At 39.8% G+C, this 115343-nt stretch carries 93 protein-coding genes, 17 pseudogenes and 2 riboswitches (2 of these 112 cut by a window edge); of the genes and pseudogenes, 87 read left to right on the plus strand and 23 right to left on the minus strand.

Annotated features, from left to right (window positions below; all coding sequences use genetic code 11):
- The 4 genes from M5V91_RS24565 to M5V91_RS24580 all read left to right on the plus strand — a co-directional run.
- A protein-coding gene (locus tag M5V91_RS24565; protein WP_251174210.1) for a hypothetical protein crosses the window boundary here: on the plus strand, positions 1 to 138 show its 3' end. It extends 174 nt beyond the left edge of the window; the window shows 138 of its 312 coding nt (coding positions 175–312); its start codon lies beyond the left edge, outside the window; its stop codon occupies positions 136 to 138.
- Between the two features lie 23 nt (positions 139 to 161).
- Positions 162 to 974, plus strand: a complete 813-nt coding sequence (locus tag M5V91_RS24570; RefSeq protein WP_251174209.1) for a hypothetical protein — start codon at positions 162 to 164, stop codon at positions 972 to 974.
- Positions 975 to 1047: 73 nt separating this feature from the next.
- Positions 1048 to 1395, plus strand: coding sequence for a hypothetical protein (locus M5V91_RS24575; protein WP_251174208.1), 348 nt, complete (start codon positions 1048 to 1050; stop codon positions 1393 to 1395).
- 59 nt (positions 1396 to 1454) lie between these two features.
- Positions 1455 to 1604, plus strand: a complete 150-nt coding sequence (locus M5V91_RS24580) for a hypothetical protein (protein WP_251174207.1) — start codon at positions 1455 to 1457, stop codon at positions 1602 to 1604.
- A 45-nt stretch (positions 1605 to 1649) separates the two neighbouring features.
- Here M5V91_RS24580 and M5V91_RS24585 read toward each other — a convergent pair whose 3' ends face one another.
- Entirely contained in the window at positions 1650 to 2450 is an 801-nt protein-coding gene (locus M5V91_RS24585; RefSeq protein WP_251174206.1) for an SGNH/GDSL hydrolase family protein, read from the minus strand.
- 214 nt (positions 2451 to 2664) lie between these two features.
- Here M5V91_RS24585 and M5V91_RS24590 point away from each other — a divergent pair, with 214 nt between their 5' ends.
- From M5V91_RS24590 to M5V91_RS24675, 18 genes and pseudogenes are all read left to right on the plus strand, one after another.
- Complete coding sequence (locus tag M5V91_RS24590) at positions 2665 to 3405, plus strand: YveK family protein (protein ID WP_251174205.1); 741 nt, start codon at positions 2665 to 2667, stop codon at positions 3403 to 3405.
- 22 nt (positions 3406 to 3427) lie between these two features.
- Positions 3428 to 4099 (plus strand): CpsD/CapB family tyrosine-protein kinase, encoded by a 672-nt coding sequence (locus M5V91_RS24595; protein WP_251174377.1) that lies wholly within the window; start codon positions 3428 to 3430, stop codon positions 4097 to 4099.
- A 97-nt stretch (positions 4100 to 4196) separates the two neighbouring features.
- A complete protein-coding gene (locus M5V91_RS24600; protein ID WP_251174204.1) occupies positions 4197 to 4958 on the plus strand; it encodes a tyrosine-protein phosphatase in 762 nt (253 codons plus the stop codon).
- Positions 4959 to 5283: 325 nt separating this feature from the next.
- The gene (locus tag M5V91_RS24605; protein WP_251174203.1) at positions 5284 to 7104 is read left to right on the plus strand and encodes a polysaccharide biosynthesis protein; all 1821 of its coding nucleotides are present in this window, start codon (positions 5284 to 5286) and stop codon (positions 7102 to 7104) included.
- A gap of 13 nt (positions 7105 to 7117) precedes the next feature.
- Positions 7118 to 7996 carry a UTP--glucose-1-phosphate uridylyltransferase GalU gene (gene galU / locus M5V91_RS24610; RefSeq protein WP_251174202.1) on the plus strand — a complete coding sequence of 293 codons (879 nt, stop codon included), beginning with the start codon at positions 7118 to 7120 and terminating at the stop codon, positions 7994 to 7996.
- A gap of 191 nt (positions 7997 to 8187) precedes the next feature.
- Complete coding sequence (locus tag M5V91_RS24615) at positions 8188 to 8817, plus strand: sugar transferase (RefSeq protein WP_251174201.1); 630 nt, start codon at positions 8188 to 8190, stop codon at positions 8815 to 8817.
- Positions 8814 to 9656 carry an NAD-dependent epimerase/dehydratase family protein gene (locus M5V91_RS24620; RefSeq protein ID WP_251174200.1) on the plus strand — a complete coding sequence of 281 codons (843 nt, stop codon included), beginning with the start codon at positions 8814 to 8816 and terminating at the stop codon, positions 9654 to 9656. The genes M5V91_RS24615 and M5V91_RS24620 overlap by 4 nt, the downstream gene beginning before the upstream one ends.
- A gap of 2 nt (positions 9657 to 9658) precedes the next feature.
- Complete coding sequence (locus tag M5V91_RS24625; RefSeq protein WP_251174199.1) at positions 9659 to 10798, plus strand: glycosyltransferase family 4 protein; 1140 nt, start codon at positions 9659 to 9661, stop codon at positions 10796 to 10798.
- A gap of 392 nt (positions 10799 to 11190) precedes the next feature.
- On the plus strand, positions 11191 to 11853 hold the full coding sequence (locus M5V91_RS24630; RefSeq protein WP_284521563.1) for a glycosyltransferase: 663 nt from the start codon (positions 11191 to 11193) through the stop codon (positions 11851 to 11853).
- An 18-nt stretch (positions 11854 to 11871) separates the two neighbouring features.
- Positions 11872 to 12297 (plus strand): glycosyltransferase, encoded by a 426-nt coding sequence (locus tag M5V91_RS24635; RefSeq protein ID WP_284521564.1) that lies wholly within the window; start codon positions 11872 to 11874, stop codon positions 12295 to 12297.
- Positions 12246 to 12950, plus strand: coding sequence for a glycosyltransferase (locus M5V91_RS24640; RefSeq protein ID WP_284521565.1), 705 nt, complete (start codon positions 12246 to 12248; stop codon positions 12948 to 12950). Before M5V91_RS24635 ends, M5V91_RS24640 begins: the two co-directional genes overlap by 52 nt.
- 40 nt (positions 12951 to 12990) lie before the next feature.
- The gene (locus M5V91_RS24645) at positions 12991 to 13881 is read left to right on the plus strand and encodes an ATP-grasp fold amidoligase family protein (RefSeq protein WP_251174196.1); all 891 of its coding nucleotides are present in this window, start codon (positions 12991 to 12993) and stop codon (positions 13879 to 13881) included.
- Between the two features lie 127 nt (positions 13882 to 14008).
- Positions 14009 to 15343 carry an O-antigen polymerase gene (locus M5V91_RS24650; RefSeq protein ID WP_251174195.1) on the plus strand — a complete coding sequence of 445 codons (1335 nt, stop codon included), beginning with the start codon at positions 14009 to 14011 and terminating at the stop codon, positions 15341 to 15343.
- Between the two features lie 170 nt (positions 15344 to 15513).
- The gene (locus M5V91_RS24655) at positions 15514 to 16419 is read left to right on the plus strand and encodes an ATP-grasp fold amidoligase family protein (RefSeq protein ID WP_284521566.1); all 906 of its coding nucleotides are present in this window, start codon (positions 15514 to 15516) and stop codon (positions 16417 to 16419) included.
- A gap of 48 nt (positions 16420 to 16467) precedes the next feature.
- Positions 16468 to 17211 carry an oligosaccharide flippase family protein gene (locus M5V91_RS24660; RefSeq protein WP_284521567.1) on the plus strand — a complete coding sequence of 248 codons (744 nt, stop codon included), beginning with the start codon at positions 16468 to 16470 and terminating at the stop codon, positions 17209 to 17211.
- Positions 17212 to 17249: 38 nt separating this feature from the next.
- Entirely contained in the window at positions 17250 to 17939 is a 690-nt protein-coding gene (locus tag M5V91_RS24665) for an oligosaccharide flippase family protein (protein ID WP_284521568.1), read from the plus strand.
- A gap of 67 nt (positions 17940 to 18006) precedes the next feature.
- Positions 18007 to 19381, plus strand: a pseudogene (locus M5V91_RS24670) (UDP-glucose dehydrogenase family protein).
- Positions 19356 to 20384 (plus strand): GDP-mannose 4,6-dehydratase, encoded by a 1029-nt coding sequence (locus M5V91_RS24675; RefSeq protein ID WP_251174191.1) that lies wholly within the window; start codon positions 19356 to 19358, stop codon positions 20382 to 20384. Before M5V91_RS24670 ends, M5V91_RS24675 begins: the two are co-directional and overlap by 26 nt.
- Positions 20385 to 21552: 1168 nt before the next feature.
- Here M5V91_RS24675 and tagU read toward each other — a convergent pair.
- Positions 21553 to 22482 carry a polyisoprenyl-teichoic acid--peptidoglycan teichoic acid transferase TagU gene (gene tagU, locus M5V91_RS24680; RefSeq protein WP_251174190.1) on the minus strand — a complete coding sequence of 310 codons (930 nt, stop codon included), beginning with the start codon at positions 22480 to 22482 and terminating at the stop codon, positions 21553 to 21555.
- A 260-nt stretch (positions 22483 to 22742) separates the two neighbouring features.
- On the opposite strand from tagU, the gene M5V91_RS24685 reads away from it, so the two are divergent.
- Positions 22743 to 24191 (plus strand): N-acetylmuramoyl-L-alanine amidase family protein, encoded by a 1449-nt coding sequence (locus M5V91_RS24685; RefSeq protein ID WP_251174189.1) that lies wholly within the window; start codon positions 22743 to 22745, stop codon positions 24189 to 24191.
- Positions 24192 to 24479: 288 nt separating this feature from the next.
- On the opposite strand, the gene M5V91_RS24690 is transcribed toward M5V91_RS24685, so the two are convergent.
- A complete protein-coding gene (locus tag M5V91_RS24690) occupies positions 24480 to 24692 on the minus strand; it encodes a hypothetical protein (RefSeq protein ID WP_251174188.1) in 213 nt (70 codons plus the stop codon).
- A gap of 238 nt (positions 24693 to 24930) precedes the next feature.
- On the opposite strand from M5V91_RS24690, the gene M5V91_RS24695 reads away from it, so the two are divergent.
- The 7 genes from M5V91_RS24695 to M5V91_RS24725 all read left to right on the plus strand — a co-directional run bounded on the left by M5V91_RS24695 (position 24931) and on the right by M5V91_RS24725 (position 37356).
- Complete coding sequence (locus M5V91_RS24695; protein WP_251174187.1) at positions 24931 to 28038, plus strand: N-acetylglucosaminidase; 3108 nt, start codon at positions 24931 to 24933, stop codon at positions 28036 to 28038.
- Between the two features lie 248 nt (positions 28039 to 28286).
- Complete coding sequence (gene galE / locus M5V91_RS24700) at positions 28287 to 29300, plus strand: UDP-glucose 4-epimerase GalE (RefSeq protein WP_251174186.1); 1014 nt, start codon at positions 28287 to 28289, stop codon at positions 29298 to 29300.
- A gap of 223 nt (positions 29301 to 29523) precedes the next feature.
- Positions 29524 to 30138, plus strand: coding sequence for an ABC transporter permease (locus tag M5V91_RS24705; RefSeq protein ID WP_369425916.1), 615 nt, complete (start codon positions 29524 to 29526; stop codon positions 30136 to 30138).
- Positions 30139 to 30164: 26 nt separating this feature from the next.
- A complete protein-coding gene (locus tag M5V91_RS24710) occupies positions 30165 to 31817 on the plus strand; it encodes an ABC transporter ATP-binding protein (RefSeq protein WP_251174184.1) in 1653 nt (550 codons plus the stop codon).
- A gap of 94 nt (positions 31818 to 31911) precedes the next feature.
- Positions 31912 to 33087: a glycosyltransferase gene (locus M5V91_RS24715; RefSeq protein ID WP_251174183.1), complete on the plus strand. Its 1176-nt coding sequence runs from the start codon at positions 31912 to 31914 to the stop codon at positions 33085 to 33087.
- Positions 33074 to 35743 (plus strand): bifunctional glycosyltransferase/CDP-glycerol:glycerophosphate glycerophosphotransferase, encoded by a 2670-nt coding sequence (locus M5V91_RS24720; protein WP_251266835.1) that lies wholly within the window; start codon positions 33074 to 33076, stop codon positions 35741 to 35743. The genes M5V91_RS24715 and M5V91_RS24720 overlap by 14 nt, the downstream gene beginning before the upstream one ends.
- Before the next feature lie 71 nt (positions 35744 to 35814).
- Complete coding sequence (locus M5V91_RS24725) at positions 35815 to 37356, plus strand: glycosyltransferase family 2 protein (RefSeq protein ID WP_284521570.1); 1542 nt, start codon at positions 35815 to 35817, stop codon at positions 37354 to 37356.
- Positions 37357 to 37405: 49 nt separating this feature from the next.
- On the opposite strand, the gene M5V91_RS24730 is transcribed toward M5V91_RS24725, so the two are convergent.
- The 4 genes from M5V91_RS24730 to tagD all read right to left on the minus strand — a co-directional run bounded on the left by M5V91_RS24730 (position 37406) and on the right by tagD (position 41008).
- Positions 37406 to 39271, minus strand: a complete 1866-nt coding sequence (locus M5V91_RS24730) for a C39 family peptidase (protein WP_251174180.1) — start codon at positions 39269 to 39271, stop codon at positions 37406 to 37408.
- Positions 39272 to 39414: 143 nt separating this feature from the next.
- Positions 39415 to 39987: a CDP-glycerol glycerophosphotransferase family protein gene (locus M5V91_RS24735; protein ID WP_369426002.1), complete on the minus strand. Its 573-nt coding sequence runs from the start codon at positions 39985 to 39987 to the stop codon at positions 39415 to 39417.
- Complete coding sequence (locus M5V91_RS30720; protein ID WP_369426003.1) at positions 39876 to 40295, minus strand: CDP-glycerol glycerophosphotransferase family protein; 420 nt, start codon at positions 40293 to 40295, stop codon at positions 39876 to 39878. The genes M5V91_RS24735 and M5V91_RS30720 overlap by 112 nt, the downstream gene beginning before the upstream one ends.
- 314 nt (positions 40296 to 40609) lie before the next feature.
- A complete protein-coding gene (gene tagD, locus M5V91_RS24740; RefSeq protein WP_197218116.1) occupies positions 40610 to 41008 on the minus strand; it encodes a glycerol-3-phosphate cytidylyltransferase in 399 nt (132 codons plus the stop codon).
- A 520-nt stretch (positions 41009 to 41528) separates the two neighbouring features.
- Between tagD and tagF the strand changes: the two are divergent.
- The 6 genes and pseudogenes from tagF to M5V91_RS24770 form a co-directional block, all read left to right on the plus strand.
- A pseudogene (gene tagF / locus M5V91_RS24745) lies at positions 41529 to 42647 on the plus strand (teichoic acid poly(glycerol phosphate) polymerase); the annotation flags it as partial.
- A gap of 325 nt (positions 42648 to 42972) precedes the next feature.
- Entirely contained in the window at positions 42973 to 43704 is a 732-nt protein-coding gene (locus M5V91_RS24750; protein WP_174751955.1) for a WecB/TagA/CpsF family glycosyltransferase, read from the plus strand.
- Between the two features lies 1 nt (position 43705).
- Positions 43706 to 45271: a putative polysaccharide biosynthesis protein gene (locus tag M5V91_RS24755; protein ID WP_251174179.1), complete on the plus strand. Its 1566-nt coding sequence runs from the start codon at positions 43706 to 43708 to the stop codon at positions 45269 to 45271.
- A gap of 32 nt (positions 45272 to 45303) precedes the next feature.
- Positions 45304 to 47166 carry a DUF5693 family protein gene (locus M5V91_RS24760; protein WP_251174178.1) on the plus strand — a complete coding sequence of 621 codons (1863 nt, stop codon included), beginning with the start codon at positions 45304 to 45306 and terminating at the stop codon, positions 47164 to 47166.
- A 3-nt stretch (positions 47167 to 47169) separates the two neighbouring features.
- Positions 47170 to 48288, plus strand: coding sequence for a polysaccharide pyruvyl transferase CsaB (csaB, locus tag M5V91_RS24765; RefSeq protein ID WP_251174177.1), 1119 nt, complete (start codon positions 47170 to 47172; stop codon positions 48286 to 48288).
- Positions 48289 to 48536: 248 nt separating this feature from the next.
- A pseudogene (locus M5V91_RS24770) lies at positions 48537 to 49597 on the plus strand (MraY family glycosyltransferase).
- Positions 49598 to 49972: 375 nt separating this feature from the next.
- Here the strand turns inward: M5V91_RS24770 and M5V91_RS24775 are convergent.
- Both M5V91_RS24775 and M5V91_RS24780 read right to left on the minus strand, forming a co-directional pair.
- A pseudogene (locus M5V91_RS24775) lies at positions 49973 to 51060 on the minus strand (LCP family protein).
- Between the two features lie 87 nt (positions 51061 to 51147).
- Positions 51148 to 51784 (minus strand): annotated as a pseudogene (locus tag M5V91_RS24780) (YigZ family protein).
- A 409-nt stretch (positions 51785 to 52193) separates the two neighbouring features.
- Here M5V91_RS24780 and M5V91_RS24785 point away from each other — a divergent pair.
- Entirely contained in the window at positions 52194 to 53333 is a 1140-nt protein-coding gene (locus M5V91_RS24785) for a sensor histidine kinase (RefSeq protein WP_019380800.1), read from the plus strand.
- A gap of 56 nt (positions 53334 to 53389) precedes the next feature.
- Positions 53390 to 54070 (plus strand): response regulator, encoded by a 681-nt coding sequence (locus tag M5V91_RS24790; RefSeq protein WP_019380801.1) that lies wholly within the window; start codon positions 53390 to 53392, stop codon positions 54068 to 54070.
- Between the two features lie 219 nt (positions 54071 to 54289).
- Here M5V91_RS24790 and M5V91_RS24795 read toward each other — a convergent pair whose 3' ends face one another.
- Positions 54290 to 54568 (minus strand): hypothetical protein, encoded by a 279-nt coding sequence (locus tag M5V91_RS24795; RefSeq protein WP_019380802.1) that lies wholly within the window; start codon positions 54566 to 54568, stop codon positions 54290 to 54292.
- 221 nt (positions 54569 to 54789) lie between these two features.
- Between M5V91_RS24795 and M5V91_RS24800 the strand changes: the two genes are divergently transcribed.
- The 24 genes and pseudogenes from M5V91_RS24800 to hpf all read left to right on the plus strand — a co-directional run bounded on the left by M5V91_RS24800 (position 54790) and on the right by hpf (position 72268).
- Complete coding sequence (locus M5V91_RS24800; RefSeq protein WP_019380804.1) at positions 54790 to 55629, plus strand: DegV family protein; 840 nt, start codon at positions 54790 to 54792, stop codon at positions 55627 to 55629.
- Between the two features lie 349 nt (positions 55630 to 55978).
- Positions 55979 to 57333, plus strand: a pseudogene (locus tag M5V91_RS24805) (ATP-dependent helicase ComFA).
- A gap of 7 nt (positions 57334 to 57340) precedes the next feature.
- Positions 57341 to 57520 (plus strand): annotated as a pseudogene (locus M5V91_RS30725) (double zinc ribbon domain-containing protein); the annotation flags it as partial.
- 174 nt (positions 57521 to 57694) lie between these two features.
- Positions 57695 to 58027, plus strand: a complete 333-nt coding sequence (locus M5V91_RS30730) for a ComF family protein (protein ID WP_251264967.1) — start codon at positions 57695 to 57697, stop codon at positions 58025 to 58027.
- Between the two features lie 73 nt (positions 58028 to 58100).
- Positions 58101 to 58187: riboswitch (cyclic di-GMP riboswitch) on the plus strand.
- Between the two features lie 49 nt (positions 58188 to 58236).
- Positions 58237 to 58476 (plus strand): hypothetical protein, encoded by a 240-nt coding sequence (locus M5V91_RS24815; protein WP_284521572.1) that lies wholly within the window; start codon positions 58237 to 58239, stop codon positions 58474 to 58476.
- Positions 58467 to 60821: an EAL domain-containing protein gene (locus M5V91_RS24820; RefSeq protein WP_284521573.1), complete on the plus strand. Its 2355-nt coding sequence runs from the start codon at positions 58467 to 58469 to the stop codon at positions 60819 to 60821. Before M5V91_RS24815 ends, M5V91_RS24820 begins: the two co-directional genes overlap by 10 nt.
- Positions 60822 to 60891: 70 nt before the next feature.
- On the plus strand, positions 60892 to 61323 hold the full coding sequence (locus M5V91_RS24825; protein ID WP_217026390.1) for a TIGR03826 family flagellar region protein: 432 nt from the start codon (positions 60892 to 60894) through the stop codon (positions 61321 to 61323).
- 143 nt (positions 61324 to 61466) lie between these two features.
- Positions 61467 to 61733, plus strand: a complete 267-nt coding sequence (gene flgM / locus M5V91_RS24830) for a flagellar biosynthesis anti-sigma factor FlgM (protein ID WP_019380809.1) — start codon at positions 61467 to 61469, stop codon at positions 61731 to 61733.
- 15 nt (positions 61734 to 61748) lie between these two features.
- On the plus strand, positions 61749 to 62228 hold the full coding sequence (locus M5V91_RS24835) for a flagellar protein FlgN (RefSeq protein ID WP_251174172.1): 480 nt from the start codon (positions 61749 to 61751) through the stop codon (positions 62226 to 62228).
- An 18-nt stretch (positions 62229 to 62246) separates the two neighbouring features.
- Positions 62247 to 63808 (plus strand): annotated as a pseudogene (flgK, locus tag M5V91_RS24840) (flagellar hook-associated protein FlgK).
- Positions 63809 to 63821: 13 nt separating this feature from the next.
- On the plus strand, positions 63822 to 64682 hold the full coding sequence (gene flgL, locus M5V91_RS24845) for a flagellar hook-associated protein FlgL (protein ID WP_019380812.1): 861 nt from the start codon (positions 63822 to 63824) through the stop codon (positions 64680 to 64682).
- Between the two features lie 55 nt (positions 64683 to 64737).
- Entirely contained in the window at positions 64738 to 65301 is a 564-nt protein-coding gene (locus M5V91_RS24850; RefSeq protein WP_019380813.1) for a DUF6470 family protein, read from the plus strand.
- 15 nt (positions 65302 to 65316) lie between these two features.
- On the plus strand, positions 65317 to 65757 hold the full coding sequence (gene fliW / locus M5V91_RS24855) for a flagellar assembly protein FliW (protein WP_251174170.1): 441 nt from the start codon (positions 65317 to 65319) through the stop codon (positions 65755 to 65757).
- Positions 65757 to 65987: a carbon storage regulator CsrA gene (gene csrA, locus M5V91_RS24860; RefSeq protein ID WP_251174169.1), complete on the plus strand. Its 231-nt coding sequence runs from the start codon at positions 65757 to 65759 to the stop codon at positions 65985 to 65987. The genes fliW and csrA overlap by 1 nt, the downstream gene beginning before the upstream one ends.
- A 146-nt stretch (positions 65988 to 66133) precedes the next feature.
- Entirely contained in the window at positions 66134 to 67033 is a 900-nt protein-coding gene (gene hag, locus M5V91_RS24865) for a flagellin Hag (RefSeq protein ID WP_251174168.1), read from the plus strand.
- 68 nt (positions 67034 to 67101) lie between these two features.
- The gene (locus M5V91_RS24870; RefSeq protein WP_251174167.1) at positions 67102 to 67296 is read left to right on the plus strand and encodes a hypothetical protein; all 195 of its coding nucleotides are present in this window, start codon (positions 67102 to 67104) and stop codon (positions 67294 to 67296) included.
- A gap of 295 nt (positions 67297 to 67591) precedes the next feature.
- The gene (gene flaG, locus M5V91_RS24875; protein ID WP_251174166.1) at positions 67592 to 67951 is read left to right on the plus strand and encodes a flagellar protein FlaG; all 360 of its coding nucleotides are present in this window, start codon (positions 67592 to 67594) and stop codon (positions 67949 to 67951) included.
- A gap of 14 nt (positions 67952 to 67965) precedes the next feature.
- Positions 67966 to 69504, plus strand: a complete 1539-nt coding sequence (gene fliD / locus M5V91_RS24880; protein WP_284521574.1) for a flagellar filament capping protein FliD — start codon at positions 67966 to 67968, stop codon at positions 69502 to 69504.
- Positions 69505 to 69554: 50 nt separating this feature from the next.
- Positions 69555 to 70085 (plus strand): annotated as a pseudogene (gene fliD / locus M5V91_RS24885) (flagellar filament capping protein FliD); the annotation flags it as partial.
- Between the two features lie 17 nt (positions 70086 to 70102).
- A complete protein-coding gene (fliS, locus tag M5V91_RS24890; RefSeq protein ID WP_251174164.1) occupies positions 70103 to 70504 on the plus strand; it encodes a flagellar export chaperone FliS in 402 nt (133 codons plus the stop codon).
- Positions 70504 to 70848 (plus strand): flagellar protein FliT, encoded by a 345-nt coding sequence (fliT, locus tag M5V91_RS24895; RefSeq protein WP_009331962.1) that lies wholly within the window; start codon positions 70504 to 70506, stop codon positions 70846 to 70848. Before fliS ends, fliT begins: the two co-directional genes overlap by 1 nt.
- A 43-nt stretch (positions 70849 to 70891) precedes the next feature.
- Positions 70892 to 71245 carry a DUF8042 domain-containing protein gene (locus M5V91_RS24900; RefSeq protein ID WP_251174163.1) on the plus strand — a complete coding sequence of 118 codons (354 nt, stop codon included), beginning with the start codon at positions 70892 to 70894 and terminating at the stop codon, positions 71243 to 71245.
- Between the two features lie 35 nt (positions 71246 to 71280).
- Entirely contained in the window at positions 71281 to 71481 is a 201-nt protein-coding gene (locus tag M5V91_RS24905; protein WP_251174162.1) for a YjfB family protein, read from the plus strand.
- Between the two features lie 229 nt (positions 71482 to 71710).
- The gene (gene hpf / locus M5V91_RS24910) at positions 71711 to 72268 is read left to right on the plus strand and encodes a ribosome hibernation-promoting factor, HPF/YfiA family (RefSeq protein ID WP_009331959.1); all 558 of its coding nucleotides are present in this window, start codon (positions 71711 to 71713) and stop codon (positions 72266 to 72268) included.
- Between the two features lie 214 nt (positions 72269 to 72482).
- Here hpf and M5V91_RS24915 read toward each other — a convergent pair whose 3' ends face one another.
- The 4 genes and pseudogenes from M5V91_RS24915 to M5V91_RS24930 all read right to left on the minus strand — a co-directional run bounded on the left by M5V91_RS24915 (position 72483) and on the right by M5V91_RS24930 (position 76166).
- Positions 72483 to 74144, minus strand: a complete 1662-nt coding sequence (locus M5V91_RS24915; RefSeq protein ID WP_251174161.1) for a methyl-accepting chemotaxis protein — start codon at positions 74142 to 74144, stop codon at positions 72483 to 72485.
- A gap of 13 nt (positions 74145 to 74157) precedes the next feature.
- Positions 74158 to 75131 (minus strand): annotated as a pseudogene (locus M5V91_RS24920) (BMP family lipoprotein).
- 130 nt (positions 75132 to 75261) lie between these two features.
- On the minus strand, positions 75262 to 75540 hold the full coding sequence (locus tag M5V91_RS24925) for a YkvA family protein (protein WP_009331956.1): 279 nt from the start codon (positions 75538 to 75540) through the stop codon (positions 75262 to 75264).
- A 236-nt stretch (positions 75541 to 75776) separates the two neighbouring features.
- The gene (locus M5V91_RS24930) at positions 75777 to 76166 is read right to left on the minus strand and encodes a sporulation protein (protein WP_009331955.1); all 390 of its coding nucleotides are present in this window, start codon (positions 76164 to 76166) and stop codon (positions 75777 to 75779) included.
- A 478-nt stretch (positions 76167 to 76644) separates the two neighbouring features.
- On the opposite strand from M5V91_RS24930, the gene M5V91_RS24935 reads away from it, so the two are divergent.
- The 6 genes and pseudogenes from M5V91_RS24935 to prfB all read left to right on the plus strand — a co-directional run bounded on the left by M5V91_RS24935 (position 76645) and on the right by prfB (position 85185).
- Positions 76645 to 78255 (plus strand): gamma-glutamyltransferase family protein, encoded by a 1611-nt coding sequence (locus M5V91_RS24935; protein ID WP_251174159.1) that lies wholly within the window; start codon positions 76645 to 76647, stop codon positions 78253 to 78255.
- A gap of 158 nt (positions 78256 to 78413) precedes the next feature.
- The gene (locus M5V91_RS24940) at positions 78414 to 78989 is read left to right on the plus strand and encodes a chromate transporter (RefSeq protein ID WP_019380010.1); all 576 of its coding nucleotides are present in this window, start codon (positions 78414 to 78416) and stop codon (positions 78987 to 78989) included.
- A pseudogene (locus tag M5V91_RS24945) lies at positions 78986 to 79509 on the plus strand (chromate transporter). Before M5V91_RS24940 ends, M5V91_RS24945 begins: the two are co-directional and overlap by 4 nt.
- Before the next feature lie 295 nt (positions 79510 to 79804).
- A complete protein-coding gene (locus M5V91_RS24950; RefSeq protein WP_251174158.1) occupies positions 79805 to 80860 on the plus strand; it encodes a YecA family protein in 1056 nt (351 codons plus the stop codon).
- A gap of 356 nt (positions 80861 to 81216) precedes the next feature.
- Positions 81217 to 83726: pseudogene (gene secA, locus M5V91_RS24955) on the plus strand (preprotein translocase subunit SecA).
- 345 nt (positions 83727 to 84071) lie between these two features.
- Positions 84072 to 85185 (plus strand): peptide chain release factor 2 gene (gene prfB, locus M5V91_RS24960; RefSeq protein WP_099049186.1). Its coding sequence is split into 2 segments (ribosomal slippage): positions 84072 to 84143 and positions 84145 to 85185, totalling 1113 coding nucleotides; the frame shifts between segments, so codons are not numbered across the junction.
- Between the two features lie 88 nt (positions 85186 to 85273).
- Here prfB and M5V91_RS24965 read toward each other — a convergent pair.
- Positions 85274 to 86014: a coiled-coil domain-containing protein gene (locus tag M5V91_RS24965; RefSeq protein WP_251174156.1), complete on the minus strand. Its 741-nt coding sequence runs from the start codon at positions 86012 to 86014 to the stop codon at positions 85274 to 85276.
- 176 nt (positions 86015 to 86190) lie between these two features.
- On the opposite strand from M5V91_RS24965, the gene M5V91_RS24970 reads away from it, so the two are divergent.
- From M5V91_RS24970 to M5V91_RS24990, 5 genes and pseudogenes are all read left to right on the plus strand, one after another.
- Positions 86191 to 87057, plus strand: coding sequence for a YitT family protein (locus tag M5V91_RS24970; RefSeq protein WP_251156752.1), 867 nt, complete (start codon positions 86191 to 86193; stop codon positions 87055 to 87057).
- A 52-nt stretch (positions 87058 to 87109) separates the two neighbouring features.
- Positions 87110 to 87463: a cytochrome c551 gene (gene cccB, locus M5V91_RS24975; RefSeq protein WP_019383351.1), complete on the plus strand. Its 354-nt coding sequence runs from the start codon at positions 87110 to 87112 to the stop codon at positions 87461 to 87463.
- A gap of 589 nt (positions 87464 to 88052) precedes the next feature.
- Positions 88053 to 88739, plus strand: a complete 687-nt coding sequence (ftsE, locus tag M5V91_RS24980) for a cell division ATP-binding protein FtsE (protein ID WP_009331896.1) — start codon at positions 88053 to 88055, stop codon at positions 88737 to 88739.
- A complete protein-coding gene (gene ftsX / locus M5V91_RS24985; RefSeq protein ID WP_009331895.1) occupies positions 88729 to 89622 on the plus strand; it encodes a permease-like cell division protein FtsX in 894 nt (297 codons plus the stop codon). Before ftsE ends, ftsX begins: the two co-directional genes overlap by 11 nt.
- 156 nt (positions 89623 to 89778) lie before the next feature.
- Positions 89779 to 91127: pseudogene (locus tag M5V91_RS24990) on the plus strand (murein hydrolase activator EnvC family protein).
- A gap of 83 nt (positions 91128 to 91210) precedes the next feature.
- Here M5V91_RS24990 and M5V91_RS24995 read toward each other — a convergent pair.
- Positions 91211 to 92015 (minus strand): annotated as a pseudogene (locus M5V91_RS24995) (manganese catalase).
- A 196-nt stretch (positions 92016 to 92211) separates the two neighbouring features.
- On the opposite strand from M5V91_RS24995, the gene M5V91_RS25000 reads away from it, so the two are divergent.
- The 4 genes from M5V91_RS25000 (at position 92212) to mgtE (ending at position 97796) form a co-directional block, all read left to right on the plus strand.
- Complete coding sequence (locus M5V91_RS25000; RefSeq protein WP_251174154.1) at positions 92212 to 93663, plus strand: S41 family peptidase; 1452 nt, start codon at positions 92212 to 92214, stop codon at positions 93661 to 93663.
- 176 nt (positions 93664 to 93839) lie between these two features.
- Positions 93840 to 95033, plus strand: a complete 1194-nt coding sequence (locus M5V91_RS25005; RefSeq protein ID WP_251174153.1) for a PDZ domain-containing protein — start codon at positions 93840 to 93842, stop codon at positions 95031 to 95033.
- Between the two features lie 335 nt (positions 95034 to 95368).
- Complete coding sequence (locus M5V91_RS25010) at positions 95369 to 95968, plus strand: undecaprenyl-diphosphatase (protein ID WP_019383347.1); 600 nt, start codon at positions 95369 to 95371, stop codon at positions 95966 to 95968.
- 103 nt (positions 95969 to 96071) lie between these two features.
- A riboswitch (M-box (ykoK) riboswitch) is annotated at positions 96072 to 96237 on the plus strand.
- 200 nt (positions 96238 to 96437) lie between these two features.
- Positions 96438 to 97796 (plus strand): magnesium transporter, encoded by a 1359-nt coding sequence (gene mgtE, locus M5V91_RS25015; RefSeq protein ID WP_251174152.1) that lies wholly within the window; start codon positions 96438 to 96440, stop codon positions 97794 to 97796.
- 536 nt (positions 97797 to 98332) lie between these two features.
- Here mgtE and M5V91_RS25020 read toward each other — a convergent pair.
- Entirely contained in the window at positions 98333 to 99223 is an 891-nt protein-coding gene (locus M5V91_RS25020; protein ID WP_251174151.1) for an MFS transporter, read from the minus strand.
- Positions 99224 to 99934: 711 nt separating this feature from the next.
- Between M5V91_RS25020 and M5V91_RS25025 the strand changes: the two genes are divergently transcribed.
- Both M5V91_RS25025 and M5V91_RS25030 read left to right on the plus strand, forming a co-directional pair.
- A complete protein-coding gene (locus M5V91_RS25025; protein ID WP_192907887.1) occupies positions 99935 to 100720 on the plus strand; it encodes an alpha/beta fold hydrolase in 786 nt (261 codons plus the stop codon).
- 100 nt (positions 100721 to 100820) lie between these two features.
- A complete protein-coding gene (locus M5V91_RS25030; RefSeq protein ID WP_251174150.1) occupies positions 100821 to 101270 on the plus strand; it encodes a hypothetical protein in 450 nt (149 codons plus the stop codon).
- Positions 101271 to 101766: 496 nt separating this feature from the next.
- On the opposite strand, the gene M5V91_RS25035 is transcribed toward M5V91_RS25030, so the two are convergent.
- Positions 101767 to 102996, minus strand: coding sequence for an IS110 family RNA-guided transposase (locus M5V91_RS25035; RefSeq protein WP_009333976.1), 1230 nt, complete (start codon positions 102994 to 102996; stop codon positions 101767 to 101769).
- Positions 102997 to 103723: 727 nt separating this feature from the next.
- Here M5V91_RS25035 and M5V91_RS25040 point away from each other — a divergent pair.
- The gene (locus M5V91_RS25040) at positions 103724 to 104620 is read left to right on the plus strand and encodes an endonuclease/exonuclease/phosphatase family protein (protein ID WP_251174148.1); all 897 of its coding nucleotides are present in this window, start codon (positions 103724 to 103726) and stop codon (positions 104618 to 104620) included.
- A gap of 277 nt (positions 104621 to 104897) precedes the next feature.
- Positions 104898 to 105431, plus strand: a complete 534-nt coding sequence (locus M5V91_RS25045; RefSeq protein ID WP_217036512.1) for a helicase — start codon at positions 104898 to 104900, stop codon at positions 105429 to 105431.
- A gap of 233 nt (positions 105432 to 105664) precedes the next feature.
- Here the strand turns inward: M5V91_RS25045 and M5V91_RS25050 are convergent, their stop codons facing one another.
- Entirely contained in the window at positions 105665 to 107221 is a 1557-nt protein-coding gene (locus M5V91_RS25050) for an amidase family protein (protein ID WP_071156389.1), read from the minus strand.
- 448 nt (positions 107222 to 107669) lie between these two features.
- On the opposite strand from M5V91_RS25050, the gene M5V91_RS25055 reads away from it, so the two are divergent.
- The 3 genes from M5V91_RS25055 to M5V91_RS25065 all read left to right on the plus strand — a co-directional run bounded on the left by M5V91_RS25055 (position 107670) and on the right by M5V91_RS25065 (position 109272).
- Positions 107670 to 108137: a hypothetical protein gene (locus tag M5V91_RS25055; RefSeq protein WP_071156391.1), complete on the plus strand. Its 468-nt coding sequence runs from the start codon at positions 107670 to 107672 to the stop codon at positions 108135 to 108137.
- A 379-nt stretch (positions 108138 to 108516) separates the two neighbouring features.
- Entirely contained in the window at positions 108517 to 109077 is a 561-nt protein-coding gene (locus tag M5V91_RS25060) for a TetR/AcrR family transcriptional regulator (RefSeq protein WP_284522307.1), read from the plus strand.
- 21 nt (positions 109078 to 109098) lie between these two features.
- Complete coding sequence (locus M5V91_RS25065; protein WP_019383338.1) at positions 109099 to 109272, plus strand: hypothetical protein; 174 nt, start codon at positions 109099 to 109101, stop codon at positions 109270 to 109272.
- Positions 109273 to 109532: 260 nt separating this feature from the next.
- On the opposite strand, the gene M5V91_RS25070 is transcribed toward M5V91_RS25065, so the two are convergent.
- The gene (locus tag M5V91_RS25070) at positions 109533 to 109670 is read right to left on the minus strand and encodes a hypothetical protein (RefSeq protein WP_284521575.1); all 138 of its coding nucleotides are present in this window, start codon (positions 109668 to 109670) and stop codon (positions 109533 to 109535) included.
- Between the two features lie 263 nt (positions 109671 to 109933).
- Here M5V91_RS25070 and M5V91_RS25075 point away from each other — a divergent pair.
- Positions 109934 to 111032, plus strand: a pseudogene (locus M5V91_RS25075) (AI-2E family transporter).
- Positions 111033 to 111250: 218 nt separating this feature from the next.
- Positions 111251 to 112006 carry an NRDE family protein gene (locus M5V91_RS25080; protein WP_071156393.1) on the plus strand — a complete coding sequence of 252 codons (756 nt, stop codon included), beginning with the start codon at positions 111251 to 111253 and terminating at the stop codon, positions 112004 to 112006.
- A 30-nt stretch (positions 112007 to 112036) separates the two neighbouring features.
- Here M5V91_RS25080 and M5V91_RS25085 read toward each other — a convergent pair whose 3' ends face one another.
- The 3 genes and pseudogenes from M5V91_RS25085 to pdxR all read right to left on the minus strand — a co-directional run bounded on the left by M5V91_RS25085 (position 112037) and on the right by pdxR (position 115000).
- On the minus strand, positions 112037 to 112915 hold the full coding sequence (locus M5V91_RS25085; protein WP_284521576.1) for an ATP-binding protein: 879 nt from the start codon (positions 112913 to 112915) through the stop codon (positions 112037 to 112039).
- The gene (locus tag M5V91_RS25090; RefSeq protein ID WP_284521577.1) at positions 112912 to 113451 is read right to left on the minus strand and encodes a PAS domain-containing protein; all 540 of its coding nucleotides are present in this window, start codon (positions 113449 to 113451) and stop codon (positions 112912 to 112914) included. The genes M5V91_RS25085 and M5V91_RS25090 overlap by 4 nt, the downstream gene beginning before the upstream one ends.
- Before the next feature lie 125 nt (positions 113452 to 113576).
- Positions 113577 to 115000 (minus strand): annotated as a pseudogene (gene pdxR / locus M5V91_RS25095) (MocR-like pyridoxine biosynthesis transcription factor PdxR).
- A gap of 131 nt (positions 115001 to 115131) precedes the next feature.
- Between pdxR and M5V91_RS25100 the strand changes: the two are divergent.
- Positions 115132 to 115343: pseudogene (locus M5V91_RS25100) on the plus strand (DMT family transporter) (it continues 701 nt past the right edge of the window).

The following is a 115343-nucleotide window of genomic DNA, read 5'->3' on the forward strand; positions in this document are numbered from 1 at the left end:
AATTATTATGAAAAAGAGTTCAATGATTCTCTTACAGCAGCAAATGCGATAGAGTTAAATAAGGTTTATGCTGGAATGCTTAGAAGATATGATGATAAAGATTTTTACATTTACTCTAACAAAGCCAGGAAACATTAAGCTTTTGATTGGGAATCAGCCTGATGTCACAGGATACAAAAGGAAATGTCTATGATTATATGTATACAGACGATAGTGAGATGGTTACAGGGTATTCAGCTGCAGAGGTAGGGCTTCCGGCAGGCACCTATTACGTAAAGATTGAAAATTATTCGGATGGTTTTGAAACAGCTTACCAAATGAAAGTTCAATATACAGCAACAGATTATTATGAAAAGGAGTTTAATAATTCCATTACAACTGCAAACGGATTAACCCTCAATAAAATCTATAAGGGAAACCTGCAGAATTCGGATGATAAGGATTTCTTTAAATTTACCCTTACAAAGCCAGGAAATGTCGCATTATCTATAAAGCAAAGTCCGGGAACCATATGGTATGCCCATATACAGGATACTAAGGGGAACATATACACAAAAATTTACACAGGTGACAGTGAAATGATCGAAGGTAATGTGGCAAGGGAAGTTGGATTACCAAAAGGAACTTACTATGTTTTAATAAGTAATTATTCATATGGAATAGATAAACCTTACGAGTTTCAGGTGAAATATACATCAAGTAATTATTATGAACAGGAATTTAATAATAATTTAACAAACGCAACAGCGGTTAACTTAAACCAAACCTACAAAGGGAATCTTCAAGATTATAACGATATCGACTTCTATAAGTTTTCAGTACCAAAGGATGGTCTGGTAAATCTGCAGATTCCTCAGAAGGCTGGAATGGAGTTATATGCACATATCCAGAACAGCTCCGGCAAGGTTATAAAGACCTATACACAAATGGAAGTGAAGCTGTTAAGGGCAATGCAGCACTGCAGGTTTCCCTGAAAAAGGAACTTATTATCTGCAGATCAAGAATTATTATGGCAGTATTGATATCCCTTATTCCTTTAAGCTTTATATGCAAGCCCCAGGACTCGCTTCAAGTAAAGTAACAGTAACCAATAATAAAGGAAAGAAAGATTCCATTCGCATCTCCGGCATTAAAAAGGGGGATGTGATCAAGGTATACAATGCTTCAGCAAAAGGAAAGCTGATTGCCCAAAAAACGAGCACAGGATCCGCTGATACCATCAGTGTGAATCAGATTGGTGAAAAAGCAGGGAAGATCTACGTCACTGTTACCTCGCCAAGTATGACGGAAAGTAAAAGGACAGCTGTATCTTTCACTGGTGAGCAGGCGAATCCAGTGAAATCAAGCCAGGTGAAATTACAAACAATAAATCAAAAAAAGATGTCATTACCGTAAGCAAGCTTAAAAAAGGGGATGTTGTCAAAGTTTATAATGCTTCCAAAGGCGGCAAACTTTTGGCTAAGTCAGGAAAAGTGACTAAAACATCTGCTGGTATCAGCATCAGCCAGCTTGGCAAAAAAGCAGGCAGTGTTTATATAACGGTACAAAGTGAAGGTATGAAGGAAAGCGCCGGTGTGAAGGTAAGTTATAAAGGGGAGAAGTAAGGAAATCAGAAAAAATGCAAACCGGCTGGGCTGGTTTGCATTTTTTTATTTGCTAATAAAAAAGTCAGTTACATATTTACTCCACAGTTCATGACCCTTCTCACTAGGAGCTTCATTCTCTTTGTTCAGATACGGTATGATTTCCTCTGAATCTGTAGAGGGCCATGCAGACCAGTGGTTAAGATAAGGAATATCGTTTGTTTCAGCGAATTTCTCTAATTCTTCAATCTGGACAAGGTAATAGTTTGCATCATAAATTGGATTTGGAGGCTGAAGAATGAACACGGTGTCAGGATTTTTTTCTTTTACTGCTGAAATCCAATTAGTAATATGAGCATGGGAGTCTTCAATCCGAACGAAACTGTTATCCTGCAAAGTGAACGGCTCTAAAACGATAAGATCTGCTTCTGCATCAATCATATCGGAAACTTTATCCTGATCGCTGAACTCCATTGAAGTGCCGTCAAAGACTTGAATGTCTACCTCGATGGAGCCCTCCCCGAAGGTCTCTTCAAGCTTTTTCTTTGCTGAGGACGCCCATCCATCTTCATTACTGCCTAAAGCTGTAGATCCTGCAAGAAGGATTTTATAAGGGATGCCTTCTAAGAGTGTTTGTTCAAATCTTCTTTTGGCTTCGGCAGGCCAGTTAACTGATATCTTTTGAAATTCCTCAATATCTATTCTTTTGTCAATCTCTTCCGCAACTTCGGCGGGTTCCGCAGTTTTCTTTGTCTCTTGACTAGTTGCATCTGTAGAAAGGACAGTTCTTTCCTTCCAATGGGAATTGCCCCAGTATAGGACCACCCCACAGGAGATGGCCAGCAATAGAATATAAAACTTCTTCATAATTACCTCCAACAAAGGATTTAATTTTATAAATGTAAAATTTCCCAATTTAAAATTTCGCCTATCAAAAAATGTCATTTTATAGTTAAATAGGAATAGTAATAACAAAATGGTTACATTTTCATTAAAATTATGACAAAAAATAACAAAAATGGCAACTTGATATGATATAATATTTTGAGTTTTGTTATTTATTTTTCCTTAGGAGGATATCATGGAAGAAACGATTAGTCTAAAAGAACTATTCCATACGCTGAAAAAAAGAGTGACTCTTATCCTGTCCATTACGATTCTGGCAGTCATGATCAGCGGAATAGTCAGTTACTTTTTTCTAACACCAATATATCAATCTTCTACGCAGATTCTGGTGAATCAGGCAAAAGATGAACAAAGTGTATATAGTGCGGGTGAAGTTCAAACCAACCTGCAGCTGATCAATACATATAATGTCATTATTAAGAGTGCTGCCATTCTTGAATTAGTAAAGGAAGAGCTCAAGCTTGATATGACAACAGGTGAGTTGAATCAGAAAATTACCGTTCAGAGTGAACAAAACTCTCAGGTGGTAACTATTTCTGTTCAGGATGAAGATCGAAAAAGAGCAGCTGATATCGCCAATACCACAGCAGAAGTGTTTCAGAAAGAAATCGTGGAAATTATGAACGTAAATAATGTAACCATTCTAGCGAAGGCGGAAGTAGGAGAAAATCAGGCTCCAGTTAAACCGCAGCCTCTTTTAAATATCGCCATTGCTTTAGTTGTTGGCTTAATGGCTGGTGTAGGATTGGCGTTCCTGCTTGAATATTTTGATAATACAATTAAGAACGAAGAAGATATTGAAAAAACGATTGGGCTTCCAGTCCTCGGTGTGATTGCTCAAATGGATGACACTGCTGAAAACGGGAGCCGTTCCGACCGCAAAACTAGGTTAAGAGGTGAGACTGTTGGTTCTTAAAAAGGGAGAAAAGAAGAAAGTGATGGAGCACAAGCGAAAGCTTGTTACAAAGAACGATCCAAAGTCTCCAATTTCTGAGCAGTACCGGACCATCCGGACAAATATTCAATTTTCATCAGTGGATGAAGAGATTCGCACTATTATGGTTACTTCATCAGGTCCGGGAGAAGGAAAGTCAACTACAACTGCCAATCTCGCAGTAGTCTTTGCCCAGCAAGGCAAAAGGGTGCTCCTGGTAGATGCTGATCTGCGGAAACCGACAGTGCATTATACGTTTAACCTTATGAATACGAGCGGATTAACGAGTGTGCTCACAAACCAGATGACGCTTATGGAATCTGTTAAGGCTATTGATATGAAAAACCTATTCATCCTTCCAAGCGGTCCGATTCCTCCTAATCCATCTGAATTGCTGGGATCAAAGGCAATGGATTACTTTATGAAGGCAGCCCTGGAGGAATTCGACATTATCTTATTTGATACTCCGCCAGTATTAGCGGTAACAGATGCCCAAATTCTTTCGAATAAATGTCAGGGTACCATTCTTGTAGCGGGCAGCGGGAAAGCGGAAAAAGACCAATTGGTGAAAACGAAGGAGCTGTTAGTAGCAGCGCAAGGGAAGCTATTAGGAGTTGTATTAAACAACAAGAAAATGAAAGAATCACAGCATTACTATTATTACGGTACGAATTAACAAAATTCGACAAATTACACCCTTTACCGTATTGAAGTTAAAATGTTAACATGACAGAAGAAGGACTTTTTGTCATATATTGAAAGGAGTGGAAGGGATGATTGACATACATTGTCATATCTTGCCGGGGATAGATGATGGTGCCCAAACAATAGAAGACAGTTTGGACATGGCGAAAGAAGCGGTTAGAGAGGGGATCTCCTCCATCATTGCCACTCCTCATCATAATCAATCCTATCGAAATACAAAAGATGAAATCATTGATGCTGTAATTGATTTAAATAATAGTTTGAAAGAGGCATCAATCCCACTGGAAATCCTTCCTGGCCAGGAAGTTCGGATTTATGGGGAAATAGTAGAAGGTTTAAGTAATGGAGAGATTCTTTCTCTTAGTCAATCACAGTATATGTTTATTGAATTTCCTTCTAACCATGTACCGAGATATGCTGAAAAACTCCTGTTTGATATTCAGCTGCAGGGATTGATTCCAATTATTGTTCATCCCGAGCGGAATAAGCAGTTAATGGAACAGCCGGATTTGTTATATCAATTTGTTGAAAAAGGCGCGTTAACCCAGGTGACGGCATCCAGTCTTTGCGGGTATTTCGGAAAGAATATAAAAAAGTTCTCTGAGCAATTGATAGGGTTTAACTTAACCCATTTTATCGCCTCAGATGCTCATAATGTGAAGAACCGCACGTTTAAAATGGCTGAAGCAATGGATTTAGTCGATTCTAAATACGGACCTGATATGGTTTATCTTTTTAAAGAGAATGCAGAGCTCCTAGTTGAGAACAGCAATATAATGAAAGAACTGCCTGAGAGAATTAAACGCAAAAAGTTTCTTGGCATTTTTTAACCATTCCATGTTGTATATAACTAGGCGATGCCTCCTGGCCTTTATCAATGGAGGCACTCGGCCATGCTGTGGGTGAGTAAAATCACCTTAGACACACAGTTGTCAGTAGCATGGTGTGAGGAGGGGTTAAATGCCCCAATCTAAATATTTAAAATAACCATATACGAATCCGCTTACATTATATTGTTAGATAATGTCCTAGATATCTAATGAAAGTACAGGACCATTCCTGTGTTCCCATTAGATATTTATTTTTGCCTTAAAACGGACAATAATGGATTTGAAATAGGTAATATGAACTATATTTAAGAAGGAGGCTATTTATTTGACGTACCAAAAGCGGCTGACACTGTTGGTTTTATTGGACTCATTAATTGTTTTATCAGCTATATATGTGAGTGTTTTGACGCTTCACCCAACGCTGGCATGGATTAAATCCGAAACATTGCTTGTTAGCTCTATTACGCTGCTGCTTAGCCATCATTTCTTTGCATCTGCTTACAGGCTTTATAACAAGGCATGGGAATACGCGAGTGTTGGAGAACTCGTGGCGATTGTAAAGGCAGTATCACTATCTATCATGACGACAGGAGTAATGCAGCAGCTGTTAATAGGGGATGTTTATTTCCGGGCTTTAATGCTTGCCTGGATGATGCACGTTCTATTAATAGGAGGTTCACGTTTCTCCTGGCGTGTCTACCGGGATCGATATATTAAATCAACTATAGAACAAAAGCGTGCTTTAATAGTAGGAGCCGGTGCTGCCGGAACAATGCTTGCAAGGCAGCTCCTCAAAAATCAAGACACTGAAATTAAACCGGTTGCATTTATCGATGATGACCCAAAAAAGTATAGATTACACATACATGGTTTACCTGTGGTTGGAGGTTCCAAACATATCTCGAAGACAGTGGAAACTCTGAATATTGATAAAATTGTCATTGCCATCCCTTCTCTTAATAAAAAAGAGATGCAAAGAATATTTGAAGAGTGTGCCGGAACAAAAGCCAAGACAGTCATCATGCCAATGATTGAAGATGTAATGCTTGGGAAGGTGTCTGTTAATCAATTCAGGGATGTGCAGGTAGAAGATCTGCTGGGACGAGAGCCAGTCAAGCTGGATATTGACAGTATCTCTGAAAAGTTGACTGGAAAGACCGTTTTAGTAACAGGTGCAGGCGGGTCAATAGGATCGGAAATCTGCCGCCAGGTATGCAAATTTAAACCAGAGAAGATTCTACTTTTGGGACATGGAGAGAACTCCATTTACCTGATTGATATGGAGTTAAGGAATAAGTATAAAGGCGAAATGGAAATTGTGCCGGTTATTGCGGACATTCAGGACAGGGATCGGATATTTGAAGTAATGGAAATGCATAAACCGGATGTTGTATATCATGCGGCTGCTCATAAGCATGTGCCTTTGATGGAGTACAATCCCAAGGAAGCTGTAAAAAATAATGTGATTGGAACGAAGAATGTTGCTGAAGCTGCAGATACCTTTGGTGTTGGGACATTTGTTTTGGTGTCTTCGGATAAGGCTGTTAATCCTACGAATGTGATGGGGTCAACAAAGCGGATTGCGGAGATGGTGATTCAGGAGCTGGATAAGCATAGTACTACCAAGTTTGTGGCTGTTCGATTTGGGAATGTGCTTGGTAGCCGTGGCAGTGTTATTCCGCTGTTTAAGAAGCAGATTCAGGCTGGCGGACCGGTGACGGTTACACATGCGGATATGACGAGGTATTTTATGACGATACCTGAGGCTTCTAGGCTTGTGATGCAAGCGGGTGCGTTGGCTCGCGGTGGTGAGATCTTTGTGCTTGATATGGGTGAGCCGGTTAAGATTGTGGATTTGGCTCGTAACCTAATCACTCTTTCTGGTTATAAAGAAGAAGAAATTGGAATTAGATTCTCTGGCGTTCGTCCTGGGGAGAAGATGTATGAGGAGCTTCTTAATGAAAAAGAAGTTCATAAGGAAACGGTTTTTCCGAAGATTTTTATTGGGAAAGCTGTGCTTGAACAGGAAGATGAGGTTCATTTTTTAGTTGAACAGTTCGATCGCATGTCAGCTGGTGAGATTAGTGAATATGTATTGAATTTGGCCAATAAGAGAAAAAACAACATTCTATTGATGGCTGAATAAGGGGGAGAATTAAATGAAAAAAGTACGGAAAGCCATTATTCCTGCAGCGGGATTAGGTACAAGATTTCTGCCAGCAACAAAGGCAATGCCAAAAGAAATGTTACCAATAGTTGATAAACCCACTATTCAATATATTGTTGAAGAAGCAGTGGCATCAGGGATTGAAGATATTATTATTGTTACTGGTAAAGGGAAACGTGCGATTGAGGATCATTTTGATAATTCTTTTGAGCTAGAAGATAACCTAATTCAAAAACAAAAGTTTGATCTTCTTGAAAAGGTAAAAGAACCTTCGAAAGTTGACATTCATTATATCAGGCAAAAAGAGCCTAAAGGACTTGGGCATGCGGTATGGTGTGCACGGAAGTTTATAGGAGATGAGCCGTTTGCGGTACTGCTCGGAGATGATATTGTTCAATCCGAAAAACCATGCTTGCGTCAGTTAATGGATGAATATGAGTCCACCCTTTCGTCCGTAATTGGGGTGCAAACTGTACCTAATGATGAAACACATCGCTATGGAATTATTGATCCTGCAGGTCAGTTAGGGCGTCGTTACCAAGTAAATAATTTTGTTGAAAAGCCAAAGCTAGGAACAGCACCATCAAACTTAGCTATCATGGGACGCTATATTTTAAACCCCGAAATATTCATGTTTCTAGAACAGCAGGAATTAGGTGCAGGTGGGGAAATTCAACTTACTGATGCTATTCAAAAGCTTAACCAAATACAGCGTGTGTTTGCTTATGACTTTGAAGGTGTCCGGTATGATGTTGGAGAGAAGTTTGGTTTTATTAAGACTACCATTGAAATGGCATTGCAAAATGATAGCTTGAGATCTGATTTGCTTAATTACCTTGAAGAGGTTATAGATACAAGAACGGTTAAGTAAAAAAGTGAAATTTTGGACCCTGTTCATAAATTTAAATTGTGGGCGGGGCTCTCTTTTGTATGGGTTAAATAACGATATTTTTAATGAATGAAATTAGTAGGTTAGTAGTTGGTTGGATTATTGAATGATGCACTGAAATAATCCAGTCAAGTCCTAAGATACTAAATTAAACTCTCAAGGAGTGGACCAAGATGTATTTGAAAATAAAAAGGTTGATTGATATCGTTCTATCTTTAGTTGGACTAATTGTTTTATCGCCAATTTTTATCTTACTAATTGTAGTAATAAAACTAGAATCACAGGGGCCAATACTTTTTAAACAGAAACGTGTAGGGATCAATAAGACTCATTTTAATATTTTGAAATTCCGGACCATGAGAATTGATACTCCTCAGGATACACCAACTCACTTATTGAAAAATCCAGAACAATATATTACTAATGTCGGAAAATTTTTGAGAAAAACAAGTTTAGATGAACTACCTCAAATTTGGAATATATTTGTTGGACAGATGAGCATTATAGGGCCGAGGCCAGCTCTTTGGAATCAGTATGATTTAATTTTAGAACGTGATAAGTACAATGCTAATAATGTACCTCCTGGACTTACAGGTTGGGCGCAGATTAATGGAAGAGATGAACTACCTATTGAAGTGAAAGCCAAATTGGATGGAGAGTATGTAGAAAAAATAGGTTTTTTGATGGATGTTAAGTGTTTTTTCTTAACAATCGTGAGTGTTGTTAAGAGTGAAGGGGTTGTAGAAGGTGGAACTGGTTCTAAGAAAGAAGTTGCAAGTGCTAAGGAGCGCAATTCATTATGAAAAGAATACTAATAACAGGAGAAAACAGCTACGTAGGTATAAGTATAGATAAGTGGTTGAGGAATTATCCTGAGAAATATCTAATAGATTCAATTAGTTTAAGAAATGATTCATGGAAGGAAAAAGATTTCTCGAAGTATGATGTTGTCCTTCATGTAGCTGGAATAGCTCACATTAAAGAAACAAAAGACAATGCTGAGAGTTATTACAAGGTAAACCGGGATTTAGCTTATGAAGTTGCCCAAATGGCAAAAGGTGAAGGTGTTAAACAGTTTATATTTCTAAGTTCAATGAGTGTTTATGGAATTGAAAGTGGTGTAATAGATAAAAATTCTCCCCTTAAACCTAAAAGTAATTATGGGAATTCTAAACTTCAAGCTGAGAAATTAATAGAGTCTTTAAGTGATGAGGTATTTAGAGTTTCGATCATACGTCCCCCAATGATTTATGGTAAAGGATGTAAAGGAAATTATTCTAGATTAGCTAAGCTTGCTTTAAAAATCCCCGTTTTTCCAGATATAAAGAATAAACGAAGTATGATTTATATAGATAACTTGTGTGAATTTGTAAGATTATTAATTGAGGATTATTGTGAAGGATTATTTTTCCCGCAAAATGATGAGTATGTTTGTACATCTGAAATGGTGAAGTTGATCGCTAGGATAAACGGGACTCATGTCCAAATGACAAAAGTTTTTAATTCTTTTTTAAGGTTAGTGAGGCATGATACAGTCAATAAGGTATTTGGTGACTTAGTTTATGATAAGTCTATGTCCGAGTATAAACATAGATATACAGTATGTGACTTTGAAACTTCAATAAAATTAACGGAGAAATAAATATGAAAAAAGTATTATTTGTCGCTACAGTAGTAAAAGCACATATTATGGTATTTCATATTCCGTATTTAAAGTGGTTTAAAGAAAATGGATTTGAGACATATGTTTGTGCAAAAAATGATTATGAAGATAATGAAAAATGTGAAATACCCTATTGTGATAATTACTATGATATCCCATTTGAGAGGGCTCCTTTAAAATTAAAAAACATCAAGGCATACAAACAATTAAAAGAATTAATAGAGAATAATGAATTTGATATAATTCATTGCCATACTCCAATAGGTGGGGCTTTATCGAGACTAGCTGCCCGGGATGCAAGAAAAAATGGGACAACTGTCATTTATACAGCTCATGGTTTTCATTTTTATAAAGGTGCACCTTTTATAAATTGGTTGTTATACTACCCTGTTGAAAGATTATTAGCGGGATATACTGACGTACTTATAACCATTAATAAGGAAGATTATAATAGAGCTAAAAAGTTTAAAGCAAAGAAAATTGAATATGTGCCTGGTGTTGGTATAGATACTATGAAGTATAGTGAAATATCTGTCAATAAAAAAGATAAACCTAGTCTTATAGGGATACCCCAGGATAGTTTAATTGTTGTTTCGGTAGGAGAGTTGAATAAGAACAAAAACCATGAAGTGATTATAAAAGCATTAGCAAATTTAAATAATAAAAAAATTTACTATGTAATTTGTGGTCAGGGACCTTTAAATAAACATTTAAAAGAACTAGCAAAGGAGCTAGGTGTAAAAGAACAAGTGAAATTATTAGGATTTCGGAAAGACATAATTGAGATATGCAAAGCTGCAGATATTTTTGCTTTTCCTTCATATAGAGAAGGTCTTTCAGTATCTCTAATGGAAGCAATGGCATCAGGTTTGCCTGTAGTGTGTTCTGATATTAGAGGTAATTATGATTTAATTGAAGAAGAAAAAGGGGGATATTTAGTTAAAGCTAGTGATATTGAGGGGTTTACTAGTAGAATCAACATTTTAAAGGAAGATTCTTTCTTGAGAAATCAATTTGGTGAATTCAATAAAAATAGAGTTAAGCAATATGGAAAAGAGAATGTCATGAAAATAATGGCGGAAATATACAATGAGGGATCTACTAATGCAGGTAACAAATAGTTCTAATCGAATAGCATTCATTATTGGTAGTATGGGAAAAGGTGGGGCAGAAAGAGTAATATCTATTCTAGCGAATAGATATGCTAGCAAAGGTTGGGAAGTCGATATTTTAATGTTATTAGACGATAAATGTGATTATTCTTTAAGTAATAGCATTAATTTAATACCAATAATTAAAAAAGGAAAATCCAGGTTTTCACAGTTGCCTAATTGGCTATCAAGTATTAGGAAGTATGTAAAAAACTATAAACCAAATAGAATAGTTTCATTCGTAGCAAGAATTAACCTAATAACATTACTAGCGTGTCTAGGATTGAATCAAAGAATTCTAATATCAGAGAGGAATGATCCAGCAGCTGATGGTAGGTCGGTGTTTGTAAGATTATCTACCTATGTACTTTATTCTTATAGCAAAGCAATTGTATTTCAAACCAAATGGGCTCAATCCTGTTTTCCAAAAAAATTCAAAAAAAGGTATCATTATACCGAACCCTATTAATGTTGCTACTGGAGCTTCAAAAAATAAAAAGAAAAAGCTTGTTTCAGTAGGACGGTTATCAGAACAAAAAAATCAGGCAATGTTAATAGATGCTTTTGCAAAAGTCAATGAAGAACATCCTGAGTATCAATTGTTTATATATGGGGAGGGCCACTTAAGAGATTTATTAAGTCAGCAAATAAATGAATTACATCTAAACGATAAAGTTTTCTTACCTGGAACCGTCACAAATATTCATGAAGTGATTTCAGATGCTGAGATTTTTGTACTTTCATCTAATTATGAAGGTTTATCTAATGCTTTACTCGAGGCGATGATGATGGGGCTACCATGCATATCAACTAATTGTGCTGGATCAAATGAAATTATAAAAGATGAAGTGAATGGTCTATTAATTCCTATTGGGGACACAGAAAGACTTACTGATACCATTAATAAACTAATAACTAATAAAGATTTTTCATCCCAACTCGGTAATGAAGCGAAGACGACAGCAAAGATGTTTGATAGTAAAATTGTTATTAATAAATGGGAAAACGTAATCGAACAGCAATAAAATTAGAGGATGTTTAAGATGAAAAGAATATTATTTGTGATTCCTTTTTTATCTAGTGGCGGTGCAGAAAGAGTCGTTTCCATATGGTCCAGTGAGTTGGCGAAATTAGGTAGCGATGTTCACTTGCTTGTATTTTATAGAGTGGATAATGAATACCCAGTCGAACGAAAAGTGAATTTTCATACAATTTCAGAGGGTAAGTCTGAGTATGTTGCGATGTCCCAAGTACAAAAATTATTTAACCTGAGAAGAAAGTTTAAAGAAATTAACCCAGACTTTGTTTTACCTTTCATATCTCATGTTGGAATAATGGCTACAATTGCCAGTTTATCACTGCCTCTGAAAATAATTGAAACTATTCGTATTGATCCTAGATATAGCCCACAAAAAAAGTGCTACGAATTCTTAGAAATGTATCAGTCTTTTTTTCAAAAAGGTGTATAGTCCAAAATGAAAAACAAAAAAAGTATTTTCCATTATGGTTACAAAAGCATATTGTTGTCTTCCCAAATCCTATAGCAAACGAATTTATTCAAAATAAAAAGGTTTTTACGAACAAGGAAATTAGAAACATCGTTGCAGTTGGAAGATTAGAGAAGCAGAAAAACTATCCTATGTTAATTCGCGCATTTTCAAAAATTGCACAAGAAAACAACCAAATTATATTGAGAATATATGGAGAAGGCTCTTTATATAACGATTTATACGATTATATAAATAAGCTTAAGCTGAATGATAGGATCATTTTATGTGGCCGAACAAGAAATATTAATCAAATTCTGCAAGAATCGGATATGTATATTCTTTCCTCTGATGCAGAAGGTATGCCAAATTCATTAATGGAAGCAATGGCCATAGGGTTACCTTGTATATCTACTGATTGTCCGACAGGCCCTGCTGATTTAATTGAAAATGGTATGAATGGGTATTTGATTCCAATCCAAGATGAGGATGCCCTTATACAGTCGATGAAAAAAATGATTGGAAACATTGATAATGCCATCGAAATGGGAAAAAGAGCGAGAGTGACAATAGCAACTAGATATACTTCAAATGTAAGTGCAAGCAATTTATTGAAGTTTTTAGAATCATTATAATAAATGTCAAGTGTTAATAAAATCTATAAGGAGTATTTAAATGAAGCGCCCAAAATTGATACAAGCAGCATTTAATATAATCAGATATTCAGCTTTTAAAATATGGCCTGAATCTACTCTTAAAATGGAGTTTAAACGTCATGCAGGATATAAACTAAATCTTAAGAATCCCCAAACCTTCAATGAAAAGTTACAGTGGTTAAAATTAAATTGGTTTGATCCAAAGGCTACCATATGCGCTGATAAATATTCCGTTAGGGAATATGTCAAAGACAAAGGATTAGATCACATACTTAATGAATTGTATGGCGTATATGATAACGTTGAGGATATTGATTTAGATCAGTTACCTGATGAATTTGTAATGAAGGTAACTCACGGTTGTGGACAAAACCTGATTTGTACTGATAAATCACGAATAAACTGGAATTTAGAAAAGAAAAAGTTTAAAAGTTGGCTCAAGACCAGCCACTACTTTGACTCGCTTGAGTGGGTCTATAAAGATATTAAACCAAGAATAGTTGTTGAGAAGTTAATAAAAACTGATGATGGAAAACCACCAAAGGATTATAAAGTTTTTTGTTTTAATGGAGAGCCAAAATGCCTGTTTGTCGCTACAGATAGAGGAGAACATACCACTAAATTTGATTTTTATGATTTAGATTGGAATCATATACCTGTGAAAAACCATTATCCGAATAGTGGAAATATATTGCCTCGTCCAAAAGAGTTAGACGATATACTTGAGTATTCAAGAATTCTATCGGGAGGGTTTCCACATATGAGAGTAGATTTTTATATAGAAAGTAACAAAGTAATATTTGGAGAATGTACGTTCTTCCATTTCTCGGGCAGTGAACCGTTTGAACCAATAGAGTATGATTATAAAATGGGTGATTTTCTAAATATATCTTTAATAAAAAAAGCCTAATTTTTTATACTCGAAAAATTAAATCAATAACTAGGATATCTCTACAAAGACAAGCAAATAAAATAGTAATGTCTATCGGCCTTAGGGCAGAATCATATATTTGCAATGATATTTTAAGGAGAATAAAATGGTTCAAATCATAGCTATTATATTAGGCTTTTTATTTAGCGGTTTATGTATTTTTATAAATCTCTTGTTATATAAGAGGACAAAGAAAATAAGTTTGATAAATATTTTTATTTTTATGTTAATTATCTTTAATGGTATACTTCCTGTTTTTTTAATTAATAATGCTCTAAATAACGCCTTTAGTAAATCATTAACTATAATAGAAGATTATACAATTTCCGGTGTTTTTTTATATTATTCTCAGAATTTAATATTGCTTATTAGTACAACTTTTGGATGGTTACTAGTAAAAAAAGGTTCGTATAATAATATTACTACTAAGGATATATCCAGAGTAAATAATTTAAATTATATTTCAATAAAGAGGATTTCAATTTTTTCATTAATTTTAGCTATGGTTTCTTACTATTTATATAGTAGGGCATATGGAGGTTATTTAGGGTTATTGGATTATACTACGGCAATTAGGAGCGGGTTAATGACGGTAAATAATCCTTTTTCCTTTCTTGAGAAATTTGGTGGTTTTTCATTATTTTCAACATTATTGCTTAGTGGTTTAATTTTAGACAAAAACCATTCAAAAAAAGACTTAATATGGTTAATTGCGTCAATTAGCTTTTCCATATATTACTTGTATTCTCTTGGTGGACGTGCTTCACTTGTTAACTTTTTTGCAGCATTGATGATCGGAATTATTTTCTATAAATATCACGGTAAAATCACTTTAAATTTGGCATTTAAGGTAGGAGGAATAGTTCTTGGAGCTATTCTTGGGCTCTACTATGTTACAAATATTTTTGCAAGAGGAAGTGGCAGTCTTTCAATATATGATTTCTTTATTCAGGAACTCTCATTTCCTTTTGCATCATTTAATATGGTATTAGACTATCCGGGTATGTTCTTATTTAAACATGTTATTCTCACTCCTTTATATTTTTTACCATCTTCCATTTGGATCAATATGGGATTTGATACAGCTTCTTCCTTCAACACACTTCTCTTTATGGGGGCAAGAAAAGGAGAAAGTGGTGTAACAGGTAGCGTACCTCTTGATCTGTTGTCGTTTAGTTGGCTGCAAGGAGGCTTTATTGGATCACTAGTCATAGGTATATTATTTGGATTATTGCTTGCGGTACTCCAAAGAATGATTAATTGTATTCTAAATAAGGGTGTAAAATCATTTGTATTTTCATATGTTGCTGTAGAATTTGCCATTATGATAATAATTTATGGGGATACAGTTCATGTTATCCAGGGGAATTTCTCATTTATAGTTGGTTTTTGCCTACTTTTATCTTTGCTAAAAAGAAACACCAAATTTGTATCATTGTAGATATTATGTATTATTCACGATTACAACAAAAAGGAATTATCGAGTAAATAAAGGTTTTTATGATTATATTATTAGTGAATATTATATTAAAATTAAATATTATTTAAAATATATATTAAAAATGTCTTGATGTAAATAAATTCCATTTGTATAAGGTAAGGAGAATACAATTGAAGAAATCTATTAGGAGCGTTTTAAGGGAAAATCAATTTATAGTTAGTGTATACGATACCCTAAAGCAATATTATTATAGAAGTTTATCAGATGAAACATTTATAAAAAAGAGAATAAAAAAATTAAATAGAGAAGTTAATCTGGAAAGTCCTACCAAATATAACGACAAGCTCCAATGGTTAAAACTAAATTGGATTGATAGAGATGCGACTAAATGCGCCGATAAATATGAAGTGAGAGAGTTTGTAAAAGAAAGAATTGGAGAGAAGTACTTAAATGAATTATATGACGTATATCATTCCATCGATGATATAGATATAGATAAATTACCTAATTCATTTGTATTAAAAGGCACTCACGGATCGGGATATAATATTGTTTGTAAAGATAAAACAACCATGGATTGGAATAAAGAGTTTAAAAAAATGAGAAGATGGATGAGGAAAAATTATTATTGGGAAAACAGAGAATGGGTTTACAAGGATATAGTACCTAAAGTAATATGCGAAAAATATATTGAACAGGATGATGGTGAAGAACTTAGGGACTATCGCTTTTTTTGTTTTAATGGTGAACCTAAATTTATAACGGTTGATTTTAGTATAAATAATAAAAAGAACACAAGAAGAAACTTGTATGATTTAGAGTGGAACTTAATGGAACAAGAAATATCCTATCCTAGAGAACTTACACTTAAAGTTAATAAACCTGATAAATTGGATGAAATGATTAAGTTTAGTAAAATGCTTTCTTCAAGTTTTCCTCATGCTAGAATTGACTTTTATTATATAAAACAAGAAATAATATTTGGTGAAATTACATTTTTTCATCAAAGTGGCATGGGAAAAGTTAAGCCTTTAGAATTTGAAGAAGAGATGGGAAATTGGATACAACTACCTTAAGTTATAATTGAATAATAGCCATTCTTCATTATTTAAGGAGTAAATAATTTGAAAGAAAATGAACTAAGGAATAAAATTTTCAATGCAACAAAATGGTCATCTCTTGCAGAAGTAGCAGCAAAAATAGTAAGTCCACTCACTAATATGGTTTTAGCTAGAATTATTGCTCCGGAAGCCTTTGGGGTCGTTGCGACTGTAACTATGATTACGAGTTTCGCGGATATGTTTACGGATGCCGGATTTCAAAAATATTTAGTACAACACGAGTTTAAAAATGAAGAGGAAAAGTTTAAAAATGCTAATGTAGCATTTATAACAAACTTTGTAATATCTATTTTTTTATGGGGAATTATTACTCTATTTAGCGAGCAAATTGCAGTATTAGTGGGGAACCCAGGTTTAGGAAGTGTTGTAGCGATTGCTTGTATTCAATTACCACTGACAGCTTTTTCGAGTATACAAATGGCTCTTTATAGACGTGATTTTGATTTTAAAACACTTTTTTGGATTAGAATGATTTCGATTTTCATTCCAGTAGTGGTAACTATACCACTTGCTCTATTGGGATTAAGTTATTGGTCATTGATTATTGGTACCCTCTTTATGCAGTTTTCAAATGCCATATTGCTTACTATGAAATCAAAGTGGAAACCAAAATTATTTTTTAGTATAGCAACACTAAAAGAAATGCTATCTTTTAGCTTATGGTCGTTAATTGAAGCGGTCTCTATCTGGTTAACAACGTGGGTTGACGCCTTTATTATCGGAAGTATTCTAAGTGAGTATTTTTAGGAATATATAAAACTTCTACTACTATGGTTAATTCACTAATGGCCTTAATTACTGCTTCGACAGTTCCTGTATTGTTCTCAGCTCTTTCGCGATTACAAAATGACAGTGAACAATTTAATCGCACTTATTTTAATATGCAAAGGATTGTATCAATTCTTATTTTTCCAATAGGTATAGGTGTGTATCTCTATAGTGATATGGCAACGCAAATACTATTAGGTGATCAGTGGAGTGAAGCCAGTCAGGTAATTGGCATTTGGGCGTTAACAAGTTCAATAATGATAGTATTTGGTCATTTTTCTAGTGAAGTATATCGAGCAAAAGGAAGACCTAAATTATCTTTTTTTGCTCAATTGCTACATTTGATAGTTTTAATTCCAGCTTGCATAATTAGTTCAAAGTTTGGTTTTTGGGCTTTAGTCTATACTCGTTCATGGATACGAATGGAATTTGTTCTTGTGCATTTAATTTTTATGAAAATAGCTATTGGAATACCAATTTTTAAAACATTAAAAAATGTCTATCCGACAGCGATCGCAGCTGTTGCAATGGGGCTTTTAGGATATATTTTGCAAAAATATAACGGAGGAACTACTTGGGTTTTTATTTCAATATTTATTTGTGTCTTGTTCTATTTTGGGGTTTTATTCCTATTTCCCCGTTTACGAAAAGAAATAAGCTTACTAACCAAGAGATTATTGCCTAAAAAGGTTAAAAAGGTAATCTGATTTATTAAAGGAAGAATTTATTTTAGCTGAGTTTTTATATCAAATTAAAATTAGGAGGATAAATGACATGTACAAAATAGCAGTAGCAGGAACAGGCTATGTTGGCTTAGTAGCGGGCGTTTGTTTTGCCGAAGTTGGCCATCAAGTAACCTGTGTTGATATTGATGAAAAAAGTTGATTTAATGAAGTCTGGCGTTTCTCCAATCTATGAGACAGGATTGGAAGAGTTAATGCAGAAAAATTATGCAGCAGGAAGAATTAATTATACCACCGATTATAAATCAGCTTATAAAGATGCGGATGCAATTTTTATAGGTGTTGGTACACCAGAGCAGCCAGATGGTTCTGCTAATCTTTCCTATATCGCAACAGTTGTAAGGCAAATTGCTGAGACAATTGAAAAAGATTGCCTTGTAGTCGTAAAATCTACGGTCCCAGTTGGTACAAATGATAAAGTGGAGCAATTTATATATGACTTTTTAGTCAATGATGTAAAGGTAGAAGTAGCTTCCAACCCCGAATTCCTGGCACAGGGTTCTGCAGTGCATGATACGTTGCATGCAGAAAGAATTATTATTGGCACAGAAAGTAAATGGGCTGAAGAAAGACTTATGAATATTTATGAGCCATTTAACTTGCCTATTGTATCAGTAAATAGAAGATCTGCAGAGATGATTAAGTATGCATCAAATGACTTCCTAGCCCTAAAAATATCCTATATGAATGACATTGCTAACCTTTGTGAGTTGGTTGGTGCGGATATTCAGGATGTTGCAAAGGGAATGAGCTTTGATGAGAGAATCGGCAGCAAGTTCTTAAATGCTGGTATTGGTTTCGGAGGGTCTTGTTTTCCGAAAGATACCAAAGCTTTAGAGTATATAGCTAAACAGAATGGTTATGAGCTTAAGACTGTTAAGGCAGCCATTGATGTGAATAAAGAGCAAAAGACAAAGTTATATAAAAAAGCAAGCAAAAGACTTATTACATTTAATGGTCTTAAGGTAGCTGTGCTCGGATTAACTTTCAAACCAGGTACGGATGATTTAAGAGAAGCTGCCTCCCTTGAGAATGTACCTTTGTTGTTAGAGCAAGGTGCAGATATTTATGCATATGACCCTGTGGGAGCGGAGAATTTTGCCAAGGTTCTTCCTGAAGGTAAAAGTGGAAAAGGTAGTATCACATATGTATCAAATATAGAGTATGCTCTAAAAGATGCAAATGTTTGTTTTATTTTTACTGAATGGGGAGAAGTAAAAGCAGTAACACCTGAAAGTTATAAGGCTTTAATGAGAACTCCTTTAGTATATGATGGTAGGAATATATACAATATTGAAGAGATGCAAGAAGCTGGGGTTGAGTATCACTCTATTGGCAGAACATCAACAAAAAGAGATAGTAAAAAGGAGTCGAAGAGACTTGAACTTAAAATCACTAGATACTAATAAAGTATACTTAATTACTGGGGCAGCCGGTTTTATTGGATATAACCTATCTAGAAAACTACTTGGACAGGGATGTAGAGTGGTAGGGATTGATAATCTCAATGACTACTACGATGTAAATCTTAAACATTCCCGTTTAAAACTGCTTGAACCCTATCAAAATTTTACCTTTATCCAAGCTGATATTTCAGATAAATTATTAATTACTCATATCTTTGAAGAGTATAAGCCGAATGTTGTGGTGAACCTAGCTGCTCAAGCTGGTGTACGGTATTCAATAGAAAATCCAGATGTTTATATTCAAACCAACATAATTGGTTTTTATAACATCCTTGAAGCCTGCAGATACAATCCAGTTGACCACCTTGTATACGCTTCATCTAGTTCTGTCTATGGGGCGAATAAAAAGGTTCCATTTGAAGAAACAGACTTTGTAGATAATCCTGTTTCGTTATATGCCTCAACTAAAAAATCAAATGAACTAATGGCTCATACCTACAGCCACTTATATAAAATTCCGACAACTGGATTGCGTTTCTTTACCGTTTATGGCCCAATGGGAAGGCCAGACATGGCGTACTTTGGATTTACCAACAAATACTTTTCTGGTGAGCCAATCAAAATCTTTAACAATGGCGACTTTGAAAATGACCTTTATAGGGATTTCACGTATATAGATGATATTGTGGAAGGGATTGAGCGCCTTTTAAGTAATCCTCCAGAAGGGGATGATTCTGTTCCTCATAAGGTGTTTAACATTGGGAATAACAGTCCTGAGAAGTTAATGGTATTTATAAGATCCCTCGAAAAAGCATTAAGTAATGCTTTAGGGAAAGAAGTAGTATTTGAGAAAGATTTCGAACCAATCAAGCCAGGTGATGTACCTGCTACTTATGCATCTACTAATCAATTGCAGGAAGCTGTAGGCTTTAAGCCTGAAACACCGATTGAGGAAGGGTTGCAGAAGTTTGCGGAATGGTATGTCCAGTATTATAACAAATAACCAATAAAACTCAGACAATGAGAGCCGGCTATAAATAAGTTTAAGGTCGGCTTTTAATTATAAGAACTTTAAATATAATATAAATTAATTAATGTTTATACAAAAATTGGGATTAATCTAATCTCTTATTTAAGGGATATAAAAATTTGTTAAATAATTATAAGAAAACACAAAGCTAGATATTAAAAGGAGAAAAAGGAATTAAGGAAAGACTTTAGAAAAAAAGCGGCATAGGCAAAAAATGAAATTAAGAAAAAAATTAAGAGACTAGAAACTTCTTTACCAAGGTTAAGAAAGTTTATTTAAAATCTCTCGAGATACGAAGACAGTTGGAAAACCTTAAGAAACAACATGAAGAAAAAGAGAGAGCGAAACTAATAGAGAAAGATCTAGAGTACAGAAGACTGAGAAAAATCTTATTCGTTCGTAATACAAAAGAGATAGAAAAACAATTCAAATGTAATCTTACCTTCTTGTGGAGAAGTGGTTAAGTGGAAGCAGTTGAAAGTTCTATATTCATGAATTATTTGCTAATATGGTAGGTTGATATAGGACAGGAGGATTTTTATTGGATAGCAAGATATCATGAACTCTATATTTCTTTTTGGCCGGTTTCCTAAAAGGCTGCATTTAGTCTTTTAATATGAGTTTGCCCCTTTGATAACCTAATGCAATTTCTGCAAGGAGCTTTTCCGAGTTTAATTACCTGGTTCTCCATCATTCTCCTTTCAATGTAATCTTTAAAAAAATCAAGTTTACCATTTCTTTTTCTTTTCTTTCCGGTGTGTACCGTGTCTGAACTTATGTATTTTTTTACTGTCTTCCGGTCCATTTTCAGCTCTCTTGCGATACTGAAATTCTTATACCTTTTTTTACATGTCCTTAATGTTAAAAAATACCCATCTAAAATAAAACCATAGCTCCTCTCAATCACTATGGTTTTATTTTAGATGGGGAATTTTATTAAGGCTATAAGGGGGATTTTAGCATCGGCTTAAACAACTCGTAACTGTCCGTCATTATATCTTTAACAACTGGTCACTTCTTTTTACTTGAATATATATTTTTGCCTACGCAAAAACACCTCCGAATCAACACATAGAGTAAATTCGGGGGTGTTTTATAGTGTCTCATTTATTTAGGCTAGGTCTAGACAATCTTTCCTTTTTTATTTCAGATTAAGATGTGCCTTCAATTCATTTTGAACTCGTTGCTGCTCATCGCTTGAAATAATCAGATACCAAATCTTATTTAATGTCTGCCCATTACCGGACATGGTCATCTGTTCAATATTTCCCGCAGCATCTCTATAATTTTTCTGAATATCCTTCATCTCAGCAAAAGTCATATTTGTACGCACATTCTTCCCGAGTGCTCCAAAAATATCGTCAAAGTTTGTCAGGGAGTTAACACTTATTCCCTTTTTAATAACACCTTGGATAATTTGGCGCTGACGGTCCTGTCGCCCAAAGTCTCCTTTAGGATCCTGTTTTCTCATCTGGACATACGCTAAAGCAGCATCACCATCAAGATTATTGCTTCCTTCAGTAAACTGATAGGCGCCTTGATTAAATGAAAGGGAGCTATTAACCGTAATACCACCTACTGCATCTACTATATCCTTAAACCCTTCCATATTCACTTTAATATAGTAATCAAGAGGGATATCCAGGAAATTCTCGACAGTTGCCATGGACATTTCTTCATTTCCAAATGCATAGGCATGGTTAATTTTATCCTCGAATCCTTTTCCTACAATCTCCGTTCTCGTATCACGGGGAATGCTGAGCATCTTAATGGACTTATCATTCGGATTAACGGTGAGGACAATCATAGTATCAGAACGGCCTTTGTCACCTGAGCGCTCATCCACACCCAGCATCAAAACAGAAAATGGCTCCTTTTTAGCCAGTGTAATTTTTTCAGTCCGTTTATCTGATTTCTCCCGGTCAATCGGCTGGTGCATGGTTTCCACAGCATCTGTCAGAGATTTATATACCATAAAGGCATAACCGCCTCCGCCAATCAGTAAAACCAAAAATAATATTCCGATCACTTTCAGCCATTTCGGCTTTTTCTTTCTTTTTTCGGCTCTCATCTATTAAATCCTCCACGTTTTTACAAGTTTTGTAATCCTATCTTATAGAATATCAAAATTCATGCAAAATGGATATAGAAATTTAGAATGATTGCCCTATTATTTGCCAGAAAGGAATGTGTGTGGTAGGCCTAATGTAATAAAAATCCGATCATAAAATAAATAATTAGTAAAAAAGACCCTGATTATTTCCTTTTTCATGTATTATAGTTTAATAGATGAGTTTTTGGTAAATATTCGACAAAAAAGGTGGGTAATGAGTGAAGTCATCATTGGTAAAAGTCTTCTGTGTTTTGGTCTTATTGTTTCATTTTGTTCCTCAGTTTACTCAGTCAGTTCATGCTGCATATTCTTTTGAGGGAAAGGCAACTGCCACCATTCTGAATGTCCGTGCTAAGGCCACAGTTTCTTCCACTGTTATAGGAAAGCTGAAAAAAGGCCAGGTCGTTACGATAAGTGCACAGCAAAAAGGTTGGTCCAAAATTACAACTGGCAAAACGACTGGTTGGGTTTCTTCAGCTTATCTCTCGCCTGTTACTTGGACCGGTTACGTAACAGCCACCAGCTTAAACGTCAGAAAGCTCCCTAATGCAAATGGTTCCATCGTAACAAAAGTACCTATAAATACTGCAGTAACGGTAGAGGGGAAGGATGGAAGCTGGCTCAAAGTGTATATCCCAAGCCAAAAGAGTGGGGGATGGGTATCAGCTTCCTATGTGTCAAAAAAGAAGCCGGCTGTTCCTCCTAAAACCTTAGGTGCATTTTATGTTACTGCTGATATATTAAATGTCCGTGCCAGCGCAGCAGCTTCTTCTAAAGTTGTGGGTAAGGTTTCAAAAGGAGCAGCAGTTGAAGTACATAGCCAGAAAGGAAATTGGTCTTCAATAACAGCAGCTAAAGGGTTAAAGGGATGGGTTTCTTCTTCTTATATTGATAAAAAAAGGCCGGTAGATGAAGAGGAAGCTGTCACAATTAAAGAAACAAGAATTATCCTAAAGGAGAACAGCAATATCCGAAAAGGCCCGGGCACAAACTTTGGGGTTATCGCTTTGGAAAAGGCCGGCACTTCTCTTGTCAAAACAGGAGAGAGCAAGGGCTGGATCAAAGTAAAAACAAGTAAAGGCAAAGAAGGCTGGATTGCCGGCTGGCTAGTGACATCTCCCAATTCAGGTCTGAAAGGAAAGGTTATTGCCATTGATGCGGGGCATGGTGGTTTTGATAATGGAACGAGCGGAAAAATCCACAAAGAAAAAACTCTCAACCTAAAGACAGCCCAGGAGTTAAAAACGCTGCTCCAAAAGTCAGGTGCTAAAGTGGTTATGACTCGTTCTAATGATCAACAATATTTAAGTCTCAATCAGCGGGTGAATATTAGCCATGTACAGAAAGCAGATGCTTTTATCAGTATCCATTACAATGCCTATTCAAGCACCAGTTCCGGAATAATGACCTTTTACTATAATAACTCCAAAGATGGACGCCTTGCTCAATCCATTCATAATGGCTTACTGGTTCAGACAGGCATGAGAAATCTAGGTGTGAAATATGGGAATTACCATGTGTTAAGGACAAACAAGCAGCCATCTGTATTGCTTGAATTAGGTTTCCTTTCCAATCCCAATGAGGAAAAACATGTAGCAACAGCTGATTATCAGCGAAAAGCTGCAATGGGAATTTATGATGGCCTTAATCAGTATTTCCTTAAGTAATAGAAATAAAATGGATATTAGAGGTTGTTCCTTCTCTGGGACGCCTTTTTTTATGGAGCAATTGTCTAATTCTTTTCCGCGTAAAGGTATAAAATTAATCTATCTTCTTCTGAACCTCTACATTCAATTCATTAATACTGAAGCAATGGTTATTTCTTATAGAAGGAGACTTGTAAACCCTCCTGTCATTTGTGGTTCGTTTTTTGTGACAATAATCAAAAAATACGGAAAACCTTGTTAAGAAGAAGGTACTCTGAGCATTTTACTTGGTCTCTTTTGTAATAATTCTTATTTTATATAGACGAGCCAGACTCCCAATTCCTCGTCAAAAAACGGCTCGGATGTGGCATGAAGGACATGCTGATCATCGGAGTCTATAAAAGGGGTTCCGTCCGGATGAAACATGCGAAATCTGTCACCTATTTGAATAGTGTGATATCCTGTTTCCTCCCAAATTCCATCTTTATGCACTTCGATTTTGTGAAGCTCCATTTCCTCCATTATCAACACCACCAAGTTCAGTTTTCTCATTCAATTAAAGGGTATCCAGAATTATACATTCCCATTCGTTTTTGGACTGAGTTTTAAATTCTCTTAACATCGTTTTGACAAAAATTAAAAATATATTTCTATTAGTATATTTTTCTGCAATTTTCGCATTGTGAATTGTAAGATTTATAGATAAAATAAGTAATGGTGTCAAATTATGTAATGAATAAGAGAGATGGGGGATAATTAGTTGAATGCTAGAAAGTGGATGATTCTGGTTTCTGTTTTGGTGTTGATCTTGTCAGTTTCAATTTTTCCTGGTAAATCTGAAGCATTTACAGATTTATCAATTTATAAAGTGGAAACAGGGAAATTTGGAAGTGAAAGCGAGGCAAATGCAGCCTTAGAACAGCTTAGAAAGGACACAGGATGGAACGGAGTATATCAGCAGACTAGTAATTATCAAATTACAAGTGGCTATTTTCCAGGTGAATCTAAAGTAAAAGAAGTCCTTAAGCAAATGGAATCCTCGACAGGCATAACAGGTACATATGAAGGCTGGGGAGAACCACAGGAATATCAGGAGGTCATCAGCGGTTATTATAGCAGTGAATCTGCAGCTCAGGATGTATTACGGCAGTTTGAAAGCTCTACGGGTTTTCAAGGCAGATACGAGCAATGGCTTGATCCGCTTAGTAAATACAAAGTTACTAGCGGATATTATAATGGAGAGTCGACTGTAAAGGGGATTCTAAAAAAGCTTGAAGAACAAACCGGTGTAACCGGTAAATACCAAGGCTCAGGTGAACCTCAGGATTATTATAAGCTTGTTAGCGGCTACTATAATGGTGAAGCGGCTGTAAAGGATGTCATTCAAAAATTCGAAGCTTCAACAGGCATGAAAGGGAGCTATGAAGGCTGGGGCAATCCGGAGAAGTTCTATCAAATTACAAGCGGCTATTATAATGGAGAGTCATCCGTTAAGAATGCCCTCAGCCAAATGGAAACAGCTACGGGTGTAAAAGGAAGCTATAGAGGCTGGGGGAACCCGGAAAACTATTATCAGCTTACAAGCGGCTATTATAATGGTGAAGCAGCCGTTACTAATATTCTAAACCAGCTTAAATCTGCTACTGGGATAAATGGTACATATAAAGGCTGGGGCAATCCCGAAAAATATTATGTGCTAAAAAGTGCCTATTACAGCAGCGAATCTTCTGCCCGGAATGTCATACAGCAATTAACTTCTTCTACAGGAATTAAAGCAAGTTATGAAGGCTGGGGAGAAGCAGAGAGCTATTACCAGCTTACAAGCGGCTACTATAATGGAGAAGCGACAGTCAAGAGTGTGGTGCAGCAGTTTAAGTCTGCCACTGGAATCAATGCAGGATACGAGTCTATCGGAAGCGGGAGATACCAGCTTAAATCAGTTCCTGTACTTGGAATGGAGACGGTTAATCGCGGACTGGAATTTTTCAAGAAAAAGAATTTGAGTGCCCAATATCAGGCAACAGGTGAAAAGGGCTATACAAAATTCCAGATTATTTCCCAGCCGGTTTTGGGTGATGCAAATCTGAATAAGGCTTTAAATTTCTTTAACCAAAAAAGCCTAAAAGCGGAGTATCAGGCAACAGGGGAAACAGGCTATAACAAGTTTCAACTAGTAACTGAACCTGTGCTGGGAATAGGCAAAGTAAATGAAGCTCTTGCGTTCTTTGGACAAAAGAAGCTGAAAGCTGAGTATCAATCGAACGGCAAAACAGGGTATACCAAGTTTGAACTGGTTTCTGAGCCTGTATTGGGTGATTCCAAGTTAAATGCGGTTCTTTCATACTTTAAGCAGAAGAACCTTAAAGCGAATCATCAGGCTACGGGAGAGACTGGATTTACCAAGTTCCAGTTCGTTTCAGAGCCTATTCTGGAGGTTTCAAAGCTTAAAACAGGGCAGGCATTCTTCGCAGGAAGAAACTGGAAGGTAGAAACTCTGCCAACAGGAGAAAAGGGATATACGAAATTTGATATAGTTCTTGATTCTGTATTAGGATCAAAGCTTAATGATGTTCTTGCATTCTTTAAACGGAATAATTGGTCCGCAGACTATCAGCCTGTTGGAACAGTGCAGGAAACGAATCGATACCAGATTGTTTCAGAACCCCTTATAGGAACAAGTAATATCAACAAAGCTCTTAATTTCTTTACAAGCAGAAATTTAAAGGCATTCAATCAGTCTACTGGCGAAAGAGGATATGATAAGTTTTATATTAAATCTGCTCCGATAGCCGGCACGGTTTTACTCAATAAGGGGCTGGATTTCTTTAAATCCAATAATTGGTCAGCTACCCATACTGTAATCGGTGTGCCGCATTATCAGATTGTAACCCAGGAGTTTACTGGCTATGACACAGCGGCAGACGTTATTGGGAAGCTGAAGACTTTGTATGGATGGACTTCTTATGCTGTCAAGGTTAAAAATGGACCGCAGTTGATGTATACGAATTATGGCCTTTCTCTTAACCAAATGCTGGATATCCAAATGACTAGAAGCCCACAGACCGATAAGTATCGGAATGAGCCAAGGTTCATCCATGCTGATTATGTGGATACAAGTAAAGGTATTGTAACCGGTGATAACGTTAATGTACGAACAGCGCCGTCTTTGACTGGGACAATTACTCAGAAAGTGAATTCTGGAACTCAAGTGCTAGTGATTCGCAAAACAGGGGATTGGATCGAAGTTCGTATGACTTGGCAGGATGCTAAGTCAGCAGATGTAAGTGAATATTTAAATCCTAATAACTTTAGCATGGACAGCAAGTATTATTTCCAATTTCTCAAATTGTCCAAGCCGGCATATATTGATGCAGCGGAGGTAAACAGCAAAATCCTTAATAATAAAGGTATTCTGACGGGCAAGGCACAAGCCTTCATATCCGCTGCACAAATGTACAGCATTAATGAGCTATATCTGATTTCTCACGCTCTATTAGAGACAGGAAACGGAAGTTCGAAGCTTGCTAACGGTGTAACGTATAATGGCAAAACAGTTTATAATATGTATGGTTATGGGGCATATGATTCCTGCCCGCTTGAATGTGGCGCTAAAACTGCCTATGAAAATGGCTGGTTCACACCTGAACAGGCTATCATTGGCGGTGCAAGACTTATCAGCAGCGGCTATATTTATAACACAACGTTCCAGCAGGATACGTTGTACAAGATGAGATGGAATCCTGTGCAGCCTTCACATCAATATGCTACAGATATTGGCTGGGCATACAAGCAGGTTGGCAGCATCTATAACTTATATCAATTGCTTGATAACTATACCCTATACTATGATGTGCCAAAATATAATTAGAAAGAGAAAGCTGGTCCAAGTAATTGGGCCAGCTTTTTTCTGCGATCTTGCCTGCCAGATGAATGGAAATGAAAAAACTATATTTCTAACTGCAAATCAGGTATAATTATGAAAGTGTTTTTAATCAATCGACAAAAATCTGTATGACTTGACAAAAAGTTTCATGTGCTATTTGTGGATGAGGCTTGAGAATACCGCAAACATTTTGGTATCTTTTCTATAAATTCTTTTTGAAAGAGGGATTTAATATGACAGTTTTAGTCACAGGGGGCGCTGGATATATTGGAAGCCATGCTGCCGTAGAGTTGCTTAATAATGGATATGAAATTGTAGTTCTTGATAATTTATCAAACAGCCAAATGGAATCAATCAGGCGTGTGAAAGAGTTAACAGGCAAGGAGTTTCCTTTTTATTCATATGACTTATTAGAAAAGGAAGCGCTGGACCAGCTCTTTAGCAACTATCAATTTGATTCTGTTATGCATTTTGCAGGTTTAAAAGCAGTAGGTGAATCTGTGGAAATTCCATTAACGTATTATCATAATAATATTACCGGAACGTTGAACCTTTGTGAGGTCATGGCCAAATATGATGTGAAGAAGCTGGTTTTCAGCTCTTCTGCCACCGTATACGGCAACCCGGATCGTGTGCCGATTGATGAATCATTCCCTCTATCAGCCACTAACCCTTATGGCCGCACAAAATTAATGATTGAGGAAATCTTAAGAGACTTATACGTTTCGGATTCATCTTGGAGAATTGCGCTGTTAAGATACTTTAATCCAATCGGTGCACATGAAAGCGGACGAATCGGAGAAAATCCTAATGGTATTCCAAATAACCTGATGCCATATATCACTCAAGTTGCTATTGGCAAACGAGAAAAACTATCAGTATTCGGCAATGATTATGATACACATGATGGCACAGGTGTACGTGATTTTATCCATGTAGTCGATTTGGTGAAAGGCCATTTAAAAGCCCTTGAATATTTGGATGGAAATCAGGGAGTAGAAACGTTTAACCTGGGAACGGGAACAGGATACAGTGTACTTGATTTGGTCAATGCCTTGAGCTCTGTCAGTTCGAAGGAAATCCCATATGAGTTCACGGAACGCCGTCAGGGAGATATCGGCGTTTGCTATGCAAACCCTGAAAAAGCAGCCAAATTATTGGGGTGGCGTGCTGAAAAGGGGCTTCAAGAGATGTGCCAGGATTCCTGGAAGTGGCAATCAACTAATCCAAACGGATTTGAAGAATAAGGTTACGAATCTTAAGAGTCAGGAATCAAAGGAGTAATTTTATGTTTGATATATACAAGGAAATGTGGGAACGCCGCAGAATGGTTCATGCATTGTCCTTAAATGAGATAAAAAGAGAATATGCGGGTACTTTATTTGGTTTATTTGGGGACTTATAAATCCGCTAATGAGGATAGCTGTTTTTTGGTTCGTTTTCAGTGTCGGTGCCCGGGCGGGAGGGCCGGTGAATGGTGCTCCTTTTATGGCGTGGCTCGCAATCGGAATGGTGGCGTGGTTTTTAATCAATGACGGATTTAAACTGGCGCAGAAATCCTTTCGGAGCAAAAGGGGTATCATAAAAAATACTCCTTTCCCGATCGCCATATTGCCGGCGGTACAGATTTTGTTTTCCTACTATACTCATTTGATATTATTGGCCGTTATGCTGGTGGTTATTGGCATATCTATTAAGAGCATTTCATTCTACTGGTTCCAGCTTCTATATTATGATTTTGCCGCCTTAATGCTTCTATTGGGTCTCGGTTCGGTTACGGCTCCGCTGGTAGCCATCAGTAAAGATTTCGGTCGTTTCTTGGACACCACTCTTGTATTCCTGTTTTGGATGACGCCTATTTTCTGGTCTATCGATAATTTGGGTCTTGGTGCCTTGGAAACGGTGATTAAACTAAACCCATTTCATTATATTGTCCAAGGCTATCGTGATTCCTTCCTGTTTGATACGGGTTTTTGGGAGTATCCACTGTATACGCTATATTTCTGGGCATTGGTATTCTTATTATTTGTTTTAGGAAATTACTTATATAAACGTATGAAACCTATTTTTCTTGATATATTGTAACTTTCACTTGTGAAAGGCGGATCATTATGGAGATTGCAGTCAGTGTGAAGAATCTGACAAAAAAATATAAGCTATATGATGACAAATGGGGACCTATTAAAGAGGTTCTTACCCATAAAAAGCTCCACAAAGAGTTCCTGGCCCTTAATGATGTTTCAATAGACTTCCCTAAAGGGGAGTCTATTGGCGTTTTAGGTAAAAATGGTTCAGGAAAATCAACTCTGCTCAAAATTATTACAGGCATTGCGGATCCTACCGCCGGAGATGTACGGGTGGATGGGTCTCTTGTATTTTTGGATGTCAGCTCCGGTATTGATGCTGAATTAAGCGGATATGAGAATATCTTTATGAAAGGAATTCTGCTGGGCTATTCAAAAGAGGAAATGATGGAAAAGGTTGAGGATATCATCGAGTTTTCGGAACTGGGAGAGTTCATCCATCAGCCTGTGAAAAATTATTCTTCTGGTATGAGGTCTAAGCTGGGTTTTGCGATATCGGTGAATGTGGATCCTGACATCCTTATTGTCGATGAAGCCTTGGCGGTTGGAGACTCTCTATTCAGAGAAAAATGTATGAATAAGATGAATGAATTCAAGGAGAAGGGTAAAACCATTATATTCGTCAGCCATGACAAGCATGCTGTCGAATCCTTTTGCTCCAAGGCAGCCTGGATTCACCAGGGGAATCTGATCAGTTATGGAGACTCCAAATTTGTTGGCTCTATTTATAATGATTTTATGAGCGGCAGGAAAACGCTTGAAGCGATTAAGTCAGAAATACAATTTCATCATTCTATCGAAAAAGTGGTATATAACACGACTTCAGAGGGGATTTCCTTGGATTTGGAAGGTTATTTATACAGTGACAATGAAACGGCTGCAAAAGATTTTGAAGCAGTTCTGCGGGACTCCCGAACAGGGGAATATCTATCCAAGCCAATAATAAGGAAAGCACTAAAGAATCATTCCATGGTTCCGGCAAGTCAAAAGGATCAGGCTGGATTTTCAGTGCAATTTTCTGAAGCTCAACTAGCTGCCTTCGTGAAGCCCGGAAAATATGATGTTGGCATCAGGTATAAGGGCGAAAAGGAAGAGTGGACAGAATTCCCTTTATGGGCAGGACAGGCAGAGGTTATGGAAGATAATTCGGTCCAAGGTCCGTATAAATATCATTTAAAACAAGAAAGCAATAAACTTTTTATGACCGTTGATAACCACGAAAAGGTTCAGGAACAGATCAACAAGATCTGGTTTGATGAAAATTCCTTGAAAATAGAAGGGGTTGCTTTTGTCAGAGGGTATGAAACTGATTCGGAAGATGATGTAAGAATGGAATTCCATTTAATTAACATGGAAACGTTTGAAGAAAGAGTTTATCCAGCTGAAGTGAGCGAAACGGAGGAAATAACAGAGAATGTCTCCTTCAATCCTCAAGGGAAAAAGTATAATTATTCACAATTTCATGTGGATTTGGATATTGCAAATATTCCTGTCGGCAGATACGAGTGCAAATTAAGATACGAAATGAAAAATCCGCCGCATCATAAAATGCTGGTCCTGGCATGGGCATCTAAACATGACCAATATCCATCTGTTCCTTATAAAATAGAAAACAAAGAGATAGACGTACAAACTGGTTCCAAATATCTCTTAATCGAGGTAAAGGGCAGCCTATCATAAAAGCTCTAAAACTTGGGCAGATTATACTTATTCTTGAAGAAGTACGGACCTGGGAAAGAGGTTTTTTATATTAGGGAATATGAGGAGTTATAAAATGAAATCGAAGAATATTGTGTTTGTTTTAAATGAATATAATGGCCATGGCGGCGCACAGAGGGTTGCTTCCATTCTGGCGGATGATTTCCTCAAAGATGGACATAACGTTGCCGTTTTAAGTATAAATGAGCAGGAAAATGAGCCAAGCTATTTTTCTGCTGACATACCTGTTCATATAGTACACAAGAATGGATACCGCGCACCGATTGCCAAGGAAATCTCTTCAAACCTGAAGGCTTTGCGATTCAATAAGGTTGCATCGGAAGTCAAGAGGAGGATCGAGCTCGTTAAAAGAAGGAAAGAAGTGCAAAGATTCTTTGACAAATATGGTGATGAAGATGTGTATGTCATTATCATCCAAGTTTGGGGAATGCAATGGATTCAGCCTGTTCTGTATAGGAAAAATGTGAAGATCATCGGACAAAGCCATGAAAGCGTTGCGGCTGCGAAAAATTCCCATCGCTATAAAAGGCTTCTCCGATATTATCGTCAAGTATCGAAGTTTTTATTATTGACCCAAAAAGACTCCGAATACTTTGCAAATCTGGGTTTTACAAATGCCGGGGTCATGTATAATCCATCGCCGTTCAGATCTGCCAACGAAGCTTTGAAGTTATATTCAAACAAAACGATTGTTTCGACAGGAAGACTTATTGAGGACAAAGGGTTTGATGTGCTGATTGAATCCTTTTCCAGGGTGGCGGAAGATATACCAGGATGGAAGCTTGAAATTTACGGTGAAGGGCCTGCGAAAAAGTCACTCCAAAGCCTGATTAATGTTCTTGACATGAATGATCGGATTCATTTAAAGGGTCAAACAGGAAATGTTCAGGAAGTATTAGAAAGTGCCAGCTTCTTTGTACTGTCTTCCAAAGCTGAAGGGCTGCCCATGTCTTTAATAGAAGCACAATCCTGTGGCCTTCCGTGCATCTCCACGGACTGTGCCCCTGGTATACGGGAGATCATTGATGAATATGAAAATGGGTATTTAGCACCGGTTGGAGATGTGCCTGTACTGTCGCGGCATATTAGGCGCCTTGCGCAAAATGAGGATTTATTTGCTGAATTTAGCGAGAAGTCTTTTAGTAAAAGTGAGAAATTCGAAAAATCTGTAATCAAACAGCAATGGTATGACTTATTTGATGAATTGGGAGGTGGGCATGGTGTTAACTAAATTAAATACTCAGCATAAGCCGCCTAAGCTATCTGTCGTTGTCATTGCTTTCAATAACGAATTATATATTGAAGAATGTTTGGAGTCCCTCCATGAACAAACATATAAGGATTTCGAAGTAGTTGTCGTAAATGATTATTCTAAAGACAAAACCGGAGAAATCATCGATGACTTTATTAAAGATAAACCAAATTTTAAATCCATTCATCTTCAGGAAAACAGTGGAGGCTGCAGCACACCCCGGAATACAGGGATTGAAAACACAACTGGAGAGTATATCATGTTCCTGGATGGTGACGATTGGTATACGGTGGATGCGTGCGAGAAAATGGTCGCTGCCATTGAAAGGACAGGCTCAGACTTTGTGGCAGGACAAGCAATTCGCACAAATAATTATCACATCTGGTATCATAACCAAATTTATAACATTGAACGGACTAATATAAATATCCGGGATTTTAAAGTGCTTCTTTTTGACAGCGTTTCTACAAATAAGATCTATAAGCGTTCTTTTTTGGACAAACATCATTTACGTTTTCCTGAAGGCATTCATTATGAAGATGTTGTTTTTACAGGTAAAGCATATTTCCTTGCAGAAAGTGTAAGTATTATTCCGGAACCGATTTACTATTGGCGGGTAGTCGAAAATGCTGCAGTAAAATCCATATCCAACAGAAGATTTGAATTTGAAAACTTTGAGAACCGAATTATATCCCATCGATATTATGATAAGTTCTTGAGAGAAAACAGAGATCTCCTCTACCAGGAACATAAGAATAACCGTTTTCTGCGCCATGATTTAAAATTATATATAAATGATTACCTGGAATTTGACGAAGAATATAAAGAAAAATTCCATGCCCTGATTTATGAATATATGCACGAGGTTATGGACGAATATGCATTTACGAATCTTGCCGAAAAAGACCGTATTCTATACTACTTGCTCTATTTAGGTGACAAAGAGGCATTTCAGGATTATATTGCCTATATTAATGGACTGCCTACGAAGGCAAATAGAATTTACGCTGTTGCTGATCAATATTATTTCCGTCCTTCTATTCAAAAATATAATGAAAAGTTCCTTCGGATCAGCAGTTTAAGAGTAGATTTCAATCTACATGATATGAAATTAAATCATGATAAGCTCGTTTTTCAGGCAAATATCAATTCAGAATCAATTAATGATGAAGAAATTGATTTGTATTGGGTGCTTCGAAATAACCTGACAAAAGAAATGCTTGTTTCTGATAGCGAGGGTGGAAACAGGTATAGTATTGATCTGAAGAATATGGAGCCTGGAAACTATTATTTATCCTTAGTTATTAGTCATCAGGGCAACCTTCATAAGCGTCTAGTTAAGAAGACGGATATTCATGACTTCAGTAATAAACTGGTTAAGAACAATGGATTATCAAAAGCATTCTTTATTAATCACAAAAATTCCTTTGCCATACAAGTGCTTCCATTAAGAAGAATGGACCAGGTTAAATGGATGTTTTCCAAAAGGAGAAAACCAAAACAGCATAAGAAACCGGGAGTTCTTCAAAACGCCCTTACTAATTTTATCAAGGGCCGAATTAAAAAGCTCCCTGTTAAATCGAACTGGGTGGTCTTCGAAGCCCATATGGGAAAACAGTACAGTGACAGTCCTAAGTATATTTATGAAGAACTGCTGAAGGGAAATAACAAATATAAATATATCTGGTCCTTTGAAGATCCGGAAGCTGTCGAGGTGCCTGGAAATCCTGTTAAAGTTAAAAAAAATAGCCTCAAATATTATTATTATCTTAACCGATCCAAGTATTGGGTAGATAACCAGGGAATTGCACATTTAGTCCCTAAGAAGAAAGATCAGGTGTATCTGCAAACCTGGCATGGAACACCTCTTAAGAGAATGGGCTATGACCAAAAAAAGCTTCCTAGTGAAACGGAGCTGTCACGACTTCGGGTTCAGACAGATGCTTGGGATTTCTTCATTTCTCCAAACTCCTACAGCTCCAAAATATTTACGCGCGGGTTCCGGTATGGGGGAGAGATTCTTGAGACAGGTTACCCAAGAAATGATATTCTGATTAACAAGCCAAGGGAGATTGCGGAAAAGGTTCGGAATGAAACAGGGATTTCTGAAGGCAAAAAGGTCATTCTTTTTGCTCCTACATTCCGGGATTGGGATCCCAACTCATTCCAAAAAACACTCGCAGATATCCAGCAGCTTAGCAAAAGTGTTGACCAAAACACTATTATCCTGCTCCGGCTGCATTACTTGTTATCTGCAAAGATCTCTCATATGAGAATGCCTGAGAATGTCATAAATGCATCAGGCTATCAGGATATACAGGAATTATATTTGGTGTCGGATGTATTGATAAGTGATTATTCATCTGTCATGTTTGACTTTGCATTATTAAAGAGGCCGATTATTTTATACTGCTATGACTTGGAAGAATATTTGGCCCGCCGGGGAACCTACTTTGATCTGGTTGAAAAGGCTCCTGGTCCGATATGCAGAAAGATAGATGAAGTCAATTCCTTCTTGAATCATCCTGCCCGATTAAACGAGTATGAGCAATTACTGGACCGTTTTGTTGCTGAATTTGGCAGTATAGAAGATGGCAATGCTTCTAAAAGAGTTGTAAACAGGGTTTTTCATTAACTAAATAAAAAGAGTTGCTTTTTGCAGCTCTTTTTATTATTTTGGCATTTGTAAATGTAGAGGTGAGAAATGTGTCTGCACTTGTATCCATTGTAATTCCAGTATATAATGCTGCTCCTTATCTTGACGAATGTTTGAAATCTGTCATAGATCAAAGCTATCAGGCTTTAGAAGTCATTATTATTAATGATGGTTCGACTGACCAAAGCGAAGAGATCATTAATCGGTATGTTAATCAGGATAGCCGAATAACATTAATCAACCAGCAGAACCACGGGTTAGGCTATACCAGGAATAAAGGTATTTCATTAAGCAATGGAACATACATTTTCTTTTTGGATTCTGATGACCGCATACCGGCTCATGCCATCCAATCCTTAGTGAAAGCAGCTGTAAAGGGTGACGCCGATTATGCAGCCGGGAAAGTTATTCGTTTTAATGAAGAGAGAAAATATATCCCCATCAGGCATCTGGAATTTAATTTATACAAAAAGAATGAGATCACTGCACTTTTGGATCAACCAGAATTGCTCCAGGATAGTATTGCCTGCAATAAGCTATGGAAGAAGGATTTTGTGAAAAGAAACAATCTTCATTTTACAGAAGGAAAGTATTATGAAGATCTTGCTTTTACAATGAAAGGAGCCGTACTTGCAGGCAAGATAGCCATTGTTAATAGTTTTGTATATGAATGGCGGGTTAGGGAAGGAGAAGATAAGCCTTCCATCACACAGCAGCAAATGAAACTGCAGAACACTCTGGATCGAATTAGTGCCTTATCTTCAAACAGACAGTGGCTGAAAGCTAACCAAATACCTGTGAAAATCATTCAGGAGCATGATTTAAAAAGCTTATTGGATCTCTTGAGGCTACATGTCATTAAATATGCCTTAATCGATGATGCAGATAGAGAACGGTGGGAAGATGCGGTCACCTCATTTATAAATGAAATCCCGGCAGATACTGCGTTAAAGCTTCCCGCTAAAGAAAAGAAGCTCTATGATATATTTTTCAATAAAAATTATAATGAGTTGAAATTATTTTCTGTAATTTATACAAACACAGAAACAACTCCAATTGTCTTTCAGGAAAGCAGCAGGTTCCTTCTAAAAGGTGAAGAAAAGACTCATGATGTTACCAAAGATTTTAAGCCCACAGTAATAATAAGTAAAATCGTATCGGATGATTTAGGGTTCGAAATTTCAGGAGCATTGACTATTCCGAAAGCCAGCAAGCAAGCCGTTGGTGAAATCTATGCGACTGTAAGAGGCTCAAAGGAAAAGATCATACTCGCTAATGTAGAAAGTGAGCCTGTGGAGGAACCTCACCCTTATCTCTTTGAAAATCAGATATATAAAGCATGGATTCAAGCCAAGGCCTTTAAAAATGTGGTTCGGGGATCCACCTTGGACTTATATTTCCGCCTGGTTGATTATCCCGAGTATCTGCCGGCCAGAATTAGAGTTTCTCCAGGGGTTAACACTTCCGATGGAATCAAAGAGCCTGTAATATCTCTTTATCGGACAAATTTAGGCAATATGAGTATAGAGATTAAAGCGAAAAATGTATTGTTCGGAAAAGCTCTTGCCAAAATCAAAAAAATACTGAAGTAAAGTGAGAAAAAGCCCGGAACTATAACTGTTCCGGGCTTTCTCTGCTGATTTAATAGGAAATGGCTCTTTTTTCCTGATTGCTCCAAAGTTTATTGAACTCGCTTTTACTGATCTTGACATTTTTTTGCCCTGTCCATGGGTCGTTGAAATAATAATTGCTGCTGTCATAGCCTACTAAAGTGATGGCATGTACAGTAAAGCCGTGCATAGGGGAGACCCAGACAACCACTGGCTTTCGATAAGATAAGTGAGCTTCTATTGCTGCATTGCTTTTACCTGATAAGTTTACTGAACTTCCTGCATATTTTTTTACGATGCCCATTAATGCAGTTGGATAAATAGTCCAGCCGAACTTTGTAAATGGATCACCTACATACCCTAAATAAGGGCTGTAAGGATGCTTTGGCATTTCATTGGCTAATTTTACTTTATTAGCGGATGCTCCTTTATATTGAAGCATCATGGTTACAGCAGTGATTTCACAGCCGGTTGGCAGCTCTGGCAGCTGTGATACAAGCGGAACATTTAATTGCAGCCCGCTAATTTTAGAGCCATGGTATCCATAGGATGTTTTTGGTGCATAAAAATAGACTGAAAGGATGCGCTGGGTTCCTGATTCTCTCAAGGATGATTTTTTAATATAGCCTGCGGAATCAAGATCGAATATGTATTTGATTCTATTGCTGTGGCTGCCATAGTAGGTTTGAGGATAGTACTCAAACCATGAAAGTGTACGCTGGGTCCCTTTTTCTCTTTTAGAGGTTTTTGATATATGACCCGACTTGTTCATATCAAATATAAGACTGATTTTATCACCGTGATTTCCATAAACGGCATTAGAATAATATTCATATAGCGAAAGAATTCGCTGGGATCCTTTTTCTCGTTTGCTTGCCAGGGCCACATTACCTGAGCTGTTTATATCGAAAATATATTCAATGTTTGTGCTATGCTTTCCGTAAAAAGTTCCAGGATAATAATGATAAGCTGATGTGATCCGTCGGGTATCCTTTTCTCTCTGAATAGCTTTATTCAAATAGCCGGATGAATTAAGTTCAAAGGAAAATTTAATCTTGCTTCCATGTGCACCATATGAGGTTTGAGGATAATACTGATATATGGCCAAGGTGCGCTGTGTGTCTATTTCCCTCTGGAATGCACTTGCAATATATCCTGATGCAGTCATTTCAAATATGTATTTAATCCTTTTCCCATGCGCCCCATATCGGGTTTGAGGGTAATATTCATAATGGATTTCTGGCTGCTGGGAGTCCTCTTTAAGTTTTTGAGCATTTATAATATAACCATCCTGATTTAAAGAGAAAATAAACTTTACATGCTCATTCGCATTTTCGTGCGAAGTATTGGGATAAAACTCCTTTATTGTAACGAGTTTATTATTTGAGTAAACTTCTGCATGGGTCAGGTATCCGTTTGAATTTAAGAAATATTTAGTATTGCCCTCTATAATCGTATTCTCATTTTGCAGAGCCTGAGAACTGCTGACGGCTTTTGATTTTTGAACAGCCTTTTCCGTTAATGTTTTGTTGGACTCGAGGCTTTCTGATACATCAGTTAGCGTATCGTTTGATGACTCATCAGTTAACGTATCTTTAGATGATTCGGCGGGTTCTGTAATTTGCTGGGATGGCTCTTTTTCTTCTTGCATCGGATCCGTAACATCACTTTTAAATGACTCTTCAGCAATTGTATCATCCTCTGTCATTTGTTCTGAAGTTATTTCCTTTTCTTTTTCTTTTGGCTGGTCAAGCAGAGTTTCTTGAAGATTTTCCTCTGAAGGAACAATTTTCTCAGAAACGGTTTCCTGGTTTTCGGCCTCTGCATATGCCGGATGATGTATGACTGGAATCAATAGCGATAAGATAAGTGAAGAAGCCAATAGTTTCTTAATCATTCTTTTCCCCTTTCTTATTTAGTTCGTGTTACTCACAATTATTAATAGTATAATAGATTTTCAGTGCAGGAAAGAGAATTTTCGACCAGTTTTAATCCAGTTCCGCAAACGCAGACAAAATGCGACACAAAAAAATACTCCCTTTACGTCTCGTAAAGGGAGCTCTTTTTTGTTTCTTGCGACTTTAAGGTATATAAGATCCAAGAAGCGATATTTTGGCTGGAAGCTCCTTTGGAATATTCATTCCATTTATTCTCGTATTCCGATATTTCTTCAAGCTGAAAATCACCTGACTGTAAAATAGTGATAATTTCGCTTGTTGACATGGCAATTGGGCCAGGGACAACGTCTGAATACTCGCCCCAGAACCCGCGTTCTTTTTGATAGTGCTCAAGATCATAAGGAAAGAAGATCATTGGCTTCCCTAGAATTGAAAAATCAAATGGAATAGATGAATAATCAGTAATTAATATATCAGTAATAAATAAAATATCATTAAGCTTGGCATATTTAGAATAATCATAAACAAATCCATCGTATTTGCTTATATCCAGATTGTTTTTGACAGCAGGATGCAGCCTTAGCAGAACAATATAATCTCCATTTAAATGGTGCTGCATTTCCTCCAGGTCCAAATGAAGCTGAAAGTGGTCCAATTCATTATCCCGGAAGGTCGGTGCATATAGAATGACCTTTTTTCTTCCAGATAAGGGAATTTTTGATACATATATTTTTTAATAAGAGCAATCCGCTTTTCGTTAAAAAAAACATCTGTTCTCGGCATTCCGGTTCTAAGAATGTTTTTTTCCTCAATTCCAAACGCTTCCCCAAATATCCTGGCCATTTCTTCCGAGCCGACTATTATATTATGGAACTGCTTATATACTTTTTTAAACCTTGTAATGGCCCTGCTCTTCCTGTTTGCAATCGAGGGGTCTTTAAGGCCAAATTGTTTAATGGCACCGGAAGCATGCCATACTTGGAGGCAAGTAACATTTTTTTGAACCGGATTGATGAGAGAAATCCATAATAATTATCCACGATCACCAGCTTGGAAGTGGCTAAATGATAAATGGAAATTATAAAATCCTTCAGCTTTTTAGGCTCAAATAGCAATATCGTGCTCTCATCATATTTAGAAAAAAGTTATACACATTCTTGCTTGCTAAAAAAATAGTACGACAAGAAGGATCTTGTCGCCTAAGTTCTTCATATATACTTGCGCTATTTTCAATAAATGTAACAACGAAGACAGTTTTTTCTTTCTTTTGGGGGAACAGCTTGCATATATTAAATATGAAAGAAAATAACATCAAGTATATTGATACTAAGATCTCTCTAGCCATTGTGAACTTTGAACAAATCTTTCTTAATCTTTGTAGTTGAAATTCCAACTGTTCTTGGAAGGTAGATTACTTCGCAATATTCTTTAAGGAAATCAAATTTCCCTTTCCAATCATCGCCCATGACAAAAATATCAATATCATTTTCAATAACATCGCTGATTTTTTGTTCCCAATTGTTTTCAGGAATGACTTTATCAACATATCTAATGGACTCCAGGATCATTTTTCTATTCTCGTAGCTATGGTATGCTTCTTTATTTTTAAGAGCATTAAACTCATCTGAGGAGATGGCAACTGTCAGATGATCCCCAAGCTCCTTTGCTCTTTTTAGAATATTTATATGACCCCAATGCAGCAAATCAAACGTACCGTATGTGATGACTTTTTTCATCGATTACTCCTCCTAAAAACTTGCTGTATTCGATTTCGGATATATTTTTACAATTATTTAATACTGACTCAACATTATCCATCTATCATTAAAAGTATAATGGTGGAGTCTGTGTCCAAAGACTTATTTACATCGACAATTTTCATTGTAAATCTTTATGTTTACAAAGCCATTACAGTGAACTAACAATTTGTACACGTTCAGTAATAACGCAAACATACTTATACTATTTTATTCTTTTTCTTGGTATTTTACAAGTTTACTTCGCGTGGGGATGCTGCCATATCCTGTTAGCCATTTATTCATTTTTTATACCTTGATAATGATTCGTTAAAACCAGATTCATTTGATAATCGCCATGAATAGCTTTATAATGTCTTCATATGCCGAAAAATGTTGAAAAAATAGTCAATTCTATATACAAGGTGAATGAGACATGCCATTAAAAAATTTTTTGTTAAGGGTAAAAAGAAGTAATAAAATACAGAGAATATATCAAATTGTTTTTAAGCTGGCCGGTTATCTTCCTGTGAAGGAAGACCTTATCATCTTTGAAAGCTTTTTAGGAAAGCAATATAGCTGCAATCCTAGAGCCATTTATGAATACCTGAGAGAAAATCACCCTGAATATACTATGTATTGGAGTGCAGATAAAAGGCATCTGGAAAACTTTACTGATAAAGATATATTATATGCAGAAAGATTTTCTCTAAAATGGCTTTTTCTCATGGCCAGAGCCCGTTATTGGGTAAGCAACAGCCGACTGCCATTGTGGATCCCGAAGCCTTCTCATACCACTTATCTTCAAACATGGCATGGAACGCCTCTAAAAAGGCTTGCAGCTGATATGGATGAAGTGCACATGCCCGGTACTGATACAGAAAGCTACAAAGTGAATTTCCTGAAGGAATCAAGTAAGTGGGATTATTTGATTTCCCCTAATAGATATTCCACGGATATATTCAGAAGGGCATTTGGATTCCGAAAAGAAATGATTGAATCCGGCTATCCACGCAATGATTTTCTTTACAATAACAATAATGTAGAAACTATTGAAAAGTTGAAAAAGGACTATCATTTGCCGCTGGATAAAAAGATTCTGCTCTATGCCCCAACCTGGAGAGATGACCAGTTTTACGGGAAGGGCCAATATAAATTTGAACTTCAATTAAACCTTGATCGCTTAAGGGAAAAACTGGGGCATGAATATATAATTATTTTAAGAATGCATTATTTAGTCGCTGAAAACTTTGACTTAACACCATATGAAGGGTTTGCCTATGACTTCTCCCATCATGAGGATATACGTGAGTTATATTTAATATCTGATATGCTAGTGACTGATTATTCTTCTGTTTTCTTTGATTACGGAAATCTGAGGCGTCCGATGATCTTCTATGTTTATGATATCGATAATTATAGAGATAAACTTCGTGGCTTCTATTTTGATTTTGAAGAGAAGGCACCTGGTCCATTAGCCAGGACCACAGAGGAGGTCATTCATTATATTAAGAATATAACCCCGGATTCTTATTTGAATGAGCAATATGAGGAGTTTTACAGCAAATTTTGCTATTTAGAGAGTGGAGAGTCTTCAAGGCGGGTTGTTGAAGAGGTTTTTCTGAAAAAAGATATATAACTAATGTATTAAGGTAAAAGGGATGGCGAATGCTGTCCCTTTTTCTTTTAATTTAATTTTGTAAAGCTTTGAATAATAATATTGCACTTAAGTGAAAAATTGTAAATATTCTCTGCATTCATTTACTTCAAAATACGAATCACTTATTCTATAAGAAATATTCATGAATACATTGCAGAGAGGTGAAAAAACATCCAGATATACTGCTGACTCCAACTTAAGCCCTGCTTTATCCTTGTCCTCGAATGATTAAGCGGCGATTATTGGCTGCTAATATTTTGTGGTATATTAATGGAGAAAATTTAAGATGACAAGGAGTTTTCTTATGAATTTAGAACATGTGGACATTTTGGGTGTTCCTTTTGTTCATGCAACCCGCTCTCAATTTGTTGATCAATTGCAGCATCATATAAATGCAGAACAAAAAGCTTTTGTGATAACGGCAAATCCTGAAATTGTAATGAAGGCCAATGAAGAACCGTCGTATATGAAGGTGGTGGAACAGGCGACCTATGTAACGGCAGATGGGATTGGTGTAGTAAAGGCAGCAAAGCTGTTAAATAAACCGCTGCCTGAGAGGGTAGCAGGCTATGATGTGATGATGGACTTGCTTCAATTAGCTGACCGGCACCAGCACCGTGTGTATCTGCTGGGGGCCAGGCAGGAAACGCTGGAAAAGGCTGAAAGGAATATTGGAAAACAATTTCCTCAGCTAAAAATAGTCGGTTCGCATAATGGGTTTTTTGACTGGAAAAGCAGACATATTCAGCAGGAAATTGCTGAAAAGCGGCCGGATCTCATTTTTGTGGCATTAGGCGTGCCAAGGCAGGAAAATTGGATTGCTGAAAATATTCATCAATTTGACAAAGGTGTGTTTGTTGGTGTCGGGGGCAGCTTTGATGTCATTGCCGGGACCGTGAAAAGAGCGCCGGAAATCTGGCAAAGGATGAATCTGGAATGGTTTTACAGGCTGTTAAAGCAGCCAAGCCGTTTTGGACGGATGATGGCACTGCCGAGATTCGCTTTCAAGATTTTAGCGCAGAAAGCAAGAAGCTAGCATGAAGCAAGCGTTTATTAAAAGCACCTTAATCTTATCCATTGCCACTTTGGCATCAAAGATACTTGGAAGCATTTTTCGCATACCGCTTCAGAATATTGCCGGAGATGAAGTGCTGGGTATTTTTAGCTTAGTTTATCCTGTCTACATGGTGGCGCTGATTCTTTCAGTAGCAGGAATTCCGATTGCTATTTCCAAATTGATTTCTGAAGCAAATGTGCATGGAGATCACGAGAAGATCTATAAAATATATGTCACTGCAGTGATTTTGGCCTTTTTGTTTGGGCTGACCAGTTTTACGCTTATCTATAGCTTTTCTGCACCGATAGCGGCGGTACTGGGAGGCGCAAGCACCCGGTTAGCCTTAATTGTTGTTTCGGCCACTCTTCTGGTTGCACCTTATATGGCTGTGTACAGGGGCTACTTTCAAGGCTTTCAGGATATTAGGCCAACAGCTGTTTCGCAGGTGCTGGAGCAATTAGTCCGTGTGGCATTTATCCTGATAATTGCTTATGTGCTTGTTGAAAGAGATTATTCCGATGAGGCGGTGTCAGCCGGCATTATGGCTGGCTCCATTTTAGGGGCTGCCGCTTCCGCTGTTTACTTGCGGATTTTGTTTGCCCGTTCTACTTTAAAGCCCAAATCAGAAGGATATCGCTATTCATACAGTGATTTTTTTAAAACAGGAAAAACGATTCTCTATATTTCCCTTCCGATTTGTATTGGGGCCATCACGATGGCGCTTTTGAACTTCGTGGATTCTGTTACCATTCCATATAGTCTAAAGAAAGCAGATATTGACCAAAATATTACCTATATGTATGGAATTTACGGGCGGGGACTGTCGCTTGTTCAAATCGCTACTGTGTTCTCAAGCTCGATCGTGCTTCCGCTTATCCCTCTATTAACAGAGACGCTGGCGGAAAAGAACCATGAAAAGGCAAGGGGGATCCTGGAAAGAACTCACCGTCTGACGCATCTTGTGTCATGGCCCGCAGCATTCGGACTGCTGGCATTAAGTCTTCCTTTAAATATGGCTTTATTTAAAGACTTGGAAGGAAGCGCTGTGCTGGCGGTCATCGGCTTTAGTTCTGTATTTACTTCGCTATCTGTACTGGGTACAGGGATTTTGCAGGGGATCAATCTGGCCAAGCAGGCTGCCTATATCATTGTCTGCGGTGTGGTTCTTAAAGCAGCAGCTAACATCACCTTTGTCGGCCAGTTTGGCCTAATTGGGGCAGCCTACTCGACACTGGCTGTATATGTGGTCATTTTTATTGCCAATACGATTTTTATTAAGAAGGCAGTTCCTTTCACTGTGTGGAAATGGAAGGATTCCGCTGTCGTGATTTCTTCCATCATTATGGGCGGCCTCATTAGTCTTTCGATTCTTTATGCAGATATTGAACATTGGAGCAGATTGAAAGCTTTGCTATTTTCCGGAGCTGCCGTTATAGCGGGTGCCCTCATCTACTTTATCCTTTTATTTATTACAAGGGGTATTGATAAAACAGAAATCGCCTCCTTGCCTTTATTGAACAAAGGGAAGTCAAAAGGAACCAATTAGTATTCGGTGCTTTCTTTGAAAGGATGTCGAGATTGAAAAAAGCTGTTCTGGGTTTATTGATTCTATCTCTTCTTTTAACGCTGCCTGGCCTTATGCAAAGGCATCAGGCTGAATGGAATAATCGGAATTATGAAACGATTATTCCGTTTCAGGATATTCAATCACTGGTATCTAAGGATCCCAGTCTGCAATTGGGAGATGTATTGCGGGATTTGAAAGATGCCGGGCTGCATGCTGTCAGTATTCAGCCTGAAACCTTAAATAGCCTGGAGGACATAGGGGATATTAACGTCCTGACCGGCGGAAGGATCCAGGAAATGTCTATCCTGAATAGCGACTTGGAAGGTGTAGCCGACCAGGTTTCTAATGAAGGAGCTTATATACATATCCAAAATGAAAACGAGCTGACAGGCCGGCTCACGGATGTTTTTCAGGCAGAAGAAACAGTCAGAATTGCGAACAAGGAATTTATTCATTTTCCTGCACTGAACAGTGCCCAATTCAATGAAACACCAATTGGCTATACGGAAGAATTTATAGATGAAATTAAGAAGGCAAATCTTTCAGTCGTTTTTAGAATGCCTAATTCCTTGGATGAAAAAGATCCATTTGTATTCAATCAGCTGCTTGATCTTGCAGATGAGAAATCAAATCGTCTTTTGATTTCCGGTGATGAAGTCATCGGCTATCCGGATGCAGAGAAGATCAAAAGATTTGCACAAGAGCTGAAGGATGAGAATATAGCCGTTTATGCCATTGAATTTGCCGATCAGCTTGGAATCGGTACAATGGCCAGAGCGATAGATTTTGATATGATCCGGCTGCACAGCATTGACTTGAATCAAGTCCCAAGCATCGAGGAAGGCGTGGATAGGGCTGTTCGGGCCGTAAAGGAAAGGAATATCCGTTCGCTATTCATTAGAGTGGAGAACGTGGCAGAGCCTGAAGAAGCACTTTTGAATACGGAAGAGTTTATTCAGGCAATAAATAGCCAAATGCCAGTCCATTATAAAGCTGGTAAAGCCCGGGCATTTGATCCAATATCTGTACCTTTCTGGAGTCAATTGCCGGCTTTGATGGCTGCTGTCCTTTTCATCTCTATTGCTGTACAAGCGATTTTTTCCAGGCGGGCTTTATTCTATGCAGCGCTTGCAGGCACATTTTTGATTGCGGCAGCAGCCTTTTTGCTGAAGGCCCAAGTCCTGGTGCAGGGACTTGGTTTACTCGTTGCCGTTATTACACCGATTTTTGCTGTCATCCCAATTAAAAATAGGAAAGGGATATTCCTGCCATATGGCCGGGCGGCTCTAATCAGCTTTGCAGGTATTATCATTATTACTTCACTTTTGAATGGAAATGAATATTTGGTGAAGATTGAAGCATTCCGCGGGGTTAAGCTGACCTACATCGTTCCGATCCTATTTGTCATGATTTATGCGCTTTGGCGGGACCTCAAGGGCATATTGAACATGAAGGTTCAGTATTGGCATTTAGCTGTTATTGGTTTAATAGCCGTTATCGGCTTGTACTATATAAGCCGGACTGGAAATGCGGGGAGCGTATCTTCCATTGAACTGGCTTTTCGCCAATGGCTGGAAGAGGTCATGTATGTAAGGCCGAGAACGAAGGAATTTCTGATTGGCTTCCCTTTCTTTGTGCTTGCGCTGTACATCTATCCGCTTCATCAAAAAATTGGCTTGTATTTGCTTATACCGGGTGTGATCGGGTATTTATCTATTGTTAACACCTTTACCCATTTGCATATACCTCTCTATATTTCACTTCTGAGGACTTTTTACAGCCTTGCATTAGGATTAGTGATCGGCCTGTTATTTATATTTTTATTTAAACAAGGACGATCCATTTACGAGAAGAAATGGAAACTGAGGTGTTAATAAATGAAGGTAGTTCTTTCAGGTTATTACGGTTTCGATAATGTAGGGGATGAGGCGATTCTTTATTCGATCATCCAGGCTTTACGGGATAAGGAACCAGGAATTGATATAACTGTACTATCGAATAACCCTCCACTTACAGAGAAAACTTACAATGTAAAGGCAGTGGACCGCTGGAGCGTGATAGAAGTATGTAAAGCATTAATTGCTTCTGACGGCTTGATAAGCGGAGGGGGCAGTCTGCTGCAGGATGAGACGAAACTTAGGTCGATTCCCTATTACTCAGGCGTGATTCATTTTGCTAATCTCATCAGAAAACCGGTATTTATCTATGCACAAGGAATCGGTCCGCTGCATCATCCTTTCAGCAGGGCTGTTGTGAAGAGGGTTTTAAGAAAACCGGAGATCACGGTACGTGACCAGGCATCCAAAAAGCTGCTCGAAAGGATAGGAGTCCAAAATCCAATCGAAATTGTGCCAGATCCAGTGTTAGGGCTTAAGCTTGCAGAGCAGAACAGCACCTGGTGGGAAAAGCAGGCCTTTACGGGTTCTGCTGTTACAGTATCTGTCAGAGATTGGCCTTCTTCCGTTGATTATAAACAAAAGATGGCCGAGGCCTTTGATTCCTTAGCGCAGGAAGGAAAGCAGATTGTTTTTGTCCCTATGCACGGCAAACACGATGAAAAGGCATCTAAAGAAACGGCTGAAAAAATGAAGGAGAAAAGCTATATTGCTCCTTATGATGCTTCCATTGAAGAAAAAATAGCCATCATCGGAAAGTCCGATCTGCTGGTTGGAATGAGGCTGCATGCCCTGATTTTTTCTTCGATCACCTATACGCCTTTTATTGCTGTATCCTATGATCCGAAAATTGAAGCTTTCGCCGATATTGCCGGACAGCCTGTAGCAGGTCATGTGATGGAGGAAGGCTGGGATGGATCAACGCTTTCACAAGCGATAAGAGCCGCTTTGCAAAACAAAGGTGAAGAATCCGCGCATCTAAAGGAAACAATCGGGCACCTTCAGCGGGAAGCGGGTAATACGGCTCAAAAAGCTATTCATTTTTTTGAAAAGGAGGTGAGGGGGAATAAAATTGGTGAGGGGTCACTGAAAAAACGATAAATCATGTAACTATTATGGCGCCTTGAACGTCTTATTAAAGGAATGCTTAGTTCATGTCGAAATAAGGAATCAGGATGAAGGGAATTTTAAAAAAATTGTAATATACTTGGAAGCAAGGGCAAAATAAAAAAACTTTTTGATGCAGATGTATGATATAATTAGGCTCGGTATATACATACATTTGTTAGGAAAAATATGCCTGATTCCGAAAGTGAAATAGGGGCATTATACTCATAAGGAGGGTCTTTATGTTTTACTTGACCTTAGTATTATGTTTTTTATGCTCTGTTATTATGACCCCTTTTGTAAAAAAATTGGCGTTGAAAATAGGAGCTACTGATCAGCCTAACCATAGAAAAGTTCATCAAAAAGTAATGCCCCGATTAGGCGGGCTGGCGATATATATTAGTTTTTTGCTTGGAATGTTCATTTTTCAGCCTGACAAGGAGTACCATATTCCAATTCTGGCGGGGAGTTTGCTGATTGTCATTCTCGGTGTATTGGATGATAAATATGAGCTTTCTGCGAGAATAAAGCTAATTGTCCAGATTGCAGCTGCCTTAATCGTTGTTTTATGGGGCGGAGTGGATGTTGATTCCATCAATACCCCTTTTGGCGGGGAAATTAAATTTGGTTATTTTGCCATCCCAATCACAGTTCTGTGGATTGTCGGTGTGACGAACGCAATCAACCTGATTGATGGTTTAGATGGTTTGGCGGCTGGGGTATCATCGATTGCTCTGATCACCATATCAAGTATGGCGATCATTATGGGGAATACCTATGTTATCGCTGTTTCAACCCTTGTATTGGTTAGTACACTGGGCTTTCTCATCTACAACTTTCACCCGGCGAAGATATTCATGGGTGATACCGGAGCTCTCTTTTTAGGATATATCATTGGTGTGCTGTCCCTATTGGGTTTCAAAAATGTCACAGTGATTTCGTTTATCATCCCGATTCTGATTTTGGGCGTGCCGCTATCAGATACATTTTTGCGATCATCAGGCGGATTGTGAATAAAAAGCCTTTATCAGCACCAGATAAATCCCACCTGCATCACTGTTTATTGAATTTAGGATTTACCCACAGGCAAACGGTATTGATGATTTATGCAATTTCAGTTTTCTTCGGCCTTGCAGCTATCATCTTTTCTCAGGCAAAAGTGTGGGGGGCCATATTATTCATCACGGTCATCTTGCTTTTAATTGAATTATTTGCGGAAGTGATTGGATTAGTGGGGAAGGATTATCAGCCGCTATTAAAAAGATTGAAGAGCAGAGTTGCTTCCTCTGTCAAAAATAGATAAAGCTTTTTAAGCAGCCTTATTAGGTTGCTTATTTTTATGCTTGTGCAAATGGACTTATGTAACAATTTCTGAAAATTTTCTTAACATTTACATAATATTTGCTTAACAAATCCATGTTATTTTTTATATAAAGGAACTTAAGGAGTGATAACATGGTCAAGAAAATGAAGATTATGTGGCATCAGTTTTGGTTTTTGACTTATAACACGATCCTATGCTCGGCCTCTACATCACCTTATAATTCCAGTCTTTTCAAAAAATCAAAATATCATCAATTAAAACTGATACAGCATTTATAGGCTGTATTTTTTTGTCTATAAGTAAACCACAAAAAAAACCTCTCAACTCTTGCTGGAGCTGGGAGGTTTCTGCATTTTAATATTCACTTTCGGCTTCAGTCTGATAGTCTGTCTGACTATCACTCTGTACTTGATTTTCAGCATCATCCGTTGTATTTTGTCCGAATTCTGTATCGCTCAGATCTAAATGGCCTTTTAATTCGGTTTGGATTTCTGCCAGGCTGGTCTGATCCAATTCATAATAATAAACGCGGTTTCCGTTGCTGTTCGGAAGGTACATATCCTGTCCAGCGATATTTAATGATTCAATATTTATCGATGATCCTTCTGTTGCATAATTCAGGAATGCTTTCATCTGATCAAATGTTAAATCAGTCTCCATATTCTTTCCAACCGCTTCAATGACATTGGCATACTTTGAAATAGAACCAACTGAAGCAGCTCTGTTTACAATGGCTTTCAGGATTTCCTGCTGTCTTTCGCCGCGCTGGATATCACTATCCTTTTTCTTGTTCTGGCCAATGCCAGTGCTTCTTCACCATTTAATAATTGGTAGCCAGGCTCTAGACTGATGGCATTAGGAGTATCATTTGAGTCCTGCTCTGAAAAAGCATAAGGGACATCCACTTTAATGCCATCCAAAGCTTCCACTATATCAATGAACGCATTGAAGTTTACTTTCACATAAAAGTCGACTGGAATATCAAGCATCTCTTCCACGGTTTCAATGGTGGTTGCAGGGCCGCCATTCGCATGGGCATGAGTGATTTTATCCTGGTATCCCAACTTTGGAATGTAAACATAAGAGTCTCTTGGAATGCTAAGCAATTTAACTGATTTGGAATCCTTATTAAAAGTAGCAAGCATAAGCGCATCCGATCTGGAGGATGTGCTGAAAGACCTTTTGCTGCTGTCATCCACACCGATGAACAGAACTGAAATATTATCTATATCCGGCTGAGCTGCAGATGCTCTCTTTGTAGTGCGATCTATAGGGTTATATGAATCTTCCATAACTGATTGTGCTTTATTATATAAAAATGTTCCATAAGCCGTGGCGCTAAGTGTCAGTAAGATAATAGGAAGGAAAATAAATAAAAAGATTCTTCTTTTCCTTTTGGATTTTCTTTTTTCAATTACTATTGAACGTCTATCATGAGACATCTGTATGCTCCTTTATTTAAAAGTAAAGAGTGCCATTTGTTATTTTATAATTTTTAGGGGGTTTAGTAAAACAAAATTTTGGGTATACTAAGCTTTTGCCTCTGCTTCCAGATAAAGACTGTCACCTAAAGTAATTTCACCAGCACCATTTGTTAATTCGGTCATCCAGTCAGTAAATGCCCCGGTTTGATTTTCTTCAACAAACGTTTCAACTGTTACTGTATCAAGATATTGGATTTCCTTTAATGTGTATATTGAAGATCTCAGCTCATTTTCTACCTTTCCTAGCAAGGTATAATCAATCTTTGTCTTCATCACTGTCATTAGCTTTCGTTCAACAATTCCCGTCGCTTGCAATCCTTCAGAGGTTGCCCTTCCATATGCCCTGATTAATCCGCCTGCTCCTAATTTTATTCCGCCGAAATACCTGGTTATGACAACCACAGTATCTTTCAGCTTTTTTCTTCAGCACTTCCAGGATAGGCACACCAGCCGTACCGCTTGGCTCACCATCATCATTTGCTTTTTGGATCTGGTCGTTTTCACCAATTAAGTAGGCAGAACAATTATGGGTGGCGTTTGAATGTTTCTTCTTAATCTTCTGAATAAAATCCAGGGCTTCATCTGCTGTTTCTGCTCTGGCAACATGAGCAATAAACCTGGATCTTTCTATTTCGATTTCATTTTCTCCGTATTCCTTAACTGTATAATAAGAGGGCAGCACAGAACCGCTCCTTTCTAAACTCTTTGCACAAAAAAATTCAGCTAAATTCATTATAATTCGACAAGTTTCCCAACATCAATTTTTTAACAGAATGTAATAAAACTTTAATATAGAACATTTTTTCCCATGTTATAATGAAAACAATTCTGATGTTTATGCTGCTATAATAAAAAATGTGCCGTTTTTAATCTTTAAGTGGTATAAATATACATATTATTTTGCTTGGTAGTCATGTTTACCCTGCTTTTATATAGGATATAAGACATGGGGTGAAATCACAAGTCTAAGCCTTTTTACCGAATTTTAGGTAACTTGGTATAATTTTCAGACTGGAAAGATAGTATCTTAACTCATTTAGCGCTAAAATAAAGGTACATAGCGGAAGGGCTGCGCCCTTGGAGGAGTGTAAATGAGTATTAAGAAATTCGATTCCAAGACTCTGGATCTTATTCTTGAAAAAATGGTTCAAACAGTAGGCACCAGTAAAGATGAAATTTTCCGTATAGGTGAACAATGCCGTAAAGATCATAAGACTTTAACCGAAGAACTTATGGAAGTTAAACAAATGGTTCTTAAGGTAATCGAAGAAGGGGATAAGCTGGAAGTGCAAACCCGGTTTGCAAGAAAGCGCCTTTCTGAAGTAAGCATGCATTTTAAGGATTATTCAGAGTCTGAAGTGCGTGAAGCATATGAGAAGGCCCATCAGCTTCAGATGGATTTATCCATGAACCGTCAGCTTGAAAAACAGCTGAGGGATCGCCGTGATGATATTGAAAGAAGGCTTATTGGTGTTAATGACACCATTGATAGAGCGGAAGTCCTCATTTCTCAAATTACGGTCGTGATGAACTATCTGACCAGTGACTTAAAGCAAATGGGAGAAATCATTGAAGATGCGAAGCTCAAACAGGATTTTGGCCTGAAGATCATCGAAGCACAGGAAGAAGAGCGGAAAAGAGTGTCACGCGAAATCCATGACGGACCGGCCCAGATGATGGCGAATGTCATGATGAGGTCCGATTTAATTGAACGGGTATACAAAGAGCGCGGTGCTGATGAAGCCATTACTGAAATAAAAGACCTGAAAAAAATGGTCCGCAATGCTTTATATGAAGTCCGCAGGATTATTTATGACTTGCGCCCAATGGCTCTTGATGATTTGGGTTTAATACCTACCCTCAAAAAATACTTAACAACGATCGAAGAGTATCACAGGAGCACCAAGATATATTTCGCGAATGTTGGCGAAGAGAAGAGGCTCCCGCCACAATATGAAGTCGCACTGTTCCGTCTGATTCAGGAGTCTGTGACAAATGCTCTAAAACATGCGGATGCTAAAGAAATCCAAGTGAAAATAGAAATAAACTGTACCAGGGTAGCCGTAGTCGTCAAAGACGATGGGAAGGGCTTCAATATTCGCGAGAAGCGTCCTGGATCTTTTGGAATTATGGGAATGGGTGAAAGGCTTGAACTATTGGATGGCCAGATGTCCATAGATTCTAAACCAGGCAAAGGAACCATTGTTATTATCCAGGTGCCATTGAAATAAGAAACACCTTAAGAATAGAGATAGAAAACTAACTGGAGATTTGGGAGGCGAAGCATTTGAATACAAAGATCGTCATAATTGATGACCATCAATTATTCAGAGAAGGGGTAAAACGCATTTTAGATTTCGAAAAGAGCTTTAATGTAGTGGCAGAAGGTGATGATGGCAGTGAAGCCATGGGCCTCGTAGAAGAGTATGATCCAGATGTAATCATCATGGACATCAATATGCCGAACACAAACGGTGTGGAAGCGACCCGTCAGCTGATTAATAAATATCCAGAATCCAAGGTAATCATTCTTTCCATCCATGACGATGAGAATTATGTAACGCACGCACTTAAAACAGGAGCAAGCGGATACCTTTTAAAAGAAATGGATGCAGATGCATTAGTCGAAGCTGTAAAGGTTGTCGCTGATGGAGGATCTTACTTACATCCGAAGGTGACACACAACCTGGTAAATGAATACCGCAGACTTGCAGCAGAAGGTACAGGGACCACATCTTATTCACAGGTGGAAATCCGCCGTCCGCTTCACTTGCTGACACGCCGTGAATGTGAAGTGCTTCAGCTCCTTGCTGATGGCAAAAGCAACCGCGGAATTGGGGAAGCATTATACATAAGTGAAAAAACCGTTAAGAACCACGTAAGCAATATCCTGCAAAAAATGAATGTGAACGATCGTACTCAGGCAGTTGTCGTAGCGATCAAAAACGGCTGGGTAGAGGTGCGATAATATTATTGAGAGAAAAAGTCCTTTTAATAGGGCTTTTTCTTTTTTATTTTTACCTATTCTCTATAATATAAGGTTATCCTCTATCTTTTTTTGTCTAAAAAGAAAGTTTTTCCTCTATTTTATGATAGCGGAAATAGCAGGTAAATTAAAGGTATTTATACACTTTTTTTGAAATATTAACCAAAAATAATCACGCAGGAAGTTACCACCTCTGCGTGATTATTTTATAAGTGCGGCTGCAGCTGTTTGAAAGATAGGTTTTGTATTGGAAGATCTCTTTTTTGCTTGATTCACTAAATAAACAAGCTTCTCGATTTCCTTTGGAGGCAAACTGTCTATGAGCCAGGAAGCAAGTTCAGGTCCGCTGATTGAATGGTCAATATTTGGAACTTTAATGTGCTTAAATTTACTTAATTCATTATTAAGCATTTGATGAAGAGTATCTGTGCTGTATCTATTGGAAGTGGGGCTATTTGTGGAAGAAGTGTTTTTAATCAATGTGTTACAGCTCCTTTACAAAATAAAGACACAAAAAGCATTTTATCATATGCCTGGCAAAGATTTGAAGGTAAAAATATACCAGGTCTTAAAAGTAGGTATAATGGAGCACAGCATTATTTAATCTCCTGCTCTATAACTTAATGCAATTTCCCCGCTATCATATAAAATGGAACATGAACATACAGTAGAGAAAAAAGATAAGGATGGTAACTCTATTTATGAAAACGGCTGTTGTAACGGATAGTACAGCATACATTCCTAAGGATTTAAGAGAAAAGTTAAATATACATATGATTCCGCTTAGTGTTATTTTTGGCAGTGAGACGTACCGGGAAGAAGTGGAAATTACGGCTGCAGACTTTTATGAAGAAGTGAAGCATAAAGATCTTCCGACTACTTCGCAGCCTCCTGTGGGTGAGTTTGCCGAGCTGTTTGAGAAATTAGCGAAAGAGTATGATGCGGTGATTTCGATTCATCTGTCAAGCGGCATCAGCGGTACGTTCCAGGGGGCAGTTACTGCCGGGAGCATGGTTGATGGGATTCAGGTTTTTCCATTTGATTCGGAAATCAGCTGTATGGTGCAGGGGTTTTATGTGATTGAAGCTGCAGAGCTTGCTGCTGCCGGTAAGGGTCCACAGGAGATCGTTGAACGTCTTGAGGAGATGAAGAAAAGCATTCGTGCCTATTTCATGGTGGATGACTTATCACATCTTCAGCGAGGAGGCCGCTTGTCCAGTGCACAGGCATTGATCGGCAGCCTACTCCAGGTGAAGCCGCTGCTTCATTTTGAGGATAAGAAAATTGTTCCGTTTGAAAAGATTCGCACGCGCAAAAAAGCGATGAAGCGGATGGTTGATCTTTTCTGGGAAGACGTAAAAAGCGGGGAGCCATACCAGGCTGTTATTATTCATGCCAATCGCGAAGCAGAAGCCCGCGAGTGGAAGGCAGAGCTTGAAGCGGAATATCCTAATGTTGAGTTTATGATCAGCTATTTTGGTCCGGTCATTGGAACCCATCTAGGTGAAGGTGCTATGGGGTTTGGCTGGGTGAAGAAGTAGGTTTTGTTTGAGTGCGCCATTCTTAAGGGTGGCGCAGATTTTTTTGGGAGGGGTGATGTGGATGTAAGGGTTTTGCAAATAGATCCAGGATTCCTGCAAATAGAATGTTTAATTTTGCAAATAGCAGCCTAAATCTGCAAATAGATCGGAGAACTTGCAAATAGAACCGCAAACTTGCAAATAGAGATACAAACTAATTAATCAAGAGGTGACCTAATTGAGATTTACCCCTAATATGACCCCCTATATAAACGATTTTCCTCCAGAAAGCCTCACGATATCCTCCATTGACACCATTCCGAAGCAGCCACTCAACGAAAACTATTCATATAACAAAGAACTCCAGCAAATCCTCTGCGGAAAACAGCTTCTATTCGAAAACTTACCGCATTCAATTGAAGAAATCCATCAGCACTTTGAAAATGGCTATATTTCTTACCGAAAAGGGATAATTAAGACCAAAAGCAAGATAGTTTGTGCCAGGTGCGGCAATAAAGATCGTTCACTGTTTGCAAGTTTTCCCTGTGCCCGATGCGGTGAGAAAGAATGTACCTACTGCCGGAAATGTATCATGATGGGACGGGTCAGTGAGTGCACTCCTCTGATTGGATGGTGCGGACCTGAGCACGTTCGGGAGCTAGCTGAACATCCCCTGATATGGGCAGGCAACCTTTCACCCGGGCAACAAATTGCCTCTGACCAGGTAAAGCAGGCTGTAATCGAAAGCAAGGAATTCCTCGTCTGGGCTGTCTGCGGAGCAGGAAAAACAGAAGTTCTATTTGAAGGAATCAATGCTGCCCTTGCCTCTGGAAAAAGAATCTGCATTGCTACTCCGAGAACAGATGTTGTACTTGAGCTTGGTCCGCGGCTAAAAGCAGTTTTCCCCGGTATTCAGGTGGCTGTCCTTTACGGCGGCAGTGAAGGCCGCCACCTTCAAGCTCCTTTGACCATCGCCACCACCCATCAGCTCCTCCGCTATTATAAAGCTTTTGACACCGTAATCCTTGATGAAGTGGATGCCTTTCCTTATACGGCAGACGAAACCCTGCAGTATGCCGTCCGCCAATCCCGGAAAGAAACCTCCTCTATGATCTATTTAACTGCCACCCCCAGTCAAAAATGGCAAAATGAATGCCGCAGCGGAAAAAGAAACTTTGTCACTATCCCGGCTAGATATCATCGTCATCCATTGCCTATACCGGCTTTCAAATGGTGCGGAAATTGGGAGAAATCACTAAAAAAAGACAAACTCCCGTCTGCAGTTACCCAATGGATCAAGAAGAGGCACGACAACCGGAAGCAGTTCCTGCTCTTCCTTCCAAAAATCGATAAAATGGAAAAAGTCCTCACCATCCTTCGTAAAACCTATCCTAAAATCCAAGCTGTCCACGCGGAAGACCCCGATCGAAAAGACAAAGTCCAAATGATGCGCAATAAAGAGATCCCCATGTTACTCACAACGACCATCCTGGAAAGAGGGGTTACCTTCCCTAATATTGATGTAGCAGTATTTGGAGCAGAAGACCGTATTTTTACCGAAAGCGCTCTTGTTCAAATTGCCGGCCGTGTTGGAAGAAGCTCTGAATACCCGAAAGGAGAAATCACCTTTTTCACTACGGCAAAACCGAAAGCATGGTCAATGCGCAAAAACAAATACTCAAAATGAACACTGAAGCCAAAAAGAAAGGACTGATCGACCATTAACTGCTTAATATGCCATGAAGAAATCCTTTCAGCTGTCAGCTGGACAACTCTCTGGTCGCGGCCAAAAGAAAATCATTTATGCCAATGCTGCACCGATAAACTCCCATTTATCAATGGCGATACTTGCAGTAAATGCAGCCGGCCCTTCAGTAACTTAGATCCTCAATTTCGAAAAGGGAACCTTTGCGCAGATTGTCTAAGGTGGAACGGGGATCCAGAATGGTCAGGGCAGCTTCTGAAAAACAATTCCCTTTTTATATACGATGACTTTCTGAAAGAAACTATAGCCCGCTATAAGTTCCGGGGCGACTATATTTTGTCGAGAGCTTTTTCTCCTATCATTAGGGAAAAGCTGAGTAGCGTGGAATTCGACTATCTCGTCCCAATCCCTCTAAGTCCCCAAAGGATTTATGAACGAGGCTTCAATCAGTCTGCAGCACTCATCCATGAGGCAGGCTTTACCGTGACGGAACCGCTGCAGCGAATTCACTCAGAAAAGCAATCTAAGAAATCGCGAATGGACCGAATTCATTCGCACCAGGTCTTCCAGCTGCAAAATCTCAATATCAAGAATAAAAAAATTATCCTAATTGACGATATCTATACTACCGGCTCAACTCTATATCATGCAGCGAAAGTTCTTAAAGCAGGGGGTGCTGCTTCAGTCTGCTCGGTTACATTAGCAAGAGGATAATGGATGGAATTAATTACAAGTTGATGTTTTTGATCTGGATAGTTATTAGGAAAATAATCCTATGTTAAAATATTCTAATCCAGGGCAAATTTTACGAAAGTAAAAGACGCAAAGCTGCGGGCCTAAAGCAGGTTTCTGCCATGGCAGCCGGGCTGCACAGAAGAAGAACTATTTTCGTTTGCCTTTTTTATTGGAAAGGATGTTTTGAAGTGGACGAAATAAACTCACAGGATGGTGAAAACACCACTAAAGATACTGCTGAATATAACAGTCAGCAATTGGAATTGACGAAAATAAAAAATAACCTGAACCAGGCTCAGAAGATCGCAAATATTGGGAGCCTGGAGTACGATATTGAAAACGATAGAGGGTTTTGGTCAGATCAGCTGTTCCGGATATTTGGGCTAAAGCCTCAAAAAGGTTTTTTCCGGACTACAAAATGTATTTGAGTTATCTGCATCCAGACGACCGGCCGGCTTTTGAAAATCAGTTTACTCGACTGTTAGAGGAAAAGGACAGTGTGGATCTGATATGCCGGATCATTAGGCAGGATGGAGAGGAACGGTATATTCATCATCGTGCGGACTATTTTGCAGGAGAAAGCGGATCACCGAAAATCGTTGCAACGATTCAGGATATAACTGAAAAAAGGCGCATGGAAGAGAAGCTCTATGAAAACGAGCGGAAAATAGGACAAATCTATGAAAATCTTGATGTTGGCATTTATTCCGCCGATTTAATAGAAAGAAAGGTATTTCATTTCTCAAGGGGAGTGGAAGGCATTTTCGGGTACACAGCCAGTGAGCTGATTGACAATTTCGATTTATGGGACGAAGTGATCCATCCAGACGACCTGCAAAGTCTGGAAGCCAATCGGGTAAATCTTATTCATGGGAAGAGCGTTCGCTGCCAATATCGTATCTTCCATAAATCCGGTGAGCTTAGATGGGTGAATGATCATAGTATCCCCTATTTAGATGAAAGGGGCGAACTTATCCGGGTTGATGGCTTTGTAACAGATATAACAGAACAAAAATGGCTTGAAAAGAGAATGAGGCGTATGGCATTTTATGATCATTTGACCGATCTGCCGAACCGCCGGTACTTTGATCAGAAGCTGCAGAGCCTTATTGAAGACGATGAACAACAGAATTTCGCTGTCTTGTTCTTTGATCTGGAACGGTTAAAGCAGATTAATGATACCTTTGGACATTCCTCAGGAGATGAACTTCTTAGGCTTGTTTCACATAGAATTAAGGAGAAGCTAAATTCAGTCTGTTTTTCAGCAAGAATTTCCGGTGATCAATTTGCAGTTATAATGGAATATATCCAGGAAAAGGAGGATCCTGCGCAATTAGCAGATTCCATTAATCAAATTTTCTCTGAACCATTCCACATCGACAGCTTTGAGCTTAATATTACCCCTTCTATAGGCATTAGTTTATATCCGGATAATGGAAGAACAGCTGATGAATTAGTCAGAAATACGGAATCTTCCCTGTACCATGCCAAGCAGAAAGGGAATAATAGATTCCAGGTTTACCATCCTTCCATGGATATTGAATCTTATAAGCTTTTTACCCTTGAACAGGATATGAGAAAAGCCATTCAAAATGATGAATTTTTTCTTGAATACCAGCCAAGAGTTGATACGAAGACCGGCAAAATAGTAAGTGCCGAAGCTTTACTAAGGTGGAATCATCCGGAATGGGGCAGAGTTTCGCCGCTGGAGTTTATAACAGTGGCAGAGGAAACCGGTTTAATCATAAATATAGGTGAATATGTGCTAAGGAAAGTATGCAGCCAGATTTATTCCTGGAAGGAAAAAGGGTTATCGATTGTTCCGATATCCGTAAATATCTCTCCGCTGAGCTTCTTGAAAAGTTGTCTTGTTTCCACTATAAAAAAAGCATTGGATGAGAGTCACCTCGATGCGTCACTAATTGAAATTGAATTGACGGAATCTTCCCTAATCAATTACTCAGAGAACGTCATTTCAGTGCTTAAAGAATTGGGTTCAATGGGAGTGAAGATTGCACTGGATGACTTTGGGACCGGGTATTCCTCCATCACACAGCTGAAAAATTATAAATTTGATGTTTTAAAGATTGATAAAACGTTTATCCAAGCAATGGATAAAAACGCGGAAGATGCAATCATTACGGCCAATCTGATTCAGCTTGCCCATGGGCTGAATATGAAGGTGGTAGCAGAAGGCGTAGAGACTTTTGAACAATTCTATTCTTTAAGGAAGAATGAGTGTGATCAAATACAGGGATATCTTTTCAGTAAGCCGCTTCCGCCTTCCGCTTTCGAGCAGAAACTCTTAATTGGCACCCTGAAGCCGCAGAATATCAAGGAAGACAATGTGTTCAAAGGTTTGCGCAAGTATGTCCGGGTCGAGTTTCCCTATCCGCTGGAGGCAGAGATGACCATCTTAGAGCTTAACGGCAAGCCTGTCAAAATGGGCAGCACGAAAATCCTGATTGAAGATATGAGTGCAGGCGGAGTTAAATTTGTTTCGAAGATGAAACTCCCTGTGAGGAAAGATATCATTCTATTAATTGAAACCAAGCTTTTAGGAGAGGTTCTTTCCTTTACTGGGACGATTGTCCGAAAAGATGAAATATCAGATGCTCTGACTAATTATGGATTTCAATTTATTATCGAAGAGGGACCGAGAGCTGAATTGGCGGCGATGCTTGATATTCTGCAAAGTCAGCTCGAGCAGAACCGCTCTGTTCCCGAATCCCGATTCATAGAAACAGCCAGCAGTCTGCTGTATTTCGAATAATTTTTTCCTATAATAATCCTATTCTTCGAGCTATAATAATTTCATCACAAACTGAGAGAGGAAGAATCATATGGCTGAGTTATCCAACTGCCCGAAATGTGATGCCATTTTTGTCAAAAACCAGTTCCGCGATGTCTGCCAGGATTGCTGGAAGGAAGAAGAAAAGGCCTATGAGACGGTTTACCAGTTCATCCGGAAGAGGGAAAACAGGACAGCGAAGATGATGGAGGTTGTCGAGGCGACCGAAGTCGAAGAAGAACTCATCATAAAGTTCATTAAGACCGGCCGTTTGAAGCTAGCGCAATTTCCAAATTTAGGGTACCCTTGCGAGAAATGCGGGACAAGCATCCGGGAAGGCAAGCTATGCGGCAGCTGTGCGGGTGATCTGAGGAAAGATCTTCAGCAGTTTACCGCTGAGGAAGAACGAAGAAAAGAAGCAGTCCAAAGAGAAAAACACGGTACTTATTTTGCCGTCAATGAAAAAATTAATAGTCGTTTCTAAGCTATGTGACTTATTCGCATAGCTTTTTCTATAGGCTTATAGATGTATTTTTTGCCAAACTTAAATTAACATTTAAACATACCGCCACATTAGCCGATAATAGACTTAGGTTAAATCGACCGGAAAGAAAGTGAGGGGTACACATGAAAATCAATAACTTTGGTCCTTCAGGCGTGAACCCATACAAACGCCAAATGAATAAGCTTGAACATGCAGGAAAACCAGCCAGAACGGCATCAGATAAAATTGAAATCAGCTCTACTGCAAAGGAAATGCAGCAGGTATCCCAGCTAAGCGAAAACCGTAAAGCAAAAGTAGAAGAGCTTAAAATTCAGGTAGAGAACGGTACTTATAAAATTAATCCAAAAGAAGTGGCGAAAAGCATCGCTGATTTTTATACAAAAAAATAATGAGGAGGGATTGGCATGTCAGCCGAAGCACTTACTGCAACGATGGAAAAACTGCTAAAGCTTCATAAAAGTCTATATGAACTCGCAGTTAAAAAGACAGACATTATTAAGACCGGCGACATGGACGGCCTGAATCAGATGCTGAAGGATGAGCAGGCTCATATTGCGGCTATCAGCAGATTGGAAAACGAGCGGGAAAAGGCAGCAAATTCGATCGTACCCATGCTGGAAAGCCCTACAGTATCAGATTGTTTGAATATCCTCACGCAGCCTGATCGCCTCAAGCTGGAGGCCATCACGAAGGAGCTTGCTGAGCTGGTATATGAACTGAAAGAGCAGAATTTCCTAAACCAGCAGCTTGTTCATCATTCCCTTCAGTTTATTAATGTATCTATGAATCTTTTACGGCCGCAGCCTGAATCGATGAATTACGGCCCGCCAGCCAATAAGAAATCGGAAAAGATGAATCCAGGAATTTTCAACTCGAAAGTGTAGCAGAACGGAGGAACAAACATGCGTTCAACTTTCATGGGACTTGAAACGGCCCGCCGCGGCATGTTCACCCAGCAAAGTGCTTTATATACAACCGGACATAATATTTCAAATGCGAATACGCCAGGATACACCAGGCAGCGGATTAATTTCGCGCAAACCGAGCCTTATCCAGGCGTTGGTATGAATCGTCCCCAAATACCCGGACAAATGGGAACAGGTGTCGAAGCGGGGACAGTCCAGAGAATAAGAGAATCATTTTTAGACCTGCAATATAGAACCGAAAACACAAAAATGGGCTACTATGGAGCCATGAGCGAGTCTCTGACTAAGATGGAAGAAATCATGAATGAGCCGTCTGAGAATGGATTGCATAGTACCCTGGAAAAGTTCTGGAACGCCCTGCAGGATTTATCAAGCCACACCGAAAATACCGGTGCGCGGGATGTAGTGGCTGCTACTGGTCAGATGGTTGCAGATACACTGAATTATTATCATAATTCCCTGTCGCGGGTTCAAGAGGATATCGGCAATCAGGTTGATGTGAAGGTTGATGAAATTAACGCAATCGTCGCGCAGATTGACCATCTGAATAAGCAGATCGCCTCTGTTGAGCCGCACGGATACCTCCCAAATGACCTTTATGACGAGCGGGATTTATTGGTAGATAGCCTTTCACAATTGGTTAACGTGAAAGTGACCAGTGTGGTTCCTAATACATATGGAGATGCCAAACCGATGGCATCGGGCCTTTATAATATCGAGATTGTCCAAAAGGATGGAAAATCCTATAATCCGCCAATTAACCTCATATCTGCTACAAAAGAGAGCGGTATTGTTGGCACAAACAAGGTGGAGCTTGAAAAAAGCGAAGAGAGCGGACTTGTAACAGGACTAAAGATCGGATCCATTTCCTTTACGCAATTTGAAACTTTATCCGGTGAACTTACCGGTTTAATTAACAGCTATGGTTATGAAGCAGGCGGTAATGCTAAGGGTGCTTATCCTGAAATGCTGGAGAAGCTGAATAGAATGACAGCTGCTTTTGCCAAGGAATTTAATGAAATTCATAAGAATGGATATGCTCTAGGGGCAGATACGATATCTGGTCTCGACTTTTTCAGTTTGATGAGGATAATCCTGCACAAAGCATTAAAGTAAATCAAGAACTGCTGGATGACTCATCTAAAATCGCTGCAGCAGCTGAAAAAGGCGGTGCTTCTGGAGATAACCATAATGCTCAGCTATTGGCTGATTTAAGGAAGAAAAGCTTTAGTGATTACACCTCCTTGTCTGATGATGAAAAATCAAAGCTGAACGGTAGCCTTGATTCCTATTATTCAGGAATTATCGGACGGTTAGGAGTAGACTCTCAGAGTGCCAAAAAGGACCTGAAAAACTCTCTTGTGCTGGCAGATTCAGTAGACCGGAACAGGCAATCCGTGAGTGCCGTGTCATTAGACGAAGAAATGACCAATATGATTAAATTCCAACATGCATATAACGCTTCAGCAAGAAACATAACTGTGGTTGATGAAATGCTCGATAAAATCATCAACGGCATGGGCGTTGTAGGCAGATAAAGGGTGAAATAAAGTGCGCGTAACACAATCAATGCTATCAAATAACATGCTTCGAAACCTAAGCAACAGCTACAGCCGGCTGGACAAGCTGCAGGATCAAATTTCTACCCAGAAGAAATTTACCAAACCATCTGATGATCCGGTTGCTGCAATGATGGGGATGAACTATCGTACGGACTTAAACCGAATTCAGCAATTTACCCGCAACATCGGGGAAGTGAGAAATTGGGTTGATAGTACGGATGATGCCCTGGATAAGGGTGTTTTGGCTCTGCAGCGAATTAGGGAGCTGACTCTCCAGGCAAGCAATGGCACACTGGAAGAAGATCAGCGCAAAGCGGTTGCTGAAGAGGTCAAACAGCTTAAAGAGCACTTACAGAATATCGGGGATACACAAGTTGGCGGTAAGTATATTTTCAATGGCAATCAGACAAATGTACGGCCATCTGAATCAGGCTTTCAAAGCGGAACCATCGAGCTTGAGGTTTTTTCAGGCATCAAAATTCCTGTCAACACGGAAGGGAAAGCTTTGTTTGGAGACATGCTCAGTGACGAAGGAGATATTCAAAAGCTAATTACAGCTCTTGAAACGAATGATCCTGCCGTTGGGGAAATGCTTGAAAATGTTGATAAAAACATAGATAATTTCTTGTCTGCTCGTGCACTAATTGGCGCCAAACAGAATCGGGTCGAGCTGATGGAGGACCGTCTTTCCCAGCAGGAAGTCTTCTCAACAAGGATCCTCTCTGATAATGAAGACATCGATATGGAGAAAGCCATCATCGAGCTTACAACTCAGGAAAGCATCCATCGTGCAGCACTAAGTGTTGGGGCAAGAATCATTCAGCCGAGCTTAACCGACTTTTTAAGATAATCAATGAAAAGCTATCCATAGGAGATAGCTTTTTTTCATAAAAGAGGTGTCTAATATGAATGTGCCGCAGATCAGGCTGGAATCCAACTTTATCAAGATGGGATTAAAAATAGAAAAACCGGTGCAGGAAATTGAACAGCCCCCTGCGATCCAATCCATCCAGCAGCCTAAAGCCATCCTGGAAATCGAAACAATCCCTGGAAAGCTGACGATCGACCAGACGAAAGCACGCGAGGATGTCGACCTGAAAAGTGTCGGCAGAAGAATAGAGGAGTTTGCCCAAAATGGGTACCAGGATTGGCTAAAAGGAATGGAGAGAAGGGCTGCACAGGGAACAGAGCTCATGAAAATTGAAAACGGCGGCAATCCCATTGCCTATCAGGCCAAAGAAAACAGCGAAGGCCCTCCCAAGCAGTTTAATATTGGCTGGGTACCATCTCACAACAGTGTGAAAATCCAATACGAACCTGCAAAAGTAAACATTGAGGCTCAGCCGCAAAAGCCGAAGATTGAAGTTGAAATCATAAAGCCGGTTCATACTTATACGCCTGGAAAAGTAAGCACAGAAATTCTTGAGAAAAACAGCCTAAATATTGATTTTATCAATCTAACCATATAGCAATGAGGTGAAAAGATGAATATCCAAACAAAGTTTCATGGTGTGCAGGAGATAAATAAGGAGGATATTATTCATTTTCCATCTGGGATTCCGGGTTTTTTAGAGGAAAAGGAGTTTTATATATTACCTCTTGAAGGGACAGACTTATTTGTACTTCAGTCAGTAAAAACACCTGAGGTAGCTTTTATCGTGACAGATCCGTTTGTTCTTTTTCCGCAGTATGAGTTTGATTTGCCAAAAGAGGCATTGGAAAAATTAGAAATTCAATCGGATAAAGATGTGGCTACCTTTGCGATTTTGACAGTAATGGATCCATTTGAGGAAACAACCGCTAACCTGCAGGCCCCTTTGGTCATTAACCAAACAAAAAAAATAGGCAAACAAATTATACTTAATCAAACACCTTATAAGATCAAGCATAAAATCATTACACCTCAAGAACAGGGGGAGAGATAATGCTTGTACTTACAAGGAGACTTAAAGAATCGATCATGATTGGTGACGATATTGAAATCTCAATCCTCTCTATTGAAGGTGACCAGGTAAAGCTGGGCATCAGCGCGCCGAAAAATGTTGATATTCATAGGAAAGAAATATACTTGTCTATACAGCAGGAAAACAGCAGCGCAACTCAAACTGAAGCAAGTGCAATCGAAAGCCTAAGCAGCTTTTTTAAAAAGAAATAAAAATTTTTTCCAAACTATTAAACACCTGTCAAAATAAGTCGATATAACCAGTGTAAAGCTGAACAGCAAAAAGGCGGCCGACTTTTCTGCTGGTTAGTAAAGCAACCACATGGATGTGGGATATATACTCAAGGAGGAAATTAATAATGAGAATTAATCATAATATTGCGGCGTTGAATACTTATCGTCAGTTGAATACTGCATCAACTAACCAATCTAAATCTATGGAGAAATTATCTTCTGGTCTTCGTATTAACAAAGCTGGAGATGACGCTGCTGGTCTTGCAATCTCTGAAAAAATGCGTGGACAAATTCGTGGGTTGGATATGGCATCAAAAAACGCTCAAGATGCAAACTCCTTAATTCAAACAGCTGAAGGTGCTTTGAATGAAACACATTCTATTCTTCAACGTATGCGTGAATTAGCGGTTCAATCTGCGAGTGATACAAATACAGATACTGACCGCACTCGTTTACAAGAAGAAGTTGATGAATTAGCTAAGGAAATTACACGTATCTCTAACACAACAGAGTTTAATAATATGAAGTTACTAGATGGGTCAAGAGATGCAACTAACACTACAATTGGTGCAGATTTAACATTCCAAATCGGGGCTAACCAGGACCAAACAATTACTTTGGCAATTGGTGCTATGGATGCAAAGTCGTTAGGAGTTGATGATGGTACTGGTAGTAATGCAGAGACTGCTGGAACTTCAGGAGCAGCTACTGTAACTGCTGGGATAGATATTTCTACAGATGCAGCAACAGCAACAGCAGCAATCACAACTATACAAACTGCTATTGATACAGTTTCGGCTGAGCGCTCTAAGTTGGGTGCCTATTCTAACCGTTTAGAGCATACGGTAAATAACTTAGGAACATCTTCTGAAAACCTTACTGCTGCAGAATCTCGTATCCGTGACGTAGATATGGCGAAAGAAATGATGAACCAAACAAAGAATTCAATTCTTTCTCAAGCAGCACAAGCGATGTTGGCTCAAGCTAACCAACAACCACAAGGAGTTCTACAACTTCTTCGTTAATTTTAGATTAATTGATAGAGGCTCTAGTTTTTCTAGAGTCTCTTTTCATACATTAAGGAGTTTCATAAATGAATATAGTTGAAGAATACGAAAAAGAAATTGCAGGTAGACTTGTTAGTATAGTGGTTAAGTATGATGAAGGGAAAGCATTTCCTTATTATGCTGTAAGTTCTATTAAAATTGATGGTGCGGGGAAAACAATAGAAGAAGCAAAGGAAAAGTGTGAAAATGCTACAAAGTTAGACATTATTTTGAATCAATAAACGGAACAAAGGAATATAGGGCAGGTTCCCTGTCCTATACTATATTAAGAAACGGCTATATACATAAAATCAGATTTTTAAGTTCTGAAGCGTGAGACATAACTATAAAAGTATCCAATGTGGAAAGAGGGCTCTTTTTCGTATAAATAGATTTAAAGCCGATTAATTTTTTTAGCTAAACTCTTCAAAGTTCTTAACCTTAAGAAATTTTCTCACACCAAACTCCTCATTAAAAATTCTAAAGTGATACCGATATAAAAACTAAGCAGCTATTTATTATAGGTAGGGGATTATAATGATAGATCATGTATCGTCTCAAAATATTTCTCATACAACTAGAACAGTACATACTTATAAAGATTCAAGCGAGTTTCACAGAAAAGAAGGATCAAATGAAGAGCACATTCATCTGAAACAGAATGAAAAGATTAAGGAAGAGAAAGTGTCAGAAGTAGTCGAGAGCATGAACGAGTTCTTACAAGCTTCTCACACTTCATTAAAGTTTGTTCTTCACGAAGAGTTAAATGAATATTACGTAACATTAGTTGATGACCTTACCCAGGAAGTAGTAAAGGAAATCCCCTCAAAAAAAATGCTGGATATGTATGCAGCAATGACAGATTTTGTTGGACTAATGGTAGATAAGAAGATTTAAAGGAGGAGTTCTCATTGGTTAGAATCGGAGGTCTGGCGAGCGGGATGGATATTGACCAGCTTGTATCAGATCTAATGAAGGCAGAACGGATGCCTCTTGATAAATTAAAGCAGAAGAAACAAATTTTAGAATGGCAGCGGGATGATTATCGGGCGATGAATACGCTGCTCCTGGACTTTAGAAGTGAATTGACGCAGATGAAGCTGACTACACGTTATCGCTCACGTCTGACAACGTCTTCAAATGAAGCAATGGTTACTGCCACAGCTAGCGGTGCAGCAAGCCAGTCTTCTTACTCGATTTCGAAAGTAACACAGCTGGCTAGTGCGGAGACTCGTGTGAATGGCGGAAACATCTCTGCGGATGGAAAGTCTATAGACCCAAGCAAAAGCCTATATGCACAGGAAAGCAGTTTTATGTATAAAGGCAATCATACAGATTCAAATGGAAATTCTGTCGCTAGTGCTTGGAAAAATGGTGCTGTTTTAAGTAAAAATATTGATGTGACCGATCCAGCTGCCATTAGTTTCGGGGATATGTCCAAGGTGGATCTAAGTGAACTTAGCTCCTGGAGTGTAAAGGTTAATGGGGTAGGGTTTAATGCGCTCAGTGAGGCAGAACTGAGTGCAGCGAACCGTCCTTTAAAAGAGAATGAAGTGCTGGTAAAAGAAGATGGAACACTGCAATTCGGCAAGGAACCTGCAAAGGGAAGTGTCATTAAGATTGATTATGTGGCTACTGAACGGACGGGTTCACACGTTATTTCAAGCAGCACTTCCTCTATTCAATTGGCCCAAGGTGCCCTGAATGAAGTGAAAAGCATTAAGATAAAGGAAACAGCGTCCGGAACGACCACTGAGAAAACTTTTTCAATGGGCAATATCGTAAATGGAGAAAGAGAAATACTCGATGATGCCAATAAAGTGGTGGGCACCCTTAACTATGAAACAGGTAAAATCACGTTTAATGCTGATATGCAAAAGCCGGCAGAGGGATCAGACACAACGATGACTCTGGAGATTGCGTATGATCACAAATACACTGCGTTTTCTGTCGATACGTCAACCTCTAAAGGGGAACGTCATGATTCCTTCCTTATTTCAGGCAGTGAGTCTCTCAATAATGTCATCAGTAAAGTCAATGCTTCAAGCGCTGGTGTGAATATGTTCTTTGACAGTGCTACTGGCCAAATGACGATGACCCGTACTGAGACGGGTGATTTTAATAAAGGCGGGGCTGAGATCACGACAAGCGGAAGCTTTCTGAATGATGTTCTGCGCTTTAAAGGGGCTGCAGTCAAAGAAGAAGGAAAAAATGCTGAATTTGTGATTAATGGGTTGGCTACCAATCGGAGCTCAAACACATTTGAAGTGAACGGTGTTACCTTTACTCTTAAGCAGACGTTTGAAGATCAGCCGGTCAGCATTAATGTCAGCAATGATTCCACAAAGGTTTTTGATAATATTAAGGCATTTGTGGATAAATACAATGAAATGATTGATAAGATCCAGAAAAAACGGGTGAAGAACGCTATAGAAGCTATACCCCATTAACCGATGAACAGCGTGAGCAGCTATCGGACAAGCAGCAGGAGCAATGGGAAGAGAGAGCGAAAAGCGGTCTTTTGCGCAAGGATTCTACGCTTCAGTCTGTCTTATCTGGGATGCGGATGAACTTTTACCAGCCCGTAACGAATGATCTGGTTTCTCCGCTTTATAATCAGCTGGCCAGTATCGGCATTAAAACGACCAGCAATTATTTAGAAGGCGGTAAGCTTGAAATTGATGAAGCCGCCCTGAAAAAGGCAATCGAAGATGATCCTGTGTCTGTTGAGAATCTTTTTAGAGGAGAAGGACAGACAGACGGGCAAAGAGGGATCGCCCACAGGCTTTATGATACCGTGAACGCTGCAATGGACAAATTGAAGACGAAAGCCGGAAACAGCTTTTCAACCAACCAGCAGTTCACTATCGGCAGGGAATTGAATGATGTAGGCAAGCGAATTGATAGCTTTGAAGATAAATTAAAGCAGGTGGAAGACCGCTATTGGCGCCAATTCACCGCCATGGAAAAAGCGATTCAGCGTTCCAATGAGCAGTCCATGTTCCTCATGAACCAATTTGGCGGCATGTAAAAAAAGGAGTGTTACAAATGGCAGTAAGCAATCCATACCAATCTTATCAGCAAAACTCAGTGAATACAGCATCTCCGGGAGAGCTGACACTAATGCTATATAACGGCTGCCTGAAGTTCATCCATCAGGCGAAAAAAGCCATCATGGACAATAACATTGAGGCAAAAAACACCAATATCCAGAAGGCGCAAAATATTATTCAAGAGCTGATGGTGACGTTGAATATGGATGTAGAGGTATCTCAAAACATGATGTCATTATATGATTATATGAACCGGAGACTGATGGAGGCGAATATCAAGAATGATACAGGTATTCTTGATGAAGTCGAGGGCCTTGTAACCGAATTCCGAGACACATGGAAGGAAGTCATCCAGGTCAATCGCCAGAAGCAATTCTCCCAAGGCGGCACAGTGTAGTGAGTTCGGTTCAAAGGTTTTATGATTTAACACTTGAGCTAATCAAAACCCTGGAACATACTAAGCTTGACCGTGATGCGAAAATGAATGCCGTCGAAATACTGCTTGAAAAACGCCAGCAAGAAATGACTGGCATGGCTCCTCCATATTCAGACGCCGAAAAGGATCTGGGAGCCAGGCTGATCAGCCTCAATGCAAAAGTCACCCAGCTAATGACAAGGGAAAAGCTGTTTATTCAAAAAGACATCAAAGACTTAAGCGTTAAAAAGGAATCAACCGGAAAATATGCTAATCCCTATCAATCTATGGCAACAGACGGTATGTTTTACGATAAAAGAAAATAGGTGACTAATGTTGATGACCCTGACCGAAAAGCAGTACCTTTTTATGAAGGATTACAGCGATCTTTTATATACCATTGATGAAGCGTTTGATTATATAGTAAAAAGCTTTAGTGATTTCAGTAAAACAGAGGGAGATCGCCTTCTTAGTGATGTTTTTCAGGCGTTCCCTCAAGTCGCTTCAGCTCATGAACAGCTTAGCCATCTTGTTCAAGGCAATCAGACGATGCTAAAGGCTATTGCTGATATTAGTGCAGTAGCCGATCAGGCTGAACTGCTTATTCAGAACTTTGACGATCTTCCTGTTAGGCGGGAGATCATTTCGAAAAAGCTCTATCCCGCATTTGCAGAGTGGCATAAAAATATTCAGCAGGAATTAAATCCATATATACAATCCTAAATAGGATCAGGCTTAAATAGCCAGGAGGTGTTCCCTTGGATATCCCATTAATGTCCATGGTCTTATCCCAAGGCCAGGTCCAGCAGCAGGCATACATCTCAATCATGAAGAAAGCCATGGATCAAGCGGAGGGAAATGCAGAATTTATTCATAAGATGATGAGCGGGTCTCAGATACAGGCCCTCCAGCACGCAGCCCAGCCCCACTTGGGCGGCAATATTGATATAAAAGGATGAGCAGCCAAAGGAGCTGCTCGTTTTTTTATATACGTCACCAATTCGACAAATATTCTCAATCTTTTTACCAGTTTCAGCAGGAGTTTTTAGGGGTAAAATAGAAATATAAATACATAGTCTTAATATACTTTTAAGACTAGGCATTTCCTTTTCAGACATTACTGGTGATTTTCACAGTAAACGCTAATGAAAAGGCTGTCATTGTATAATGAGAAGGAGGAGTTCACGTATGAATTACAACATTCGTGGTGAAAACATTGAGGTAACTCCAGCAATTAGAGAGTACGTAGAGAAGAAAATTGCTAAGTTAGAAAGGTATTTTACTGAAACTCCTGATGCAAATGTACATGTAAATTTAAAAACGTATAATAATAACCGTTCTAAAGTGGAAGTAACGATTCCGATGCCGAATCTGGTACTTCGTGCAGAGGAAGATCATGATGATATGTATGCAGCGATTGATCTGATTACCGATAAATTGGAGCGCCAAATCCGCAAACATAAAACAAAAGTGAACCGCAAATTCCGCGAAAAAGGCAATCTGACTGCTGTTTTTGCAGCGTTGGAAAATGAGATAGAGGCGCCAGAAGCGGAAGAGGAGGATAACGACCTTGAAGTTGTCCGCCAAAAGAGCTTCGACCTGAAGCCAATGGACAGCGAAGAGGCGATCCTGCAGATGAACATGCTGGGCCACAGCTTCTACGTGTTCACGAATGCAGAATCTAACTTAACCAATGTAGTGTACAAGCGTAAAGATGGCCGTTATGGTCTGATTGAAGCGCAATAATAAAACGTGAAAACCCCGCTGCTGAGGCGGGGTTTTCGTTTGTTTGGGTTTACTATTGGGCTATTTGCAGGAATTGGTCTGCTATTTGCAAATTCGCCGTTTTATTTGCAGAAATGCCGAAGTTATTTGCAAGAATTATACTTCTATTTGCAGGTTTTCCCGACCTAATTGCATCGTTCACAATTTCAGTAAAACGACACTTCCAAAAATCCCCCTAAACCGTAAACTTCTCCAATTCTCTCTCCATAACCCCAGTCATTTCCTTCAGCTGCTCCACCTTCACCATAACCTGCTCAAACGCGCGAAGCTGTTCCTCCGTAGAAGCTGAGATTTCCTCAGTCCCAGCAGCTGTTTCCTCTGTTACCGCCGAAATGTTTTCCACAGCGCTAATGACCTGCTGGCTCATATCACTGGAGGTTTTCATATCTTCAACCAATTTCTCCAGATGGCTGTGAATGCCGGAAACATGTCCGGAAATGGTTTCAAAAACCTGTTCTGTCTCGCTCATCGATTGGGATTGTTCTTTTGAAAGGGCATGTCCCTGTTCAGTAGCTGTGTATATATTGCTGATCCCATTTTGGATATTGCTGACCATCGAGGCGATCAAATCTGTTGCTTTTGAAGAAGAATCGGCGAGCTTCCGTACTTCTTCTGCCACAACCGCAAATCCTTTTCCGGCTTCACCGGCACGGGCTGCTTCAATAGCCGCATTTAAGGCCAGCAGATTGGTTTGATCCGCAATATCTTTAACCGTGTTGGCTGCCCCTTCAATTTCCTTGGTGAACTGGGCAAATTCACTGACTGAACTTCTAATATGGTTCGAAGAACTGGAGATCTCTTCAGCAAGTTTCATTTGTTTTTCTAAAGACACTCTGCCTTGATCAACAGATTCCAATGCTTGTGTGCTTTGTGTGGCACTTTGCTCGCTGGAATGATGGACCGCTGAAAATTGCTCCCCCATTACGCTCATTAACTCAGCGGTAGCCTGGACGTCTTCAGAGATGGCCTGGCTGCCTCTCGCCAGTTCATCCGTTGAAACAGCCACCTGGCTGCTGCTTTCATTTAAGCTGGTCATATAAGAAGCCACATCTTCGGCAAATCCTTTTACATTTTGGCTGACTTCTTCAATGGATTGCACGGTTCCTTTTAGATTCACCACCATTTTTGAGAAAGCTTCCGTTAGTTTATCCACTTCATATCGGCTGTTCTCTTTAAAAGTAAGCTGCGATAGGTCTGCTGTTAAGTCTCCCTCTGAAATTTTCTCTGCTTTATCCACGATCGCATTAATTGGTTTTGTAATCTTTCTCGCAGCCATCCATGAGAAAATAGCTGATAACAAGATTAGCAGTACGCTTCCAATTAGGGAGGAATTCGTGATAAAGGCGATTTTCTGGCTGGTTTCCTGAAGAATGCCTTCATACCATTCATTTGTGCGCTTCTTTAAAAGGTGCATATCATTTAAAATACCGGATATTCTTATACTCTGGCGCTTGATTTCCGCTTTGTTTCCTTTTTCAAAGGCTTCGGTGGATACATCCGACAGCTCTGCATATTTTCCTTCAATGCTGCCGATAATTTTTTTATGCCCGGGAACTGAGGCAACCGAAGAGAGGGCAGCCAGGTTTTCCTGGACTTCTGTCATCATGGTTAGTGCCTCGTCTTTGTTGGCATCACTGGAATTATAGGTATAATTGGCAAGTGACTGGCTTGTCACAACCAGGCTTTGCTCCAGGTCCTTCACTTTCAGTAAAAGGTCCACATCATCTTTAGCGGAGCTTTGAATGTGTAACGTTTGGTATATGATAAAGCCTATCATGCTGACTGATAGCACAAGTGGGATCAGCGTGACAATAATAAGGCGGTTTCGTAATGTCATCTTGGATGCTCCTTTATTCAGCTGTTACTGTGATTTTTCCATTGATTATGTCTTCAGTTGCTTTTTTCAATGCCGCTTTCTGCTCCTCTGTTAAGGAAATGACGCGGATTTCAGATAGACCGACACCGTTTTCTGCCAGTCCCCATACATAGGATGAAGCTTCGATTTTTCCGTTTTCCGTCAATTCTTTCGTCAAGTTAAAAACAGCAATATCGATGTTTTTGACCATTGATGCGGCAACGGCTTTTTCCGCAACAAAATACTGGTCGGAATCGACCCCGCCGGCAAGCACGCCTTTTTCTTCGGCTTTTTCAGTGCGCCAAAACCGGTGAATCCGGCAGCAGGGTAGATAAAATCAGCACCTGCCGCAATTTGCTTCTCGGCGACTTTTTCACCGAGAGCCGCATCCCCAAAGGTTCCGGTATATTCTGATAAAATTTCTATTTTCGGATTGAAGTGCTTGGCGCCTTGAATGAATCCATTTTCAAAATGATGGATGACAGGTACATCAACACCGCCGATAAATCCCAGCTTGTCTGTTTTGCTTGTCATGGCAGCGAGCATCCCGACAAGGAAGCTGCCTTCATGCTCCTTAAACGTAAGTGAGACCACATTATCAAGCTCGGAAACGGCATCAATCAGCAAAAACTGCTGCTGGGGATATTTCTTTGCCGTCTTTTCGAGTGCTTCCTGTGCGGAAAAGCCCAGCCCGATGACAAGGTCATTATTTTCTTTGACAAGCTCTTCAAGAGGCTTTTCAAAATTTCCGTCGGGGGCTTCTTTATAATCAAAAAGAATGCCCAGCTCATCACGCGCTTTCTCAAGTCCCCGGAAGGCAGAGTCGTTGAAAGACTCATCCCCCAGGCCTGTATCAGATAGGAGAATGCCAATTTTATATTCTTTATTTTGGTTTGTGCTTTGTTCAGAGGCAGAGCAGGCTGCCAGAAGTAGACTGAATAGAAGCAGAATAGGTAGTAGTTTTTTCAAGGTAGACCTCCATGTTGTTGTATTTCGCCTTACCTATTATCGGCAGAAAGGCGGAGGTCTTAAGTCTGAAGTCAGACCCTGACTCGAAAAAATGGCAAAATAAAAAAGCCTGCATTCACAGGCTTCAACATCATTCCTCCAGGACCTTATATTTTCGCTTCAATGATTCCGGTGCCATTTTCACCATTTGCTGAAGAACAAACGATGTAATCACAATATCGTCCGTAAAGCCGAAGATCGACAGGAAGTCGGGTACAAGATCGAGCGGCAGAAGGATATAAAGAAGTCCGGCCGCAACAGGGAAAAGCTTTTTACCGGCCGTTACTTCCGGTGATAGAAAGTAATCCTTTAAGAAGGGCAGGAACTTCCAAAATTTTAATACAAATTTGATGCGTTTGAGAAACTTCATTTAGTTCACCTTTTTCTAGTTCATTCGCTGAATGGGAACTGACACCTGAATGCGCGGCGGGTTTTTCACCTCAAGTGTGGCAGCTGATAGATAGCTTGTTTCAAGTATGCTTCAAAACGTAAATAAAATTAGCCACTTTTGCAAAGTGTTCAATTAGGTATGAATCTCCTCTTTTTATAAATTTCTATTGGTTAAGAGGGGATATGTTACACTCGTTTCTTCCTCCTTAGGATTGGTTATCGAATAATCGTGATTTTATCCAAGTCGGCGCTTTTGACGCCTTCGTTAAAAATCAGTCTTGTTTTAAATTGAAAAATCCGGTCTGGTGCAGAGCAGGGAATGTCTTCAGGAAGCTGGAAGTTAAAGTCCATTTTGTTGGTTTCTTCTGATTCAATGACCTTGGTGGATAGAATGGTCGATGTCCCGATCACTTCCTCCTTCTCTTCTTCAGGCGACGCCATGACCAGGTCACACTCAATCCGCTTAATCTGCTGATCAATGGTTCCTCCTTCAATCAGGAAGATTCCGCTCACATTTTCCCCTGGCGTATATTGAAGCTTTGGCAGCTGCAGATCAATTTTTGCAGAGCCTATTCCAAGCATTGACATGTATTTTCGTAAAATCAACAAAGATCTCTCCTCTAATTTTTTAGGGGGAGCTGCTCGCTCACACCACAGTTTTGCTGTTTCCTTCTTTACGTGCTACTCATGATAAAGTTTCAAGAAATTTTCCTTCTACCTATTCCTCCATTTTATAAAGTAAAACGTGTGGCGGTGCGGGCCTGTATATAAAAAGGGCCTTTACCGCGGTGGTAAAGGCCCATAAATAAAGACCTCTACCGAATTTGGTAAAGGTCTTGCTAACAATTGTTTAGATTGCCAACAAAGCCGAGAGCATTTGCTCCGTAATGACGACTCTGCTGTAAAAGCTACTCCCCTTTAGGAGAAACTATTCAATTTATAGCTAAATCATATTGTATACCCCGGACTTTGTCAATATTTCATCATTAATTTAGTTTTCCGAAATAAATACTAACATAATATTTATATAATTTGATATAATCAGAATTAATTATTTTAACACTTTAATACAGAGGTGAACTCCATGAACTTTGATTTCTACAGCCACCCATACACATCACAGCGAACGACCGTCATGGCGAATAACGGCATGGTGGCTACTTCCCAGCCGCTTGCTGCACAGGCTGGATTAGATATGATGAAAAAAGGCGGAAATGCCATAGATGCAGCAATTGCAACAGCGGCTGCTCTTACCGTGGTTGAACCGACATCAAACGGAATCGGCGGCGATGCATTTGCACTAGTCTGGATAAAAGGGAAACTGCATGGATTAAATGCAAGCGGCCCTGCTCCAAAGTCCATTTCCATAGAAGCATTAAAGGAAAGAGGCATCGAAAGAATGCCGACGCACGGCTGGATGCCGGTTACGGTGCCTGGTGCTCCATCCGCGTGGGCTGAGCTTTCCAGGCGTTTCGGCAGGCTTCCGTTAAAAGATGTCCTCCAGCCCGCAATTGATTATGCTGAAAAAGGCTATCCGTTAACACCGATACTCGGCAAGTACTGGCAGTATGCTTATAATAGGTTTAAACAGATTCTGACGGATGACCAATTCCAGCATTGGTTTGAAACCTTTGCTCCAGATGGAAGGGCTCCTGAAATTGGAGAGATCTGGCGCTCTGAAGGGCATGCAGCCACTTTAAGAGCCATTGGCGAAACAGATGGCGATAGCTTTTACCGCGGGGAAATTGCTGAAAAAATCGATGCTTTTTCAAAAAAATACAATGCATTCCTATCCAAGGAAGACCTCGAAGATTACAAGGCGGAATGGGTTGATCCCATCAAAGTTCATTACCGCGGATATGATGTCTGGGAAATCCCTCCGAACGGCCAGGGTCTCGTCGCTCTCTTGGGTTTAAATATAGCAAAAGGGTTTGAATTCCGCGATAAAGACACGGTGGATACATATCACAAACAAATTGAAGCGATGAAGTTAGCTTTTACAGACGGCAAGGCATTTATTACAGATCCTGCGGAAATGAAAGTGACAGTTGAAGAACTGCTCTCAGAAGAATACGGTGAATCGCGCCGCAGTGAGATTGCCGGCGAAGCTCTGACACCTGAGCCTTACCAGCCGCCACGTGGAGGTACTGTTTATCTGGCGACAGCAGACAGCGAAGGCAATATGGTTTCCTTCATCCAAAGCAATTATATGGGCTTTGGATCCGGTCTTGTCGTTCCTGGAACGGGAATTGCCCTTCAGAATCGCGGACACGATTTCTCTCTTGATCCGAAGCACCATAATGCACTGAAGCCCGGCAAGAAAACGTACCACACGATAATCCCTGGATTCCTGACAAAAGACTGCGAAGCGGTTGGGCCGTTCGGTGTGATGGGAGGCTATATGCAGCCGCAGGGGCATATGCAGGTGGTCATGAATACAGTGGATTTCCACTTGAATCCGCAGGCAGCCCTTGATGCGCCAAGATGGCAGTGGATTGAAGGGAAAAAGGTTCAGGTTGAACCGCACTTCCCTAATCATATTGCCCAGGCTTTGGTGCGCAAAGGCCATCAAATCGAGGTAACCGTTGATACAGGCGGATTCGGACGCGGCCAGATTATCTGGCGTGATCCAAAAACAGGCGTGCTCATGGGCGGAACGGAAGCCCGAACAGACGGATCGATTGCCGCCTGGTAATAAAAATTGAGGAAAGCAGCACGCATATTAGAGTAAAATAACCATATAAAAGATACTGGGGAGCGGAAAAAAATGGCCGCTCCTTCATCTGCTTTTTCGGATGCAAGATGAAAAGGGGCATGGCTTGTCTCTGCAATTGGTGAAGAGGATGTGAACACATGAAACAAAAGGAGATTTTCATTGCGTTTTTTCGGTCCGGCATTTTGGGTTTTGGCGGCGGGCCTTCTGCCATTCCGCTGGTCCATAAAGAGGTTGTGGATACCTTTAAATTTATGGATTCAGACGAGTTTGGAGATATATTAGCCCTCGCCAATGCGCTGCCTGGACCTATTAATACAAAAATGGCGGGATATATCGGCTATCGGGTAGGCGGGTTTCTGGGAATGCTGAACGCGCTGATAGCTACAATGGTTCCAACCATCATCCTTATGATTGTTCTTTTAACGGCATTAAATAACTTAAAGGATCAGCCATGGGTTGCCGGCATGACGAAGGCGGTCGTTCCCGTTGTTGCTGTTATGCTTGCTACTTTAACTTGGGATTTTATTAAAAAGTCTACAAAGTCATCACTCGGCTGGGCTTGGACATTTCTTTTTGTAGCGGCCAGTCTGGTTCTTATCGAATTTGTGAATATTCATCCTGGAATTATTATATTTATTGCACTCGTGACTGCCCTTCTGAAAAAGGATGCTGCAGAAAAAAATGAAGCTAAAAAGGAGAGGAATCCCGCATGATATATGTGCAGATTTTCCTGGCATTTTTCATCCCCGGGATCCTTGGATACGGCGGAGGACCTTCATCCATTCCCTTGATTGAACATGAAGTGGTAGATAATTATGAATGGATGACAACGAATGAATTCAGTGAAATGCTGGCAATGGGCAATGCCCTGCCAGGTCCGATTGCAACAAAAATGGCAGGCTATATTGGCTATGAGCAGGGAGGGGTTCTTGGATCTATAATTGGTGTATTTGCAACAGTAGCACCTTCCATGATCTTAATGCTCGCTCTGCTTGGGCTGCTGATGAGGTATAAAGAATCCCCCGTGTTAAACGGATGACCAATTATATTCGGCCGATTATCGCTGTTTTGCTGGGCGTTATGACTTATGATTTCCTATTTTCATCCTATGATGGAATTGGGATCTGGCAGACGCTTTTCATTGGGCTGCTTAGTTTTTTCCTTTTGGAAAAACTAAAAGTGCATCCCGCTTTTGTCATTGCAGGAGCGCTTGTTTATGGGGGATTTTCTTAGCATAATCGGCAAAAAAATAAAATGAACGAAAACGGTGAGTTTTGTGGACTCACCGTTTTGTTGTTTTTATTTTGGCCTGCTGGAAAGCTGTTTAGGACGCGAACTGACCGATATATTGAAAAACTGAACGATAAGACTGATGTATTGACCGAAATCAGATAAATCCATGCAAAAAAGCACGCAATCCCGGCTTCCTTAACCTGCCAAATGTTTAAATCCGCTTGATTAATGCCTAAACTGCTGATAAATGTTAGGATAGTAGAGTTAAACGAATTTTGTAGGAGAGATTTAGAAGATGTCAACAGTAAAAGTAAGCAGAAACGAACCGTGTCCATGCGGGAGCGGAAAAAAATATAAAAAGTGCTGCGGCAGCAAAGATGCTGTATCAATTAAGGATGTTTTGAATCACGAAGTTCTTGAGCTTCAAAAGGAAGTAAGGGCCTATGCGCTTACTCATTTTGCAGATGACATGAAAGAAGATTTCATGGATCTTCTGGATATCCTTGAAGACATTGAACCAGAGGAAAAAGAGTTTTATGAATTTGTACACTCTTTCTGGTACATTCTATTTGGAACGCTGGAAGATATGGACTCCATTATGGATGAGTTCATTCATGCAAAATTCCCGGCCGTTGCTCGCCCGCGCTTAAAAAACATCTTAAAATCGTGGGGAGACAGCAAAGCGGCAGCTGGGATACTGACCGAGGTGACTGAAGATAAAGCAGCCATTAAAGATTGCCTGACCGGGAAGGTTTACAATATCTCCCTATTTGGTGATATGGACGTTCATGAAGGAAACTTTGCCTTTGCCATGCTTCTTCCTTATGGAGAAGAATATGTATCGTTTCCGGCGATTTTCGACCTGCCAGGAGAAAATGCTGCAAAGTTTGCAGACTATATTCAGTATTCCTTCGAAGATGCAAAATACGATGATCCTGAAGAATACCTGGCTGAATACTTCATTGACCTCATGAATGAAACACCAAAATCATTGGCAGTTCCATCTATGGACAATTTCGATTGGCCATCCAAGGGTGCAGAGCAGGTTGCCAACATGTTCCGGGACGACATGACAGAAGCCGGCGAAGAACCATGGCTGATCGGTATGGGGATTTCACTCTGGATGGAGTATCTGACGAAAACGGGCAAACAGGTCAAAAAGCCTGACAACTATGTTGCGGGTCTTCGATACCTTGTGAGCACGATAGCGCCAACTAAGGAAAATCTCACTCAGAAGGAATTCGGAGAGAAATACGGAATCAATGCGAACCGTGTATCTGCTTATTATGGTGAAATTTATGATGCAGTTGAGAAAACCATTATTGAACTGATTGAATCGTCGAATTCATAAAAAGGAGAGCATTTTTGCTCTCTTTTTTTGCATAATGTGGATCAGGCGCGGACTGACCGATAAAGCGGATAGCTAGGCAGTATTCAAAAAAGAGAAGAGTGTATTTACCGAAACCCAACTATCAGCAAATTAAAGATCTGGAATAGCGCGCATGCGGCATAAGTTGTCACCCCCTCCCAAAGTGGTAATATTAATAAGAAATAATGTGAATTTTCATGGGAGGATTCCGCCGGGAAAGAGCGAATCTTTAACTACCTATGCTTAAATAAACTTTGAAATTAGATATGCATAGTTCCGGGCCTTGAGTCATCAACAAGGCACTTGTGCTGTCATATCCAACATAAAGGAGCGTTTTTATGCTTGGGATTTTAAATAAAGTGTTTGATCAAAATAAACGCGAATTAAAACGCCTCACCAAAATGGCAGAACAAATTGATGCACTTGCATCTGATATGGAAAAATTATCGGACGAGCAGCTGCGCGAGAAAACGGAAGAATTCAAAGCCCGCTACCAAAAGGGCGAGACAGTCGATGATATGCTGACTGAAGCTTTTGCAGTTGTCCGCGAAGCAGCAAAGCGCGTTCTTGGCTTATATCCTTATCCGGTTCAGTTAATGGGGGTATTTCCCTTCATGACGGAAATATTTCTGAGATGAAAACGGGTGAAGGTAAAACGCTGACTGCAACTATGCCGGTTTACCTCAATGCCCTAACCGGCAAAGGCGTTCACGTTGTAACGGTCAACGAATACCTTGCGAGCCGTGATGCCACTGAAATGGGCCAGCTTTACGAATTCCTTGGACTGACTGTCGGCTTGAACTTAAATGGGCTTTCCAAAGAAGAAAAGCAGGCAGCATATGCTGCGGATATCACATACAGCACAAACAACGAGCTTGGATTCGATTACCTTCGCGATAACATGGTTCTCTACAAAGAGCAGAAGGTTCAGCGTCCGCTGCACTATGCCGTAATCGATGAAGTGGACTCCATCCTCATTGATGAAGCTCGTACACCGCTGATCATTTCAGGTTCAGCACAAAAGTCCACTCAGCTTTATATCCAGGCTAATGCCTTTGTCAGCCGCCTGAAAAAAGATGAAGACTTCACATATGATGAAAAAACAAAAGGGGTACAGCTGACAGAAGAGGGGATGACCAAAGCAGAGAAGGCTTTTGGAATCGATAACCTTTTCGATATCTCTCATGTTGCACTTAACCACCATATTACACAGGCATTAAAGGCACATTCCAGCATGCATCTGGATGTCGATTACGTTGTTCAGGAAGGCGAAATCGTCATTGTTGACCAATTTACCGGCCGTCTGATGAAGGGCCGCCGCTACAGTGATGGACTTCACCAGGCTATCGAAGCTAAGGAAGGCCTGGAAATCCAGAACGAAAGCATGACACTTGCAACGATCACATTCCAGAACTATTTCCGTATGTATGAAAAGCTTGCCGGTATGACTGGTACGGCGAAAACGGAAGAAGAGGAATTCCGCAATATCTATAATATGAACGTTATTGTGATCCCGACAAACCGCCCGATCGCCCGTGATGACCGTCCGGATTTAATTTATGCAACAATGGATGGGAAATTCCGTGCGGTTGTGGAAGATATCGCTGATCGCCACAAAAAAGGACAGCCTGTGCTTGTCGGTACAGTGGCTATCGAAACATCTGAAATCATTTCTAAATACCTGACCAAAAAAGGTGTTCCGCATAACGTCCTAAATGCGAAGAACCACGGCCGTGAAGCAGAAATCATCGCGGACGCAGGTAAGCCGGGTGCCGTGACAATCGCGACTAACATGGCAGGGCGCGGTACGGATATCAAGCTCGGAGAAGGTGTGAAGGAACTTGGCGGCCTATGCGTTATTGGTACAGAACGCCATGAAAGCAGACGTATCGATAACCAGCTCCGGGGACGTTCCGGACGACAGGGAGACCCTGGTGTCACGCAATTCTATCTTTCCATGGAAGATGAATTGATGCGCCGCTTCGGTTCTGACAATATGAAATCGATGATGGAGCGCCTTGGAATGGATGACACTCAGCCAATCCAGAGTAAAATGGTTTCAAGAGCCGTTGAATCTGCACAAAAACGCGTTGAGGGCAACAACTTTGATGCCCGTAAGCAGCTTCTTTCTTACGACGATGTTCTCCGTCAGCAGCGTGAGATTCTTTACGGTCAGCGTAATGAAGTTCTGGAGTCTGAGAACTTGAGAGAAATTGTTGAAAAGATGATCATGACCAGCATCCGGCGTAATGTGGAAGGGTATGCACCTGGACATGAAGACGAGGAAAACTGGAACCTGCAGGGCATCATTGACTACGTAAATGGAAACCTTCTAAATGAAGGCGACCTAACCGTAAATGATATCCGCGGCAAGGATACGGAGGAAATTGCCGAAACCATTTTTGCCAAGGTTAAAGAACGCTACAATGAAAAAGAGGAAATGCTTAGCCCTGAGCAAATGCGTGAATTTGAGAAAGTCATCGTGCTTCGTGCGGTTGACTCCAAATGGATGGATCACATTGACGCAATGGATCAGCTTCGCCAGGGAATCCACCTGCGTGCGTATGGCCAGACAGATCCGCTGCGCGAGTACCAGGGAGAAGGCTTTGCAATGTTTGAAAACATGATCGCTTCCATCGAAGAAGATGTTGCGAAGTACATCATGAAAGCCGAAATCCGCAACAACCTCGAGCGCCAGGAAGTGGCCAAAGGCCAGGCCGTCAACCCGAAAGAAGACGGTGAAAAGGTTAAGAAAAAGCCTGTCGTCAAGCAGATGGACGTTGGACGCAACGACCCATGCATCTGCGGCAGCGGCAAGAAATATAAAAACTGCTGTGGTGCAGAATAAGAAAAGCGGAAGCGCTTGCCCTCGAAGGAACGCAGACTAAGAACGCCACGTCCTGTGGCAACGTCTGCATGACCCCCATCCTGGGGGCCCCAAGCACAAGACGAGCCTCCCGGAAAGGCGTTCTTTGCCTTTTTGGGAGGATTGGCTTGTGACCTCGAGGGGGTAGGAGCTGGAGCTAGACAATTATCGACGTTAAAAGTTTATTTATCACTTAAAATAAACAATTGAGCCGGCAACAGCTTTGCCGGCTTCTCTCTTGGAGAAAATTGAGATAAACCTAATAGGAAACATGGTTTTACAGATAATCAAGCTATAATATGAAAAAAAATTTTTGAGGTGACGGAAATGGAATTAGCAGATATTCGCAATGAACTTGAAAAAACAGCTAAGATTTTAGCGGACTTTAGGGGGTCTCTTTGACTTAGAAAACAAAGAGGCGCGCATCGCTGAGCTTGATGATGTCATGCTGCAGCCTGGATTTTGGGATGACCAGCAGGCGGCACAGGTCGTTATCAGCGAATCAAACTCACTGAAAGAACAGGTAGTTGAATTCCACGATTTATACGAAACGTTTGAGAATCTGGAATTAACTTACGAGCTAGTAAAAGAAGAGAGCGACGCAGAATTGCAGGCAGATCTTGAGGAAGAACTCAAGGACTTGGTTAAGCGTCTGAACGATTTCGAGCTTCAGCTTCTTTTAAGCGAGGAATACGACAAGAACAATGCCATTCTTGAACTGCATCCGGGTGCAGGCGGAACCGAGTCACAGGACTGGGGCAGCATGCTGCTTCGTATGTATACACGCTGGGCAGAGAAGAAAGGCTTCAAAGTTGAAACACTTGATTACCTGCCAGGAGATGAAGCGGGCATCAAGAGTGTTACCCTTAGCATTAAGGGCCATAACGCATACGGCTACCTAAAGGCGGAAAAAGGTGTACACCGTCTGGTAAGGATATCGCCATTTGATTCATCAGGACGCCGCCATACTTCATTCGTTTCCTGTGAAGTGATGCCGGAATTCAATGATGAAATTGAAATCGACATCCGTACCGAAGATCTGAAAATCGACACATACCGTGCAAGCGGAGCAGGTGGTCAGCATATCAATACGACTGATTCTGCTGTCCGTATCACTCACTTGCCGACCAATGTCGTGGTAACCTGCCAGACAGAGCGTTCCCAGATCAAAAACCGCGAACGTGCCATGAAAATGCTGCAAGCTAAGCTTTATCAAAAGAAAATCGAAGAGCAGGAAGCAGAATTGGCTGAAATCCGCGGTGAGCAAAAAGACATCGGCTGGGGAAGCCAGATCCGCTCCTATGTCTTCCATCCGTATTCCATGGTAAAAGACCACCGCACCAACACTGAAGTCGGCAACGTCCAGGGAGTTATGGACGGTGACCTGGATATGTTTATTAACGCATATTTGCGTTCGAAATTGATTTTGCCTCAGGATTAATGCGTAAAATAGCCTATGCTGGCATAACCGGCATAGGCTTGTTTTTTTATGGAATTATAACTGAGCTAGCCGGTGAATGGGGAGTGCTCTAGGAGTGGATGCGCTTTTTGAGCTGGTTTATTTCCATTTCTTGAACCCCGCTCTTTTCACTGAGGTGAACGATATCAATTTTTGTGCCTTTTATTGCGTCAGAGATGACGTTAAAAGTCTCTTCATGCTGTTCTAACTTCGTTTTAATATGCTTAAAATGACTTCTGAATTCTGTGGCATTGTTCTCAATCTGTTCAGAAAGTCTTTCAATGCTATTTTCAACAATTCCCAGCTTATTATCAACAGTATCTATACTGTTTTCAACGTTCCCAAGCCTGCTATTAACATCAGAAATATCATGATCAATGGAATCAAATCTCTGATCAATGGAATCGAACTTCTGATCAGCCGAATCAAATCTCTGATCAATGGAATCGAACTTCTGATCAGCCGAATCAAATCTCTGATCAATGGAATCAAACTTCTGATCAACCGAATCAAATCTCTGATCAATGGAATCAAACTTCAGATCAACCGAATCAAATCTCTGATCTATCAAATCAAACTTCTGATCAACCGAATCAAACTTTAGATCAATCGAATCAAACCTCTGATCAACCGAATCAAATCTCTTTGAATGTTCCTTTAAGGTACTTAAAATTTCATTAAGAATCTTCTCCGTTTTTCTCACCTCCTTTTCGACATTATACCACATGCCGCTGAATTTCATGCTGCTGAGAAAGCAGTACAAATGGACCCCGGAACAAAGCTTATAAACATTTAATACAAAAATCGGCATGATAAATTGACTGTTTTTGTCACAACATAATGAAAGGCAGAGGTAGGGAACTACAGTCTTTTAATACGGCAGTTTAATGGCATTTACAGGCTCAAGACTCCATGCTATACTCACTGACGGTAAAAATGGAATATGACTTAATTCTGTATAGATCGGGGACACCGGAGGGAGAAGAAATGGGCAAGAATAGAAGAGGATATACTTATAGTAAAAAAGCGGAGAGATTGCTGGAGTACATATATGTTTTAATAGGATCTGGAATTGTCGCCATTGCATTTAACGTGTTTTTGCTGCCCAATCGAATTGCATCAGGAGGGGTGAGCGGGATCAGTACGATCCTGGATGCGGTTGCTGGCTGGGAGCCCGCATACGTGCAGTGGGCATTTAATATACCGCTTTTTATTGCAGGCGTACTTTTGCTCGGCAAACAATTTGGGGCAAAAACGCTGGCAGGAACAATCTTTCTGCCCTTAGTTGTTTTCCTTACAAAAGAATATGAGCCATGGACATCAGATCCGCTGCTGGCTTCTCTGTTTGGCGGAATTGGCGTTGGCCTGGGTTTAGGCATCGTTTTCCGGGGTAAAGCATCAACAGGAGGGACAGACCTTGCAGCACAGATTATTAACAAGTATACAGGTTTGTCTCTTGGAACCTGTGTTGCGATAATCGATGGATTGATCGTACTGTCGGCTGCGATTATTTTCGACATAGAGCAGGGGCTGTATGCCTTAATTGCTTTATATGTAACAAGCAAAACAATCGATCTCATACAGCTTGGATTCAGCCGGACAAAGATGGCTTTAATCATTACTGAAAAACAAAATGAAGTTCGTGAAGGAATTTTGAATAAAATTGACCGAGGTGTGACAAAACTATCAGCATACGGTGGTTATACTGACCATGAACGCCCAGTCCTCATGTGTGTGGTGGACCAGACGGAGTTCACAAAATTGAAACAACTGGTTCAAACCATTGATCCTACTGCATTTATCATTGTTACGGATGCTTCCGAGGTGTTGGGCGAGGGTTTCAAACGAGCATAGTGTTGGTATAATATAGCTGTACTTAGTATTTTTTCCTGAGGGGGAATTATAGGTGAAAAAGAAGCTACTAGCATTACTGATGGGTACATCTTTAGTTCTTGCAGCCTGCGGCGGCGGAGACGATGCTGCTGAAGACAAGGACACTGCTACAAACGGCGGCGGTGAAACAACGACTGATACTGCTGATGCTGGTGATGCACAAAAGCTTTATGAACAGAAATGTTCAAGCTGCCACGGTGCAAACCTTGAAGGCGGTGTAGGACCTGCACTAGATAAAATTGGTGCCAGCCTATCACAGGAAGATATTGAAAACACAATTGCTAACGGTAAAGGAGCTATGCCTAAAGGATTGCTTCAGGGAGAAGAAGCTTCTGCAGTAGCATCCTGGCTAGCAGGCAAGAAATAATAGGGTTCTAAATAAAAACGTTCTGTTCAGCAGGGCGTTTTTATTTTTTCTGTTATCGTTAGGTATGCTGTTACTGATTTGATTGGAGCGGAAGGTGCGAGACTCCACGGAGCAGCGGGACAGAAGATGAGACTCCAAGACGAGAAACGCCGAAGATGCTCAGCGCCCGTCCCGCGGAAAGCGAGCATACTGAAGCGCAAATCAACGGACTGCATTAAGGTGCAAAAACAACGAGGCTATTTTCTTTACAGCTTGGCTGGGGAAAGACAATATGTGACAAATATCGAGTGAATGCAATATGCAAAAAGAAGGAAAAATTCTTCGATTGAGCGAATAAAACCCAAGAATATTAATGAAACTCAGGAAAAAAGTAACAATAGTTAAGGGATTGAAAAGAAACTGTAATAATTTTTTCCGTTATTTTGACAACTTATGATGTTATAATGGGTTGTGTGAGAATTTTAGATGGCTAATTAGGCAGTATTTACAAGTATTTTGTCATCCTCTATGTCGAAAGGATGTCGTTTTTTAGCGAAAAAAGCCGTCTGTTATTTAATTCTTAATACACACTAGATGCTAGGTGATATATATGATCGATATGAAAGACGTCTATAAGAGATACCCCAATGGCGTTACAGCAGCCAGCGGGATTGATGTGCATATCAAACAAGGTGAGTTTGTTTATGTAGTAGGACCGAGTGGTGCCGGTAAATCCACTTTTATCAAAATGATGTACCGGGAAGAAAAGCCTTCGAGTGGAACGATAACTATTGACGGAGTAAATCTGGCTACATTAAAGAATGCAAAGGTACCGCTAATGCGACGTAAAATCGGTGTCGTTTTCCAGGACTTTAAGCTACTCCAGACACTGACTGTCTATGAGAATGTTGCTTTTGCTCTTGAGGTTATTGAAGAGCATCCGAAGAATATTAAAAAACAAGTCATGGAAACTTTGGACCTTGTAGGTTTAAAGCATAAGGCAAGAATGCTTCCGACCGAATTATCAGGCGGGGAGCAGCAGCGTGTTTCCATCGCCAGATCCATCGTAAATTCTCCAAAGGTCGTGATTGCGGACGAGCCTACAGGAAACCTTGACCCGGATACTTCATGGGAAATCATGAACATTTTCGATGAAATCAACACGAGAGGAACGACTGTGGTCATGGCAACTCATAATAAAGAAATTGTTAACACGATTAAGCACCGCGTAATTGCCATTGAAGGCGGAAGGATTGTGCGTGACGAGCAAAGAGGTGATTACGGCTATGAAAGCTAGAACATTGGGCCGGCACTTCCGTGAAAGCTTTAAGAGCCTCGGACGAAATGGATGGATGACGTTTGCTTCGGCAAGTGCGGTGACAGTAACGCTCATTTTGGTTGGCGTATTTTTCGTCATTATGATGAATCTCAACAAGGTGGCTACAACCATTGAAGAGGACGTGGAAATCCGCGTTCACATCGATGTTGCTGCAAATGAGCAGGATCAGGAAGTTTTACGGCAAAAAATCGAAGGAATATCCGAAGTTAAAACAGTTGAATATTCAACTAAGGAAAAAGAGCTTGATAGTTTAATAGACAGCCTTGGTGAAGAAGGAGAAGCCTTCAAACTGTTCGAACAGGATAATCCGCTGAACGATGTATTTATCGTAAAGACTAAAAACCCGGCAGATACAATGAAAGCTGCGAAACAGATTGAAAAAATGGAATATGCCGCAAAAGTAAAGTATGGCCAGGGGCAGGTTGAGAAGCTATTTAACTTTATCAATGCCGGCCGAAATGTTGGCCTTGTATTGATTATCGGCCTATTATTTACTGCTATGTTCCTGATTTCAAATACGATTAAAATTACGATCATGTCTCGAAGAAAAGAAATTGAGATTATGAGATTGGTAGGAGCAACCAATTCCTTCATCAGATGGCCATTTTTCCTGGAAGGCTTATGGCTTGGATTGCTTGGATCGATTATTCCGATTGCACTTGTTTCGACAGCCTACTATTATGCCTTTGATTATTTGGCGCCAAAGCTTGAAGGACACTTTATCAAGCTGCTGGAATTTAGTCCGTTTGTCTATCAGATCTCCGGACTTATTATCCTGATGGGTGCACTTATTGGTGTATGGGGAAGCTTGATGTCAGTCAGAAAGTTCCTGAAAGTATAAAACCAGCTTAGAAGGCCCTGCGGGGGAACCTGTCCAGGCGCCTTCAAGCCTCATAATAATAGACGATTCAGCAGTGTTAAATGTTTCAGAGATAGTTAAAAAAATAGAACGATTGACCTGTACATATGGTGTTCATTGAAAGGAGAAATCGGAAAATTGAAGAAATCCATCATCACATTATCATTGGCTGCCATTTTGGGATTTGGCAGCGCAACAGTCGGACTGCCTCTTGAAAAGGCGTCTGCAGAAAATAAACTAAACGATCTAAACAGCCAAAAGGACAAAATTAACCAGCAGCGTTCAGGAGTAGAATCGAAGATTACCGATACAGATAAAAAGATTAACGAAAATCAGGGTGAGCAGCAGTCTGTACAAAGTGAGATTGAGCGCCTTGATAAAGCGATCAGTGATGCTTTAGCAAAGATTGAAGAGAAAAACGGCCAGATTGCAGAAACAAAAAAGGAAATTGAAAAATTAGAAGCCGAAATTGAAGTATTAGTAGAGCGCATCAAAAAGCGAAATGAACTATTAAAAGATCGCGCCCGCAACTATCAGGAAACTGGCGGAATGGTGAGCTATATTGATGTTTTAATGGGCGCGCAAAGCTTTGGAGACTTTGTTGAGCGCGTTGGAGCAGTTGCAACAATCGTAGAAGCTGACCAGGATATTCTAAAAGCGCATCAGGCGGATAAAGACGAGCTGGAGAAAAAACAGGCTCAGGTAAAAGAAGAGCTTGCCTCTTTAGAAAAGATGCGTGCCGAGCTTGAAGGCATGAAAAAAGCTTAAATGCCCAAAAGGCAGAGAAAGATAAACTGCTTAAATCCCTAAAGCATGAAGAAGAGGAAATGCATGCTCATAAACTTGAATTAGCAGAAGAAAATGAAATTCTTGCAGCCCAGGAAGCAGCAATTCAAAAAGCGATCAAGCTTGAGCAGGAAAGACAAGCTGAGGCAGCAAGACAAGCTGAATTGGCAAAACAGAAAGCTGCTCAGGAAGCGGCTAAAAAGAGCAGCTCTTCATCAGCAGGAAGTTCATCAGCAGGAAGCGGCTCATCATCTGACAGCGGTTCATCAAGCAGCCCGCAGGTTACACCACCTTCAGTATCAAGCGGAGCCTGGACAAAACCGGCTGCAGGAAGACTTTCTTCAGGTTTTGGCGGACGTTCATTAGGTGAGCACTATGGTGTTGATATTGCTGCAGGCGGAACAGTACCGATCGTGGCAGCGGCAGACGGTGTTGTAATCCGTTCATACTACTCCAGCAGTTATGGAAATGCGATATTTATTGCTCATTCTATTGGCGGACAAACTTACACAACTGTATACGCTCATATGAGAAGCCGTTCTGTAGGCTCTGGCCAGACTGTTTCTAAAGGCCAGCAAATCGGCATCATGGGTAATACTGGACAATCTTATGGCCAGCATCTGCACTTTGAACTTCACAGAGGTTCTTGGAATGCAGCAAAATCAAATGCGATTAATCCTGTAGGCATTGTGCCTCTATAAAAAATAGTGAAAGTGGAAGGAGCTAAGCTTCTTCCACTTTTCTTTTACCCGTAAAGCAGGTCTTTAATCCTATTATCAGCGTTTTATTTTACGCTTGGAGGAGTGTCATGAATATATGGAGGAGCCGGCTTCAGCTTAGGTGCTGGAGCAAAAGGCGGAACTTCCTGCTTGTATTGGAAGGTTCCCTGGCCATCCATGTTCCGACCTTGAGCCCATCGGCCCTGGCTGCTTTCATCTCCTCTTGAAAGGTTCATAAATACATAGGAAAACTCTTCTTTTTCAACCTCCTTCGGGAATGTGCTTGGCACGGTTTTCCCTTCCTGGGCTTCAAGCTCTTTTATCGCAGCAAGCCATTGGTTTTGATGCATGCGGTCACGGGCAATTAAGAAGTCCAGCATGTCCTTGACACCGCGGTCATCAGTCATTTCATACAGACGGACAGCCTGCAGACGTCCCCGGGACTCGGCATTCAGGTTTGCACGAAAATCAGCCAGCAGGTTTCCGCTGGCTACGATGTAACCACCCTGCCAAGGGACCCCGACACCACTGACAGGCATGGCACCATGACCGGAAACAATCACATGCTGCGGGTTCATTCCGCCCAAAATCGCAGCAAGAAGCGGATCCTGGGCAGCTTTTTCCTGCTCTTTTTTACAGGAGCGCCATCCATCAGGAGGGCAATCATGGTGGCAATCATTTCAATATGGGCCAATTCTTCGGTCCCCGTATCCATTAATAAATCCCGATATTTACCATACTTTCGTGCACCCCAGCCCTGAAATAAATACTGTATGGCCACAGACATTTCCCCAAATTGTCCGCCAATCAGCTCCTGGAGCTTTTTAGCATACACCAATTATATTGAAGTTCTTTGATGGGATAGAACATTTGCACACACCCTTTATGTGAAAATCCCCTTAATATATTCTTAAATTGAGATATTGCATATGCCTAACCTGATTATTGAAAACATAACTTGTCCTTATCCTGCATAGGATGTGATGAGCAAGGTCATTCATCATTCATGATGGAAAGTTACTATAAAGGCCTAAGAGACCGCTGCAAAATAGAAAGGGAGATGAAGATGAGCAGAAAATGGATCGCCGTTCTGATGACGGGATCTTTGCTGACAGGAGCTGGCGGTACATATGCAGGCATGCAGTGGCTGGCAAAGGAAGCTCCGCAGACAGGGGCAGGAAATCAATTAATAGATTCTAAGGAAAACGGAACACAAATTGAAAAAGAGAAAATCGAAAAGATGGAAACGGCCTATCAGTTAATCTTAAATAGCTATGTGGAAAAAGTAGAGGAAAAGCAGCTCGTGGAGGGAGCCATCCAGGGCATGCTTGCAACCCTTGAAGATCCTTACTCTGTTTATATGGATGAAGAAACAGCAAAACAATTCAGTGATACACTGGAATCTTCTTTTGAAGGAATCGGGGCAGAAGTCAGCATGGTGGAAGGTAAGATCATCATTGTTGCACCGTTTAAAGATTCACCAGCTGAAAAAGCAGGGCTTAAGCCAAAAGATGAAATTTTAAAAGTGGATGGGGAAAGTGTGGAGGGTCTTGATTTATATAAAGCTACCATGAAGATTCGCGGGAAAAAAGGAACAAAGGTAGAGCTTGAAATTGCTCGCCAGGGACTGAAGGAACCTTTAAAGGTAGAGGTAAAAAGAGATGAGATTCCACAAATTACAGTATACTCGGAAATCAAGAAGCAAAGAGGAAAGAATGTAGGATATCTGGAAATCACCTCCTTTTCCGAAGAGACATCCAAGGAATTTGCCAAACAGCTGAGTGAAATGGAGAAAGAGGGAATTGATGGCCTTGTAATCGATGTGCGCGGAAATCCCGGAGGCCTCCTGACATCAGTACAGGAAATCCTGAAGGAATTGGTTACAGCTGATAAGCCATATCTGCAGATAGAAAAACGGGATGGAGAAAAAATGAGGTATTTCTCCACGCTTGAAAAGCCTAAAAGCTATCCGATTGCTGTACTTGTTGATAAAGGGAGTGCATCTGCATCGGAGATTCTTGCCGGCGCTTTAAAGGAAGCTCAAGGGTACGCCATAATCGGTGAGAATTCATTTGGGAAGGGCACTGTTCAGCAGCCTGTTCCGATGGGAGATGGCAGCAATATCAAGCTCACTTTGTTTAAATGGCTGACACCTGACGGAAACTGGATCCATAACAAGGGAATCAAGCCAACTCTCGAGGTTAAACAGCCAGACATCTACCAAACACATCCTTTGCAGGTGGAGAAGCCTTTGGCAATCGATATGAATAATGAAATGGTGAAGAATGCACAGGGAATTCTGGCGGGCCTTGGATATGCTCCAGGAAGGACAGATGGCTACTTCAATGATTCCACTGCAGCCGCTGTAAAAGCATTTCAGAAGCAAAAAGAGCTTGAAGCATCCGGCCGGATAGACAAGAAAACAGCAGCAGCGCTTGAACAGGCCGCCATCGAGGAAATGAGGAAAGAGCAGAATGACCTTCAGCTGCAAACGGCTCTGAGATATATTGCAAGATAGCGAATTTTGTCGAATGTAAACTTTCATTAGCAGGAGGGATTTTCCTTCTGCTATTTTTGTATTTGAGCCAGATTGTGATAGGTTTTGGAAGACGCTTTTGGTAGAATATAGAGTAATAGAGTTTTCTGTTTGTTACATAATTCATGAGAATTTATTAATAGAGGCTGGTGGCAAGTTTGATAGAGGAGTGGATTTTTGAGTTTTTAAAAGGAACAGGAAAGCTGCTGCTGAATCCGGTATTTTATTACCTGTTTTTTGTAGCTGCATTTTTGGGGGTTTCCCGTGTAAGGCGTGAGCGCAAAGACTTTTCTGTTCGTGCGGAAAATGCTTATTTTGAGCTGAGGCAGCTCCTGCCTCTGGGTATCCTGGCAGGTCTATCAGTGAGTGTTGTGATGGTTGGAGCAGGACTTGTCGTACCAGTGGAAACGATTGTTCTTACTGCTGCTCTTACGTTCCTGTGGAGCTTTACGGCAAAAGTGAGATGGATGGCGCCTGTTTATACGCTGGGCTTTGCATTTTTCGCAACAATGTTTGCTGCTGAACAGAAATGGCCATTGCCATCATTCGCCCAGTCGGCAGCGGACCTTGACTCTTCCATCTTTCCGTCCATCGCTGTTCTCTTGGCTCTTCTTGTTATTGCAGAAGGCTTCCTGATTATAAGAAACGGCCGGAAAGGGACATCTCCCAGGCTTGTAAAGAGTAAACGGGGCCAGACGATCGGCATTCATGAATCAAAAAGAATCTGGATGGTGCCTGTGTTTTTGCTTATTCCCGGTCAGGCACTGCAGCTGCCATTTGATTGGTGGCCAGTGATTCCAATCGGCGGGGAAACGTATTCGCTCATTCTTGTCCCTTTTTCGATCGGCTTTTACCAGCGGATTCAGGGCACGCTTCCTAAAGAGGCAACAGCATTGCTCGGACAAAGAATCTGCGTGTTTGGCGTACTTCTTTTGCTGATTTCATCTGCAGGCTACTGGTATCCGCTTGCTTCTGTGGGTGCAGCCGCACTGGCTATCATCGGGCGTGAATTCATCTCTCTCCGCCAGAGAATGGCAGAGGACCAGGCACCGTCTTACTTTTCCATGCGCAATCAGGGAATCATGGTGCTTGGAGTAGTTCCGGATTCACCAGCTTATAAAATGTCTCTGCAAGTGGGAGAGGTTGTTACAAAAGTCAATGGTGTGAAGATCCATAATGAAAAAGGCTTCTATGAAGCGCTGCAAAAGAACGGGGCTCACTGCAAACTTGAGGTTCTTGATGTGAACGGCCAGGTGCGGTTCGTCCAGCGCGCTCTTTATGAGGGCGACCATCATGAACTTGGATTGCTTTTTGTGCAGGAAGAGAAGAAATGGGATAGTGAAGCGGTGTAAGTGTTACTTTTCATTAACAGCCGGAATACGCACTTAATCCTCCGGAAAGATTTTCATAACATTTATAGAGACCCTTCATTAATTATATTGAAGGGTCTTTTTTGATTAAAAAATGTGAAGTTTTCTGAAACTCACGGGGCGGTTAGATAAATAACTAGAAGAGATTTTACTCAAAACGTTTTGTTTTGATCATCCCTAAAGTCCAGTTCACTGACTTCACCAGCTGCTTTCATATTACATAATTGTTAGATTCATGTAAGATAAATCGATTTTTAACTAATAAAAGATTGTCTATACTTCTTTCATAGTGATAAAACAGGAAGGGAGTATATATTATGGATTTATCTCAAATGAACGTGGAACTGTTTAGGATCATTAATGACTTTGGTAAAGAACATACATATTTAAACCATACTTTCATATTTTTAGCCGAGTATATGGTATTTGTCCTTGGATTAATGGCTTTAATTTTCTGGTTTACCAGGAGAAAAGAAAACAGGTTTATGATCATCTCGGCTGCTGCCGCCTTTATCATGGCTGAGATTATCGGTAAAATTGCTGGAAAGTTGCATTCAAACAATCAGCCATTTGCAGAATTGTCTAATGTAAACAAATTAATAGAGAAAGCAGTAGATAATTCCTTTCCAAGTGACCATACCATTTTATTCTTTGCATTTTGTACGACTTTTTTCATCTATCAAAAAAGATGGGGATACCTTTGGATCATCATTGCCCTTTTGGTTGGCGTTTCCCGTATATGGGTGGGGGTACACTATCCTGCAGATGTCTTGGCTGGAGCGCTAATAAGCATTGTTTCGGCAATAATCGTTTCTTACATTGTCCCCCGTCTCAACTTTATAAGAAAGTTTCTATTGCTTTATGAAAAAGGGGAAAAATATATTTTTCCTGGCAGGGACAGGTCCAGAGAATTATAAAAGAATGCTATGATACGCTCAATTAGAAAGAATTAGAAACAGATAATTTTATAAAAAGTGTTTACTTTTAATGAAAAATCCATTAGATTGAATTTTGTAAACTGAATATCCTCGTTAGGTGAGGCTCCTGTGTTGGAGATATGCTGCTGCCCAAAAATGTCGAAAGACGCCAATGGGTCAACAGAAACCATCGACTTAAGGTGGTTTTTAATGTAGCTGGCTTTGTCCTATGCCACACAGTGCTAAAGCTCTACGAATGGAGGAACAGAATAACCAGGTTTGTTATTCTTATTTTTGTCATCTTTAAACCTGCACCTTCATTCGAAAATGAAGGTGTTTTTTTATCTTTCCGGGAGGTGAGGAGTAATGGAAAATGACCCCTGCTCAAAACATCATGAAAATAGAATGCATCTAACAGAATATGATAAGGGACATGATCCCTTGTTCCTTACAGAAGGAGTGACAAAAAATGAAGATAAATATGCCAGCAGATCAAATAACTCTTCAAATCATAAAGTCTTTAAAAGAAGGAAAAAAGGAAGAATTTCATGGAATCTTAGAAGAACTCCAGCCTTATGATATTGCAAGAGTATTCGAGGGACTCCCAGAAAAACATCACACACGCTTCCTGTTATTGCTTTCTCCTAAACAAATCGCTGACTTAATACAGGAGCTGGAAAAACCATATCAGCTGGAGATTCTCACTAAATTAGGATTAGAAAAGTCAGGGCACGTTATGGACTTAATGGAAAATGATGATTTGGCTTCTTTACTTGAAGACTTATCCCCTGACAAATTAGAGGAACTCCTTTCAGGTATGAAGGAGGAAGAGTCCCAAATTGTTCAAAACATCATGAACTATCCTCCTGAAACGGCAGGGCGATTGATGACTAACCGTTTTGTCTGGATACCTCAGCATTTCACTGTTCGAGAAACAGTAGACAAACTTAAAGTGTTTGCTGAGTACTCAGAAACCATAAATTACTTATATGTCATTGATCACGATAAGAAGCTTGTTGGAGTTGTATCCTATCGGGATTTAATCCTGGCCGATGAAAAGGAAAAAATTCACGATATTATGTATAGCCGAGTCATTTCTGTTTCAGCGGATTCTGACCAGGAAGAAGTAGCCCGCATGATTGAGCGATATGATTTCTTGGCAATTCCTGTTGTGGAAAGTAATAACCAGCTGGTAGGGATTGTGACAGTAGACGATATTATTGATGTGGTTATAAGAGAGGCAAATGAAGATATTGAGAAGCTTTCAGCATCAGGTAAAGCCATTGATTTTGAGACGAAGGCATTTGTTGCTGCCTATCGCCGTCTTCCCTGGCTCATTTTACTTTTATTTATTGGTATAGTTTCCGGAACAATAATTAGCGGTTTTGAAGAAACGCTGTCAAAAGCGGTGGCTTTAGCATTCTTTATGCCCATGATAGCAGGTATGACAGGAAATACAGGCACCCAATCTTTAGCTGTTGTCGTAAGAGGGCTGGTTTCCCGTGATATTGACAAAGGGGTGGTTTTCAGGCTTATTTTTAGAGAGTTAAAAGTCGGTCTGATCATTGGATTTACCTGCGGAACATTAATATCCATCATTGCACTCGTTTGGCAAGGAAATGCCGTTTTAGGGGTAGTGGTTGGAAGCTCTTTGGTTATGACACTGATCATTGGAACTTTAGCTGGCACTATCATACCAATCATTCTTTATAAATTAAATATTGACCCTGCCGTGGCTTCAGGTCCATTGATTACAACACTAAATGACATACTCTCATTACTCATTTACTTTGGAATTGCCACAATGTTTATATCAAAATTGATTTAGGTAAATGCATTGTCAATTCAAGATCAGCTGCCGAAACAGGTAGCTTTTTCTTATTCTATAAAAGGGGCAGGTTAGCGAAAAAATCAAAAGCCAATAATGAATAAGTTACGAATAAAAACTTGTTTATATTAACCGATGTTTTATATTTTTATTATGTAGTCAGTCAAATCTTCTTATTTTAATGCATTTTAGATTTCGTCATCTTCTATTCGAGCATTTCGCATCGATGAAAGACTGAACCACAGTCCGCAAAAAGCTAGTCCGGCTATTGAAATCCATAGAGCCGTTATGAAACCTAGTCCGTCAGCGAGGGTACCTCCTAGTGGAGCGCCGATAACGACTGCACTACGATTGATGGATCGAAGTGTGGCATTCATACGACCTTGCAGGTGAGATGGCGTGACATACTGTCGATATCCCATTTCAAGAGGACCTTCGATTCCCATGGCAAAGCCGTAAAAGAACTGCCCAACAATCACAAAAATGAGAGCTATGTACTGCGAGTCGGAGTTGTTAGTTGCTGGAGCTAGAGCCATCTAGATAACTGCTGGAGCATAGAGAATTCGAGAAAAAGCCATTGCACGTCCGACGCCAAAGCGCACACCGGCTTGAGGAGATATAGAGGTTCCTGCGACAGCACCAACACCTGCAGCGGCGAGGACATACCCAAGGAGTGAGGCATCGAAGCCAAGCTCAATTAAAAAAATGGATACTAGGATCGTCATGGTCATGCTATGAAAGAGAAACCAGGCGTGCGTGTTTAAAGCGAGTGTACGAAGGTATTGGTGTTGATAGACCCATCGCAAACCTTCCTTGATTTGCTGACCAAGTGGTCCAGTCTTCACTTTTTTTGAGGGCTGGTGTTTAATCGATGCCATTAATACACCTGAAAACAAATACGATAAGGCATCAAAAAGAAGGGCAAATGGTGCACCGATCAATGAGACGAGTCCACCTCCAATGGCTGGACCGCTCGTTTCCGCGACAGCTGAGCTTTGTTCTAACCGTGCATTTGCACGTGTTAATAAATGACGAGGGACGATTTGTGGCACAAAGGACTGGTAGGCAGTATCATTAAAAAGAGACAAAGCACCAAAGAGCACCAGCAGGAACATTAGCCAGCCAATACTGATTACTCCTGTGATAGACATTAAGCAAATGAAGGCAAGTATAATGCAGCGCCCCATATCTGTTACTGCCAATACAGTCTTTCGGTGAAAGCGATCAACCAAAACCCCCGCTATTAATCCCAACAGTACATACGGAAGCCATCTAGATGCTGAAACCCAGCCAACATCAACAGCACTGCCTCCCATATTACCAACTACTAATACCTGAAGAGCCAGAGTTGTAATATATGTGCCAAAGCTTGAAGTTGTTGAGGCAATCCAAAAACGAACAAAGCTACTGTGCTCCCTTAATTTCATCGGGCTTCACCTCTTTTGCCAATTTATACAACTTATAAATATAGTAACTATACTGCTTTCAAAAAAGTGTAAACATAGAGTTTTATATGGGACGGACCTTGGGGGAGTAGTGGAAGGCTAACATTGGTTATTTATAAAAAAATCTTAACAAAGAGATGAATAGAACATAATCGAAATGGTCAATGACATGAAGGGAAAATTAGGAGTCAAGGTTCTTAAATTTTTTTCTATAAGAGGGTAATTCTCTATTTATCACAAAAATCCTTTATAAGGCTGCCATTCTCTAAGGCAGCTTTCTTCATGTCAAACGGGGCAGTTTAGCAGAAGAATAATGTTATAATTTGGATGTAAAATATGTGTCTACTTAAACAAACAGAGCATTAGTGAATCCAAATGAATGGACTATTGCTACTCACTGAAGGTGTATAAAAAGGAGTTGCTGCGTCTTGATAATTTATGCAGAAATTTAACGTGATTTCCATTGTAATACTTATTATTAGTTCTTCTATCTACCTTCGGCTTTTTGAACTTACAATGTATACCATCATCCAGATAGCATATATCTTCTTTGCAATTAGTTTATTGATTCCTATATTAGTGTAATTGAGAAGTGGGCTTATGTTCAAGATCAGCTGCTAATCGAGCAGCTTTTTTCTTCTTCAAATTAAAAGAGCAGGATGAGCAATATTCATTTAGAGAGGTGGATACGTTTTGAGTCTATATTATCACGAGTATGGAGATAAAAATGCCTCATTAATGGTCTTTTTACATGGAGGTGGTGTAAGTAGTTGGATGTGGAATAAACAGATTAAACACTTTAGTCATTATCATTGTCTTGCAATAGACTTACCAGAACAAGGGAAAAGCAACGATGATAATATAGGGAATTTTACAATTAAATATAGTGCTGAGAGGGTTATTGAAATAATAGAAAAAAAGGCTTTTGAAAAAGAGGTAATTGTCATCGGATTCTCTTTGGGAGCACAAGTTATAGTTCAGATGCTGAGTATGAAACCCAATATGGTTAATTATGCAATCATAAATAGTGCGTTAGTTAGGCCTTCTCCATATATAAAAACAATGATTGCTCCTTCAATTAAATTAACATTTCCACTCATTAAGAATAAATTATTTTCAAAACTTCAAGCTAAAGCACTTTATCTCGATGAAGAATATTTTGAAACCTATTATAAAGAAAGTTCTTTAATGAAATCAGGTACACTTATTAGGATATTGGAAGAGAACATGTCTTTTGAGATACCAAGAGGCTTCGAAAAAGCGGAGTGTAAAATATTAGTGACTGTTGGTGAAAGAGAAAAGGCAATAATGAAAAAATCAGCAGCAGACATTGTTTTACATAATTCTAATTGTGAAGGAATAATCATACCTAATGCTGGTCACGGAATCTCATTAGCTAATCCTGATTACTTCAATGGAATAATTGAAAATTGGATTCAGGATGGCGTTCTGCCACTAGATGTAATGCCAATTAAGTGAAGATTATATATTGAATTATTTTGTGAAATACTGCTTTTTAACAAAATGGGCAGGTTTGTTGAATAATCTAAAAATAATTCTCTAACGGTGGGGAGAAAATTTGCTTGATAAAATAAGACAGTTTTTTAAGATAAACAAACAAGAAGCGGAAGACGGAAGGTACGTAAATGTTCCAGAAGTTAGGGTAAATGAGGAGTTAAAAAGAAGCGTAATAGAACTAGAAAGATTAGCAGAACAATGGGGTAAAGCTCTTCAAAGAAAATATGCAAATTCATTTGAAAACCAAGGAAAACAAAACCTAAGAATCTGGGTGTGCCGAGACATTGATGGAGATGAATTAAAAGAATTGAGTTCCGAAAAGTGTCTGGAAAAAGAATATCGTTCTCAAATCGTAATAGATTTTGATAATGACACAGTAGAAGATGATGAATATGCAGACATCATTCAGTTGTGGTATTACTATGGCGGGGGTGCTGGAACTATATGTGATATTACAAAAAACAATTTAGTAAAAGACATAGAAGTAGTCTTAAAAACTCTGCTTAAATAAATGTACAACAAACAAACCCCTTAATTAACAAACGGGGCAATTTAATACTAGAGGGAATTGAAAGTGGTGGCAATTTGTTTAAGAAAAGCATTAGATATCCGTTACTATTTTTTGTAGCAACAATAATTTGGCAGTTAATTGTCAATAAAGAGGTTAAGTGGGTTGATAATATAGGGATATCTTTTATGATATTTTTATTCGCTCTTTTATATAATTGGTCAAGTAAACCCTATAAATGGAAGAAAGACAGATGTAAATGAATACTTTTTAAAACTATTCTTTATTACTAACGATTGTAGTGATCGTAAGAAGATAAACGCCTTTATTCTTGAATTTCTTATTAGCTAAAGACCTGCGGTAATATGTCAACTCCAAAAGTTTAAAGATGTTTAGTTTTCAATTTACTTGTGACTAAAAAAGACCGTAAGGAACTACACCAGTAAATAAATGTAATTTACTGGAAATCAGGAAGGCTTGCGCTGACAAAGTATATTTGTCAGATCTTCACGCACCTTTCTTGCGCAAAGACTTGGCGTTTGCGAAGCAGCGCATCCACCAATCGCACGAGTTTTCTTGCTGTTAGGACGAGGGCACGTTTGTGTTGATGTTTTGGAACTTCAAGACATTTCTTTTGGTAAAACTCGCGATATTCGGGAATCTGTCTCCTAACCGAGTTGGCGGCTTCAACGAGGTAGTAGCGCAGATATTCGTTTCCTTGTCGCGAAAGAGAAGTGTCTTCAGCTGTAAAGCGGCCAGACTGGTGTTTCCGCCAGTATAGACCTGCATATTTGGCAATCTTGCTTTCATCTTCAAAACGTTCAATCTGGCCGATTTCGGCAATAATGCCTGCGGCATATACAGGTCCGATGCCCGGTATAGTCTCCAAGGTCTGGGAAAGGCCTGTCATTAGACGGGTAATGGCTTTGTCGATTTCCTTGATCTGTTTCTGAAAGGAACGGATCAGCTCAATGGAAGTACCTAAAAGGAGATCCATTGAGTCTTCTACCACTTTATCTAAGCGGTAGGAAGAGCGGACTGCCCGTTGGATGGAAGTAGCTACTTTATCGGGATCAGAGAAACGATTCTTCCCGTGTTCCTGAAGGAACGCAGCCAATTCATCTAAAGGCATCTGGGCCAGTTCTTCCAGGCTGTATCTTTCGAGGAAGAGGTCCATCATCGCATTTCCGAAGGCGGAAGAGTCCACCTCATGGGAAAAGTTGCTGCACTTGAAATTCAGATGTTGGAGAAAGTGCTGTTTCTCCTTTGTCATCATCTTAACCAAGTGATAACGTGAACGGGTCAACTGTTGGAGTGCGACATACTGGCTCTCCTTGACAATGGACATCTGGTTACGGCCGAATCGGACATAATCGGCAATCACGAATGCATCAATTTCATCCGTCTTATTCATATCCGAATAGCTTTTCTTGAAGTTGGCAATCTGTTTCGGATTAATGACGAACACTTGAGTGTCAAAGACCTTAAGGTCTTCATCATAATGAAGGAACATAGAAGGATGGAAGCTATAGACCGAAGTGGACTCCAAACCGATCTTAACGCTTTCAACTTTACGTCCTTTCGCAAGGCCGAGGATTCGTTCCTTCAAAACTGTGGCTCCTGGAAGGTCATTTGATACCGTGAAGGTATCCACTTTTGATCCTTCCTGATCAAGGATACAGCCTTTCATGTCAAACGAACTTACGTCTAAACCAACAAATAATCGCATGGGGGTTACCCTCCTTTCATTGTGGAATCATTGGGTATTTCCTTGGACGCCTCGAGATATCTCTAGTATGGACGCCGATCATCAACCTCGTGTATCAGAACTGCATCTGCATCGAAAGCCGCCTCAGGGCTGCTTGTCACCTGAGTTCGAGAGGCAGTGCGCTCAGCCTGCGAGTATGAAGTGCCGCACGTACACTGAGAAACAGTCTTTAGATGTAGTCAAGCTACAGGGGCAGGAAGAATTGTCCCAAATGATCCTAAGACCATTATCTAGAAATATCTCGAGACGTCCAAACAGACCACCTTATATTGATAGAAAAGATGAAAAAGAGAATGGTATTTAAGGAGTTAAACATAATATACGAGGGGCAGTTTAGTTGAACAATACAATTGTTATTACCTCTACTCAACAATCAGCATCGCTGTTCGTGCAAAATTCCCACCTAAGATGCTTAAATAAATGCCCTTCCCATCCGAAGGTTATTTATTTAAATATTCTAAATACCATTAAAAAATTTTAAATTTCACTGGTAAATTCAACCTGTTAATATTTACAATAACAAGTGATTCTCTAAGGAAAATTTCATATTTTTAATCAAAAATCCCTTGATATTATTGAATTCTCCTTTGCTTAGAAAAACAAAACAAACATCTGCTTCTTTTTTAACATTGTGTTTACTTTTGAAAACTATACTTTCAAATGTAATCAAAAAAAGGAGGGAATTTTGTTGAAAAAAGGATTAAGTCCGATTTTTTTAGCGGTAGTAATGGTATTCGCAATGGTGGGAAGTATGTTTTCCGGAATCTCCAATGTCTTTGCTGCAGAAAGCACGGAACAGAACTTGAAGGTGATGACATTTAATTTAAGGTATGAAAACAACAATGATCCATCACCGCATACATGGGCTGAAAGGGTTCCAACCATTAAAAAGCTTATTCGTATGGAAAATCCAGATATTTTTGGTACGCAGGAAGTTTTATATGGACAACTTCAGGATTTGGAAGAAGTATTACCAGGTTATGCATGGATTGGATTGGGCCGCGAAGGGGGTAATAGAGGAGAATACTCCGCGATTTTCTATGATGAAAAACGTTTTACTCCAGTAGAGTATGATCATTTCTGGCTCTCAGATACTCCAGATGTAATCGGTTCAAAAACATGGGGAAACAACATTCCAAGAATGGTCACTTGGGCGAAATTTGTAGACAACCAAACCGATAAACAATTCTATTTTGTAAATACGCATTTCGATCACCAATCCGCCGAAGCGAGAGAAAAGAGCGCTGAATTAATTTTAGACGGAATCAAAGAATTTAACCCTGAATTACCTATTGTTCTGACAGGAGATTTTAATACTCGTCCTGGTACTCTTCCACATCAAACATTAACTAGCGATGAGGCTTTTGATGATTTATGGGAAACAGCGGAGTCACGAATCAATGAAGGAATTGGGACGTTCAATGGCTTCCGTGACCCAACAGGCGGCGGAGCAGACAACCGCATCGATTGGATTCTTACCAAAGGAAATGTAACCGCAAATACGATCGAAATCAATAACTATCAAAAAAATGGTCAATTTCCTAGCGACCACTATCCGGTTATTGCTGAAATAACTATAAAGTAAGTGGCCGAGAGGTGGATTGCGTACTAATAATCAAATAAGAAAGAAGGCTCTCATTCCACTATTATTTTAATAGTCTAGAAATCTATGTAATTAACTTTTCTTATACTACTAATGGGGTGCTCTTCTTAAAGATACGGCTGCCAATCGAGGCAGCTTTTTCTTATAAACTAAAGGGTCAGGAGTTCAACCGAGGGAATTTATTGGTGATTGCAGAATATATATATGTAGTCATGGTATCGTTTCTGCAAATGTGCCACTATGTTAGGAGTGACTGCGATTGCGTTTTGAAAATGAGAAAATACACTCTAAAGTTATTACCAGAAAAATAGAAGTTGGTGGACTTACGAAATCGCAGCTTATCCAGAAATTGCAACAATACTCTATCTTGATGAATGAGTATGCAGAAAAACTATTAGCTGATGATAAATTTACTACCTCTGATACAAAGTACAACCTTCAGACCGTAGAACTAACGGCAGGCAATCTTGGCTTCCCTGATGGAGCTACTACGGATCAAATCTTTAAAAAAGCGAACGAACTAGGTTTGGAATTGTGTCCGCTTGAACTGGGACCTTATCTAAGACTGGAATATCTGGATCAGCCTGAGGGTTATTCGGGGAATTCTTTGCAGCGGAATGAAGCTCCATCTGGCTCTATCACAATAGCCTCGGAGACACTATCTGAAGACGCTGATTTTCCAAAAGGCTTTTATCTTAGACGAATTAACGGCGTGTTGTGGCTGCGTGGGTACAATGCAGATTATCTGCACGTTTGGAATCCTAATGATCATTTTATCTTTTGTCAAACTTAGATCAAAGAGGGATCTTTTTTTAATTGAAGGGCAGTATACCCTGGTGCTTACGTTCATGATCAGCTGCTAATCAGGCAGCTTTTACCTCGATTATTCAATAAGAATGAGCGCCTTTTCCTTATTCAAAAGGTGCTAACGTTAAGAGAAGGGGATCGCTGCAGCAATCCCTATTCTTATGTTAAGGAAAAAGCGATTCTTCTTTATTGAAGATAGCCTCTTTTCTTTGAAGGTTCTTATTTTAGTTCAGGAGCTTTTCGATGGTTAGTTCCTTCTTGATAAGCATAGGCTAGTTTAATCAAAGTTGGCTCGTCGAATTCTTTCCCTAGCAGTTCTAGCCCGACTGGAAGGCCGTTGTCACTGAAGCCGGCAGGAACCGAGATTGCTGGAAATCCTGAATACGGACTTAAGCGATTAGCATTCCCTGCACCTTGGCTTTTGCCCACCTGTGCCGGTAAAGCACTCGAAGTTGGATAGAGTAGTGCATCAAGGTCATGTTCATTAAACGTTACCATTAAGCTTTCCCTTGCCATTTTAGGACGATTGGTAATAATGTCATGGTATTCCTCATCATTTTCTAATGATTCTCTTTCATTTCGGGATTTTAATCCACTTTCCAAACTTGGATGGAACTTCCCGCTTTCGATAATATCTGATAAGGTTCTTACAGGTGCATCCGGCCCAAGGCCAGCCAAATAATCATTTAACTGAAATTTAAATTCGTATCCGCTTAAGCTTGGATAAGAAAGAATTGGACTAAGACTGGGAATTGTTACCTCGAACACTTCTGCTCCAAGCGCTTCCATGTCCGCAATAACTTGATCCATCACTTTATTGACTTCAGGATCATTCCCAAACAGGTCGCGAATAACGCCTATCCGAGCTTTCTTTAATCCATTTTTCTTAAGATAATGAGTATAGGTTTTTGGAACTTTCCCGATACTCGCTTCAGTAACTGGATCTGCTGGGTCATAGCCAGCAATTGCATCGAGCACAACAGCCACATCCTCAACCGTACGTCCCATCGGTCCGCCGACATCCTGTGATAGTGCAAGTGGAATGATTCCATCTCGGCTGGCAAGTCCCATAGTAGGGCGAAGTCCAACCAGATTATTAAAGGACGAGGGTATTCGGATCGACCCACCAGTGTCTGTCCCTAATCCGACAGCGGCAAAGTTGGAAGCAACTGCTGCTGCCGTACCACCGCTTGAACCACCTGGGTATCTTGTTAAATCATATGGATTATAGGTTTGTCCACCAAGGGAACTAATTGTTTGGAATCCGAAAGCAAATTCATGCAGGTTCGCTTTCCCTAAAATGATTGCCCCTTGATCTCTTAATCTTTTTGTTTGATAGGCATCCTTTAGAGGGATGGAACCTTCAAGTGACAGGGATCCTGCAGTGGTTTGCATATCGTATGTATCATAGTTGTCTTTTAATATAACCGGAATACCATGCAAGGGACCGCGAACGTTTCCCGCTTTACGCTCTTTATCTAGTTGTTTCGCTTCCTCTAATACATTTTCGTTAACCGTAATGATGGAGTTAATGCTGTCATCGTACTCCCCAATTCGATTGAGATAGAATTGAACCAATTCCTCAGAGGTTAACTCCTCCTTCTGCATCTCATGCTGCAATTCAAATATCGTCGCTTCCTCAATCTCAACAGATAAACCTCTTTCAGCGACGGGGCTCGCTAAATTAGAAACAGCACCTGCTGGATCTGCGTACAGTCCCAAAGCCATTACTAGAGCAGTGAAGAAAACTATAAATTTGTTATACCATTTTTCCATTTCGAACCCCTTTCATTTTTTGGAATAATTTGAATATACCAATCTATATTTATACTGTATATAAGAGGAATGTCATGAAAGACTAGGTTATATAGGGAGTATTAACCAATTAGAAGGTTTCATTTTATTCCACTTGAACAAGCAGTATAATTTCCGGTGCCTGGAACCGCTTTAAGTTAAGGATCTTAATGATACAAGTTGAAAAAATTGGTAGAATTAGGGATGTTCAACATTTAATTGACATAAATATTCGCTAGTGGATTTGATTAAACTACATAACTGTACTCATGGAGACATGGAGAGCACGAGTATATTGGAAGCCTATATTCCTTATTTAACAACAGGGGCGGGCTTGTTGAAGAGTGTTGTTTTTCTTAATTCCACAATCGGACCATTTTCTGAGATAGTATTCGATAAGGAATTTGAATAGGTAGAGGAGAAATTTTCAATGAAGTATTTTGTAGATGATGACCATTGGGATGTAATGGGCTATGTTAAGGAATTAAAAAGACTATTACCCAGATTTAATAAAGAGACATCAAATTTTTTAAAAAGCCACTCATTCCATGATGGTAAAGTAGTTTCTCTTACGGTTTTGAATCAAGAGAATGGGAAAACAAAGGACCCGACCACAATTAAAATGGTCATTGAGCAATATGAAGAGGGTGCGGGGATATATGAAATACAATGGTTAAACGTTCGTAAGTTCTTAATGGATTTTGATATTAAAAGAAATGTTGATGGTAATAAGCCTAATGAAATTGTCTTCGGTGGTAGAAAAGGACTTGATGATTGGGGCTACGATGAAATCCTTCCGTTGAGTAAAAGGAAATTGCAACATGAAATTCTTTTATTTTCACAAACAAAGATACTTATACATTGCTCGGATATTAAGATTAGAAAAATAAAAACTTAGAAAACAAGATGATATAAGATATTTCCTTCCAGACAAGAAAGGTAAAATTATTTAATTGTAAAGAAGTGTACTTAAACTATTTGGTGCTTATATACAAGATCAGCTGCTGAATCGGTAGTTTTTCTTATTCCATAAAAGGGGCAGTTTAGTTGAAGATCGATGTTCAACTTGTGTTCAACAATCGGGCCAGATTATGGAGTAAGGTATTATTGAACTAATGGTGCAGGATATTTGCATAAAACCATTTAGATAATCTTCAACTAAATGGTTTTTTTGTTTGAATTGTTTGTACGACTGTACTAAAATAAGTACATGAGTAAAAAACAAACCAACTAACCAAAAAGAATTATCATTCATCGAAAAAGCCCGCAGAGCTCAAATTGTGGAATGTGCGATTGAAACAATCGCAGAAGTAGGTTACGCTCAAGCCTCTATAGGACAAATTGCAAAGCGTGCAAATATCAGTAAGGGGGTTATTTCTTATCACTTTGCAAATAAAGAGGACTTATTGGAGCAAATACCTATCGAATACTATTTGGCTTGGCAAGCCTATATTGCTCCAAGAATAGAAGCTCAAAAGTCTCCTAAAGACATGCTTCGGGTGTATATTGAATCCAACCTTACATTTATAGATGAAAATCGTCAGCATGTTTTCGCTGTTATTGAAACGGTTTCAAATAAGAGAACTGCTGATGGTAAACTTCAGTTTGCAGCAGACCATGATGAAGCTATTCTACTTCCGATTGAAAATATTCTTACCCTAGGGATGCAGGAAGGAGTTTTCAGAGAATTCACCAGATCATCAGCAAGGGTGATGGCGTTAACAATAAGAAGTGCCATTGACGGGTTCACCCTTGAATTAACGAGAAAGCCTCATTTAGATGTTCAGGAATATACTAGGGAATTGGTTACAATCTTCGATAAATCAACTAAAAAGTAATGTGTCGCTTAGGAGGATTTAATGATTTACTATGAGGTACTTTGTTATAGTTGTAAAAGGATTTTCAGAGTATACGAAGGTTCACTAAATTATAAACAATTTAAGGAAAATAAGGCTAAGATTTTTTGTTGCGAGGATTGTAGTCATAAGATACGTATGGATGCAATTAAAAATTTCTTTAGATACTTAAACTAACGGTTGAAGAAGGTTGTTACTAAAGGTTTATTCCGTTTCTTTTTGACAAACTATTTGATCCAAGTTACAGGTATCTAATTCCGCGAAATTAAGAAAAACGATATAAAACAGGGATATTATAGGGGCCATTCCGGGAAATGCCAGGAAATTAAAGTAAGCTTGAAGATAACTTCTAAAACCAGTATTTCAGCCAATGGGATGCTGGTTTTTTGTTCTTCAAGTGAGGAAAGAAAGCAGCTGGAATCTAATTTATGAGCAGATTAAAGTAAGTTCTGGACTGCATTCTGGATGAGAAGGATATCATTAAAAATTTGTTTTTTTGTCTTTTCATTCTTACAGCGATTCATTTCGCTTTTCAGTAATACGAGTTCCTTCTTGAAAATGTCTATTGTACTCATGTGTCTGTTCACTCCTGGCTTTAAGAGGGGAAAAGCTTGTTATTTATAGTCTTTTATACCCTGTATGGGATTGATGAAACCAAAAAATGAGATATTTATGGGTAAATATATCCACTTGCAGAATGTGTGATTTTTAATTATATGGATTGCTTTTTCCGAAACCTTTTCAATTCCGAATCGTAATAGAAGTAGCATCTTCTTAGGAGTAAACACACGAATATGGTATTCTTTAGTTAATCCAATTCAAAGAAAAAGGTGACATTGTGGCAAAGAAAAAACTGCAATACTGGACTTTGCAATTGCTGCTTATCTTAACAATTATTTATGTATCAACTAAAATTTCTTTTTGTTTGAACCAGTGGGCATTTTTGCATCAACATTATTTTTTCCAATTATTATTTCAGGATTTCTCTATTTCCTATTGAACCCGCTGGTAAGATTGCTGCAGCGCTACAAGGTGCCGAGAACGGCAGCGATATTGATCATCTATGCAGCTGTTATCGGTTTAGTAATGCTGATTATTGGCAACATTGCTCCGCTTATCAGCAGACAGGTGACTGAATTATTCAACGACCTGCCGGGGTATGCGAAGACGACAAGAGACTTTGTTAACTCCATGTCCAGCACCGAAGAGTTCAAATGGTTTTTGGAGCAGGACTACATATCGATTGAAGAAATTGAAGCACGCATTATGGAATATGCCAATACCCTGCCAAGCCGTGTGACACAGGGGGTAGCTGGAATAGTCAGCCTGGTCACCAATATTGCGATTACAATAGTAACGGTGCCATTCCTGCTTTTCTATATGTTTAAAGACGGAGATAAGTTCCCTGCTGCCGTTTCGAAGTTCCTTCCTGCTTCTTACAGGGAAGAGGGGTTAAAACGCTTAAGGAAACAGGAGAGACACTTTCTTCCTACATTCAGGGGCAGATTACAGTAGCATTATTTGTTGGGACACTTTCATTTATTGGCTATTTAATCATCGACTTGCCATATGCGCTAGTCATGGCGCTTATTGTTGCCATAACCAATATTATTCCTTATGTTGGGCCGTTTCTGGGCGGTGCACCTGCCGTAATCGTTGCACTTTTTGACTCGCCGACTAAAGCCTTTCTGGTGGTCGTAGTCATTGTGATTGCTCAGCAGATTGAAGGAAATGTGCTGTCGCCGCTGATTCTCGGAAAAACCTTGAACACACATCCGGCCACCATCATCATCCTATTGCTGGTTGCAGGCAATCTTGCCGGTATCCTCGGCATGATTCTGGCAATACCTACCTATGCTGTGACCAAAACGATCGTCTTAAATACAGTTAGATTTTTAAGGGCGAGGAAGACAGCGAGGGAAGAAGCGGTTACTTAAATTGAAAAAGCTCCCTTTAAAAAAGGGGCTTTTTCTATTGCTGAATTTATTTAACATAATTCATCAAATAGGTTACAGCTTGTTGGGCTTTTCTAGCCTTTAAAAAGATTAAGGCATGATCCCTTCTTATCTAACATTTCACATAATTAAAGCGGGTATTTTTTGTTTTTCCCTCCCGAAAAGTTAAAATAATAAATAAAACGAAAGCAGTGATCCGAATGTGTTTAATCCTTTTCGCATATAAGGTTCATCCGGCATACAAGCTTATCGTTGCTGCCAATCGCGATGAATTTTATGGGCGCCCGACTGCACCGGCCCATTTTTGGGAGGACCATCCTGCCATTCTGGCTGGACGTGATTTAAGCAAGATGGGGACATGGATGGGTGTCACAAAGAATGGACGATTTGCAGCTCTTACAAACTACCGTGATCCGAACGAAGTGACAGATGGCAAAAGATCAAGAGGAGATCTCGTAGCGGATTTCTTGAAAGGCAGTGCTTCGCCTTCTAGATTTATGAAAATAGCATCTGAACACCGCAGCAGCTATCCCGGATACAATCTGCTTGCGGGCAATTTGGAGGAGCTCTTTTATTACTCGAACGTGGAAGATAGAATAGAACAGCTTAGACCAGGAGTGTACGGGGTGAGCAATCATGTGCTGAATACCGAGTGGCCAAAGGTGAAAAAGGGGAAGGAAGGGTTATCTAAGATAATAGATCATGCAGCAGGGGATTTTACGGAAGCCTTGTTCACACTTCTCCAGAATGCAGACCCTGCCCCTGATGACATGCTTCCGAAAACAGGAGTTTCACTGGAGTGGGAGCGGATGTTGTCTCCTTTATTTATCAGAAGTGAAGGCTACGGAACCAGGAGTTCAACTGTGATGCTGATGTCAGAGGATGAGATTTTTTATAAGGAAAGGGTACATATAGGGGATAGCCCGCAGGAACAGGAGTTTATTATTCAAAAATAAGAAGCCAGTTCAGGCATCTGGCTTCTTTCATTAGGCAAGCGGTAAAGTAATCCGCACCGTTGTTCCTTCATTTTCCCTGCTGTGGATGTAAAGATTTCCGCCATGGTTTTTAATGATTTTTTTGCAGATCATGATGCCAAGGCCTGTGCCTTTTTCTTTTGTGCTGTAAAACGGCTCTCCCAGTTTGGCGAGGCGTTCTTCGGGTATGCCAATTCCCTCATCCTCGACACTGATGATGACAGAATGGTCCTCCTGGCGGATATCCACGTTTATTTTTCCGCCCGCCGGCATGGCTTCAATCGAGTTCTTAATGATGTTAATCAGCACCTGTTTAATTTTATCTTTTTCACATTTCACATAAAACTCGCCTGGTGACTGTGTTAGTTCGATCACGATATTCTCCATAACAGCCTGGCTGTTTAAGAGAGTGATTACACTTTTTACAACGTTTGTCAGGCAGGTTTCTTCCATTTCGGTTATTTGAGGTTTGGCGAGAACGAGCAGGTCATTGACGATGCCTTCAATCCGTTCCAGCTCACTTAGGATGACCTCCGCGAAGTCTCCTTTATGTTCTTCATATAATAACTGTGTAAAGCCTTTTATGGCTGTAAGCGGGTTGCGGATTTCATGGGCAATGCCTGCGGCAAGCTGACCGACAACGGAAAGTTTTTCGGCATTCTGCAGCTTTTCCTCTGTCTTCTTTTGTCCGGTCACGTCTTTAATAATGATTTGGTAGACCTTTCTGTTCTTGAAAGTGGTTGGAATCAGCTGGACTTCGGCTTTTCTCGTTTGTCCGTCAGTCCGGATCAGATTAAGCTCAAAATTCACACTTAGCTTTGTTTGCAGAAAATCATCGAGAGTGGAATGTTCTGAAGGAGGAATGTAGTCGTGGAGGGAGGTGCCGATCATCTCTTTGATGCTCGTGAATCCAAAAAGCTTTTTCCTTCATTATTGATGTAGGTCCAAATCCCCTTTTGTGTGACCATTCCTATCGTATCCTTGGAGAACTCCACCAGAAAGCGGTACTTCTCCTGTGTTTCAAGAATCTCCTCTTCCATGATAATTCTCTGTGTCATATCCCGGATGATGCACATCATTTCTTTATCGTCATTAATGACTGAAAAATTGGCTTCAAGCCACAGATAATGCCCCTCCTTATGCCTGAAGCGAAAGGTCTCCCGTTTATGCGGAAGCTGTTCAAGCTCGGCCAAAGCATCTCCTAAGAGGTCCCGGTCATTTGGATGGCAGTATGTATAAAGGCTGCTTCGATAAAAGTCCTGCTGTGAGTACCCCAGCATCGGCAAGCAGGAAGGGGAGACATATAAAGCAATGCCTTCTTTGGTTACTCTTGCAATCACATCGCTGGAATGCTGAATGGCCAGCTGCAGATTCCTCGCTTCGACTTTGTCCGCGAATAAATCTGCAGGATTCTCGGTCATGATCATTTTCTGTCCCTCCTTTTTGAAAAATGGCACTTTTCCATCATTATACAATACATGTTTGGATTGACATATAGGATAAATTTCACTCTATGCAAACTGTGAAAAGGATCCCTTGTCAGGTATCAAACTCATAGGAGCTTTCTAATTTCCTCTCCAAGGATGAATATGCCTTCCTGCAGTTCCCCCAGCGAGGCATAAGCATAGGAAATTCGTATAAAATGATTCGGCCCGTCACTGTATATGCTGCCGGGATTAATCAGCAGTTTTCTTAAAATAGCCTGCCGATAGAGGCTTCGAATTGGAATACTGGACGGTACTTTCAGCCATATAAAAAAACCTCCTTCCGGAGAATTCCATTCTGCTATCCCGGACAAGTGAGCATCTAATGTATTCAGGGCAGTATTACGACGAATTCTCAGCTGCTCACGTACCCTTTCCATATGCTTTTGATAGAGGCCGGTGGACAGCCATTTTTCAGCTACCCTTTGTGAAAGTGAACTTGAACCATAGTCAGTCTGCATTTTAAGATCTGCAAGCCGGTCGATAACAGGTTCAGGTGCTGCTACCCAGCCTATTCGAAGTCCGGGATTCAATGTTTTTGACAAGCTTCCCATATAAAGGACCTGGCCGTTTTTGTCCATTGCTTTTAATGGTGGAGGGGGCATTTCATCAAGCCATAGCTCACGATAAATATCGTCTTCCACAATTGGCAGCTGTTCTATTCTGCAAACATCAAGCAGTTCCCTCCGTCTTTTTTCTGTCATTAAAATTCCAGTCGGGTTATGGTAGGAAGGAATCGTATATAAAATGGATTTCCCTTTTTCATATTTCTTCAAAGAGATGCTTTTCGTGATAACTCCCTCTTTATCCATCGGCAATCCTTTTAAATTCATGCCTGATGACCGGAAAAGCTGTAAAGAATATAAGTAAGAGGGCTTTTCCAGAAATACGGGTGCCCCTCTTTGCACAAGGCCCAATGAAACAAGCTGCAGGGCTTGCAGCCCTCCAGAAACAATAAGTATCGAGGAAGGAGAAGCGTCTATTCCAGATGCTGCCAAATATTCACTAACTGCCTGTCTTAATGGCAAATACCCCTTTGGTTCCTCATAACCGAGTTCACTCAATTCATCAGCAGCTTCCTTTAGAACTTTCTGCATCGTTTGCACAGGGGAAATCTCAGGGAAAGCTCTCCTTTGCTGAGCTGTATAAAAGCGGGATCCATTTCTAAATCATTAATTTCTTGAACGATTTTTTCGCTGGCTCTGTGTATCCCTGTATCGATATATTCACTCCAGTTGGCAGACTGCCTTGAAGCGAGCAAGGTCCAAGTATTATTAATAACCTTTGTGCCAACCCCCGTTTTCCCTTCTATTAGTCCATCTGCAGCAAGTTCTTCCAGAGCAGTGATAATTGTGCTTCGGTTTACTCCAAACTCCTCAGCCAGTTTCCGCTGGCTTGGAATTTTACTTCCGATTGGCCATTCCCCTTTGGAAATCTTTCCTTTAATAGTCTCAATAACTTGCTGATATTTTGGCAATTGTGCTGTATCCATCCATATAACCGCCTTTATGAAAATTGGCTGGCAAAATTCTTTCCTAATTGGTTGAGGACATTGTATCAGTTATTGATTATCCTGAAAAGCAGCACAGATAATGGCTGGAAATGTTGATAAGGGGGATGAAGTTGGCAAATAAGAAATTTATGATTATCGGGGCGCATAGTTCTATCATCATTCTTTGGGCATCCGCATTCCCGGGAATTCGGGCTGGGCTTGAATCGTACTCCCTGAGCACCTTGCCCTTTTTAGACTTTTAGTTGGTTCGGCTGCACTTGGTGTCTTAGCACTGCTGACAAGGATGCGTCTTCCGGATATAAAAGATCTTCCTGCTATTTTT

Origin of the sequence: Cytobacillus pseudoceanisediminis, assembly GCF_023516215.1 — a bacterium.
Lineage (GTDB): Bacteria > Bacillota > Bacilli > Bacillales > Cytobacillaceae > Cytobacillus > Cytobacillus pseudoceanisediminis.

Coding starts and splice junctions, on each gene's coding strand:
- M5V91_RS24570 (WP_251174209.1), top strand. CDS start 162: ATGTCACAGGATACAAAAGGAAATGTCTATGATTATATGTATACAGAC.
- M5V91_RS24575 (WP_251174208.1), top strand. CDS start 1,048: ATGCAAGCCCCAGGACTCGCTTCAAGTAAAGTAACAGTAACCAATAAT.
- M5V91_RS24585 (WP_251174206.1), bottom strand. CDS start 2,450: ATGAAGAAGTTTTATATTCTATTGCTGGCCATCTCCTGTGGGGTGGTC.
- M5V91_RS24590 (WP_251174205.1), top strand. CDS start 2,665: ATGGAAGAAACGATTAGTCTAAAAGAACTATTCCATACGCTGAAAAAA.
- M5V91_RS24595 (WP_251174377.1), top strand. CDS start 3,428: ATGGAGCACAAGCGAAAGCTTGTTACAAAGAACGATCCAAAGTCTCCA.
- M5V91_RS24600 (WP_251174204.1), top strand. CDS start 4,197: ATGATTGACATACATTGTCATATCTTGCCGGGGATAGATGATGGTGCC.
- galU (WP_251174202.1), top strand. CDS start 7,118: ATGAAAAAAGTACGGAAAGCCATTATTCCTGCAGCGGGATTAGGTACA.
- M5V91_RS24615 (WP_251174201.1), top strand. CDS start 8,188: ATGTATTTGAAAATAAAAAGGTTGATTGATATCGTTCTATCTTTAGTT.
- M5V91_RS24620 (WP_251174200.1), top strand. CDS start 8,814: ATGAAAAGAATACTAATAACAGGAGAAAACAGCTACGTAGGTATAAGT.
- M5V91_RS24625 (WP_251174199.1), top strand. CDS start 9,659: ATGAAAAAAGTATTATTTGTCGCTACAGTAGTAAAAGCACATATTATG.
- M5V91_RS24630 (WP_284521563.1), top strand. CDS start 11,191: ATGTACTTTATTCTTATAGCAAAGCAATTGTATTTCAAACCAAATGGG.
- M5V91_RS24635 (WP_284521564.1), top strand. CDS start 11,872: ATGAAAAGAATATTATTTGTGATTCCTTTTTTATCTAGTGGCGGTGCA.
- M5V91_RS24645 (WP_251174196.1), top strand. CDS start 12,991: ATGAAGCGCCCAAAATTGATACAAGCAGCATTTAATATAATCAGATAT.
- M5V91_RS24650 (WP_251174195.1), top strand. CDS start 14,009: ATGGTTCAAATCATAGCTATTATATTAGGCTTTTTATTTAGCGGTTTA.
- M5V91_RS24665 (WP_284521568.1), top strand. CDS start 17,250: ATGGCCTTAATTACTGCTTCGACAGTTCCTGTATTGTTCTCAGCTCTT.
- tagU (WP_251174190.1), bottom strand. CDS start 22,482: ATGAGAGCCGAAAAAAGAAAGAAAAAGCCGAAATGGCTGAAAGTGATC.
- M5V91_RS24690 (WP_251174188.1), bottom strand. CDS start 24,692: ATGGAGGAAATGGAGCTTCACAAAATCGAAGTGCATAAAGATGGAATT.
- galE (WP_251174186.1), top strand. CDS start 28,287: ATGACAGTTTTAGTCACAGGGGGCGCTGGATATATTGGAAGCCATGCT.
- M5V91_RS24710 (WP_251174184.1), top strand. CDS start 30,165: ATGGAGATTGCAGTCAGTGTGAAGAATCTGACAAAAAAATATAAGCTA.
- M5V91_RS24715 (WP_251174183.1), top strand. CDS start 31,912: ATGAAATCGAAGAATATTGTGTTTGTTTTAAATGAATATAATGGCCAT.
- M5V91_RS24720 (WP_251266835.1), top strand. CDS start 33,074: ATGGTGTTAACTAAATTAAATACTCAGCATAAGCCGCCTAAGCTATCT.
- M5V91_RS24730 (WP_251174180.1), bottom strand. CDS start 39,271: ATGATTAAGAAACTATTGGCTTCTTCACTTATCTTATCGCTATTGATT.
- tagD (WP_197218116.1), bottom strand. CDS start 41,008: ATGAAAAAAGTCATCACATACGGTACGTTTGATTTGCTGCATTGGGGT.
- M5V91_RS24750 (WP_174751955.1), top strand. CDS start 42,973: ATGAATTTAGAACATGTGGACATTTTGGGTGTTCCTTTTGTTCATGCA.
- M5V91_RS24755 (WP_251174179.1), top strand. CDS start 43,706: ATGAAGCAAGCGTTTATTAAAAGCACCTTAATCTTATCCATTGCCACT.
- csaB (WP_251174177.1), top strand. CDS start 47,170: ATGAAGGTAGTTCTTTCAGGTTATTACGGTTTCGATAATGTAGGGGAT.
- M5V91_RS24785 (WP_019380800.1), top strand. CDS start 52,194: ATGAGTATTAAGAAATTCGATTCCAAGACTCTGGATCTTATTCTTGAA.
- M5V91_RS24800 (WP_019380804.1), top strand. CDS start 54,790: ATGAAAACGGCTGTTGTAACGGATAGTACAGCATACATTCCTAAGGAT.
- M5V91_RS24820 (WP_284521573.1), top strand. CDS start 58,467: ATGTATTTGAGTTATCTGCATCCAGACGACCGGCCGGCTTTTGAAAAT.
- M5V91_RS24825 (WP_217026390.1), top strand. CDS start 60,892: ATGGCTGAGTTATCCAACTGCCCGAAATGTGATGCCATTTTTGTCAAA.
- flgM (WP_019380809.1), top strand. CDS start 61,467: ATGAAAATCAATAACTTTGGTCCTTCAGGCGTGAACCCATACAAACGC.
- M5V91_RS24835 (WP_251174172.1), top strand. CDS start 61,749: ATGTCAGCCGAAGCACTTACTGCAACGATGGAAAAACTGCTAAAGCTT.
- M5V91_RS24850 (WP_019380813.1), top strand. CDS start 64,738: ATGAATGTGCCGCAGATCAGGCTGGAATCCAACTTTATCAAGATGGGA.
- fliW (WP_251174170.1), top strand. CDS start 65,317: ATGAATATCCAAACAAAGTTTCATGGTGTGCAGGAGATAAATAAGGAG.
- csrA (WP_251174169.1), top strand. CDS start 65,757: ATGCTTGTACTTACAAGGAGACTTAAAGAATCGATCATGATTGGTGAC.
- hag (WP_251174168.1), top strand. CDS start 66,134: ATGAGAATTAATCATAATATTGCGGCGTTGAATACTTATCGTCAGTTG.
- M5V91_RS24870 (WP_251174167.1), top strand. CDS start 67,102: ATGAATATAGTTGAAGAATACGAAAAAGAAATTGCAGGTAGACTTGTT.
- flaG (WP_251174166.1), top strand. CDS start 67,592: ATGATAGATCATGTATCGTCTCAAAATATTTCTCATACAACTAGAACA.
- fliS (WP_251174164.1), top strand. CDS start 70,103: ATGGCAGTAAGCAATCCATACCAATCTTATCAGCAAAACTCAGTGAAT.
- M5V91_RS24900 (WP_251174163.1), top strand. CDS start 70,892: ATGAAGGATTACAGCGATCTTTTATATACCATTGATGAAGCGTTTGAT.
- hpf (WP_009331959.1), top strand. CDS start 71,711: ATGAATTACAACATTCGTGGTGAAAACATTGAGGTAACTCCAGCAATT.
- M5V91_RS24915 (WP_251174161.1), bottom strand. CDS start 74,144: ATGACATTACGAAACCGCCTTATTATTGTCACGCTGATCCCACTTGTG.
- M5V91_RS24925 (WP_009331956.1), bottom strand. CDS start 75,540: ATGAAGTTTCTCAAACGCATCAAATTTGTATTAAAATTTTGGAAGTTC.
- M5V91_RS24935 (WP_251174159.1), top strand. CDS start 76,645: ATGAACTTTGATTTCTACAGCCACCCATACACATCACAGCGAACGACC.
- M5V91_RS24940 (WP_019380010.1), top strand. CDS start 78,414: ATGAAACAAAAGGAGATTTTCATTGCGTTTTTTCGGTCCGGCATTTTG.
- M5V91_RS24950 (WP_251174158.1), top strand. CDS start 79,805: ATGTCAACAGTAAAAGTAAGCAGAAACGAACCGTGTCCATGCGGGAGC.
- M5V91_RS24965 (WP_251174156.1), bottom strand. CDS start 86,014: ATGCCGATTTTTGTATTAAATGTTTATAAGCTTTGTTCCGGGGTCCAT.
- M5V91_RS24970 (WP_251156752.1), top strand. CDS start 86,191: ATGGGCAAGAATAGAAGAGGATATACTTATAGTAAAAAAGCGGAGAGA.
- ftsE (WP_009331896.1), top strand. CDS start 88,053: ATGATCGATATGAAAGACGTCTATAAGAGATACCCCAATGGCGTTACA.
- ftsX (WP_009331895.1), top strand. CDS start 88,729: ATGAAAGCTAGAACATTGGGCCGGCACTTCCGTGAAAGCTTTAAGAGC.
- M5V91_RS25000 (WP_251174154.1), top strand. CDS start 92,212: ATGAGCAGAAAATGGATCGCCGTTCTGATGACGGGATCTTTGCTGACA.
- M5V91_RS25010 (WP_019383347.1), top strand. CDS start 95,369: ATGGATTTATCTCAAATGAACGTGGAACTGTTTAGGATCATTAATGAC.
- mgtE (WP_251174152.1), top strand. CDS start 96,438: ATGAAGATAAATATGCCAGCAGATCAAATAACTCTTCAAATCATAAAG.
- M5V91_RS25020 (WP_251174151.1), bottom strand. CDS start 99,223: ATGAAATTAAGGGAGCACAGTAGCTTTGTTCGTTTTTGGATTGCCTCA.
- M5V91_RS25035 (WP_009333976.1), bottom strand. CDS start 102,996: ATGCGATTATTTGTTGGTTTAGACGTAAGTTCGTTTGACATGAAAGGC.
- M5V91_RS25050 (WP_071156389.1), bottom strand. CDS start 107,221: ATGGAAAAATGGTATAACAAATTTATAGTTTTCTTCACTGCTCTAGTA.
- M5V91_RS25055 (WP_071156391.1), top strand. CDS start 107,670: ATGAAGTATTTTGTAGATGATGACCATTGGGATGTAATGGGCTATGTT.
- M5V91_RS25065 (WP_019383338.1), top strand. CDS start 109,099: ATGATTTACTATGAGGTACTTTGTTATAGTTGTAAAAGGATTTTCAGA.
- M5V91_RS25070 (WP_284521575.1), bottom strand. CDS start 109,670: ATGAGTACAATAGACATTTTCAAGAAGGAACTCGTATTACTGAAAAGC.
- M5V91_RS25080 (WP_071156393.1), top strand. CDS start 111,251: ATGTGTTTAATCCTTTTCGCATATAAGGTTCATCCGGCATACAAGCTT.
- M5V91_RS25085 (WP_284521576.1), bottom strand. CDS start 112,915: ATGATCGGCACCTCCCTCCACGACTACATTCCTCCTTCAGAACATTCC.
- M5V91_RS25090 (WP_284521577.1), bottom strand. CDS start 113,451: ATGATCATGACCGAGAATCCTGCAGATTTATTCGCGGACAAAGTCGAA.